Annotated in this window: 102 protein-coding genes and 1 riboswitch (2 of these 103 only partly in view); of the genes, 47 read left to right on the top strand and 55 right to left on the bottom strand. The window is 73.9% G+C overall.

All coding sequences use genetic code 11. The features are described from left to right. Positions 1-19, bottom strand: partial view of an enoyl-ACP reductase FabI gene (gene fabI, locus ACFV4P_RS24550; RefSeq protein ID WP_380474506.1) — the start only. 749 nt of this gene lie to the left of the window's left edge; the window shows 19 of its 768 coding nt (coding positions 1-19); its start codon is at positions 17-19; the stop codon falls past the left edge of the window. Positions 20-21: 2 nt separating this feature from the next. Further along, positions 22-741: a 3-oxoacyl-[acyl-carrier-protein] reductase gene (gene fabG, locus ACFV4P_RS24545; RefSeq protein ID WP_380474504.1), complete on the bottom strand. Its 720-nt coding sequence runs from the start codon at positions 739-741 to the stop codon at positions 22-24. A 249-nt stretch (positions 742-990) separates the two neighbouring features. On the opposite strand from fabG, the gene ACFV4P_RS24540 reads away from it, so the two are divergent. From ACFV4P_RS24540 to ACFV4P_RS24505, 8 genes are all read left to right on the top strand, one after another. Continuing rightward, positions 991-2,121 (top strand): MBL fold metallo-hydrolase, encoded by a 1,131-nt coding sequence (locus tag ACFV4P_RS24540; protein ID WP_380474502.1) that lies wholly within the window; start codon positions 991-993, stop codon positions 2,119-2,121. Positions 2,122-2,257: 136 nt separating this feature from the next. Beyond that, a complete protein-coding gene (locus ACFV4P_RS24535; RefSeq protein WP_380474500.1) occupies positions 2,258-3,784 on the top strand; it encodes a TldD/PmbA family protein in 1,527 nt (508 codons plus the stop codon). After that, complete coding sequence (locus ACFV4P_RS24530) at positions 3,784-5,178, top strand: metallopeptidase TldD-related protein (protein WP_380474499.1); 1,395 nt, start codon at positions 3,784-3,786, stop codon at positions 5,176-5,178. The genes ACFV4P_RS24535 and ACFV4P_RS24530 overlap by 1 nt, the downstream gene beginning before the upstream one ends. 30 nt (positions 5,179-5,208) lie before the next feature. After that, the gene (locus ACFV4P_RS24525; RefSeq protein WP_380474497.1) at positions 5,209-5,757 is read left to right on the top strand and encodes an RNA 2'-phosphotransferase; all 549 of its coding nucleotides are present in this window, start codon (positions 5,209-5,211) and stop codon (positions 5,755-5,757) included. 91 nt (positions 5,758-5,848) lie between these two features. Then, on the top strand, positions 5,849-6,235 hold the full coding sequence (locus tag ACFV4P_RS24520; RefSeq protein WP_380474495.1) for a DUF3099 domain-containing protein: 387 nt from the start codon (positions 5,849-5,851) through the stop codon (positions 6,233-6,235). 225 nt (positions 6,236-6,460) lie between these two features. Further along, complete coding sequence (locus tag ACFV4P_RS24515; RefSeq protein WP_380474493.1) at positions 6,461-6,703, top strand: hypothetical protein; 243 nt, start codon at positions 6,461-6,463, stop codon at positions 6,701-6,703. 84 nt (positions 6,704-6,787) lie between these two features. Continuing rightward, positions 6,788-7,666 carry a hypothetical protein gene (locus ACFV4P_RS24510; protein ID WP_380474491.1) on the top strand — a complete coding sequence of 293 codons (879 nt, stop codon included), beginning with the start codon at positions 6,788-6,790 and terminating at the stop codon, positions 7,664-7,666. Between the two features lie 58 nt (positions 7,667-7,724). Continuing rightward, on the top strand, positions 7,725-8,165 hold the full coding sequence (locus ACFV4P_RS24505; protein WP_380474489.1) for a nuclear transport factor 2 family protein: 441 nt from the start codon (positions 7,725-7,727) through the stop codon (positions 8,163-8,165). Positions 8,166-8,175: 10 nt separating this feature from the next. Here the strand turns inward: ACFV4P_RS24505 and moaA are convergent, their stop codons facing one another. Next, positions 8,176-9,165, bottom strand: a complete 990-nt coding sequence (moaA, locus tag ACFV4P_RS24500; protein WP_380474487.1) for a GTP 3',8-cyclase MoaA — start codon at positions 9,163-9,165, stop codon at positions 8,176-8,178. A 209-nt stretch (positions 9,166-9,374) separates the two neighbouring features. Beyond that, positions 9,375-10,418 carry a zinc-dependent alcohol dehydrogenase family protein gene (locus ACFV4P_RS24495; protein WP_380474485.1) on the bottom strand — a complete coding sequence of 348 codons (1,044 nt, stop codon included), beginning with the start codon at positions 10,416-10,418 and terminating at the stop codon, positions 9,375-9,377. Between the two features lie 122 nt (positions 10,419-10,540). On the opposite strand from ACFV4P_RS24495, the gene ACFV4P_RS24490 reads away from it, so the two are divergent. Together ACFV4P_RS24490 and ACFV4P_RS24485 are read left to right on the top strand one after the other, a co-directional pair. Continuing rightward, positions 10,541-11,527, top strand: coding sequence for a DEDDh family exonuclease (locus ACFV4P_RS24490; protein WP_380474483.1), 987 nt, complete (start codon positions 10,541-10,543; stop codon positions 11,525-11,527). A 22-nt stretch (positions 11,528-11,549) separates the two neighbouring features. Next, positions 11,550-12,353, top strand: coding sequence for an SURF1 family protein (locus ACFV4P_RS24485; protein ID WP_380474481.1), 804 nt, complete (start codon positions 11,550-11,552; stop codon positions 12,351-12,353). Here the strand turns inward: ACFV4P_RS24485 and ACFV4P_RS24480 are convergent. After that, a complete protein-coding gene (locus tag ACFV4P_RS24480) occupies positions 12,343-14,622 on the bottom strand; it encodes a SpoIIE family protein phosphatase (RefSeq protein WP_380474479.1) in 2,280 nt (759 codons plus the stop codon). The genes ACFV4P_RS24485 and ACFV4P_RS24480 overlap by 11 nt on opposite strands. A 193-nt stretch (positions 14,623-14,815) precedes the next feature. Here ACFV4P_RS24480 and ACFV4P_RS24475 point away from each other — a divergent pair, with 193 nt between their 5' ends. Continuing rightward, entirely contained in the window at positions 14,816-15,787 is a 972-nt protein-coding gene (locus tag ACFV4P_RS24475) for a right-handed parallel beta-helix repeat-containing protein (protein WP_380474477.1), read from the top strand. 42 nt (positions 15,788-15,829) lie between these two features. Continuing rightward, entirely contained in the window at positions 15,830-16,585 is a 756-nt protein-coding gene (locus ACFV4P_RS24470) for an SDR family oxidoreductase (RefSeq protein WP_380474475.1), read from the top strand. Between the two features lie 50 nt (positions 16,586-16,635). On the opposite strand, the gene ACFV4P_RS24465 is transcribed toward ACFV4P_RS24470, so the two are convergent. The 9 genes from ACFV4P_RS24465 to ACFV4P_RS24425 all read right to left on the bottom strand — a co-directional run bounded on the left by ACFV4P_RS24465 (position 16,636) and on the right by ACFV4P_RS24425 (position 23,463). Continuing rightward, positions 16,636-17,265 carry an alkaline shock response membrane anchor protein AmaP gene (locus tag ACFV4P_RS24465; protein WP_380474473.1) on the bottom strand — a complete coding sequence of 210 codons (630 nt, stop codon included), beginning with the start codon at positions 17,263-17,265 and terminating at the stop codon, positions 16,636-16,638. Beyond that, positions 17,262-17,783, bottom strand: coding sequence for a DUF6286 domain-containing protein (locus ACFV4P_RS24460; protein ID WP_380474471.1), 522 nt, complete (start codon positions 17,781-17,783; stop codon positions 17,262-17,264). The genes ACFV4P_RS24465 and ACFV4P_RS24460 overlap by 4 nt, the downstream gene beginning before the upstream one ends. A gap of 65 nt (positions 17,784-17,848) precedes the next feature. Beyond that, positions 17,849-18,184 carry a hypothetical protein gene (locus tag ACFV4P_RS24455; protein WP_380474469.1) on the bottom strand — a complete coding sequence of 112 codons (336 nt, stop codon included), beginning with the start codon at positions 18,182-18,184 and terminating at the stop codon, positions 17,849-17,851. Further along, positions 18,181-18,372 carry a hypothetical protein gene (locus ACFV4P_RS24450; RefSeq protein ID WP_073814653.1) on the bottom strand — a complete coding sequence of 64 codons (192 nt, stop codon included), beginning with the start codon at positions 18,370-18,372 and terminating at the stop codon, positions 18,181-18,183. The genes ACFV4P_RS24455 and ACFV4P_RS24450 overlap by 4 nt, the downstream gene beginning before the upstream one ends. A gap of 38 nt (positions 18,373-18,410) precedes the next feature. Further along, a complete protein-coding gene (locus ACFV4P_RS24445) occupies positions 18,411-18,887 on the bottom strand; it encodes an Asp23/Gls24 family envelope stress response protein (protein WP_380474467.1) in 477 nt (158 codons plus the stop codon). A 165-nt stretch (positions 18,888-19,052) separates the two neighbouring features. After that, positions 19,053-19,853 carry an enoyl-CoA hydratase/isomerase family protein gene (locus ACFV4P_RS24440; RefSeq protein WP_380474465.1) on the bottom strand — a complete coding sequence of 267 codons (801 nt, stop codon included), beginning with the start codon at positions 19,851-19,853 and terminating at the stop codon, positions 19,053-19,055. A gap of 264 nt (positions 19,854-20,117) precedes the next feature. Next, complete coding sequence (locus ACFV4P_RS24435) at positions 20,118-20,351, bottom strand: helix-turn-helix domain-containing protein (RefSeq protein ID WP_043912348.1); 234 nt, start codon at positions 20,349-20,351, stop codon at positions 20,118-20,120. Between the two features lie 319 nt (positions 20,352-20,670). After that, complete coding sequence (gene abc-f, locus ACFV4P_RS24430) at positions 20,671-22,269, bottom strand: ribosomal protection-like ABC-F family protein (protein WP_380474463.1); 1,599 nt, start codon at positions 22,267-22,269, stop codon at positions 20,671-20,673. A 282-nt stretch (positions 22,270-22,551) separates the two neighbouring features. Further along, positions 22,552-23,463 carry a hypothetical protein gene (locus ACFV4P_RS24425; protein ID WP_380474461.1) on the bottom strand — a complete coding sequence of 304 codons (912 nt, stop codon included), beginning with the start codon at positions 23,461-23,463 and terminating at the stop codon, positions 22,552-22,554. A 189-nt stretch (positions 23,464-23,652) separates the two neighbouring features. Between ACFV4P_RS24425 and ACFV4P_RS24420 the strand changes: the two genes are divergently transcribed. Together ACFV4P_RS24420 and ACFV4P_RS24415 are read left to right on the top strand one after the other, a co-directional pair. Then, positions 23,653-24,543 (top strand): neutral zinc metallopeptidase, encoded by an 891-nt coding sequence (locus tag ACFV4P_RS24420; protein ID WP_380474459.1) that lies wholly within the window; start codon positions 23,653-23,655, stop codon positions 24,541-24,543. Between the two features lie 122 nt (positions 24,544-24,665). Further along, entirely contained in the window at positions 24,666-25,757 is a 1,092-nt protein-coding gene (locus ACFV4P_RS24415) for a glycoside hydrolase family 26 protein (RefSeq protein ID WP_380474457.1), read from the top strand. On the opposite strand, the gene ACFV4P_RS24410 is transcribed toward ACFV4P_RS24415, so the two are convergent. The 9 genes from ACFV4P_RS24410 to ACFV4P_RS24370 all read right to left on the bottom strand — a co-directional run bounded on the left by ACFV4P_RS24410 (position 25,734) and on the right by ACFV4P_RS24370 (position 36,166). Further along, complete coding sequence (locus ACFV4P_RS24410; RefSeq protein ID WP_380474455.1) at positions 25,734-26,912, bottom strand: GNAT family N-acetyltransferase; 1,179 nt, start codon at positions 26,910-26,912, stop codon at positions 25,734-25,736. The genes ACFV4P_RS24415 and ACFV4P_RS24410 overlap by 24 nt on opposite strands. Then, complete coding sequence (locus ACFV4P_RS24405) at positions 26,909-27,559, bottom strand: Wzz/FepE/Etk N-terminal domain-containing protein (protein WP_380474453.1); 651 nt, start codon at positions 27,557-27,559, stop codon at positions 26,909-26,911. The genes ACFV4P_RS24410 and ACFV4P_RS24405 overlap by 4 nt, the downstream gene beginning before the upstream one ends. A gap of 81 nt (positions 27,560-27,640) precedes the next feature. After that, positions 27,641-28,894 carry a glycosyltransferase gene (locus ACFV4P_RS24400; protein ID WP_380474451.1) on the bottom strand — a complete coding sequence of 418 codons (1,254 nt, stop codon included), beginning with the start codon at positions 28,892-28,894 and terminating at the stop codon, positions 27,641-27,643. Next, positions 28,891-29,679, bottom strand: coding sequence for a polysaccharide deacetylase family protein (locus tag ACFV4P_RS24395; RefSeq protein ID WP_380474449.1), 789 nt, complete (start codon positions 29,677-29,679; stop codon positions 28,891-28,893). The genes ACFV4P_RS24400 and ACFV4P_RS24395 overlap by 4 nt, the downstream gene beginning before the upstream one ends. Then, positions 29,669-31,375 (bottom strand): lipid II flippase MurJ, encoded by a 1,707-nt coding sequence (locus ACFV4P_RS24390; protein WP_380474447.1) that lies wholly within the window; start codon positions 31,373-31,375, stop codon positions 29,669-29,671. The genes ACFV4P_RS24395 and ACFV4P_RS24390 overlap by 11 nt, the downstream gene beginning before the upstream one ends. Beyond that, positions 31,372-32,703: an O-antigen ligase family protein gene (locus tag ACFV4P_RS24385; RefSeq protein ID WP_380474445.1), complete on the bottom strand. Its 1,332-nt coding sequence runs from the start codon at positions 32,701-32,703 to the stop codon at positions 31,372-31,374. Before ACFV4P_RS24385 ends, ACFV4P_RS24390 begins: the two co-directional genes overlap by 4 nt. A 2-nt stretch (positions 32,704-32,705) precedes the next feature. Continuing rightward, on the bottom strand, positions 32,706-34,208 hold the full coding sequence (locus ACFV4P_RS24380; protein WP_380474443.1) for a sugar transferase: 1,503 nt from the start codon (positions 34,206-34,208) through the stop codon (positions 32,706-32,708). A gap of 234 nt (positions 34,209-34,442) precedes the next feature. Continuing rightward, positions 34,443-35,606, bottom strand: a complete 1,164-nt coding sequence (locus ACFV4P_RS24375) for a glycosyltransferase (protein WP_380474441.1) — start codon at positions 35,604-35,606, stop codon at positions 34,443-34,445. Positions 35,607-35,725: 119 nt separating this feature from the next. Continuing rightward, complete coding sequence (locus ACFV4P_RS24370) at positions 35,726-36,166, bottom strand: SRPBCC family protein (protein ID WP_380474439.1); 441 nt, start codon at positions 36,164-36,166, stop codon at positions 35,726-35,728. A 116-nt stretch (positions 36,167-36,282) separates the two neighbouring features. Here ACFV4P_RS24370 and ACFV4P_RS24365 point away from each other — a divergent pair, with 116 nt between their 5' ends. After that, entirely contained in the window at positions 36,283-37,185 is a 903-nt protein-coding gene (locus tag ACFV4P_RS24365; protein WP_380474437.1) for a HipA family kinase, read from the top strand. A 111-nt stretch (positions 37,186-37,296) separates the two neighbouring features. On the opposite strand, the gene ACFV4P_RS24360 is transcribed toward ACFV4P_RS24365, so the two are convergent. The 6 genes from ACFV4P_RS24360 to ACFV4P_RS24335 all read right to left on the bottom strand — a co-directional run bounded on the left by ACFV4P_RS24360 (position 37,297) and on the right by ACFV4P_RS24335 (position 44,519). Further along, positions 37,297-38,778: a S8 family serine peptidase gene (locus ACFV4P_RS24360; RefSeq protein ID WP_380474435.1), complete on the bottom strand. Its 1,482-nt coding sequence runs from the start codon at positions 38,776-38,778 to the stop codon at positions 37,297-37,299. Between the two features lie 240 nt (positions 38,779-39,018). Continuing rightward, on the bottom strand, positions 39,019-41,928 hold the full coding sequence (locus tag ACFV4P_RS24355; RefSeq protein WP_380474433.1) for a glycoside hydrolase family 48 protein: 2,910 nt from the start codon (positions 41,926-41,928) through the stop codon (positions 39,019-39,021). Between the two features lie 200 nt (positions 41,929-42,128). Beyond that, positions 42,129-42,551 (bottom strand): hypothetical protein, encoded by a 423-nt coding sequence (locus ACFV4P_RS24350; protein ID WP_380474431.1) that lies wholly within the window; start codon positions 42,549-42,551, stop codon positions 42,129-42,131. 147 nt (positions 42,552-42,698) lie between these two features. Then, positions 42,699-43,451, bottom strand: a complete 753-nt coding sequence (locus ACFV4P_RS24345) for a hypothetical protein (RefSeq protein ID WP_380474429.1) — start codon at positions 43,449-43,451, stop codon at positions 42,699-42,701. Positions 43,452-43,464: 13 nt separating this feature from the next. Continuing rightward, positions 43,465-44,133, bottom strand: coding sequence for an NUDIX domain-containing protein (locus tag ACFV4P_RS24340; protein WP_380474427.1), 669 nt, complete (start codon positions 44,131-44,133; stop codon positions 43,465-43,467). Then, a complete protein-coding gene (locus ACFV4P_RS24335; protein WP_380474425.1) occupies positions 44,130-44,519 on the bottom strand; it encodes a DUF4406 domain-containing protein in 390 nt (129 codons plus the stop codon). The genes ACFV4P_RS24340 and ACFV4P_RS24335 overlap by 4 nt, the downstream gene beginning before the upstream one ends. A gap of 49 nt (positions 44,520-44,568) precedes the next feature. Here ACFV4P_RS24335 and ACFV4P_RS24330 point away from each other — a divergent pair, with 49 nt between their 5' ends. The 3 genes from ACFV4P_RS24330 (at position 44,569) to ACFV4P_RS24320 (ending at position 47,216) form a co-directional block, all read left to right on the top strand. Next, a complete protein-coding gene (locus tag ACFV4P_RS24330; protein ID WP_380474423.1) occupies positions 44,569-45,327 on the top strand; it encodes a DeoR/GlpR family DNA-binding transcription regulator in 759 nt (252 codons plus the stop codon). Between the two features lie 97 nt (positions 45,328-45,424). Next, complete coding sequence (locus tag ACFV4P_RS24325; protein WP_380474421.1) at positions 45,425-45,961, top strand: SigE family RNA polymerase sigma factor; 537 nt, start codon at positions 45,425-45,427, stop codon at positions 45,959-45,961. Positions 45,962-46,019: 58 nt separating this feature from the next. Continuing rightward, complete coding sequence (locus ACFV4P_RS24320; RefSeq protein WP_380474419.1) at positions 46,020-47,216, top strand: hypothetical protein; 1,197 nt, start codon at positions 46,020-46,022, stop codon at positions 47,214-47,216. 33 nt (positions 47,217-47,249) lie between these two features. Here ACFV4P_RS24320 and ACFV4P_RS24315 read toward each other — a convergent pair whose 3' ends face one another. Beyond that, entirely contained in the window at positions 47,250-48,560 is a 1,311-nt protein-coding gene (locus tag ACFV4P_RS24315) for a glutamine synthetase (protein ID WP_380474417.1), read from the bottom strand. Between the two features lie 206 nt (positions 48,561-48,766). Here ACFV4P_RS24315 and ACFV4P_RS24310 point away from each other — a divergent pair, with 206 nt between their 5' ends. The 11 genes from ACFV4P_RS24310 (at position 48,767) to ACFV4P_RS24260 (ending at position 62,911) form a co-directional block, all read left to right on the top strand. Continuing rightward, a complete protein-coding gene (locus tag ACFV4P_RS24310; protein ID WP_380474415.1) occupies positions 48,767-49,399 on the top strand; it encodes a TetR/AcrR family transcriptional regulator in 633 nt (210 codons plus the stop codon). 117 nt (positions 49,400-49,516) lie between these two features. After that, the gene (locus ACFV4P_RS24305; RefSeq protein WP_380474413.1) at positions 49,517-51,010 is read left to right on the top strand and encodes an MFS transporter; all 1,494 of its coding nucleotides are present in this window, start codon (positions 49,517-49,519) and stop codon (positions 51,008-51,010) included. 442 nt (positions 51,011-51,452) lie between these two features. Next, the gene (locus ACFV4P_RS24300) at positions 51,453-53,237 is read left to right on the top strand and encodes a 3-hydroxyacyl-CoA dehydrogenase family protein (protein ID WP_380474411.1); all 1,785 of its coding nucleotides are present in this window, start codon (positions 51,453-51,455) and stop codon (positions 53,235-53,237) included. A gap of 194 nt (positions 53,238-53,431) precedes the next feature. After that, positions 53,432-54,343: a TetR family transcriptional regulator gene (locus ACFV4P_RS24295; protein WP_380474409.1), complete on the top strand. Its 912-nt coding sequence runs from the start codon at positions 53,432-53,434 to the stop codon at positions 54,341-54,343. A gap of 372 nt (positions 54,344-54,715) precedes the next feature. Further along, positions 54,716-56,086 carry a crotonyl-CoA carboxylase/reductase gene (gene ccrA, locus ACFV4P_RS24290; protein ID WP_380474407.1) on the top strand — a complete coding sequence of 457 codons (1,371 nt, stop codon included), beginning with the start codon at positions 54,716-54,718 and terminating at the stop codon, positions 56,084-56,086. Then, positions 56,086-58,110, top strand: a complete 2,025-nt coding sequence (locus tag ACFV4P_RS24285) for a protein meaA (RefSeq protein WP_380474405.1) — start codon at positions 56,086-56,088, stop codon at positions 58,108-58,110. The genes ccrA and ACFV4P_RS24285 overlap by 1 nt, the downstream gene beginning before the upstream one ends. Before the next feature lie 20 nt (positions 58,111-58,130). After that, positions 58,131-59,090, top strand: coding sequence for an HpcH/HpaI aldolase/citrate lyase family protein (locus ACFV4P_RS24280; RefSeq protein WP_380474403.1), 960 nt, complete (start codon positions 58,131-58,133; stop codon positions 59,088-59,090). A gap of 4 nt (positions 59,091-59,094) precedes the next feature. Next, entirely contained in the window at positions 59,095-59,592 is a 498-nt protein-coding gene (locus tag ACFV4P_RS24275) for a MaoC family dehydratase (protein ID WP_073814717.1), read from the top strand. 136 nt (positions 59,593-59,728) lie between these two features. After that, complete coding sequence (locus tag ACFV4P_RS24270) at positions 59,729-60,931, top strand: acyl-CoA dehydrogenase family protein (RefSeq protein ID WP_380474401.1); 1,203 nt, start codon at positions 59,729-59,731, stop codon at positions 60,929-60,931. A 437-nt stretch (positions 60,932-61,368) separates the two neighbouring features. Further along, entirely contained in the window at positions 61,369-62,046 is a 678-nt protein-coding gene (locus tag ACFV4P_RS24265) for a phosphatidylserine decarboxylase (RefSeq protein WP_073814721.1), read from the top strand. Beyond that, positions 62,033-62,911, top strand: a complete 879-nt coding sequence (locus tag ACFV4P_RS24260; RefSeq protein ID WP_380474399.1) for a CDP-alcohol phosphatidyltransferase family protein — start codon at positions 62,033-62,035, stop codon at positions 62,909-62,911. Before ACFV4P_RS24265 ends, ACFV4P_RS24260 begins: the two co-directional genes overlap by 14 nt. 68 nt (positions 62,912-62,979) lie before the next feature. Here ACFV4P_RS24260 and ACFV4P_RS24255 read toward each other — a convergent pair whose 3' ends face one another. The 5 genes from ACFV4P_RS24255 to ACFV4P_RS24235 all read right to left on the bottom strand — a co-directional run bounded on the left by ACFV4P_RS24255 (position 62,980) and on the right by ACFV4P_RS24235 (position 68,380). Beyond that, entirely contained in the window at positions 62,980-64,320 is a 1,341-nt protein-coding gene (locus ACFV4P_RS24255) for a hypothetical protein (RefSeq protein WP_380474397.1), read from the bottom strand. 376 nt (positions 64,321-64,696) lie between these two features. Beyond that, positions 64,697-65,809 (bottom strand): alpha/beta fold hydrolase, encoded by a 1,113-nt coding sequence (locus tag ACFV4P_RS24250; protein WP_380474395.1) that lies wholly within the window; start codon positions 65,807-65,809, stop codon positions 64,697-64,699. 209 nt (positions 65,810-66,018) lie between these two features. Further along, the gene (locus ACFV4P_RS24245) at positions 66,019-67,074 is read right to left on the bottom strand and encodes a CU044_5270 family protein (RefSeq protein ID WP_380474392.1); all 1,056 of its coding nucleotides are present in this window, start codon (positions 67,072-67,074) and stop codon (positions 66,019-66,021) included. Next, the gene (locus tag ACFV4P_RS24240; protein ID WP_380474389.1) at positions 67,071-67,706 is read right to left on the bottom strand and encodes an RNA polymerase sigma factor; all 636 of its coding nucleotides are present in this window, start codon (positions 67,704-67,706) and stop codon (positions 67,071-67,073) included. The genes ACFV4P_RS24245 and ACFV4P_RS24240 overlap by 4 nt, the downstream gene beginning before the upstream one ends. A 164-nt stretch (positions 67,707-67,870) precedes the next feature. Then, positions 67,871-68,380, bottom strand: coding sequence for a hypothetical protein (locus ACFV4P_RS24235; RefSeq protein ID WP_380474386.1), 510 nt, complete (start codon positions 68,378-68,380; stop codon positions 67,871-67,873). A gap of 141 nt (positions 68,381-68,521) precedes the next feature. Then, a riboswitch (cobalamin riboswitch) is annotated at positions 68,522-68,670 on the top strand. Positions 68,671-68,702: 32 nt separating this feature from the next. Here ACFV4P_RS24235 and ACFV4P_RS24230 point away from each other — a divergent pair. The 5 genes from ACFV4P_RS24230 to ACFV4P_RS24210 all read left to right on the top strand — a co-directional run bounded on the left by ACFV4P_RS24230 (position 68,703) and on the right by ACFV4P_RS24210 (position 75,327). Then, complete coding sequence (locus ACFV4P_RS24230) at positions 68,703-69,647, top strand: cobalamin biosynthesis protein (RefSeq protein ID WP_380474383.1); 945 nt, start codon at positions 68,703-68,705, stop codon at positions 69,645-69,647. A gap of 82 nt (positions 69,648-69,729) precedes the next feature. Continuing rightward, positions 69,730-71,277 (top strand): cobyric acid synthase, encoded by a 1,548-nt coding sequence (locus ACFV4P_RS24225; protein WP_380474381.1) that lies wholly within the window; start codon positions 69,730-69,732, stop codon positions 71,275-71,277. Between the two features lie 44 nt (positions 71,278-71,321). Then, on the top strand, positions 71,322-73,343 hold the full coding sequence (locus ACFV4P_RS24220) for a putative cobaltochelatase (RefSeq protein WP_380474549.1): 2,022 nt from the start codon (positions 71,322-71,324) through the stop codon (positions 73,341-73,343). Between the two features lie 6 nt (positions 73,344-73,349). Further along, on the top strand, positions 73,350-73,946 hold the full coding sequence (gene cobO / locus ACFV4P_RS24215) for a cob(I)yrinic acid a,c-diamide adenosyltransferase (protein WP_380474378.1): 597 nt from the start codon (positions 73,350-73,352) through the stop codon (positions 73,944-73,946). Positions 73,947-73,950: 4 nt separating this feature from the next. Next, positions 73,951-75,327, top strand: coding sequence for a cobyrinate a,c-diamide synthase (locus ACFV4P_RS24210; RefSeq protein ID WP_380474376.1), 1,377 nt, complete (start codon positions 73,951-73,953; stop codon positions 75,325-75,327). Positions 75,328-75,440: 113 nt separating this feature from the next. Here the strand turns inward: ACFV4P_RS24210 and ACFV4P_RS24205 are convergent, their stop codons facing one another. Continuing rightward, on the bottom strand, positions 75,441-76,955 hold the full coding sequence (locus tag ACFV4P_RS24205) for a DUF4190 domain-containing protein (RefSeq protein ID WP_380474374.1): 1,515 nt from the start codon (positions 76,953-76,955) through the stop codon (positions 75,441-75,443). A 149-nt stretch (positions 76,956-77,104) separates the two neighbouring features. Here ACFV4P_RS24205 and ACFV4P_RS24200 point away from each other — a divergent pair, with 149 nt between their 5' ends. From ACFV4P_RS24200 to ACFV4P_RS24190, 3 genes are all read left to right on the top strand, one after another. Further along, positions 77,105-77,746 (top strand): GntR family transcriptional regulator, encoded by a 642-nt coding sequence (locus ACFV4P_RS24200; RefSeq protein WP_380474372.1) that lies wholly within the window; start codon positions 77,105-77,107, stop codon positions 77,744-77,746. Between the two features lie 4 nt (positions 77,747-77,750). Further along, positions 77,751-78,227, top strand: a complete 477-nt coding sequence (locus ACFV4P_RS24195) for an OsmC family protein (protein ID WP_380474370.1) — start codon at positions 77,751-77,753, stop codon at positions 78,225-78,227. A 130-nt stretch (positions 78,228-78,357) separates the two neighbouring features. Beyond that, a complete protein-coding gene (locus ACFV4P_RS24190; protein ID WP_380474368.1) occupies positions 78,358-79,860 on the top strand; it encodes an alpha/beta hydrolase in 1,503 nt (500 codons plus the stop codon). Positions 79,861-79,955: 95 nt separating this feature from the next. Here the strand turns inward: ACFV4P_RS24190 and ACFV4P_RS24185 are convergent, their stop codons facing one another. Both ACFV4P_RS24185 and ACFV4P_RS24180 read right to left on the bottom strand, forming a co-directional pair. After that, positions 79,956-81,560, bottom strand: a complete 1,605-nt coding sequence (locus ACFV4P_RS24185; RefSeq protein WP_380474365.1) for an ABC transporter permease — start codon at positions 81,558-81,560, stop codon at positions 79,956-79,958. Then, on the bottom strand, positions 81,557-82,465 hold the full coding sequence (locus ACFV4P_RS24180; protein ID WP_073814745.1) for an ABC transporter ATP-binding protein: 909 nt from the start codon (positions 82,463-82,465) through the stop codon (positions 81,557-81,559). Before ACFV4P_RS24180 ends, ACFV4P_RS24185 begins: the two co-directional genes overlap by 4 nt. 125 nt (positions 82,466-82,590) lie before the next feature. Between ACFV4P_RS24180 and ACFV4P_RS24175 the strand changes: the two genes are divergently transcribed. Then, positions 82,591-83,094: a GbsR/MarR family transcriptional regulator gene (locus ACFV4P_RS24175; protein ID WP_380474361.1), complete on the top strand. Its 504-nt coding sequence runs from the start codon at positions 82,591-82,593 to the stop codon at positions 83,092-83,094. 75 nt (positions 83,095-83,169) lie between these two features. Here the strand turns inward: ACFV4P_RS24175 and ACFV4P_RS24170 are convergent, their stop codons facing one another. From ACFV4P_RS24170 to ACFV4P_RS24155, 4 genes are all read right to left on the bottom strand, one after another. Further along, positions 83,170-83,784 (bottom strand): DUF3592 domain-containing protein, encoded by a 615-nt coding sequence (locus tag ACFV4P_RS24170; RefSeq protein WP_380474358.1) that lies wholly within the window; start codon positions 83,782-83,784, stop codon positions 83,170-83,172. A 109-nt stretch (positions 83,785-83,893) separates the two neighbouring features. Next, positions 83,894-84,970 carry a TolB family protein gene (locus ACFV4P_RS24165; protein WP_380474355.1) on the bottom strand — a complete coding sequence of 359 codons (1,077 nt, stop codon included), beginning with the start codon at positions 84,968-84,970 and terminating at the stop codon, positions 83,894-83,896. 52 nt (positions 84,971-85,022) lie between these two features. Next, positions 85,023-86,363 carry an MFS transporter gene (locus ACFV4P_RS24160; protein WP_380474353.1) on the bottom strand — a complete coding sequence of 447 codons (1,341 nt, stop codon included), beginning with the start codon at positions 86,361-86,363 and terminating at the stop codon, positions 85,023-85,025. Between the two features lie 6 nt (positions 86,364-86,369). Then, a complete protein-coding gene (locus tag ACFV4P_RS24155; protein WP_380474350.1) occupies positions 86,370-87,260 on the bottom strand; it encodes an alkaline phosphatase family protein in 891 nt (296 codons plus the stop codon). Between the two features lie 266 nt (positions 87,261-87,526). Here ACFV4P_RS24155 and ACFV4P_RS24150 point away from each other — a divergent pair, with 266 nt between their 5' ends. Both ACFV4P_RS24150 and cobC read left to right on the top strand, forming a co-directional pair. Continuing rightward, the gene (locus tag ACFV4P_RS24150) at positions 87,527-87,925 is read left to right on the top strand and encodes a cobalamin biosynthesis protein (RefSeq protein WP_073814755.1); all 399 of its coding nucleotides are present in this window, start codon (positions 87,527-87,529) and stop codon (positions 87,923-87,925) included. Next, entirely contained in the window at positions 87,922-88,962 is a 1,041-nt protein-coding gene (gene cobC, locus ACFV4P_RS24145; RefSeq protein WP_380474347.1) for an Rv2231c family pyridoxal phosphate-dependent protein CobC, read from the top strand. The genes ACFV4P_RS24150 and cobC overlap by 4 nt, the downstream gene beginning before the upstream one ends. A 35-nt stretch (positions 88,963-88,997) precedes the next feature. Here the strand turns inward: cobC and ACFV4P_RS24140 are convergent, their stop codons facing one another. The 4 genes from ACFV4P_RS24140 to ACFV4P_RS24125 form a co-directional block, all read right to left on the bottom strand. Continuing rightward, positions 88,998-89,774, bottom strand: a complete 777-nt coding sequence (locus ACFV4P_RS24140) for an MOSC domain-containing protein (RefSeq protein ID WP_380474344.1) — start codon at positions 89,772-89,774, stop codon at positions 88,998-89,000. Then, the gene (locus ACFV4P_RS24135) at positions 89,771-90,304 is read right to left on the bottom strand and encodes a hypothetical protein (protein WP_380474341.1); all 534 of its coding nucleotides are present in this window, start codon (positions 90,302-90,304) and stop codon (positions 89,771-89,773) included. The genes ACFV4P_RS24140 and ACFV4P_RS24135 overlap by 4 nt, the downstream gene beginning before the upstream one ends. Before the next feature lie 68 nt (positions 90,305-90,372). After that, entirely contained in the window at positions 90,373-91,545 is a 1,173-nt protein-coding gene (locus ACFV4P_RS24130; protein WP_380474338.1) for a M48 family metallopeptidase, read from the bottom strand. 46 nt (positions 91,546-91,591) lie between these two features. Then, complete coding sequence (locus ACFV4P_RS24125; protein WP_380474336.1) at positions 91,592-92,542, bottom strand: MerR family transcriptional regulator; 951 nt, start codon at positions 92,540-92,542, stop codon at positions 91,592-91,594. An 86-nt stretch (positions 92,543-92,628) separates the two neighbouring features. Between ACFV4P_RS24125 and ACFV4P_RS24120 the strand changes: the two genes are divergently transcribed. Continuing rightward, positions 92,629-93,393: a GNAT family N-acetyltransferase gene (locus ACFV4P_RS24120; RefSeq protein WP_380474334.1), complete on the top strand. Its 765-nt coding sequence runs from the start codon at positions 92,629-92,631 to the stop codon at positions 93,391-93,393. Between the two features lie 93 nt (positions 93,394-93,486). Here the strand turns inward: ACFV4P_RS24120 and glnII are convergent, their stop codons facing one another. From glnII to ACFV4P_RS24090, 6 genes are all read right to left on the bottom strand, one after another. Continuing rightward, positions 93,487-94,509, bottom strand: coding sequence for a glutamine synthetase GlnII (gene glnII / locus ACFV4P_RS24115; protein WP_380474331.1), 1,023 nt, complete (start codon positions 94,507-94,509; stop codon positions 93,487-93,489). A 177-nt stretch (positions 94,510-94,686) separates the two neighbouring features. Continuing rightward, positions 94,687-95,622 carry an SCO1860 family LAETG-anchored protein gene (locus ACFV4P_RS24110; RefSeq protein WP_380474328.1) on the bottom strand — a complete coding sequence of 312 codons (936 nt, stop codon included), beginning with the start codon at positions 95,620-95,622 and terminating at the stop codon, positions 94,687-94,689. Positions 95,623-95,830: 208 nt separating this feature from the next. After that, entirely contained in the window at positions 95,831-96,583 is a 753-nt protein-coding gene (locus ACFV4P_RS24105) for an ABC transporter permease (protein WP_380474325.1), read from the bottom strand. Beyond that, positions 96,576-97,475: an ABC transporter ATP-binding protein gene (locus ACFV4P_RS24100; RefSeq protein ID WP_380474322.1), complete on the bottom strand. Its 900-nt coding sequence runs from the start codon at positions 97,473-97,475 to the stop codon at positions 96,576-96,578. Before ACFV4P_RS24100 ends, ACFV4P_RS24105 begins: the two co-directional genes overlap by 8 nt. A gap of 109 nt (positions 97,476-97,584) precedes the next feature. Next, a complete protein-coding gene (locus ACFV4P_RS24095; RefSeq protein ID WP_380474319.1) occupies positions 97,585-98,736 on the bottom strand; it encodes a sensor histidine kinase in 1,152 nt (383 codons plus the stop codon). A gap of 105 nt (positions 98,737-98,841) precedes the next feature. Beyond that, a complete protein-coding gene (locus ACFV4P_RS24090; protein ID WP_380474316.1) occupies positions 98,842-99,519 on the bottom strand; it encodes a response regulator in 678 nt (225 codons plus the stop codon). 115 nt (positions 99,520-99,634) lie between these two features. On the opposite strand from ACFV4P_RS24090, the gene ACFV4P_RS24085 reads away from it, so the two are divergent. Continuing rightward, a complete protein-coding gene (locus ACFV4P_RS24085; protein WP_380474313.1) occupies positions 99,635-100,318 on the top strand; it encodes a hypothetical protein in 684 nt (227 codons plus the stop codon). Between the two features lie 60 nt (positions 100,319-100,378). Then, complete coding sequence (locus tag ACFV4P_RS24080; RefSeq protein ID WP_380474310.1) at positions 100,379-101,050, top strand: hypothetical protein; 672 nt, start codon at positions 100,379-100,381, stop codon at positions 101,048-101,050. Positions 101,051-101,065: 15 nt separating this feature from the next. Here ACFV4P_RS24080 and ACFV4P_RS24075 read toward each other — a convergent pair whose 3' ends face one another. Next, a complete protein-coding gene (locus tag ACFV4P_RS24075) occupies positions 101,066-101,893 on the bottom strand; it encodes a helix-turn-helix domain-containing protein (RefSeq protein ID WP_380474308.1) in 828 nt (275 codons plus the stop codon). A gap of 102 nt (positions 101,894-101,995) precedes the next feature. Here ACFV4P_RS24075 and ACFV4P_RS24070 point away from each other — a divergent pair, with 102 nt between their 5' ends. The 4 genes from ACFV4P_RS24070 (at position 101,996) to ACFV4P_RS24055 (ending at position 107,794) form a co-directional block, all read left to right on the top strand. Next, complete coding sequence (locus ACFV4P_RS24070; protein ID WP_380474305.1) at positions 101,996-103,228, top strand: CynX/NimT family MFS transporter; 1,233 nt, start codon at positions 101,996-101,998, stop codon at positions 103,226-103,228. Beyond that, on the top strand, positions 103,225-103,782 hold the full coding sequence (locus ACFV4P_RS24065; RefSeq protein ID WP_380474302.1) for a DUF2087 domain-containing protein: 558 nt from the start codon (positions 103,225-103,227) through the stop codon (positions 103,780-103,782). The genes ACFV4P_RS24070 and ACFV4P_RS24065 overlap by 4 nt, the downstream gene beginning before the upstream one ends. A 274-nt stretch (positions 103,783-104,056) precedes the next feature. Continuing rightward, the gene (locus ACFV4P_RS24060; RefSeq protein WP_380474299.1) at positions 104,057-104,380 is read left to right on the top strand and encodes a trypco2 family protein; all 324 of its coding nucleotides are present in this window, start codon (positions 104,057-104,059) and stop codon (positions 104,378-104,380) included. Positions 104,381-104,455: 75 nt separating this feature from the next. After that, positions 104,456-107,794 (top strand): tetratricopeptide repeat protein, encoded by a 3,339-nt coding sequence (locus tag ACFV4P_RS24055; protein ID WP_380474296.1) that lies wholly within the window; start codon positions 104,456-104,458, stop codon positions 107,792-107,794. Positions 107,795-107,815: 21 nt separating this feature from the next. Here the strand turns inward: ACFV4P_RS24055 and ACFV4P_RS24050 are convergent, their stop codons facing one another. Next, entirely contained in the window at positions 107,816-109,024 is a 1,209-nt protein-coding gene (locus tag ACFV4P_RS24050) for a lanthionine synthetase LanC family protein (RefSeq protein WP_380474293.1), read from the bottom strand. Positions 109,025-109,231: 207 nt separating this feature from the next. Further along, positions 109,232-112,451 carry the 3' portion of a thiopeptide-type bacteriocin biosynthesis protein gene (locus ACFV4P_RS24045; RefSeq protein WP_380474290.1) on the bottom strand. 434 nt of this gene lie beyond the right edge of the window, so the window shows 3,220 of its 3,654 coding nt (coding positions 435-3,654); its start codon lies beyond the right edge, outside the window — the gene reads right to left on this strand; its stop codon occupies positions 109,232-109,234.

Raw genomic sequence — 112,451 nt, 5'->3', positions numbered from 1 at the left:
CTTCGAGAATTCCACTCATGGTCAGTGACCCATGCCCAATCCGCCGTCGACGGGAATGACGGCTCCGGTGATGTACGCGGCCTCGTCGGAGGCCAGGAACCGCGCGGCCGAGGCGATCTCGGCGGGGGCGGCGTAGCGGCCCAGGGGGACGCCGGAGACGATCTCCTTGCGGCGCTCCTCGCTGAGCACGGCGGTCATGTCGGTGTCGACGAAGCCGGGCGCGATCACGTTGACGGTGATGTTGCGGGAGCCGAGTTCGCGGGCCAGCGAGCGGGCGAAGCCGACCAGGCCGGACTTGGAGGCGGCGTAGTTGGCCTGCCCGGCGGAGCCGCTGAGGCCCACCACGGAGGAGATCAGGACGACGCGGCCCTTGCGGGCGCGCAGCATCTTGGCGGCGGCGCGCTTCACGACCCGGAAGGTGCCGGTGAGGTTGGTGTCCAGGACGGAGGTGAAGTCGTCCTCGGACATGCGCAGCAGCAGGGTGTCCTTGGTGATGCCGGCGTTGGCGACCAGGACCTCGACCGGGCCGTGCGCGGCCTCGATCTCGGTGAAGGCGGCGTCGACCTGCTCGGTGTCGGTGATGTCGGCGCGCACCGCGAGGACGTCGTACTTGGCGAGTTCCGCCGGGACCTCGCCGTTGCGGCTGGTGATGGCGACCTTGTCGCCGGCCTCGGCGAAGCTCTGGGCGATGGCGAGGCCGATGCCCCGGTTACCTCCGGTGACCAGTACCGAGCGGCTCAACGGTCCACCTCTTCCCTACTCGATGTGCGCGTGCGGAGCGCACGCGTAGCCACCTGTGACGCTATCGGTAGGGTGCGAGCCGGGCGGAGCGGCCTTCGACAGGCCTTGCGGGGTGAGTTCTGTCGCATCCCGACAATCCGGGTGCGGGTCCGGCGTGGGGGAACGCCGGGCCGGTGGCGGGCGTTGCCCCCGGAGGTGCTTCGGAGAGTCCGGGGCGCCGATTCGAGCGAGCCGATCGGAGCGGACGCGATGAGTGGTGCACTCCCTGGCCGGGCAGGCCGCCGGGCGCTGGCTGCGGTGGCGGCCCTGACGGTGGCGGGTGCGGCGGCCTGGGCGTTGCGGGAGTTGCCGGCCCAGTTCGGGCGCCGTCCGGACCCACTGGATCCGCGGGTGCGGGTGTCCCCGCAGTACCGGGACGGGGTGTTCCACAACGCGCCGTCGCAGGTGTCGCCCGGTGCGCCGGGCCGCCCGGACGGGGCGACGCTGCGCCGGATGCTGTTCGAGAAGGACGGGCGGGTGCCGGCCGGTCCGGTGCCGTTGGCGGCGCCGGAGCAGCCGGCCGCGGCGTCCGAGGGCGTGGCGGTGACCTGGTACGGGCACGCGTCGGCGCTGCTGGAGCTGGACGGCTGCCGGGTGCTGGTCGACCCGATGTGGTCGGAGCGCTGTTCGCCGTCGCACCTGGCGGGCCCGAAGCGGCTGCACCCGGTGCCGGTGGAGCTGGCGTCGCTGCCGCCGGTGGACGCGGTGCTGATCTCGCACGACCACTACGACCACCTGGACATGGCGACGGTGCGCCGCCTGGTGGAGTTGCAGTCGGCGCCGTTCGCGGTGCCGTTGGGCATCGGCGGGCACCTGCGGCGCTGGGGTGTGCCGGAGCATCGGATCATCGAGCTGGACTGGGACGAGACGTGCACGCTCGGCGAGTTGACGCTGACGTTGACGGCGGCGCACCACTTCTCCGGCCGGGGGTTCACCCGCAACACCACGCTGTGGGGTTCGTGGGTGGTGGCCGGGCCGGAGCGGAAGGTGTTCTTCACCGGTGACTCCGGCTACTTCGAGGGTTTCGCGCGGATCGGCGAGCAGCACGGCCCGTTCGACGCGGCGCTGATGGCGATCGGCGCGTACGACGACGCCTGGGCGGACATCCACCTGACCCCGGAGGACGCCGTCCGGGCGCACCTGGAGCTGCGCGGCGGGCTGCTGGTGCCGGTGCACTGGTGCACGTTCAACCTGGCGCCGCACCGCTGGGCGGAGCCGGTGGAGCGGCTGCTGGCGGAGGCGAAGGCGCAGGGGGTGGCGCTGGCGGTGCCGCGTCCGGGGCAGCGGGTGGAGGCGGGCAACCCGCCGGAGCCGGACGGCTGGTGGGAGGTGCTCTCGTAGGCCCGGCCTGACGGGTCGTCAGGGCGGCGCGGCGAATATTTGCTGGCCGTGCGCCCTGTGGCCGGGGATGATGCGAGCGGGTGCGCCCTCGGCCGGGGGCGGCCCGTTGTGCCCGACCCTCGACCCAGGGAGCCCGATGCCCCCCTCCGCGCTGGATCCTCAGTTCCTCTCGTACCCGTTGCGTCCGTTGGCGGACGCGGCCCTGTCGCGGGCCCGGCAGTTGGGCGTCTCGCATGCCGACTTCCGCCTGGAGCGGGTCCGTTCGGCGGCCTGGCGGCTGCGGGACGCCCGCCCGTCGGGGTCGTCGGACACCGTGCAGTTGGGCTTCGCCGTCCGGGTGCTGTTGGACGGCGCCTGGGGTTTCGCGGCGGGGGTGGACCTGACGCCCGCGTCGGCGGCGGCGGTTGCCGAGCAGGCGGTGGCGGTGGCCCGGCTGGCGGGCGGGATCAGCCGCGCCGCCGGGTCCGGTGAGCGGGTGGAGCTGGCCCCGGAGCCGGTGTACCCGGACGCGGAGTGGGTCTCCGCGTACGAGGTGAACCCGTTCGACGTGCCGGACGCGGAGAAGACCGGCCTGCTGGCCGAGTGGTCCTCCCGGCTGCTGGCGGCGGACGGCGTCTCGCACGTGTCGGCGGCGGTGCTGACGGTGCAGGAGAACAAGTTCTACGCGGACACCGCGGGCACCGTGACGACCCAGCAGCGGGTGCGCCTGCACCCGTGGCTGGAGGCCACCAGCGTGGACGAGCGGACGGGCGCGTTCGACTCGATGCGCACCATCGCCCCGCCGGCGGGGCGCGGTTGGGAATACCTGCGCGGCAAGGGCTGGGACTGGGACGCCGAACTGGCCGAGCTGCCCGAGCTGCTGGCGCAGAAGATGCGCGCGCCGAGCGTCGCCGCGGGCCGCTACGACCTGGTGATCGATCCGTCCAACCTGTGGCTGACCATTCACGAGTCGATCGGCCACGCCACCGAGTTGGACCGCGCGCTGGGCTACGAGGCCGCCTACGCGGGCACCTCGTTCGCCACCTTCGACCGGCTCGGCAGCCTGAAGTACGGCTCCGAGTTGATGCACGTCACGGGAGACCGGACGGCCGAGCACGGCCTGGCCTCCATCGGGTACGACGACGAGGGCGTCGCCACCCAGTCCTGGGACCTGATCCGCGACGGCGTCCTGGTCGGGTACCAACTCGACCGCCCGATGGCCGGGTTGAAGGGCTTCGAGCGCTCCAACGGCTGCGCCTACGCGGACTCCCCGGCGCACGTGCCGGTGCAGCGGATGGCCAACGTCTCGCTCCGGCCCGCCGCCGACGGCCCCGACACCGCCGGCCTGATCTCCCAGGTGGAGAACGGGCTGTACATCGTCGGCGACCGCTCCTGGTCGATCGACATGCAGCGCTACAACTTCCAGTTCACCGGGCAGCGCGCCTACGCCATCCGGAACGGCGAACTCGCCGGCCAGGTCAAGGACTTCGCGTACCAGGCCACCACCACCGACTTCTGGGGCTCGATGAGCGCCGTCGGCGGCCCGCAGACGTACGTGCTCGGCGGGGCCTTCAACTGCGGCAAGGCCCAGCCGGGCCAGGTCGCCGCGGTCAGCCACGGCTGCCCGTCCGCGCTGTTCCGTCAGGTCAACGTGCTCAACACCCAGCAGGAGGCGGGTCACTGATGTCCCTCACGCACCCCCACGAGCTGGTGGAACGCGCCCTCGAACTGTCCCGCGCGGACGGCTGCGTGGTGATCGCCGACGAGGAGTCCACCGCCAACCTGCGCTGGGCGGGCAACGCCCTGACCACCAACGGCGTCACCCGCGGCCGCCGGCTCACCGTGATCTCCACCGTGAACGGCGCGCAGGGCACCGCCGCCGGCGTGGTCGCCCAGGAGGCCGTCACGCTCGACGAGGTCGAGCAGCTGGTGCGCGCCTCCGAGGCCGCCGCCCGGGCCGCCGAACCCGCCGAGGACGCCCAGCCGCTGGTCACCGGACGGCCCGCCGACCCGCGTTTCACCGCGGCCCCGCAGGTCACCGACATCGGCGTGTTCGACGCGTTCGCGCCCGCCCTCGGCGAGGCCTTCGCCCGCGCCCGGGCGAACGGCGAGCTGCTGTACGGCTTCGCCCGGCACGAGCTGACGTCCTCCTACCTGGGCAGCTCCACCGGCCTGCGGCTGCGGCACGACCAGCCCACCGGCACCGTCGAGCTGAACGCCAAGACCGCCGACCTGTCCGGCTCCGCCTGGGTCGGCGCCTCCACCCGGGACTTCACGGACGTGGACGTCACCGCGATGCACACCGACCTGACCCGCCGTCTCGGCTGGGGCCGCAAGCGGATCGACCTGCCGGCCGGCCGCTACGAGACGATCCTGTCGCCGTCCGCCGTCGCCGACCTGCTGGTGTACATGTCCTGGTCGTCCGGCGCGCGGGACGCCGTCGAGGGCCGCTCGGTGTTCTCCAAGGCCGGCGGGGGCACCCGGATCGGCGAACAGCTCAGCCCGCTGCCGCTCACCCTGCGCTCCGACCCGGCCGAGCCCGGCATCCAGGCCTCGCCGTTCGTGCTCGCGCACTCCTCCGGCGAGAACGACTCGGTGTTCGACAACGGCGCGCCGCTGACCGGCACCGACTGGCTGCGCGACGGCCGCCTCACCCACCTGCTGACCACCCGGCACTCCGCGGGCCTGACGGGGCTGCCGCTCACCCCGCCGGTCGACAACCTGGTGCTGGAGACCTCCGCGCCCGACGCGCCGACCCTGGAGGAGATGGTCGCCCGCACCGAGCGCGGCCTGCTGCTCACCTGCCTCTGGTACATCCGCGAGGTCGACCCGGCCACCCTGCTGCTCACCGGCCTCACCCGGGACGGCGTCTACCTGGTCGAGAACGGCGAAGTGGTCGGCGCGGTCAACAACTTCCGCTTCAACGAGTCCCCGGTCGACCTGCTCGGCCGGATCACCGAGGCGGGCCGCACCGAACGCTGCCTGCCCCGCGAGTGGGGCGACTGGTTCACCCGGGCCGCGATGCCGCCGGTGCGCGTGCCCGACTTCAACATGAGCTCGGTCAGTCAGGCCTCCTGACCGGCCGACCGAACCCCCGGGGGGATCCCGATGGACGAAAAGCAGACCGTCAGAACGTCGAAGATGCTCAGCCGCATTCTGCGACACGACCCGGGCGCCATCGGGGTCACCCTGGACGCGGCGGGCTGGGTGCCGGTCGACACCCTGCTCGCCGCGCTGGCCCGGCACAACCGGCGGCTCACCCGCGCCCAGCTGGACCACGTGGTCGCCACCAACAACAAGCGCCGCTTCGCCTACTCCGAGGACGGCTCGGCGATCCGGGCCAACCAGGGCCACACCGTCGAGGTCGACCTCGGCCTGCCCGCCACCACCCCGCCCGACGTGCTGTTCCACGGCACCGCCGAGCGCAACCTCCGGTACATCCTGGCCGAGGGCCTGCGCCCGATGGCCCGGCAGGACGTCCACCTCTCCGCGGACACCGGGACGGCCGTCAAGGTCGGCTCCCGGCACGGCCGCCCCGTCGTCCTGGAGGTCGACGCGGCGGCGATGGCCGCCGACGGCCACGAATTCCGGGTGTCCGCGAACGGTGTCTGGCTCACCGACGCCGTGCCCGTCCAGTACCTCCGCCGCACCGCCTGACCGCCGGAGCGACCCCGCGTGGGTCGCTCCGGCGTCAGCGGGGTTACCGTGGTCGGTCGTAGGGCCGGAACCGACCGAGGATGGATGGACAATGCGCAAGAGCGCGGACGACGACCAGGTCTTCCGGATCACCGGTGCCCGCAGCAGCCTCAGCGAGGACGTCCGGGGCCGGCAGCGCCGGTACGTGATCTCCATGCTGGTCCGCACGGTGTGCGTGCTGCTCGCCGTCATCCTGTGGGACGTCCAGCGCTGGCTGGCGTTCGTCGCGCTGGCCGGCGGCGTCCTGCTCCCCTACTTCGCGGTACTGATCGCCAACGCGGGCCGCGAACGCGCCCCCGGACTGCCCTCGACCTTCGCGTTCTCCCCCGACACCCCGCTGATGCTCGGCCCCGGCGGCACGGGCGGCGGCGGGGCGGCGGCGGCCGCAGCCTCGGGCTCGGCGTCGGCCTCGGCCGCCGAGAACCGGCCACAGGATTGAGAATCCCTCAATTCCGCTGCCCGATATGACCGTTCATCTGGCGGTATGACCGGCTGAAAGCTCAGACGATCCTCAAATTAATCATCGGACGGACGAGCTTCCGGGCCCTCCGCCGTGCCATACTTCCTTAGCGCTCCGCATCCCCCGTCGGAGCGACAGACCGACGCCGGGCAGCTCCCCCCGTGGCTGCCCGGCGTCGTCATGCCCGGGCATAGGATCGGACCCATGGACACCGCGCACCCCCTCTTCGGCACCCCCACCGGCCCCGACGGCCCGGCCGGCCCCCCGAAGTGCTCGGCCAAGGGCTGCCGCGAGTCCGCCACCTGGACGCTGTACTGGAACAACCCCAAGCTCCACACCCCCGACCGCCGCAAGACCTGGCTCGCCTGCGACGAACACCGCGACTCCCTCGGCCAGTTCCTCGCCGTCCGCGGCTTCCTCAAGGACACCGAGCCCTTCTCCGCCTGACCGGCCGCCGCGCACCCCCGCGGCGTGGCCCGCGACCGCACAATTCGCTGGTCGCCGCAGGCCGGCACCGGCCATGCTCTTCCCATGGCCGACCGAGCGAACTTCGTCATCGTCCGCGAGAGCGGCGAGTTCGAGCTGTACCTGTCCCGCTTCGGCGCCGTCGGCATCGACCTCGACCTCCTCGCGGGCCCGGCCGAGACCCTCGCGATGGTCGAGGGGCTGCGGCGGGACGACTGGTGGCTGGACGACGGGATCTGCCAGGGTGCGGCGCTGATCGATCTCGGCCGCAGGGTCCTGCTGCTGTTCGTCTGGGAGGGTCCGACCGTCGGGCTCCGGCGGCGGGCGGTGGCCATGGAGCTCCTGCGGGAGGCGTGGGCGGGCTGGGAAGTCCGCTGGCTGTACGACGGCAACGCCGAGGTGCGCGCCCATCTGGGGCTGGACCCGGAGTTCGTGCGGGACCGCGAAAGCCCGGTCTGCCCGGGGCCGTTGCTGGCTCCGGACGACGAGGACCTGACGGACCCGGAGCCGATGGCCGCAGTGGTGACGCTCGGCCCGGAGCAGGCTTTCGTGGTGGCCAATATCGCCGACCACCCGATCCGCGAGGGCGCGGCCCTGCTCGACCGGCTGGCGGACGCCCCGGAGCACGGCGTGTGCCGGGTGGCGGCCGAGGCCGGCGTGCACCTCGACCCGGTGCGACGCCACGTCGGCTGGTGGACGTCGGGAGCGGTGCCGGAGGCGTACGCGATGCCGGAGCGATGGCCGGGGTGGACGGTCGAGTTCTGGCAGGACCGCTGGGAGGAGCACGTCCGACACGCCCCCGGCCGGTTCCAACCGCAGCGCCAGGAAGCCGAGTTGACGCGCCGAGAGATCCTGGCGGAGGTCGAGGAGCGACGCCTGCGGCAGCCGTCACCGCCGGCGCCGCACTGGCCGCAGGCAACAGCCGACCCCGGCCACTCGGGCTGAAGCCCCCAGACCCCCGCCCGCTGACGGCACGTCACGCCGCACGCCTACAGTGAGGTCCGTGAACGATCTCCCCGCGCCCGGTCGGCACGCCGTAGAGAGCCTGATCGCCCGCTACGCCGAGCTGGTGGACGACGGGGACTTCGCCGGCCTCGGCGCGCTGCTCGCGGACGCCACCTTCACCGGCAGCGGCGAGCCCGTGAGCGGGCGGGAGCCGATCGAGCGGATGTTCCGGGACATGCTGATCGTCTACGCCGACGGCACCCCGCGCACCCAGCACATGACCACCAACCTCGCCGTCGAGGTCGACGAGCAGGCGGGCACGGCGACCGCCCGCTGCTACGTCACCGTGTTCCAGGCGCTCCCCGAACTGCCCCTCCGGCCCATCGTCTGCGGCCGCTACCAGGACCGCTTCGAACGCCGCGAGGGGCAGTGGCGTTTCACGGAGCGGCGCTTCCGCGCAACGCTGGTCGGCGACGTGAGCCGCCACCTCCGGAGCTAGTGCCGCGGCACTAGCCGCCGATCGCCGACATCGGCCGCTCGGGCTGAAGGAACTCCGGGGCATCGATGCCCGCGCCGGCCTTCTTGCCCCACATCGCCGCCCGCCACAGCTCGGCCAGCTCCGCGTCACTCGCGCCGGCCCGCAGCGCGCCGCGCAGGTCGGTCTCGCCGGTCGCGAACAGGCAGTTGCGGACCTGGCCGTCGGCGGTGAGGCGGGTGCGGTCGCAGGCGCGGCAGAACGGGCGGGTGACGGAGGCGATGACGCCGACCGTCGCGGGGCCGCCGTCCACCAGCCAGCGTTCGGCGGGGGCGGCGGCGCGCACCGCGGACGGCTCGGGCTCCAGGGTGAAGCGGGTGCGGAGCAGCGCGAGGATCTCCTCCGCCGTCACCATCTGCGAACGGTCCCAGCCGTGTTGGGCGTCCAGCGGCATCTGTTCGATGAAGCGGAGCTGGTAGCGGTGTTCGATCGCCCAGGCCAGCAGGTCGGCCGCCTCGTGGTCGTTGACGCCGCGCATCAGGACGGCGTTGAGCTTGACCGGTCGCAGCCCGGCGGCCTCGGCCGCTGCCAGCCCGTCCAGCACGTCCTGGTGCCTGCGCCGGCGGGTGAGCCGCACGAACGTATCCGGGTCCAGCGTGTCGATGGAGACGTTGACCCGGTCGACTCCGGCGTCCCGCAAGGCGGTTGCCACCCGGGCGAGGCCGATGCCGTTGGTGGTGAGCGAGATCTCGGGGCGCGGGTCGAGCGCCGCGCACGCCGCGATGATGGGGACGAGCCCGGGCCGCAGCAGCGGTTCGCCGCCGGTGAACCGGACTTCCCGCACGCCGAGGTCGCGAACCGCCAGCCCGACCAGCCGGACGATCTCCTCGTCGGTGAGCAGGTCGTCCCGGCCGAGCCAGCTCAGGCCTTCCTCCGGCATGCAGTAGGTGCAGCGCAGGTTGCACCGGTCGGTGAGGGAGACCCGCAGGTCGACGGCCTGCCGTCCGTAGGTGTCGAGGAGCATCCCGGTCCCGCCCTTCCTCGGAAGCCACACCGGCCCGGCCGCCGGGGTGGCGGCCGGGCCAGCTTAACCGGGCGGCGATCGACGGCGATCGGCGTCGGTCCGCCCCGAGGCCGGTGAACGAACGGACTTCCGGTTCGGCGTCCTTCGCGGCGTCGACCTTCTCGCGGGCCGGCCAGGGCCAATCCGTCAATCCGTCAATCCGTGAATCGTCAGAAGGCGATGCGCACCTTCAGCGCCGTCCGCTCGTCCATCGCCCGGTAGCCCTCGGGCACCCCGTCCAGGTCGACGGTCAGGTCGAACACCGGGCTCGGGTCGATCGCGCCGGACAGCACGTCGGGCAGCAGCTCGGGGATGTACGCGCGGGCCGGGGCGACGCCGCCGCCCACCCGCACGTTGCGGTCGAACATCTGGCGGATGTCGACGCCCGCGCTGCCGCCGTGCGGCACGCCGACGTAGCCGACCCCGCCGCCGTCGCGGGCGATGGAGATCGCGGTGCGCATCGACTCCTCGGTGCCGACGGCCTCCAGCACGGCGTGCGCACCCCGGCCGCCGGTCAGTTCGCGGACCGCCTCGATCGCCGCGTCGCCGCGCTCGGGCACCACGTCGGCGGCGCCGAAGGTGCGGGCGATCGCGGTGCGGCCCTCGTGCCGGCCGAGGGCGATGATCCGGCCGGCGCCGAGCCGCCGCGCGGCCAGCACACCGCACAGGCCGACCGCGCCGTCGCCGACCACCGCGACGGTCGCGCCGGGGCGCACGCCCGCCGACACCGCCGCGTGGTGCCCGGTCGCCATCACGTCGGACAGCGCCAGCAGCGCCGGCAGCAGCTTCTCGTCGCCGGCGGCCTCCTTGGGCAGCTTCACCAGCGTGCCGTCCGCGAACGGCACCCGGACCGCCTCGCCCTGTCCGCCGTCCGAGCCGGGGATGCCCCAGAACCCGCCGTGCGGGCAGGAGGTCTGCAGGCCCTCGCGGCAGTACTCGCACACGCCGTCCGACCAGACGAACGGGGCCACCACCAGGTCGCCGACTGTGAGATCGCGCACCTCGGGGCCGACCTCCTCGACGAAGCCGAGGAACTCGTGGCCGATCCGCTGGCCGGCCTGACGCTTGGCCACGCCCCGGTACGCCCACAGGTCGCTGCCGCAGATGCAGGCGTTCAGCACCCGCACCACGGCGTCGGTGGGCCGCTGGATCCGCGGGTCCGGCACCTCCTCGATCCGGATGTCCTGGGGGCCGTGGATCACGGTGGCGCGCATGAGGGTTGTCCTTCGCTGCAGAGGTCGGATGCCTGGTTCGCACCCACTTGCCACTTTAGAACGGTCGCCCGAGTGACCGATCCGTCCGGAGCCGTCCCTCGTTCCCCGTAAAGTGGTGCGCTATGTACGCGCCATTCCCCACCTCGCCGCTCCCGGCACAGCGCACCGGCCCCGGCGGGGGCACCGGGCGTGGCTTCGCGGTGGTCGACGTGGAGACCACCGGACTCGGGCGCTCGGACCGGGTGATCTCGGCGGGCGTCTACCAGCTCGACCCGGACGGTGAGGTCACCGACCACTGGTACACCCTGGTCAACCCTGAGCGGGACCCGGGCCCGGTCTGGATCCACGGCCTGACCAGCGACGTCCTGGCGGGCGCGCCGACCTTCCCGGAGGTCGCCGCCGAGTTGGCCGAGCGGCTGCGCGACCGGGTGATGGTCGCCCACAACGCGCTGTTCGACTGGAACATGATCTCCCGCGAGTTCTCCCGGGCCGGCCTGCGCGCCCCGGTCGAGCAGCGGCTGTGCACCATGGTGCTGGCCCGCGACCTGCGGCTGCCCCTGCCGAACGGCAAGCTCTCCTCGCTGGCCGCCCACTTCGGGGTGAGCCAGCGCCAGGCGCACCACGCGCTGGACGACGCCCGGGTGCTCGCCGAGGTGTTCCGCCCGTCGCTGGCGCTGGCCCGCGACGGCGGGGTGCCGCTGCCGCTGACCACCTGCGTGGCCGTCACCGACCTCGGCGAGGGCGACGCCGCCCCGGCCGGGCCGTCCCGCGGCTCCTGGGGCAGCTCGTACCGTCCCGCCCGCAAGCGCCCGGCCTGCCCGTACCCGAACCCGGGGCGCTGGAAGGACGGCTCGCCGCTGGTGCAGGGCATGCGGGTGGCGATCACCGGCGACACCGCCACCGACCGCGAACTGCTGGAGGACCGGATGATCGAGGCGGGCCTGCACATCGCCTCCTCGGTGAGCCGGCTCACCAGCCTGCTGGTCACCAACGAGCCCACCTCGTGGAGCGGCAAGGCCCGCAAGGCCCGCGACTACGGCACCCCGGTGGTCGGCGAGGACGCCTTCCTGCAGCTGCTGCGGGAGGTCGCGCCGCACCCCGGTGCGTGACGCGACGGTAAGGAGGATTAGCGTGCCGGGTGTGTACCGATTCCTGCTGTCCGTGCGCTGGGCGGTCATCGTTCTGCTGGCGCTGGTGCTGATCCCGACCATGATCCGGCTGGGTTTCTGGCAGTACCACCGCCACGAGGCCCGGGTGGCCCGCAACGACCTGGTGGCCCAGAACCTGGGCAGCCCGCCGGTCGCCTTCGACTCGCTGTCCTCCCCGGGCTGGTCCGTTCCGGGCGGCGAGGTGTGGCGCACCGTCACCGCCCAGGGCCGCTACGACGCCGCGCACGAAGTGGTGATCCGCGGCCGCACCGAGCCGGGCGGCAGCTCCATCGGCTACTTCGTGATCACCCCGCTGGTGCTCTCCGACGGCAAGGGCTCGGTGCTGGTCAACCGCGGCTGGGTGGAGTCCGCCGCGGACGCCGCCAGCCTGCCCGCCGTGCCCGCCCCGCCGGACGGCGAGGTGACGGTGACCGGACGGCTGCGCGCCGACGAGACGTACGCCGCGCTGGGCGCGAAGAACCGCGGCGGCATGCCCGACCGCATGTTCAAGGTGATCAACAGCGCGGAGCAGGCCAAGTACTCGGGCGCCACCGTGCTCGGCGGCTACCTGGAACTGGCCTCCTCGCAGCCCGCCGGCGGCGCCGCCCCCGAGCTGCTCGCCGAGCCCGGCCACTCCGACATCGGCCCGCACATGGCGTACGCCATCCAGTGGTGGCTGTTCACCACGCTGATCCCGGTCGGCGTGGTGGTGCTGGCCCGCCGCGAGGCCAAGCAGCAGACCGCGAAGCCCGCCGAGGCGGAGGAGCTGGTCGGCGCTACCAGCTGAGCGACGGCGGCGCGAGCCGCTGCTCGGCCCAGATGGTCTTGCCGGTGCGGGTGTACCGGCTGCCCCAGCGCTCGGTGAGCTGCGCGACCAGGTACAGGCCGCGGCCGCCCTCGTCGGTGAGCCGGGCCCGGCGCATCCGCGGCTGGGTGGCGCTCGGGTCGGACACCTCGCAGGTCAGCACCGAGGAGCGGATCAGCCGCACCATCACCGGCCCGCCCGCGTACCGGATCGCATTGGTGACCAGCTCGCTCAGCACCAGCTCGGTGGTGAACACCAGCTCGCCCAGCCCCCACTGCTCCAGGGCCCGGCTGGCCGCCTCCCGCACCACGGCGACCTCCGACGGGTCCGCCTCGATGGTCCACGCGACGGTGTCCTCCGGCAGGACGGAGCGCAGCCGGGCCAGCAGCAGCGTCACGTCGTCGCTCTGCTCGGCGGTCGCCAGCTCCGCGACGATCCCCCGTCCCGCGGCCGCCAGGTCACCGTCCAGGTCGGCCGCGGCGAGCTGCGCGGCCAGCTGCTCCATGCCCTCGTCGACGTCGCCGCCGTTGCCGCCCTCGATCAGCCCGTCGGTGTACAGCGCCAGCACGCTGCCCGCCCGCAGCGCGCACTCGGCGGCCTCGAACGGCAGCCCGCCGACGCCCAGCGGCGGCCCCGGGTTGACCGGCAGGTACTCGACCCGCCCGTCCGGGTGGACGATCGCGGGCGGCGGGTGCCCGGCGCTGGCGGCCTGGCAGATCCCGGCCACCGGGTCGTAGACGGCGTACACGCAGGTCGCCCCGGACGGGTCGGCGACGCCGCGTTCGCGTTCCTCCTCGCTGCCCTCGACGACCAGCTGCGACACCAGGTCGTCCAGGTGCACCAGCAGCTCGTCCGGTTCCAGGTCCAGGTCGGCGAGGGTCCGCACGGCGGTCCGCAGCCGGCCCATGGTGGCGCTGGCCTGCAGCCCGTGGCCGACCACGTCGCCGGCCACCAGGGCGACCCTGGCCGAGGAGAGCGGGATGACGTCGAACCAGTCGCCGCCGACGCCGGTCGCCGTGTCGGTGGGCCGGTAGACGCTGGCGGTGGTGGCGGCGGGCACGGTCGTCTCGGCGGGCGGCAGCAGGCTGCGCTGGAGGCCGACGGCGGCCCGGTGCTCGCGGGTGTAGCGACGGGCGTTGTCCAGCGCGAGCGAGGCCCGGGCGGCGATCTCCCGGAGCAGGTCGAGGTCCTCGTGCTGGTAGGGGCCCTCGACGGGGTCGCGGTGCACGGTGACCCGGCCGAGCGGCCCGCTGCGGGCCTGCAACGGCGCGCTCATCGACGGCGGGTCCGCGACCGACCCGGCGGGCGCACCGAGCACCTCCCGGCCCAGCGGCCCCAGCGGCCGGTCGTCGGTGCGCGGCACCCCGGCGGTGGCGGTCCGCCGGACGGTCAGCCGGCCGTCCGCGTCGGGCAGCGGCTCGTCGCCGCTGAACACGGCCTCCGCGATGTCCACCTCGACGCGGTCGCCGAGCCCGGGCACCAGCACCCCGGCCAGGTCCTCGGCGTTGCCCGCCACCGACAGCGAACCGCCGACGGCCGCGGTGGCCCGGTGCAGCACGTCCGCCCGCCGCCGGTACCGGTGCAGCTCGGTGACGTCGCCGAACAGCGCCGTCACGCCGATCACCGCGCCGTCCAGGGCCTGGAGGCGGAACGCCTGGATCTCCATCACGGCCCCGCCGTGGGGGTTGCCCCGCGGGCGGATCCGCAGCGCGGTGCGCACCACCGGCTCCCCGGTGGTGATCACGTGCCGCAGGATCGCCTCGGCGGCGTCGGCGTCGTCGGGCTGCAGGTAGTCGTGCAGTTTGTGCCCGGCCAGGCCGTCCGGCAGGTCGGTGAAGGGCAGCAGGTGGGTGTTGGTGCGCAGCAGCCGCAGGTCGGGGCCGAACACGGCGAGCCCGAGCTGGTCCTGCAGGAACAGCTCCCGGGTGAACGCCTCGTCCTGCCGCCGCTGCGCCACCATGTCCGCGGGGGTGGCCAGCACCAGCGCCCGGACCTGCCCGCCCTCGCCGGCCAGCGGCAGCACCTGGTAGGCGACCTCCAGCGGCACCCCGCTGCCGGTGCGCAGCCGCACCTCGCCGGCCCCGCGCTCCAGCGCCCGCTCCTCCACGCCGTCCGCCAGCAGCTCCCGGGCGGGACGGCCGGTGACCTGCGCCGCGTCCAGGGCGAGCAGCTGCTCGGCGGCGGCGGTCCACCCCACGACGAGTCCGTCGCCGTCGACCAGAGCGGCCGCGACGCCGTCGATGCTCGGCAACCGCCGACTTTCCATGGGCTGCACCTCGGGTGGGTGGTCCGGTCCCCCCATCTTCGAACGGTTCCCGGTCACGCGCCATTGACACCCGGCCGCGGCGACGGTCGGCGCGGGGCCATTGACGACCCGTATTGGTCCAGTCCACATTGGCGGTGCAGCTGTCCTGATCCGCTCTTTCCCCCCACTGGGAGCGCGCATGACGCATCGCATCCGCCTCGCCCTCGCCCTGTCCCTGGGCGCCGCCGGCCTGGTCCTTCTGCCGACCCCGGCCGGCGCCGCCGGCACCGTCACGGTCTCCACCGGCAAGGAACTCCAGGCCGCCCTGAACGCCGCCGTCCCCGGCCGGACCATCCAACTCGCCGACGGCACGTACACCGGCAACTTCAAGATCACCGTGCCGGGCACCGCCGCCGCCCGGATCACCCTCACCGGCTCCCCCCGCGCGATCCTCACCACCTCCACCGGCGGCGGCTACGGCCTGTCACTGAACGGCGCGTCCTACTGGACCGTCCAGGGCCTCACCGTCACCCACGCCCAGAAGGGCATCGTCCTCGACGCCTCCGACTGGGTGGTGCTCGCCGGGGTGACCGTCCACCACACCACCATGGAAGGCGTGCACTTCCGCACCTCCTCCAGCCACGGCGTGCTCCGCGACTCCACCGTCCACGACACCGGCACCGCCCACGACGGCAAGGGCGAGGGCGTGTACGTCGGCACCGCCAACACGCTCACCGACCGTAGCGACTACGTGCAGATCCTCGGCAACGTGATCGGCCCGAACATCGGCGGCGAGAACGTCGACCTCAAGGAAGGCACCACCGGCGGCCTGGTCTCCGGCAACCGCTTCGACGGCAACGGCCTCACCGACGTCAACTACGACGACTCCTGGGTCGACGTGAAGGGCAACGGCTACGTCATCGAGAACAACACCGGCGTCCGCACCGTGAACGACGGCTACCAGACCCACAGCCAGGCCCCCGGCTGGGGCTGCGGCACCGTCTTCCGCAACAACCGCTCCGACCTCACCGGCGCGAGCGGCGCCAACGCCGCCAAGTACGCCATCGACGTCACGAACTACGACCGCACCGCCTGCCCGGTCACCGTCACCGCCGACAACACCGTCACCGGCCCCGCCGCCCTGACCAACCCCGGCATCCCGGTGGGCTGACCCCCCGTCACGCCGTCCGGCCGACCGTACAGAATGGTCGGCATGGATCTCGGACTCAAGGACAAGGTGTTCGTCGTCACCGGCTCGACCCGGGGACTCGGCCACGCCACCGCCGAACAACTGGTCGCCGAGGGCGCCCGCGTCGTCGTCACCGGCCGCACCGAAACCTCGGTCGCCGCCGCGGCCGACGCCCTCGGCGACCACGCGTACGGCGTGGCCGCCGACAACGCCGACCCCACCACCCCACAGCGCCTCATCGACGCCGCGACCGGCCGCTTCGGCGGCTTCGACGGCATGCTCATCAGCGTCGGCGGCCCCGCCGCCGGGCCGGTCGCCACCGCCAGCGACGAAGCCTGGGGCGCGGCCTTCGACTCCGTCTTCCTCGGCGCGATCCGGCTGGCCCGCGCCGCCGCCGAACGCCTGCCCTCCGGCGGCGTCATCGCCTTCGTCCTCTCCACCTCCGTCCGCCAGCCCATCCCCAACCTCGGCATCTCCAACGGCCTCCGCCCCGGCCTCGCCATGGCCGCGAAGACCCTCGCCGACGAACTCGGCCCCCGCGGCATCCGCGTCCTCGGCCTCCTCCCCGGCCGCATCGACACCGACCGCGTCCGCGAACTCGACGCCCTCGCCCCCAACCCCGCCGCCGCCCGCGAAGCCGCCACCGAAACCATCCCCCTCCGCCGCTACGGCACCCCCGCCGAGTTCGGCCGCACAGCCGCCTTCCTGATGTCCCCGGCCGCGTCCTACCTCACCGGCGTCATGCTCCCGATCGACGGCGGAGCCACCCGAGGGCTGTAGAGCACAACCAGGGGCACATGGGGGGGTACCTCCCGCCCCCGCCTGCGGTCTCAGCGCACCCGCGGGGTCTTGTGGCGGTTCTTGCGGGGGCGGGCCACCCGGAGGCGGAGTTCGGCGGGGAGGGAGGTCAGGCCCAGGGAGTGGCGGGCGTGTTCGACCGGGCCGGTGCGGTAGGCGTGGACGAGGGCGGCGGTGTCGGCGTCGGGGGTGAGCCGCAGTGCGGTGTGCACCTCGGGGCGGCGGGCGGCGCCGGTGACCCGGACGGTGACCCGGTCGACGTCCGGGAGGGCGATGGCCTCCGTCTCGATCGCGTCCTCGACGGCGCGGCTGCGCACGTGCAGCGCATAGTGCGGCTGCCCGGGGGCGGCGGGCGACGGCAGGTCGACGCCGGCCGGGCCGCCGCGCCGCAGTTGCGAGAACAGCCACCACAGCCCGCCGACCAGCACCAGCGCGGGCACCGCGATCGCCACCGGCCACCACCAGCCCTGCTCGGTCCAGCGGGTGCGGCTCGTGGTGCTGAGCACCGGCTGGTCGGGCGAGGTGAGCGGCCACCGGCTCGGCGGGGTGATCCCCAGGCGCCGGTACACGTCCAGCCCGCCGAGCAGCACCAGCGCCCCGCCCACCAGCAGGAGGAGTCCGACGACGGCCAGGACGGTGCGGTTGACGGCGCGTCGGCTCATCGGGGCGGCTCCAGCTCGGCGAGTTCACTACGGCGGCGGCGGTCCCGGACGGGCCGGGTGCGGACGTCCAGCCGGTGCGGGCCGGCCAGTGGGATTCGGGCCAGTTCGGCCCGCAGGTCGCGTTCCACCCCGGCCGGGTCGGTGGTGCCGCCGACCGTCACCCGGGTGCGCCGCCGCCCCACCTTCACCTTCCAGGAGTGCAGGTCGGAACGTTGCTGGGCCCGCCGCGACAGCATCGCCGCGACAGCACTGCGGTGCATCGCCGTCCCGCGCGGCTCCAGCGCCAGCCAGCCGCGCAGCCCACGCCGGAACGCCAGCGCCAGCAGCACCAGCCCGAGCAGCGCCGCGCCGGCGGCGAAGCCCAGCACCCACGGGTCGTCCAGGTGCCGGGTCTCCAGCTGGTGCGCCAGGTCCTGCCGCCACGGCCGTGCCTGCCCACCGGCCCGCACCGCGATCACGTCGTACAGCAGCATCCCGGCGGCCACCACCACGACGGCCACCACCAGAGCCGTCACCACCGCGCGCTCCGATCGCAGCCACCGCACGGCGCCTCGGCCGCGCGCATCCACCCGCGTCGACCCGCTCACCGCAGCCCCGCCGGGTGCAGGCCGTCCACGATCACCTCGGCCGAGACCACGGGCGTGCCGGTCAGCTCGACGACCCGCTCGCACGCGGCGTCCCGCACCGTCCGGGCCAGCGCCGCCACGTCGCACGGGAACGGCAGCTCCACGTGCAGGGTGAGCCGGACCCGGCCGTGCGCGTAGAGCGCCGACACCTTCGGCTGCGGCACCGGATCCGGGCGGCCGCGCCACGCCGGGGCGAGCGCGTCGGCGGCGGCGCGGGCCGCGATCCGGCGGTACACCCGGTCGGCGATCTGCTCACTGCCGCGCTGCGCGGGCGGGCGGGCGACCGCCGTCAACGCCGCCGGTCCCGGCCGCGCAACAGCTCGCCCAGGTCACCGATCTCAAGGTCACCCTCGATCAGCCGACCCACCACGAACCCCACCGCGCCCAACGCCGCGACCAGCAGGAACGCGGCGAAACCGCCGAAGTAGCCGGCGAAGCCGAGAGCCATGCCGGCGAGCAGACCCACCAACGCCAGGTTCATCCGCCGCTCCTTCGCGGTCCGTCTCCGTCAGGAAAAGCTCACTGCACCCGCGGGCGCCGCCCGGAGGACGAGAGTTCCTCTTCCTCCTCCTCGTCCGGCTCGTCCGGCAGGTGGACGTCGTTCACGGCGATGTTCACCTCGACGACCTCCAGGCCGGTCATCCGCTCCACCGCCTCGATGATGTTCGCCCGGACCTCCGCGGCCAGCCGCGGAATCACCACGCCGTACTCCACCACCAGCGCGATGTCGATGGCGGTCTGCTTCTCGCCGACCTCCGCCTTGATCCCGCGCCCCACACTCGACTTCCCCCCGGGCACCCGGTCCCGCATCGCCCCGAACGTCCGCGAGAACCCCGACCCCAACGCATGGATCCCGGCCACCTCCCGGGCCGCCATCCCCGCGATCTTCTCCACCACCCCCACCGCGAGCGCCGTCCGCCCACGCTCACCACTCGACTGCGTCTCCGTCACGTTCTTCTGCAGATCTGCGGGCGTGGGTGTGTGGGGCTGCGCCATGTCGGGCCTCCTGATGTCCGGGTCCAGCTATATCGCAAATCACCCCAACCCTGACATTTCGCCACGCAACACGCTCGCCGGAGGGGGTACGAAAAGGGGCGCGGGGACACCTCCCGGCCCGCCAGGACCGAGAGGTGCCCCCACGCACCCCTGGTTGTGCGCCCGCTACATCCCCGCGATGTCCCGAAGCCGGCGCGCTTGTGCCTCGCGTTCCGCAGCCCGCTGCTGGTCGTACGTCCGGTCGCCCGCGCCCTGGAGGAGGGCCTTGGTCTCGATCACGGCGTTGCGGGGCGCGGCCAGCAGCGCGGCGGCGAGGTCGGCGGCCGTCGCGGCCAGCTCGGACGCGGGGACGGCGACGTTGGCGAGGCCGGTGGCGACGGCCTCCTCGGCGCCCACGCGGCGGCCGGTGGCGCAGATTTCGAGGGCGCGGGCGTAGCCGACGAGGTCGCTGAGGGGCTTGGTGCCGGTGAGGTCGGGGACCAGCCCGAGGGAGGTCTCCTTCATGGCGAACTGGACGTCCTCGGCGACCACGCGGAGGTCGCAGGCGAGGGCGAGCTGGAAGCCGGCGCCGACGGCGTGGCCCTGGACGGCGGCGACGGTGATCAGGTCGGCGCGGCGCCACCAGGTGAAGGCCTCCTGGTAGAAGGCGATGGCGTCGTCGAGTTCGGCGTCGGAGGAGGCCGCGAGCTGGAGGAAGGAGGTCTCGCCGGGGATGCCCTCGGGGGTGAACATGGCGCGGTCGAGGCCGGCGGAGAAGGAGGAGCCCTCGGCCCGGAGGAGGGCGACCCGGACGGTGCCGGGCAGGGCGCGGCCGATCGCGGCGAGGGCGCGCCACATGGCGGGGGTCTGGGCGTTGCGGCGCTCGGGGTCGCAGAGCGTGACGGTGGCGAGTTCGCCGTCGAGGTCGAGGCGGACGCCGGCCTGTTCCCACGCGGTGCGGTCGGCGTCGGGAATGTGGGTGGTCATGGCGGGGCTACCTCCAGCGACAGGGCAGGGACGCCCGCCGACCCCGACGGGCTACTGGAGAGTAACAAAGCACTGGATCGGCGTACAGGAATGCCGGTGGAATGCTCGCGAATTAACGGACGCAAGGGCCCGGAAACGGCGGTCGGCGGCTCGGGAGAACCCGGCCGCCGATCCGTGTGGAACGTCGTGCATTGCGAGCAGCGTGCTGGTTGCAGCAGGGGCGGTCGGGCTGCTCGAGCGCCGCCCGCCGGAGCTGATGGACCGTCAGGAACCGGCGGCCGCAGCGGTTTTGCCCTTGCCGCGAGTGGCGCCGCCACGACCTCGAAGGTTGACCCCGGACTCGCTGAGCATCCGGTGGACGAAGCCGTAGGAACGGCCCGTCTCCTCCGCGAGGGCGCGAATGCTCGCGCCGGAGTCGTACTTCTTCTTGAGATCGGCCGCGAGCTTCTCACGCGCGGCGCCTGTCACCCGGCTGCCCTTTTTCAGAGTCTCGGCCACCCGTGCCTCCTCGTAGAGGTGATCAGTCAGATTCCCATGATCACCCATTGCAAGGCTCCTGGCCACCCATTCGACAAGGTCCGTCGTGGGAAAGCGGGCGCGTTCGGTGGTGTTCGCTCCGCACCAGGGCGCTCACGGAGGGTGTGCGCGCCCCTCCGTGATTCGTTCCGGTGAGCGAATCCGCTGCTCAGCCCGGGCGGGCCGGGCAGCGGCGGCCCGGGCGTACAGAGCCAACGGGTGCGCCCGTTCGGGCGTTCCCGAAGTGGACGGTGGACCAGTTCTTCTCGTACCGGCGACGGATCCGGCGTCTACACGCGGTTCAGGCGAGCGACACCAGGTCGTGGTAGGCGGGGCTCCACAGGTCCTCGACGCCGTCGGGGAGCAGGATGATCCGCTCCGGCTGGAGCGCGTCGACCGCGCCCTCGTCGTGGGTGACCAGGACGACCGCGCCGGTGAAGGTGCGCAGCGCGCCGAGGATCTCCTCGCGGCTGGCCGGGTCGAGGTTGTTGGTGGGCTCGTCGAGCAGCAGCACGTTGGCGCTGGAGACCACCAGCGACGCCAGCGCGAGCCGGGTCTTCTCACCGCCGGAGAGCACCCCGGCCGGCTTGTCGACGTCGTCGCCGGAGAACAGGAAGGAGCCGAGGATCTTCCGGATCTGCACCAGGTCGGTGTCGGGGGCGGCGGAGCGCATGTTCTCCAGCACCGTGCGCTCGGGGTCGAGCGTCTCGTGCTCCTGGGCGTAGTAGCCGACCTTCAGGCCGTGGCCCGGGATCACCTCGCCGGTGTCCGGCTGCTCCACACCGGCCAGCATCCGCAGCAGGGTGGTCTTGCCGGCGCCGTTGAGGCCGAGGATGACGACCCGGGAGCCGCGGTCGATCGCCAGGCCCACGTCGGTGAAGATCTCCAGCGAGCCGTACGACTTCGACAGGCCCTCGGCCGTGAGCGGGGTCTTGCCGCACGGGGCCGGGTCGGGGAAGCGCAGCTTGGCGACCTTGTCGGACTGGCGGACCTGCTCCAGGCCGGACAGCAGCTTCTCGGCGCGGCGGGCCATGTTCTGCGCGGCGACGGTCTTGGTGGCCTTGGCGCGCATCTTGTCGGCCTGCGAGTTGAGGGTCGCGGCCTTCTTCTCCGCGTTGGCGCGCTCGCGCTTGCGGCGCTTCTCGTCGTCCTCGCGCTGCTGCTGGTACTGCTTCCAGCCCATGTTGTAGACGTCGATGGCGGAGCGGTTGGCGTCCAGGTAGAAGACCTTGTTGACGACCGTCTCGACCAGGTCGACGTCGTGCGAGATGACGATGAAGCCGCCCTTGTAGGTCTTCAGGAAGTCCCGCAGCCAGGCGATGGAGTCCGCGTCGAGGTGGTTGGTGGGCTCGTCGAGGAGCAGGATGTCGGCGTCCGAGAAGAGGATCCGGGCCAGCTCGACGCGGCGGCGCTGACCACCGGAGAGGGTGTGCAGGGGCTGGCCGAGGATGCGGTCGGGCAGGCCGAGCGCGGCGGCGATGGTGGCGGCCTCGGCCTCGGCGGCGTAGCCGCCCTTGGTGAGGAACTCGGTCTCCAGCCGGGAGTACTTCTTCATCGCGTTGTCGCGGGTGGAGCCCTTGCCGTTGGCCATCCGCTCCTCGTTCTCGCGCATCTTCTTCAGCACGGTGTCGAGGCCGCGGGCGGAGAGGATGCGGTCCCGGGCGAGCACGTCGAGGTCACCGGTGCGCGGGTCCTGCGGGAGGTAGCCGACCTCGCCGGAGCTGGTGACGGTACCGCCGGCCGGGAGGCCCTCGCCGGCGAGCACCTTGGTGAGCGTGGTCTTGCCCGCGCCGTTGCGGCCGACCAGACCGATACGGTCGCCGGGGGCGATCCGGAAGCTGGCGGACTCGATCAGGATGCGGGCGCCGGCACGGAGTTCCAGGGCGTTCGCGGAAATCATGGCTGGGGTCACTCCTAGACGTGGGTATGGCACTCAGCCATTCGCTCCAGTCTACGGGAGGGCCGAACCACCCCGACGGGCGAGCACGACGGGTGCGAAAACCGAGGCGCGTGGGGGCACCTCCCGGCCCGCAAGGGCTGGGGAGAACTGCGCGAGGCGGAAGTCACCCCACCGCAAGATCGCGACGCAGGACAATGACCTGCACGTGCTCGCGACCTCACGGACGGGCCTCGCGCTTGTCGCGCAGTTCCCCGCCCCCATCCGCTCGCGTCTCGCGGAACGCTACTTCTCGCAGGCCGGGCCGACCGCCGCGAACGGCACCGCCGGGCCGCAGCCGCTCTCCCTCGCGCCGCGGGTGGTGTCGTACACCCAGGTGCCGATCACCGGGCCGTCGTCGACGGCGATCCGGTGGCCGTCCAGGGCGCGCATCACCACGTCGGGGCCGGTGTTGAGGAAGTTGCCGGGCGCGGTGAGCGAGAACACCATGACGCCGCCGGGCAGCTGGCGGGCGCCGGCGCTGCTGGTGGGCGGGCAGACCCGGGGGATCAGCGCCGCGTCGTCGCTCTGCGCGGTGCGCGCCGGGTCGAAGGTGCAGCCCGCCGGGGGGCGGGAGTTGAAGCGGAGGTCGCCGTCGCGGTCGCGGAAGCCCATCAGCAGGCCGGGGGTGACCACGGTGATGAACGCGTCGGCGTTCGGGTCGGCGGACGGGTGCAGGACGGTCGCGGCGCGCTGCACGGCGAGTTGCTGGCGCTGCTCGTCGGTGCGGTCGGCCGCGCCGGGCTCGCCGTCGGCGCGCAGCCAGTCGGCGAGGCCGGGGACGCCGCGGTGCCAGCGCACCGAGTGGTCGGCCGGGTTGACCGAGGTGACCATGCCGTCGTCCCAGACCACTGCGGCGTCCTCGCCGACCATGGTCAGGTGGAGCGCGGTGCTGCCGTCCCGGCGGTAGGACCACAGGTGCTCGCCGGTGGTGCGCGAGTAGGCCTCCACGCCGGGGCCGGTTCTCAGCTGCAGGTCGCCGGCGCCGGTCGACTGCGCGCCGACGGGGCTGGCGTCCGCCACTCCGGGCAGCACCTTGTCCCCGAACGGCTGCGGGCGGTTGGCGTGCGCCGCTGCGCCGGCCGCGAGGACCAGCAGTGCGGCGGCGGCGGGCAGGACCGATCGGGGCGACAGACTGCGCAGCGGATTGAAGGACACGGCCGGAGCGTACCGTCCGACCCTGACGGAATTCAGCTGGATTCGAACGCGCCACGCCGCCTGCGTGGGCGTGGTGCGGTTCCGACACCACCGTGTCCCACCTGCGTCGGCGGGACCCCTTCCGGTCGGGTCGGCCCGCTAGGGTACGGCTTCGACCGGCCGATGGACTGTTACAGAGGTGAGACAGGGATGCAATTCGACGACGACGCCCAGCTCGACGACTCGCAGGTGCAGGACCGCCGGGGCATTCCGGGCGGCGGGCTGGCGATCGGCGGTGGCGCAGTCGGCATCCTCGGCCTGGTGGTGGCGCTGGTGTTCGGCCTGGACCCGGGCCTGTTCAGCTCGTCGAACTCGCACAGCGCGCCGCCGCCCGGGAACGCCGCCGGCGGCTCGAACCAGCTGGGCGCCGACTGCAAGACCGGCGCGGACGCCAACAAGCGGCAGGACTGCCGGATCCTGGGCGTGGTGAACAGCGTGCAGAACTACTGGCAGGCCGAGTTCAAGGACCACGGCAAGCAGTACTCGCTCGCGCCGACCGTGCTGTTCACCGACCGGGTGCAGACCGCCTGCGGCCCGGCGACCTCCGCGGTCGGGCCGTTCTACTGCCCGGGCGACCACAAGGCCTACTTCGACCTCGGCTTCTTCAACGACATGGGCCGCCAACTCGGCGCCCAGGGCGGGCCGTTCGCCGAGGCGTACGTGGTGGCGCACGAGTACGGGCACCACGTGCAGACGCTGCTCGGCACGATGAACAAGGTCGGCAACGACCGGCAGGGCGCGGACAGCGCCTCGGTGAAGTTGGAGCTCCAGGCCGACTGCTACGCGGGCGTGTGGACGCACCACGCCACCACCACCCCGCAGGCCTCCACCGGCCGTCCGCTGATCACCAAGCTCACTGACGACGACATCGCGCGGGCGCTGGACGCCGCCGAGTCGGTCGGCGACGACCGGATCCAGAAGCGCGCCACCGGCAGCACCAACCCGGAGACCTGGACGCACGGCTCCTCCGCGCAGCGCACCCAGTGGTTCACCACCGGCTACCGGAGCGGCGACCCGAACAAGTGCAACACCTTCGGCTGACCGGCCCGGTACGGCGGACCGGCGCGGATGACTCGATGGGGTGACCTGCGGCCTTTCTGACGGTTTGTCAGGCTAGGCTCCGGGGGCCGGAGTTGTCACCGATCCTCGTTCGGAGTGAGCCCATGCGCCTCGGCCGTCTGACCCTGGCTGCCGCCGCTCTGCTGCTGATGACGACCGCGAGCGTGCCCTCGGGCACGCCGCTCAGCCAGACCGAGCGGCACGCGGTCCTCTCCTCGGACGCCATCCAGCCGCGCGGCGCCGCGCCCCGTCCGGTGGTGCAACGGGCTCTGCACGAGGTGCCGTTCGGGGCGTTCGTCGGCTCCTGGAACGAGTACATCCCGAACATCGCGCGGATGGCGTCCTGGCTGAACAACGCCAACATGCAGGTCGGCCACACCTACCTGGCCGGGAACGGCTGGCAGGACGTCGAGGGCGAGCCGGCGGTGCTCGGCCTGTGGTCGCAGTGGCGGCAGGCCGACCCGGGCCGGCGGCTGGTGCTGGGCGTGCCGATGCTGGTGCCCAACGAGGCCAACCTGCCGGACGACGAGGTGGCCGGCCTGCTCGCCCGCGGCAACAAGGGCGAGTTCGACCAGCACTTCCTGCGGCTGGCCCGCAAGTTGGTCGCGCTGGGCGGCGCGGACACCGTGCTCACCCTGGGCTGGGAGATGAACGGCGTCACCTACACCTCGCGCTGCAAGCCCGACCCGTCCGCCTGGAAGGCCTACTGGCGGCGGATCGTCGGCGTGATGCGGTCGGTGCCCGGTCAGCACTTCACCTTCGACTTCACCCCCACCCGCGGGCTGGACGCGATCCCCTGGACGCGCTGCTACCCGGGCGACGACGTGGTCGACATCCTCGGGATGGACAGCTACGACATGCCCGCGGGCGCCACCTTCGACGAGTTCGTCACCGAGCCGTACGGGCTGCAGGACCAGGTGGAGTTCGCGGCCAAGCGCGGCAAGCCGGTCTCCTACCCGGAGTGGGGGCTGTTCCGCAACGGCGACAACCCGGAGTACGTGCGGCGGATGGTGGAGTGGATGCGCACCCACGACACCGCCTACCAGACCGTCACCGACTACTGCCCGCACGGCTTCTGGCAGTGCCAGGACAACCCGAGGTCGGCGGCGGTCTACCGGCAGTTGATGTCCGGCTCGGCGGGGGTGGCGGGGGCGGCCGGGCCGGTCAAGCCGTCACCGAAGCCTGGCGCGCACTAGCGTCTCCTTCAGCTTCGGCAGCCTGGTCCGCAGCAGGTGCACGGCGGCGTTCCTGGTCCGCACCCGCAGCGCCCGGACGGCCGCGAAGGGGGCGAGCCGGCCGGGGCCGAACACCAGCCGCTGGTTGGGGAGCCGGTCGGGCCGCCAGCGCTGCTTGTACGGCTCCTGGCCGCGCAGCAGGCTCAGCTGCGGGATCCCGGCGGCCCGGACCTCGTCCAGCGCGGCGCCGAACAGCAGGCCGGCGATGTCCAGGCGTTCGCGCAGCTTGGGGTGCGCGCCGTACATGTAGAGGCCGCCGAACGGGGTGCACAGCAGGACGAGGTTGACCGCCAGCAGTTCCCCGTCGAGCTCGAAGCGGTGTATGGCCGCCCTGCGGGTGGCGACCAGTCCGGCGGTGGACTCGGTGAGGTGCTGGGCGAAGCGTTCGGTGCGGTGCTCGGGGGTGACCCCGCGGTCCTGCCACTGGAGCCGGTGCAGGCGCAGCAACTCGCGGACGGTGTCCGGGACTTCGTCGGCGGTGGCGGAGTGCACCGCGACCCCGGCCTGGGCGATCCTGCGCAGCTTGACCCGGCTGCGCTGCGCGGTCTTGCCGGGCAGCCGCTTCAGCAGCTCGTCCATCGGGACGGCGGGCAGGTACTGGCACAGCGAGTCGGCGAACCGGTGGCGGCGGCCCCGCCAGTGCGCGAACACCCGCTGCACGGCGGCCTCGGGGTGGACCTCGCGCAGTTCCAGGCTGTGCCAGGGGCGGCGCAGCGGCAGCGCGGCGGCGAGTTCGGCGGCGGCCCGGTCGGCGCACTCGTCGTCGAGCAGCACGTCGGTGAAGTCGACCAGTCCCGCGCCGAGGTTGGTGAGGCCGCCGAACGGGCCGCGGCGGCGCAGCGCGGCGGCGGCGACCAGCCGGCCGTCGCGGCGGACCAGCACCAGCACCAGCGCGCCGGGACGGCCGTAGCTCTGCCACCAGGAGCGCAGCCAGGGCGCGGCCTGGAAGGCGGTGGCGGTGGCGCAGCGGCGGTGCAGGTCGTCCCACTCCTCGGCGTGCCGCTCCAGGGCGTCGTCGGTGCGCAGGACTTCGGAGCTCCACCGGTCGCGTTCGGCGGCGGGGCGGTCGGCCTGGGCGGGCACCCGGCCGCCGGCGGTCTGCTGACGGAGTTTCACCGGTACACCCCTTCGGTCGGCGAGGTCTCGGCCTGGGCGGGCAGCACGGCCCCGGCGGCGGCGGGGGCTGGAGCTGGGGCGGGCGCGGGGGCGCCCTTGCGGCGGGTGAGCATCGCCAGGGTGCCGAGCAGCACGCCGGCGGCGCCGCCGACCGCGGTGTCCAGGGCGGCGGACGGCGAGGCGGGAGCGTCGGGTTCGGCGGCGGCGGCGAGTTGGACGAGTTTGACGCCGGTCTCCTTGCTGCCGGCGTTGCCGAACGCGATCAGCGACCTGGCGACCGCGGCCGCGTTCTGCACGGCCTCCTCGGGGCGGGGGCCGGTGCCGGTGATCTCGATCACCGGCGCGTCCGGGGAGGTGGTGCCGCGCACCAGCGCCGACAGCGTCGCCACCGAGTGGTGGGTCTCGGCGGCGGCGCCGATCAGCACCTGCGGCTGGCCGGTGAGCCGGCCGTACGCCTGCGCGAAGTTGACGGCGTTGGCGTTCTCGCCCTGGCCCTGCGGGACCACCACCACGTAGGCGGAGGAGGCGTAGGAGGGGTGCGAGACGACGGCGTAGCCGGCGCCGGCGACCGCGCCGAGCGGGACGGCGAGGGCCATCGGCCACCAGCGGCGGGCCAGCGCGCGGGCGCGTCCGCGGAGATCGGGCATCGGGAGGGCTCCAGGAGATGAGGGAACGGGGGTCGCCGGGTCGGTCCGGCCGGGGCTGTCGGATCGGCGCGAGGTGCCGGATCAGCGTGCGGTGTCGGACGCCCGGCCGGGCGTCTCGCCGGAGCGGCCGCGCGCCGGGTGCGTTCGGCCGTTCCGGCGTGGCGTCCGGGCGGGGCGGTCCGGCGGTGTGCGCCCGGCGGCGTCGGCCGGACAGGCCCGTGGCCCGGGCAGCGCGCCGGCCGACTCCCGGTAGAGGGCGGCGAGTTCGGCCGCGATCCGGGTGATGTCGTAGTGCGCGACGGCGGGCGGCACCGGGACGGGGCCGGGCGGGGCGGCTGCCGCCGCCGTCAGCTCCCGGGCGTAGCGGTCGGGTTCGGACGGCAGCAGGCGGGCGTGCGGGGCGGCGGAGGCGGGCAGTTCGGCGAGTGCCGGGCAGGCGGAGTGCAGCACCGGCAGGCCGGCGGCCAGCGCCTCCAGGGCGGCGAGCCCGAAGGTCTCCTCGCGGGACGGCGAGACCAGCACGTCCATCGCGGTGAGCAGTTCGGGCACGTCGTCGCGTTCGCCGGTGAGCACCAGCCGCTCGCGGACGCCCAGCCGCTCGGCGCGGGCGGTGAGCGCGGCGCGCTCGGGGCCCTCGCCGACCAGTAGCAGCCTGGCCGACTCCGGGAGTGCGGCGAGCGCCTCCAGCGGGACGTGGAAGCGCTTGCCGGGCACCAGCCGGCCGACTCCGCCGATGACGAACGCGTCGCCGGGCAGGCCGAGTTCGGCGCGCAGTCCGGCGCGGTGGGCGTCCCGTTCGGCGGCCCGGAAGCGGTACCGGGCGGCGTCCACGCCGTTCGGCAGCAGCCGGACCCGGTGGGCGGGCACGCCCCAGGCGTCGAGTGCGGCGGCGACCTGCCCGGAGACCGCCAGGGTGGTGCCGCCGAGCCGCTCGGCGGCCAGGTACAGCGCCTTGACGCCGGGCGAGGTGGGCCGGCCCTCGATCACTCCGGCCTGAAGCGAGTGCTCGGTGGCGAGCACCCGCTTCACCCCGGCCAGCCGGGCGGCGAGCCGGCCGTACAGCATGGCCCGGTACAGGTGGGTGTGGACCAGGTCGTAGCGGCCGGTGCGGATCAGCCGGGTGAGCCGGGGCAGCACGCCGAGGTCGCGGTTGCCGCGCATGCCGAGGTGGTGGACGGCGAAGCCGGCGGCGCGCAGTTCGCGGGCCACCGTGCCGGGGTTGCCGAGGGTGGCCACCTCGTGCCGCTGGTCGGTCGGCAAGTGCCGGAGCAGCAGCGCGAGTTGGCGTTCCGCGCCGCCCGCGTGCAGGCCGGTGACGATGTGCAGGACTCTCACCGCCGCTCCCCCGCGGCGGCCTTCGGCGGGGCCCAGCGCAGCCCGGTGACGGCCTCGCGCCAGCGGTGCCGGCCGTGCTTGGCGCGCAGCCGCCAGGCGCCGTCGCGGTCGCCGACGTAGCAGCGCGGCAGGGCGTGCCGGCCGGTCAGCGAGGAGTGCTCGATGGCGCAGGCATAGTCGTAGCCGGCGTCCCGGACGGCCCGGGTGGCGGGCAGGTCGACGGCGCCGTACGGGTAGCAGAAGCCGGTGACGGGCCCGCCGACGAGGTCCTCCAGCGTGTGCCGGCTCTCCTTTGTCTGGCGTTCCAGCGCGGCGGGCGGCAGCCCGGACAGCGCCTGGTGGCCGAGGCCGTGCGAGCCGATCTCCCAGCCGGACGAGGCGAGTTCGGTGACCTGGTCGACGGTCAGCAGCTTCTTCCGGGGGCCTTCGGCGTCCCAGTGGTTGGCGGCGCCCAGCAGGTCGGGCATGACGTAGGCGGTGGCGGTGAAGCCGTACTCGCGCAGCACCGGGACGGCGTGCCGGGCGAAGTCGGCGTAGCCGTCGTCGAAGGTCAGGCCGACCAGCCGGGACTCCCGGCCGCGGGCCTGGGCGGCCAGCAGTTCGCGGACGCTGACGCCGCGCCGCCCGGAGCGGTGCAGCCAGTCCATCTGTTCGGCGAAGCGTTCCGGGCTGACGGTGAGCTGGTAGGGGTCCTCGTCCTCCTCGGCGACCGAGTGGTACATCAGGATCCAGGGTGCGAGCCGGGGCGCGAGCGCCTGCGACGGAAGACAGGTTTCAACGGCCATGCGGCTTCCCTTCGGCGGGTGCGGGGGCGTGCGGTCGCCGGGCCCTGGCGAGGAGTGCCAGGACCGGGCCGCGGACCTCGGGGACGCCGAACAGCGTGCCGAGGGCCGCGAAGACCAGCAGGACGGTGGCGCCGCCGAGCAGGGCGGCGGGCAGCGGCGCGGCGGCCGCCCGGATGGTGAGCGAGCCGATCGCGGCCGCGGCGATCGCGGCGGCCAGCAGCCGGGCCTGCCCGCCGAGCACCAGGCCGAGGCGCAGCGCGATGCCGCGCAGCATCAGGCCGCGCATCAGCAGCGCCGCGGTGAAGGTGATCCCGACGGCGTTGCCGGCGGCCAGGCCGGGCGCCCCGAACTGCGGGGTGAGGGTGACGCCGAGGGTGAAGGTGACGACCAGCCCGAGCGTCATCGCGCCGACCGGGTACCAGTCCAGCCAGGTGGTCCGGTCGCCCTCGGCGCGCGGGGCGTCGGCGCGCCGCACCACCGGGCGGACGCAGAAGTACGGCCGGACCATCACGCCGATCATCGCCTGGGCGGGCAGGCCGAAGCTGTACACCCGGATGACGGCGGCGGTGGCGTCGGTGTCGGCGGGGCCGAACGCGCCGCGCTGGAACAGCAGGGCGACCACGGCGGGGGCGCAGGCCAGCAGGAAGGCGGTGCCGAGCAGGACCAGCGCGGCGGCCTGGCCGAGGTCCTTCTCGACCCGGTCGCGGGCGGCGGTGAGGTCGCCGGCGGCCATCGCCCGGGCCACCACGGGGAAGGTCACCGTGACGATGAGGATCGCCGAGGTCATCGCCAACTGGCTGACCTTGGCGGCGTAGTTGAGGTGCGAGATGGTGCCGGGCGGCAGCGCGGAGCCGAGGTAGCGCTCGATGAACACCTGGGACTGCCGGGTCAGCGAGAACGCGGCCACCGGCAGCAGCGCCAGCGGGATCAGCACCAGTCCGCGCCCGGCGCCGCGCGGCCGGGAGCGCCGGCGGCGGGCGTGCAGCCGGCGGACGAACGGCACCACCAGCACGCCCGCCATCAGCAGGCTGCCGAGGGCGACGCCGAGCGCGGCGGAGCGCACCCCGAGCAGCCGGTGGCCGCTGAGCAGCAGCGCCAGGATGCCCAGGTTGTACATGACGTAGATGACGGCGGGCGCGGTGAACGCGTGCAGCGCGCGCAGCGCGGAGGCCAGGTAGCCGGCCACGCCGAACGGGACGACGGTGACGGCGGTGATCCGGGTGCAGGTGACGGCGAGCCGGGGGTCGGCCAGGCCGGGGGCGAGCAGGTCGACCAGCTGCGGGGCGAACAGTGCGACGGTGCCGGACAGCCCGCACAGCGCGAGCAGCAGCCAGGGCAGCGTGGTGCGCGTCAACTGCCGTACCGGGTCCGGACCTTGGGGGCGTTCCTCGCGCAGTACCAGGGCCAGGCTGAAGGCCGGGACCATCAGGAAGGCCATCGCGTCCTCGATCAGCAGTGGCGCGGCGGTCTCCGGCACCGTCCAGGCGACCAGGAACGCGTCGGTGCCCTGGTTGGCGCCGAAGTAGCGGGCCAGCAGCAGGTCGCGGAGCAGGCCGAGGCCGGAACCGGCGGCGCTGAGCAGGGCGGTCACGCCGAAGGCCTTGGCCAGGAAGCCGCCCCTGGGGGCGGTGTCGCCGTCGGCGCGCGGGGCCGGGACGGTCGTGGTGACGGCGGCCACCGGCTGTTCGGTCGTCATGCGCCGTACGCTCCAGAGGAGTCGGAGTGGGCGGGCCCCGGCAGTGCGGTGCGGGCGGCGAGGCCGAGCACCACGGAGGTCAGCACGGTGGTGGTGCCGCCGATGTCGGCGTACAGGAAGTCCCAGAGCACCCAGCAGAGCAGGGCGAGGGCGGCCAACCCGGGGCCGCCGGCGCGGCGCAGGCAGCCCAGCAGCAGGGTCAGGAACAGCGCGAGGTAGGCGAGCACGCCGAGCAGGCCCTGTTCGCTGAGCACCAGGAAGTACATGTTGTGCGGGGAGAGCAGCGGTTCGCGCTGGAAGCCGATGGTGGAGTCGGCGGCGTCGCTGCCGGAGGAGAGCCGCAGCGGGGCGTGGCTGTCGCGCAGTTGCTGGAACGCCTTGGGTCCGGCGCCGGCCACCGGGTGGTCCTGCCAGATCCGGCCGGCGGTGGCCCACAGGTCGTAGCGGTCGGAGACGGACTGGTCGGGGGCGGCGGAGACCGAGCCGATCGAGCCGAGCCGTTCGGTGACGCCGGACGCGCCGAGGCCGAGCCCGCCGATCAGCACCACGGCGGCGGCCCCGCCGACCAGCGCGCCCTTGACGGCCAGTCGGGCGTCGGCGCGCAGCAGCAGCACGGTGGCGGCGACCGCGGTGGCGATCCAGCTGCCCCGGCTGAACGACACCGCCAGCGGGAAGGCCAGGAAGGCGGCGCTCGCCCACATCGCGCGGCGCAGCGGCCGGCTGCCGCCGGGGCCGCGTTCGGCCAGCGCCAGGGCGAGGGCGGCCAGCAGCCCGAAGGAGACCACGCCGGACATCGCCATGATGTCGAGCGCGCCGAAGGTGCCGACGGCGCGGATCGGCTGCCCGGTGTAGGACGCGCCGGTGCGGGTCAGGTACTGGAGGGCGCCGACCGCGCCCTCGATCAGCGCGGCCAGCACGAACGAGCCGAGCACCAGCCGCTGGTCGTGCCGGTCGCGGACGGCGAGCAGCACGGCGGCGGGCACCAGCACGAAGATCTGCGTCAGCCGGACGAAGCCGGTGAGGCTGGCGGCCTGGTCGACGGAGTGCACGGTGGCGACGGCGGCGGCCAGCACCACGGCGCCGAACAGCAGGGCGGCGGCCGGGTCGAGCCGGGGCAGCCGGCCGCGCAGCAGCCCGACGGCGGTCAGCGCGACCAGGGCCAGCGAGGCCAGGTCGGCCGGGGTGACGTGGACGGCGGCGGTGACGTCCTTCTCCCCGGTGGGGACGCAGACCAGCAGCACGGTGGCGGCGGCGAGCCAGCTCGGCCGTGGCGCGGCTATGCCGGTCGGCCGCGCGGCGGCGAGCGGGAGTCGGAGGGCGACGGCCACGGTCAGCTCCCGTCCGGGCGGACCACGAGGGCGGCGGTGCGGAGCAGGATCTTGGCGTCCTGCCAGAGGTTCCAGCCCTCGATGTAGCGGTTGTCGAAGCGGGCCCGGTCCTCGATGGAGGTGTCTCCGCGCAGGCCGTTGACCTGGGCGAGTCCGGTGAGCCCGACGGGGACGCGGTGCCGGTCGGCGTACTCGGGGTAGGCCTGGCCGAACCGCATGACGAAGTAGGGGCGTTCGGGGCGCGGGCCGACCAGGCTCATGTCGCCGCGCAGCACGTTCCACAGCTGCGGGAGCTCGTCCAGCGAGGTCTTGCGCAGGAACCTGCCGACCGGGCCCATCCGGTGGTCCTGCGCGATGTTCCAGCGGGTGGCCGACTCGTGCTCGTTGCTGGGGCGCAGGGTGCGGAACTTGAGGAGGGTGAAGACCCGGCCGTCGAGGCCGGTGCGCTGCTGGCGGAAGAGCATGCCCGGGCCGGTCTCCCAGCGCACCGCGAGGGCGCAGGCGGCGAGGAGCGGGGAGATCAGCAGCAGGCCGAGGCCGGCGGCGGCGATGTCGAAGGCGCGCTTGACGACCCAGCCGTGCCGGCGCATCGCGGGGGCGCCGAGCCGCAGGCAGGGGAAGCCCCACAGGTGGTCGCCGGCGGTGCCCTGCACGGAGTCGAACTCGCGCAGGCCGGGCAGCAGCCAGACCTGGCAGCCGAGCCGGGCGGCGTGCCGCAGGGTGGCGAGCGTGGCGGCGTCGTCGGCGGCGCCGCCGGTGGCCAGCACGTGGTGGATGCGGTGGCGGCGCAGCACCCGGCCGAGCACCTCGCGGCCGCCGAGCACCGGCAGCGGCCCGCCGGGGGGCAGCAGCACCGGGTCGGGGTCGAGGTAGCCGACCGGCCGCAGGCCGTACTCGGGGCGGGCGATGAGCACGTCGGCGATCCGCTGGCCGAGTTCGCCGGCGCCGAGGATCAGCACCGGGCTGGGACGGCGGCGGCGGGCCCGGCGGGTGAGGTGGTGGACGTAGGCGCGGCCGAGGGCGGCGAGCGGGAGCATCAGCAGCAGCAGGGCGAGCAGCCGCATCGGGCCCATCGCGCCGAGGTCGGTCCAGTGGCCGGTCAGGCAGGCGTCGGCGGTGACGGCGAAGGCGGTGGCGACGGCGGCGCGGGCGGCCAGGGCGGGGAACTCGTCGAGGGCGGAGAGGCTGAGCCGGCTGCGGTAGAGGCCGCCGGCCAGGTTGAGCGGGAGCAGGGCGGGCAGCAGCAGGAGGGCGGTGGCGGTCGGCCGGGCGGCGTCCGGCGCGGTGGCGGTGGCGGCCAGCGCGACCGCCAGGGTGTCGGCGCCGGCGAGCGCGAGCGGCAGGGCGACCCGGGAGTGCAGCCCGCCGCGGTGTCGGCCGACGCCGGCCGAGGTCCGGGGCGGCAGCGCCCGGGACCGCGGTCGGTCGAGGAGTCCGGCACCGTGGCGGCCGGGACCGGCCAGCACGTCGGCCGACCGCGGCACACTCTCGTGGTCAATGCTCATCAGCGCACGAACTCCCCTGCTGTGAACCCGTCCAGGTATGCACCTGCTGCCACAATTGACGGTCGATCATTTCCCCGGTGGAAAAAGGGACGAAGCAGGCAGAATCAGACATTACCGAACGCCCTTACCAGCACAGGCAGCTGACATGCCATTTCATTCCACCCGCCCAATAATCAGACATTCAGGAAGGAAGGCCACACCAGTGCGGGTGGGCTCCCACGGCCTGACAAACGATCAGAATCGCTGCGGGACACGCGATGCACGGCCCACCGGGACCACCCGACTCCGAACAATAGTCCGGTAAATAGCCGCCACCTGCGAGATTACTTGCCGGATATCGTGATGATCTGCCACATGCTCGCGCGCCAGCAGGCCGAGCCGTTCGCATTCGATCCGATCGGAAAGCAGTTCGACCAACCGTTCGGCCATCGCTCGGGAATTCTCCGGCGGCACCACCGAACGGCCGAGCTCGCCCGGCGGAACGCACTCCCGTGCCCCCGCGACATCGGTCAGCAGCACCGCCCGTCCGCACGCCATCGCCTCCAGCGGCGCCAGCGCCATCCCCTCCCAGCGCGAGGGCAGCACCATCAGGTCGGCGGCGGCCAGCCACAGCCGGGGGTCCGCCACGTCGCCCACCAGCCGCACCCGGGACGGGTCGGGCAGCGTCCGCACCCGCGCGGCCAGCGCGTCCGCGTCCGGGCCGCCGCCGACCAGCACCAGCCGGGCCTCCGGCAGCCGGATCTGCACCCGCTGCCAGGCGTCCAGCAGGACGTCCTGGCCCTTCTGGCGGCACAGCCGGCCCACGCAGACCGCCAGCGGGACGGACTGCTCCAGGCCCAGGGTCATCCTGGCCGCCCGCCGGGACGCCGGGTCGGCGGGCGTGAAGTGCGTCAGGTCCACGCCGTTGGGCACCACCCGCCAGTCCGCGACCAGCCCGGCCGCCACGCCGTCCGCCTTCTCCCGCTCGCTGACGCACAGCAGGGAACGGGACCACCGGGTGGCGAACCGCTCCCAGCGCAGGCCGGCCAGGGCGAGCCGGCCCTCGACGGCGGCGAACGACCAGGCGTGCGGCTGGAACACCGTGGGCGCGCAGCCGCGGGCGGCCAGCCGGCCTGCCAGCCCGGCCTTCGCGCTGTGCAGGTGCAGCACGTCCGGTGCGGTGCGGCGCAGGATCCGGCGCAGCCGCCAGGCCTCGCCGACGGTGCCGGGTCCGGGTGAGCGTTCGGCGGGCCAGTCCAGGACCCGGGCGCCGGCGGCGGCGGCCTCCTGGGCGAGCCGGCCGCCGGGCGGACAGGCCACCAGGACCCGGCAGCCGGCCGCGCGCTGTCCGCGCACCAGGTCGACCACCACCCGAGCCACGCCGCCTTCGACCGGTTGGGAGACATGAAGGATCGTCATCTGCACGGCCCGGAGCCTAAGTTGGCGGACATGGCCGACCGGGCGCACTTCACTCGTACGGGGAAGCAGAACACCCGCACGGCTGACATGCCGTACGGGTGTCCGAATCGCTGTGCGGCTCAGCCGAGTTCGGCCGCCAGGTTGGCCAGGACCTGGTCGTGGATCCGGTTCAGGCCCTTGGGGGCGAAGGTGCGCTCGAAGAAGCCGCCGATGCCGGTCGCACCGGTCCAGGTCGCCTCGACGGTGACCTTGCTGCCGCTCTCGCCGGTGGCCGCGACCGTCCAGGTGATCACCATCGAGGAGTTGGCGTCGGTCTCCACCAGGGTGTCCGGGCTCGGCGCCGTCACCGTGAACAGGCAGTCCCGGACGCGCTTCTCGGTGGCCTGGAGCTTCCAGTGCACCTGGGTGCCCGCGCCCGCGCCGCCCGCCCGCACCTCGTACTCGCTGTACTGCACGGGCAGCAGCTTCGGCCGGGTCACCGCGTAGTCGGCCAGCGCTTCGTACACCCGGGCCGGGTCGGCCCCGTACGTCCGCCCGGTGGTGGCGTGCACCTTGCCCATCTGCTCACTTCTCCTCGGTCCGGCCGTCTGCGCATCCGCACTCGGCGTCACCGCCAAGCCAACCATCGCGACCTGTCCCCGCCAAACCCGGAACGGGCTCGCGTTAGGGTGGGCGAATGCTGGATGAGGTGACGGCGCTGCGGTACGTCGACCCGCTGCGCGCGGGCGGATCGGTTCCCGGTGTGGTGGAGGCCGACGACCTGGGCACGTACGTGGTCAAGTTCACCGGCGCGGCGCAGGGCGTCAAGGCGCTGGTGGCCGAGGTCGTGGTCGGCGAGCTGGCCCGCCGGCTCGGACTGCGGGTTCCGCCACTGGTACTGGTCGACTTCGACCCGGCGGTCGCGGCGGACGAACCCGACCAGGAGATCCAGGACCTGCTGCGGGCCAGCGCCGGCCGCAACCTCGGCATGGACCTGCTCCCGGGCGCCCGCGACTTCAAACCCGGCATGATCGACGTCTCCCCCGCCGAGGCCGGACGGATCGTCTGGCTGGACGCGCTGACCGGCAACGTCGACCGCAGCGTGCACAACCCCAACCTGATGGTCTGGCACGGGAAGCTCTGGCTGATCGACAACGGCGCCGGGCTGATCTTCCACCACCGCTGGTCCTCGGCCGCGGCCTCGGTGCACAAGCGCTACGACCTCAGCGGCCACGCGCTCGGCGGCTACGGCCCGGACGTGGCCGCCGCGGACGCCGCGCTCGCGCCCCTGGTGACGCCCGAACTCCTCGCCGAGGTCACCGCGTTGGTGCCGGACGCCTGGCTGGCCGACGAGCCGGGCTTCGACTCGCCGTCCGCCGTCCGGACCGCGTACGTGGAACACCTCGCCGCCCGGGTCGCCGACTCGGCCGCCTGGCTGCCCGAAGGCTTCGCCACCCCGGCCCAGATCCGCGCCGCCGAGGAACGCGCCGCCGCCGCCCGCACCGCCGCCCGCCCCGCCTGGCTCAAGCAGGTCCCCAACCGCTCCGGCCTCGCCTCCGTGGAGCCGGACTGGTCCCGCCACATCGCCCCCGAAAACTGACCTGCGGTCGGCAGAACCGACCACCGGCCGACGGCACCCACGACCGGAGCGACCGACACCCGCCCGACCCGAAGGCCGGACGGGGCCGGTGGCCCGACTGCGGGCGGGGTGTTACTGGCCGGCGGCCTTGGCCGCGTTGACGATGCCGGCGCCGTAGAAGCCGTTGTTGGCCTCGGTGCCCTCGCAGGTGGCCTTGTAGAGGCCGGTGCCGCCGGGGTTGAAGACGCCGGTGGGGCAGGCGTGCGGGTCGGCCTGCTTCACCAGGAGGGTGCGCAGCTGGTCGGCGTTGGCGCCCGGGTGGGTGGAGGCGAGCAGGGCGAGGACGCCGGCCACGTGCGGGGAGGCCATCGAGGTGCCCGACATGTAGGCGTACTTGTTGCCGGGGACGGTGGAGAGCACGCCGCCCTTGCGGTCGGGGGTGTTGGGGGCCTGGAAGGCGGTGGCGTCGCCGCCGGGGGCGGAGACGGCGACCTTGTTCAGGCCGTAGCTGGAGTAGTAGGACTTGTCGCCCTTCGAGCCGATCGCCGACACCCCGATCACGCCCGGCAGTTCGGCGGGCAGGTTGAGGCAGCTGGCGTCGATCGGCCGCTCGGCCGGGTCGGTGTCGTCGGGGCTGCTGACGTCGACGGTCTTGTGCGCGAGGTCGATGTTCTCGTTGCCCGCGGCGGCGACGTTCAGCACTCCGCCCCGGCGGGAGTAGTCGACGGCCCGGCGGACGGACTCGGCGACGGCGGCCTGGTCGGGGTCGCCGGCGCAGTTGAACATCCACGGGTCGACGTAGTAGCTGTTGTTGGTGATCGTGAAGTGGTGCTCGGCGGCCCAGACGAAGCCGCAGATCGCGTACTCGGGGTAGATGAACCCGCCGTTGTCGACCACCTTGACGGCGGCCAGCCGGACGCCGGGGGCGATGCCCTCGATGCCCTTGCCGTTCTTCGCGGCGGCGATGGTGCCGGCCACGTGGGTGCCGTGGCTGCTGCTGGTGGGCTGCCAGGACTGCCAGTCGGTGTCGGGGCGGCCGCTCAGGCAGGACGCGGAGAGCGCCGGGTCGACGGCGGCGGCGAGGTCCTCGTGGGTGGCGTCGATGCCGGAGTCGAGCACGCCGACCACCACGTCGCGGCTGCCGAGCGTCGCGGTGTGGGCCCGGTCGACGCCGATCTGCCGCATGTCCCACTGGTTGGCCCAGAGCGGCTCGTTGCCGTCGGCGGTGGCGCCGGTCGGCGCGGTCTCCTCGACGCCGACCTGGACGTCGGTGGAGGCCTGGATGCCGGCGGTGCGGCTGGCGCCGATCGAGTCGATGGTCTTCGACTGGCGGAGCTTGGCGGCGAAGCCGGGGTCGGACGAGCGGGCGATCACCACGCCTATCTGCTCGTAGGAGGCGACGATGCTGCCGCCGGCCGCCCGGATCTCACGCTCCGCCTTCTGGGTCTGTCCGTGGTTGGCCTTGGTGTTGACCACGTAGTTCATCGGCTGCCCGGTGGCGGCCGAGGCGGTGGCCGCGGCGGCGCTGCCGACGGGTCCGGCGAGGGCGCCGGCCGTGACCAGGGCGAGACCTGCGGCGAGGAGTGCGGAGCGGCGGATCCGGGGAACGCTCATAGGGGTTGACCCTTCCGAGAGTCGGCGGACGCGATCGAGGTGATCGAAAGCGCGCGAATGGCCGGGAGACTATTCAGCCCATATGACAAAAATCAAGAGGTAGTAAAACAATCGGCCCAGGACGGGCGAGTGCCCGGTCCGCTGTCGGTCGGACCGGGCACTCGGACTGTGGTGCGGCTGCGGGCTGCGGACGCGCGGTTGCGGACGGACCGTTGGGGACGGACCGTTGGGGACGGGCGGTCAGCCGCCGAACAGCTCGCCGTAGGCGGCCATCGCCGTGGCGATGTCGGCCTGCGCCCAGAACCGGTGGTACGTGAAGGTCGGCGCCGCGCCGCCGTTCAGGTAGCTCTGCACCTTCGCGAACGACGGGTCCTGCTGGTACCAGGAGCGGATCGACAGGAACGTCGAACTGCTGTTGATCGCATCGCCGTTGGGCATCGTGCCGGTCCAACCGCCGGGCACCGACACCGAGTCCTTGAACCGGTTGTAGTCGGTCCGCGTCTCCGGCACCGAAATGCCCATGGTGTCCTGGTTGTTGGCCCACATGCCGTCCAGCAGCTTCTGCGCGGCGGTCTTCGCCGTCGTGTTGCCGGACTTCGCCGCGTAGTAGGACAGCAGCTTGGCGTACGAGCCCGCCACGCCGACGTCGTTGGTGTAGTCGACCACGCTCACGTGCAGGCCGGTGTTGGCGCCCGGGGAGGCGGCGTTCCAGGTGTCCGGCTTGCCGCTCCAGGACAGCGTGGACGGGATCTTGTAGCTGCCGTCGGCGTTGAAGGTGGTCCGGGACAGCGCCCAGGTCACCCACTTGTCCAGGATGGCCTTGGCCTTGGCGTCGCCGCTGGAGTAGTAGTACTCGGCCATCCGCTCCAGGCCCCAGGCCTGGAAGCCGAACCACTGGTTGGACGGCGGGTCGTGGTAGACCGGCGCCTCGTCGTAGAACATCCCGTAGAACGTCGGGGTGCCGGCCGGCGGGGTGTCGTAGCTGCCGTTCCAGCTGTTGGTGGCGCCGCCCGCGATGGCGCCCTCGCTGGACTGCAGCCACTGGGTGAACTCGACCTGGCGGCCCATCGAGGTGGTCCAGTCGGTCTTGCCGGTGCTCGACTTCGGGGCCATCGCCGGGTCGTTGACCAGCGCGTACGCGGCCATCAGGTTCTGGTAGCCGCCGTGCGCCGCGCTGTCGCCGATCCGCCAGGCCCAGCCGGCCGAGGTGTCGGTGGCGCCGCCCCAGGCGTAGTACCAGGACAGCAGGTAGTGCTCGGAGTCCTTGCCGTTGCCGGCCGCGCAGGTGGTCGGGCCGGTGCAGTTGCCGACCTTCTTGAAGTACTTGTCGAAGAACGAGTACCGCAGGTAGTCGCCCATCTTGCCCGCCTTGGCGACCGTGGTCGCCACCTGCGGGCCGTTGCCCTGCGCCTTGGCCCAGGTGTCGGCCCAGTACGCGGCCTGGATGGCGCGGGCGTCGGCGTCCGGCGCGTCGGTGTACTTCCACTGCTTGGCGTAGGAGCTGTCCTTGATGAACAGGTCCAGGTAGCCGTTCTTGCCGCCGTAGGTGAACTTGTCGCAGGTCGGCTGCGGGATGGTCTCCCACACCGACTCCTGCGCGCCGCGCTGGTAGGTGTTGATGAACGACGGCCCGGTGTCGGTCGGCCCGGCCTCGCACTTGCCGGGCGCGTTGCCGTAGCCGTACACGTTGTCGACGTCCTGCAGCCAGTGCATGCCGTAGATGTCGTCGGTGCCGTACGCGCTCTTCAGCTCCGCGGCGATCGGGTCGTTGCCCGGGGTGACGGCCGAGTCCATGGCCGACGGGTAGTCGCTCGGCAGCGGGTGCTCGGGCGCGTAGGTGGCCGGCTTGGACGCGTTGTACGCCGAGTTGGTGGGCTGGTCGGCGTGACCCGGGATCATGTACGTCTCCATGAGCGTCCACGCCGAGTTGAACTTCGACCAGTCCTTCGTCACCCGCCCGTACTGGGCCTCCAGCCAGAGCAGGTACGAGTACGCCTCCGAGGTGGTCTCGTGCCCCTGGTCCGGGGCCTCCACCAGCAGGGTCTCCACCGAGTGGTACGGGATGCCCTCGGGCGAGAAGTAGCCGTTCGCCGGGTCCTTGATCTTGTTGTAGAGCTGCAGGAACCGGTCGTTGTACACGCCCGAGGCGGCGGCCAGTTCGGTCACCGTGACCGCCGAGGAGGTGTAGCCGGTGGCGGCGGAGGTGAAGGTCGCCGAGCCGGTGGACGAGGCGTCCGCGGTGAGCGTCACGGTCTGCGCGGTGGACCAGTTGCTCGGCGTGAAGGTCAGCGTCCCGCCGGAGCTGACGGACAGCCCGGTGTTGCCCGAGGTGCGGGTGGTGGTGACGGTGACGTTCGCGCTCGGCTGGCCGGACAGCTTCACGGTGAAGCTGCCGGTCTTGCCCTGGTTGACCGACAGCGTCAGCGGGGTGGCCGTGACGGCCGGCCCCGACGCCACCGTGATGCCCGCCGGGGTGGACTCGCTGCTCGCCCCGAGGCTGTCGTACGCCTTCGCGTAGATCGAGTGGCTGCCGCTCGCCGCGCCCGTCCAGTTGAAGGTGTAAGGGGCGGCGGTGGCGGTGCCGAGCAGCGTGGTGTTGTCGTAGAACTCGACCTTGCCGATGCTCGCGCCGTCCGCCGCGCTCGCCGTCGCGGAGAGCGGGATCGCCGCCCCCGCCTGGTAGTTGGCGCCCGGGGCCGGGCTGGTCAGGGTGGTGGTAGGGGCCGCGTGCGCGCCCGTGCAGCTGGTTCCGTTGACCGCGAACGAGGTCGGGGCCGCGTTGGTGCCGCTGTACGAGAAGTTGGCGCCCGCGCTGACCGAGCCGCCGGCCGGGATCGCGCCGTTCCAGTCGGCGTTGACCACCGTGACGTTCTTGCCGGACTGGCTCCAGGTGCCGCTCCAACCCGCGCCGGAGAGCGTCTGGTTGCCGGCGTACGCGTAGGTGAGCGTCCAGCCGTTGAGCGCGGCGGCGCCCTTGTTGTTGATCGCCACGTTGGCGGTGAAGCCGGTGCCCCAGTCACTGACCGTGTAGTCGACGGAGCACTGGACGGCGGCGGCCGACGCGGGCACCACCACGGCGGTGGACAGGCCGGCCGTGAGCAGCAGGAGGGCGGCGCTCAGCGCCGTGGCCCGGTTGCGGGGTGGAGACATGACGGCTCCTCGGTGGGGGTGGGTGGGGGAGTCCTGGGGTGGAGTCCTGGGGTGGGAGCGCTCCCAAATATCGGGAGCGGGGTGGCGGGTGTCAAGAGAGTGCGCAGCCTGGATCACCGTCAACTCCCTTGCACCGAGCCGCGATTCACGCTGTGACTGTGGGAGCGCACCCACTCGCGCCCCGCCGGGCGGTGTGAAACTTACCGACGCCCGGCCAGCACCCGGGCCACCCGCCCGCGCACCCGCGCCGACGCACCGGCCGACTCCCCGAGCGCCCGGACCCGCCCGGCCGACACCTCGGCCCGACCCGCCAACGCGATCACCGCCGCGTACGGCCGCCGCCCCGCCGCGAGCTGCTCCGCCACCGCCGCGAGCACGACGTCCAGCACCGGGGCGTCCGCGCTCGGATGCTCGGCCAGCAGCCGCAGCAGCCGGTTGTCGTTCCAGGCGGTGGACCTGCCGCGCGGCGCCGCCGCCAGTGCCGCCAACGCGTCCTGCGGGGTGCGCGGATTCTCGGCGAGCGCCTGGTCGACGAACGGCAGCCCGACGGCCACCAGCGCACGCAGCACGTCCGGGTCGCACGAACTGCGGGCCGCCTCCAGGCGATCGACGGGCGTGGGCATCGTCTCGGACCCCTCTGAGCTGCGGTCGGGCCCGCCATCCTGCCAAGCGGGAGGCGGCGGCCGCCACCGCATTGCGCGCGGGGGGCGGGCGGCCCGGGCCGGGCCGCCCGCCGGCGGCCTGCCCGGCGGCCTGCCCGGCGGTCGGGGTCAGCGGGCCGGGCGTTCGCCTGCGCCGCGGCAGAAGGGGCAGGCCCGGCTGCCGTTGCAGTCGCCGCAGCGGGCGCGGCCTTCGGTGCGGCCGCCCCAGGTGACGCCGCCCATGGTCCAGCCGCGACCCCAGCAGCGTTCGCACCAGCCGAGGCCCTCGCACTCGGGGCAGAGTTCGTGGCCGGGGCGGACGTCCTCGGGGGCGAGGAGCGGCTCGGGCCGGACGAACACCTCCGGGCGGTGCAGGGCCATCGGCTCCAGGTCGGCCCGGCAGAGGGTCAGGCCGCGCGTGGGGTGGAAGTGCAGGCGCAGCGTCATGCCGTCGCGCCAGGCGTGCAGCACGGCGGATCCGGTCCCGGTGCGTTCCACCGTGGTCTGCCAGTCGGCGAGTGCCGCCTCGGCCCGGGCCGGCAGGTCGGGGTCGGGGTCGGTCGGCGGGCGGTCGAAGGCCACCTGGCGGTGGTAGCCGAAGGACAGCGGGTTGCCGAAGGCGGTGATGTCCGGGTGCTCGGGCAGCCGGACCGCCGGCGCGAGCCCGGGGGCCAGCGTCTCCAGCAGGGCGGCGAACTCGGCGAACAGCCGCTCCCCGCGCCGCCGCAGCTCGTCCCGTGCTCCGGGTATCTCCTCGCCCGCCATCCGCCGCCCCTCGCCTCGAAGTGCCGTCAACTGGCCGGAGGCGTCCGGATGGTGCTCGGTGCGCGCCGGGCGGGCCGATTCTAGTGCCGCCGAACGGGCCGACCCGGCAAGCTGCACGTTTTTGCACGGTTCAGCGGATCGGTGCGAACGGGCCGTGCAGCGCCGCCCACTGGAGCAGCAGGACGGTCTTGCCGTCGGCGATCCGCCCGTCCAGGGCCATCGCGAGCGCCTCGGCGAAGGGCAGTTCGAGCACCTCGATGTCCTCGCCGTCCTCGGCCAGCCCGCCACCGGGGCCGGTGCGGTCGGCGGGGCGGTAGGGCGCGGCGTAGCAGTGCAGCCGCTCGGTCACCGACCCGGGGCTCATGTACGCGTCCAACACGTGGGTGAGCGGGCCGAGTTCGACCCCGAGTTCCTCGGCGCTCTCGCGGCGGATCGCAGTGGCCGGGTCGTCGTCGTCCAGTAGGCCGGCGGCGGCCTCGATCAGCAAGCCGTCGGGGTGGCCGTTGACGTACGCCGGGTAGCGGAACTGGCGGGTGAGCAGGACGCAGCCGCGGTCGGCGTCGTACGGCAGCACCGCCGCGCCGTTGCCGCGGTCGTAGGTCTCGCGCTGCTGGGTGGTCCAGCTGCCGTCGCGGCGGCGGTGGTCGAAGGTGGTGCGGCGCAGGACGTGCCAGCCCTGCGAGGTGAGTTCGACCTCGCGCACCACCACGTCGGGGTTGCCGCGCAGCTCGCGTCCGGCCCGGTCCAGTCCGGTGCGGCCCCGGTGGTCGGGGACGTCGATGCCGGGGCGGCCGGTCATCGCGTCACCTGCGGTGCGCGGCGCGGGAGTTCGGAGACGTCGTGGTAGACGGGGAGGCCGCGGCGGCGGGCGGTGGCGACGTCCTGGTCGGCGCCCGTCGATTCGCCGGGCAGGCGGAGCACGGCGTCGCAGTGGGCGAGCAGCCGGTCGGCGGCCGGGTACAGCACCTGGTCGGCGAGCGGGTCGGTCGGTCCGGCGCCGGCCGAGCGCAGGACGGGCAGCGCGATCCACTCGCCGATCACCGGCAGGTGGCCGGCCGCGAAGACCGGCCAGGCGGCGGCCTCCAGTCGGGCCAGGTTGGCGGCCATCGCCTGCGGGTCGCCGTCGGTGCCGGAGCGGTACGGTCCGGCGATCAGGACGAGCATGGGTGCGTCGGTGTCGGTCATGGGCCGCTACCATACACGCATAAACGTGCAAGAACAGGAGAGAACGAGAATGCTGGCTGCTGAACGGCGCGACCACCTGCTGGCCCTGCTCGCCCGCGAGGGCAAGGTGGTGGCCAAGGACGTCGCCGCCGACCTCGGCATCTCCGAGGACAGCGTCCGCCGCGACCTGCGCGACCTGGCCGCCGAGGGCCTGTGCCAGCGGGTCTACGGCGGGGCGCTGCCCGCCTCGCCCGCCGTCGTCGGGTACGCGGAGCGGCAGTCGGTGACCCCCGACGGCAAGCGCCGGGTCGCGGCGGCGGCCGTCGGACTCGTCCGCCCCGGCAGCACGTTGATCCTCGACGGCGGCACCACCGCGCTCGCCGTGGCCGGCCTGCTCCCGCCCGACCTCGACTGCACCGTGATCACCCACAGCCCGACCGTGGTGGCGGCCCTGCTGGAGCACCCGCGCGCCGAGCTCTTCCTCCTCGGCGGGCGGATCTTCAAGCACTCCGCCGTCGCGTGCGGCGCCGCCGCCGTCGAGGCCGCCCAGAACGTCTCCGCCGACCTCTGCCTGCTCGGCGTCACCGGCGTCCACCCGGAGGCCGGCCTGACCACCGGCGACGCCGACGAGGCCGCCATGAAGCGCGCCCTGGCCGCCCGCGCCGCCGAGACCTGGATCCTCGCCTCGGCCGAGAAGATCGGCGCCGCCTCCCCGTTCCGCGTCCTGCCGTGGCCCCGCATCGCCGGCCTGGTCACCGACGCGGATCCGGCCCACCCGGTGCTGGAGCGCCTCGCGGCCGACGGAGTGGAGGTCCTGACGGCCCGCTGAGAGTCGGGAAAAAATTTCGCGCCCACCCCGTGACACCGCTGCCACCCTGTTCCGTCTGAAGGGTGACGAGGTACGGACCCGGGGGAGAACAGCGAACGTGGCAGGAGCAACAGGGCGCAGCGCCGAACTGGAGTACGCGGAGTTCGCCGCGAACCGCTCCGGCCCGCTCTACCGATCGGCCTGTCTGCTGACGGGTGGCGACACCCATCTCGCCGAGGATCTGGTGCAGGAGACGCTGAGTCGGATGTACGTGGTGTGGCGGCGGCCGGGGCGGTTGTTCGGCGGTCGGGCGATCGAGAACCCGGCGGGCTACGCACAGGGGGTGCTGTACCGGCAGTTCATCGACCACCATCGGCGGCGCAGTTCGGGCGAGCGTCCGATCGCCGAGGTCCCGGACCTGGCGGGCCCGGACGGCGACAGCACCTTGCGGATGACGCTGCTCCAGGCGCTGGGCGAACTCCCGCCCCGGGACCGCGCGGTGCTGGTGCTGCGCTACTGGGAGGACGTCAGCGTCGAGGAGACGGCGGAGATCCTGCGCTGCCGCCCGGGCGCGGTCCGGTCGCAGGCCTCGCGGGCGCTGGCCCGGCTGCGGGCCCTGCTGGGCGACGGCCTGACCGACCTCGCCGCGCACTGACGCCGGTCGGCGCCCCGCCTTGTCCATGTCCTTCAGCTCCCGGAGACGGTGATCACGCATGCCCGCACTGCCCGAGCACGACTTCGAGGACCGGCTGTGCCAGGTCTTCCGCGAGACCGGCGAGAGCTTCGTCCCCGACACCCCGACGCTGACCGCGGGCGGCGCGACCCGGGGCCGCCGCCGTCAGCGCCGCCGGCTGGCGCTGGGGGCGGCCGCCGCGGTGCTGCTGGTGAGCGGGGCGACGGCGGCGGTCCTGCCGGGCGACCTGTACACGGACGGCGTCGGCCCGGCGACGTCCGCCACACCCTCCCCCTTTGTCAGTGATCCTTCCGGTGCCGCCCGTATCCCGCAGGAGGCGCACCTGGTCTCGGCGGTGGCGGAGCGGCTGCCGGCGGAGCTGAAGATCCTCCGCTCCGACGGGTCGGCGATCGGGTCGGCCGCGTTCCCGACCACCCGGGCGTGGGCGTCGCTGAGCCTGGACGACGGCGACGGTCCGACCCAGCTGACGGTGGACATCTACCGGGCGGGCGGCCCGCCGCCGGAGAATTCCTGCCCGGCGTACTCGCTCGAGGACGTGATCTGCCAGGAGGCGGCCCAGGACGACGGCAGCAAGGTGACCGTCGTCGAATGGACCGAGGCATCGGCCCGGCGGGGGCGCACCGCAGTCCAGTGGGACACCACGGACGGGCTCAGGGTCGTCGTCAGCTCGACCGGCTACGCCACGGCGAACGGGCGTCCCCGGGCGAAGCCGCTGCTGTCCGTCACCCGGCTCTGGACGCTGGCCACCGACCCGGGTTGGCGCGCCTTCGCGGGGCCGCTGAGCCGGACCCTGCCGAAGCTCCCGGTCGACGCCCCGGTGCAGCGCCCCGACCTGCTGCCGCCCGGCCTGAAGGTGCTGTCCAGCACCTCCGGCCCGGAGCAGACGGCGACGCTGACCGATCAGGACCGGAGGGTCGTCCTGCACTTCGCGCAGGAGGAGGCCGACGAGACCGCCCGGACCTGGTTCGCGGACGCCCCGGTGCTGCCCGACGACACCCGCATCCGCAGCGTCGAGAACCGCCCGGTGCCGAACGCCCAGGGCGCCACCGAGACGGTCGTCGACATCCTGCGCCCGGACGGCAACCGGGTCCGGGTGACGGCCGTGAACCCGGCGGGCGCGGACGACGCCGACGCCGGCCGGGCGCCCCTGGTGTCGCTCGACCAGTTGACCGCGATCGCCATGTGCCCGGGCTGGACGGTGCCGCCGGCGAACTGATCGGGCTCGGCGGCGGGACGGCCCGACGGAACGTCAGTAGCGGTAGCGGACGGCCTCGATGATCCGAGCCGGCTCGTGGTCGGCGAAGCGGGCGATCTCGGCCTCGCGGACGTCGATCACGGACTGCCAGAGCGACTCGCCCATCGCGGTGCGCAGCACCTCGGACTTGCGCAGGGCGTCGACGGCCTCGTCGAGGCGGGCGGGGAGGCGTTCGGCGACGCCGTCGGGGTCGCCGGTGGTCTCGGCGGGGAGGCTGAGCGCGGCGCCGAGGCCGGCCAGCCCGGCGGCGAGGACGCCGCCGACCGCGAGGTAGGGGTTGGCGGCGGCGTCGAAGCACTTGACCTCGGCGTTGGCCTGCTCGGGCGCGGAGCCGGTGATGAGCCGGAGCGCGGCCTCCCGGTTCTCCAGGCCCCAGCAGCGGTGCGGGCCGGACCAGTGGCCGGGCACCAGGCGAAGGTAGCTGGCGACGGACGGGGCGCCGAGGGCGAGCAGGGCGGGCAGTTCGGCGAGCACCCCGGCGAAGAACGCCTCGGCCTCCCGGGTGAGGCCGTGCGGGCCGCTGCCGCCGTGGCCGAGGTTCTGGCCGTCGCGCCACAGGCTGAGGTGCAGGTGGCCGCCGTTGCCGACGCCGCCGGGGGCGGTGACGGGGGCGAAGCTGGCCCGCAGGCCGTGCCGCAGCGAGACGGCCTGGACGGTGTGCCGGACCAGCAGCGCGGTGTCGGCGGCCTCGACGGGCCCGCCGGGGGCGACGGACAGCTCGAACTGGCCGTCGCTGTACTCGGGGTGGAGCTGGAGCACGGTCAGCTTCTGTTCGCGCAGGGTGCGCAGCAGGTCGCGCAGGTAGTCGCTGTTGGCGACCACGCGGCGCATGCCGTACGCGGGGCCGTCGCCGCCGCCCTCGACGATCCACTCGACCTCGATGCCGGCCTTGACGGTCAGCCCGCGTTCGGCGAGGGCCTCGGCGGTGCGGCGGGCGAACTGGCGCTGGCAGCCGGGGTGCGGTTCGCCCTGCTGGGTCCAGCGGTCGCCGGGGGCCCAGGCCCAGCCGGGCTGGGCGGCGAGCCGGTGCAGCGCGGCGACGTCGGGGACGAGGCGCAAGTCGCCGACGGGGCCCCCGGACGGGGCGAGCGAGTCGTCGACCAGGAACGCGTCGAAGCAGGGCGCGGCGCCGACGCCCCAGCGGGCGGCGCTCTCCAGGCCGCGGACGGGGACGGTCTTGACCCGGGTGACGCCGGCGTTGTCGACCCAGCCGACGATCACGCCGTCGACGCCCTCGGCCTCGATCCTGGTGGCGGCCAGTCGGGCCTCGGCGGCGCGCTCGGCGCGGGGCTTCTCGGTGCTCATGCGCCCATGCTGGCCTGCGACGATGCGGTGCCCGGGCGACTCGGCCGGGACGTCACCCGTCCGTGGAAACCTGAAAGTGACGCAGGTCACATCGGATGATGAAATTCCGGGGAGCCTCTCCCCGTTTGAACCTCCGTCGCAGCGAAACGGGGAGTTACTCCCCGCTCGCCCCACCCCGTTCTCCGTCCGCTCGAAGGGAGCACACCATGACCACCGTCACCGCTCCCCGCCGGCGTTCGGACGCCACCCGCAACCGCGAACGCATCGTCGCCGCCGCCCGCGAGGCCTTCGTCGAGTACGGGGCACTGGCCCCGCTCGACGAGATCGCCCGCCGGGCCGGCGTCGGCAACGCCACGCTGTACCGCAACTTCGCCGACCGCCGGACGCTGATCCAGCAGGTGTCGCTCGCCGTCATCGACCGGGTCGTGGCACACGCGCACGCGGCCGCCGCCGAGGAGCCCGACTCCTTCGCCGCGGTGAGCCGCTTCGTGCACGCCGCCGCCGACGAGCGGATCGGCGCGCTGTGCTCCCTGCTGTCCGGCACCATCGACCCCGACGACCCCGAACTCGCCGACGCCCGCGCCGAGATGAGACAGGCCACCGAGGACCTGGTCGCCCGCGCGCAGGCCGACGGACTGCTCCGCACCGACGTCGGAGCCGGCGACATCGTGGTCGCCATGTCCCAGCTCACCCGACCGCTCCCCGGCGCCGCCTGTCTCGACCTGGGCCCGCTGGTCCACCGTCACCTCCAACTGCTGCTGGACGGGCTGCGCACCACCACCCCGTCCCCGCTGCCCGGCCATGCCGTGACCCTGGAGGAACTCTCCCGGCGCGCCTGACGCACCCGGCTCAACTCCCGTTCCACCCATACGACTTACGACAGACCGCCCGACCGGGGCGGCTGCATGCCTCCGCACGTTCCGCACGTCCTCTTGCACTCACAGGTGGGTACCTCCATGTCCGAAACCCTCCAGCCGGACCCGCGCCGGTGGAAGGCGCTCGTCTTCATCGCCCTGGCACAGCTGATGGTCGTCCTCGACGCGACCGTCGTGAACATCGCGCTCCCCCGCGCCAAGGAAGACCTCGGCTTCGCCGACAGCACCACCCAGTGGGTGATCACCGCCTACGCGCTGGCCTTCGGCGGCCTGCTGCTGTTCGGCGGCCGCGTCGCGGACCTGTGGGGCCGCCGCCGGACCTTCATGGTCGGCCTGATCGGCTTCGCCGCCGCCTCCGCGATCGGCGGCGCCGCGGTCAACACCGCCATGCTGCTCGGCGCCCGCGCCCTGCAGGGCGTCTTCGGCGCGCTGCTCGCGCCCGCCGCGCTCTCGCTGCTCGCCGTCATGTTCAGCGACGGCAAGGAGCGCGCCAAGGCGTTCGGCATCTTCGGCGCCGTCGCCGGCGGTGGCGGTGCGATCGGCCTGATCCTGGGCGGCGCGCTCACCGAGTACCTGAACTGGCGCTGGACCTTCTACGTCAACATCCCGTTCGCCGCGGTCGCCCTGGCCGGCGCGATCCTGGTCATCCGCGAGCCCGCCGTCGGCCTCAACCGCAACCGCCTCGACATCCCGGGCGTGCTGCTGGTCACCACCGGCCTGGTCTCCCTGGTGTACGGCTTCACCCGCGCCGAGAGCCAGGGCTGGGGCGACTCCAGCACCATCGGCCTGTTCGTCGCCGCCGCCGTGCTGCTCGCCGCGTTCGTGGTCGTCGAGAGCCGGGTCTCCGCCCCGCTGCTGCCGCTGCGCGTGATCACCGACCGCAACCGCGGCGGCGTCTACCTCTCGCTCGGCATGGCCGTGATCGGCATGTTCGGCCTGTTCCTCTTCCTCACCCTCTACATGCAGGGCGTGCTGGGCTACAAGCCGCTGGTCAACGGTTTCGCCTTCCTCCCGATGGTGGCCGGCATGATCACCGGCTCCACCCAGATCGGCGCCCGCCTGATGACCCGGGTCCCGGCCCGCTACCTGATGGCGCCCGGCTTCCTGGTCGCCTCGCTCGGCCTGCTGATCCTCACCCAGATCGACGTGAACACCTCGTACTGGCAGATCCTGCCCGGCCTGGTCCTGATGGGCCTCGGCATGGGCACCGCGTTCATGCCCGCCATGAGCCTGGCCACCTTCGGCGTGCAGCCCCGTGACGCCGGCGTCGCCTCCGCGATGGTCAACACCTCCCAGCAGGTCGGCGGCGCGATCGGCACCGCCCTCCTCTCCACCGTCGCCCACAGCGCCGGCACCGCCTACCTCGACGCCCACAAGGCCGCCGCGGCCACCACCGACCCCAAGCTCTTCGCCCTGCAGATCCAGGTCCACTCCTACTCCACCGCCATCTGGTGGGCCTTCGGCATCCTGGTCCTGGCCGGCATCACCGCCTTCACCCTGATCACCGCCGGCAAGCCCGAACACCACGACTCCCCCGCCACCGCCGAGGACGCCGTCCCCGTCATGGCCCACTGACCCCCCACGACACCCGAACGGCCCCACCCGGAAACCCTCCGGGCGGGGCCGTTCCGCGTATCAGCGACCGAATTCCTTCGGGGCACCGCAGGATCAACCGCGGCCGCGCGAACCGCGATTGCCCCTTCCTACCCGCGAGTAGCTGGGCTACAGTGTCCGCACGCACCAGCGCCGGGCTTCGGGAGCCGCACCGGCGGGTTGCGCTTCTCCTCCCGTGTGCACGTCGGCGTCGCTTCATGACCTTTCGGAGCGCCTGAGCACCACGGCACTGCCCCTCGAACGGAACCGGAGCGGACCGGTCCGTAGCGCGGGGTCGCCGCTGTTCTTCTTCCGTTCCCCATTTCTCCCGTGCCGTCGGCACACCCTCCCCCGTCACGCGTGCCCGGCTGTCCGGGTCGTGGCGGGGGCCGTCGGCGCGGGCCCATGACAAGGAGTCTGGACAATGGAGCGTCCCTTTCCCACTGTTGCCGTCGTCGGCCTGGGCACCATGGGTGCCGGGGTGGCCGTGGCGGTGGCCCGGAGCGGCCGGCGCGTGATCGGCGTGGAGGCCGGCCCGGCGCAGGCGGCTCGGGCGTTGGCCCGGATCGAGGCGTCGACGGCCCGGGCGGTGGCGCGTGAGCGGCTGACCGCCGAGGAGCGCACCGCGCTGCTCGCGCTGATCGAGGTCGGCGACGAGCTGACCGCGGCCGCGCAGGCCGACCTGGTGATCGAGGAGGTCCCGGAGGACCTGGAGCTCAAGCGCGCCCTGTTCGCCGAGCTGGACCGGATCTGCCCGCCCGGGACGGTGCTGGCGACCGGCACCACCGCGCTGAGCGTGACCCGGATCGCGGCGGCCACGGCCCGCCCGGAGCGGGTGCTGGGCGTGCACTTCTTCAACCCGGTGCACAGCATGAAGCTGGTCGAGGTGGTCCGCACCGTCCTGACCTCGCCCCAGGCCGCCGAGCAGGTGGCCGAGTTGGCGCGCGACCTCGGCAAGGAGCCGGTCGCGGCCGGCGACCGGGCGGGGTTCATCGCCAACGGCCTGCTGTTCGCGTACCTGAACCAGGCGGCGGCGATGTTCGAGTCCCGGTACGCCACCCGGGAGGACATCGACGCGGCGATGCGGCTGGGCTGCGGCCTGCCGATGGGCCCGCTCGCGCTGCTGGACCTGATCGGCGTGGACACCGCCCGCACCGTGCTGGAGGCGATGTACGAGCAGTCGAAGGACCGTCTGCACGCCCCGGCGCCGATCCTCGGCCAACTGGTCGCGGCGGGCCTGCTGGGCCGCAAGTCGGGCCGCGGCTTCTACACCTACGAGGCCCCGGGCTCGTCCCGGCAGGTCGCCGAGAAGTCCGCGGAGGCCGCGGAGGCCGCTGCGCGTCCGGCCGCCCGCGAGGTGCGCAGCGTCGGCGTGTGCGGCAGCGGGACGATGGCGACCGGCATCGTGGAGGTGTTCGCGAAGGCGGGCTTCCCGGTGCTGCTGGCGGCCCGCAGCCAGGAGAAGGCGGAGCGGGCGAAGGCGCAGCTGGCGAAGTCGCTGGAGCGTTCGGTGTCCCGCGGCCGGCTGTCCGAGGAGGCCCGGGACGCGGCGCTGGCGCTGGTCACCCCGGTGTCCGGCTACCAGGACCTGGCGGACGTGGACCTGGTGGTGGAGGCGGTGGCGGAGGACCTCGCGGTCAAGCGCGAGCTGTTCGGCGCCCTGGACAAGATCGTCAAGCCGGGCGCGGTGCTGGCGACCACCACCTCCTCGCTGCCGGTGATCTCCTGCGCGACGGCGACGTCCCGCCCGCAGGACGTGATCGGCATGCACTTCTTCAACCCGGCGCCGGCCATGCGGCTGGTCGAGGTGGTCTCCACGGTGCTGACCGCGGAGGACGTCACGGCGACCGTGCTGGAGCTGTGCGGGAAGGTGAAGAAGCACCCGGTGGAGTGCGGCGACCGGGCCGGTTTCATCGTGAACGCGCTGCTGTTCCCGTACCTGAACGACGCGGTGCGGATGCTGGAGGAGCACTACGCGACGGTGGACGACATCGACACCGCGATGAAGCTGGGCTGCGGCTACCCGATGGGCCCGTTCGAGCTGCTGGACGTGGTGGGCCTGGACGTGTCGCTGACCATCGAGAAGGTGCTGCACCAGGAGTTCCGGGAGCCGGGTCTGGCGGCCGCGCCGCTGCTGGAGCACCTGGTGGCGGCGGGCTGCCTGGGCCGCAAGACCGGCCGCGGTTTCCGCGACCACGCACGGCGATGACGGGCCGTCCGGCGTCCTCGCCGAGCCCCCGTCCGTCGCCCTCCGGAGGCGTCAACCCGGCTGCGCCGAGGCCCCCTTGGGGTGCCGGGGCGGTCTCCTCGCGGTGGCCCCGACCCGCCGTGGCGCCGCCTTCGGCACCGGTACGCAGGGCCAGGCCGGCGGGGGCGGCACCGGGTGCGTGTAGCGTTCCGGGCATGGATCGCCAGACCTCGCCTTCCCAGCAGCAGCAGTCGGCCGCCGGGCCCGACCAGTCGCGGCCGGGGGTGGAGTCCGGGGCGGGCAGTCGCCGGGCCGCCGCCCAGCGGTTGCAGATGCGCCAGGACCTCACGGCGGCGGCCATGCAGCTGTTCGCCACCCAGGGGTACGAGGAGACGACGGTCGATCAGATCGCGGCCGCCGCCGGGGTGGCCCGGCGGACCTTCTTCCGGTACTTCCGGTCGAAGGAGGAGGCGATCTTCCCCGACCACGACGACACCCTGGTGCGGGTGGCCGACCTGCTGGCCAGCGCCGAGCCGGAGGAGCACCCGTTGGACGTGGTGTGCCGGGGCATCAAGGAGGTGCTGCGGATGTACGCCTCCACCCCGGACATGTCGGTGGCCCGCTACCAGCTGATCCGCCAGGTGTCGGCGCTGCGCGAGCGGGAGATCGCGGTGGTCTCCCGGTACGAGCGGCTGTTCACCCGGTACCTGCTGGGCCGGTTCGACGCGGCCGAGCAGACCCCGCCGAGCTGGCAGCGCGGCGGGGACGACGACTCGATGCTGGCCGAGGTGTCGGCGGCGGCGGTGGTCGCGGCGCACAACCACGTGCTGCGGCGCTGGCTGCGGGCCGGCGGGCACGGCGACGTGGAGGCGCAGCTCGACCACTCCTTCGAGGTGATCCGGGGGACGTTCTGGCCGACCCCGCCGAGCGGCGCCCGCCGCCGCGGCACCACCGTGGCACCCGGTGCCAGTGGTGACGGAGTGACGCCGGAGGACTCCCCGGCCCTGAGCGCACTCAGTGCCAGCCCGAGTGGTGAGGTACTGATCACAGTGGCCCGCACGGACGCCCCGCTGGAGACCGTGGTGGATTCGATTCGGGCCGCCCTGGCGGGCCGAAGCCCCGTGTAATCAAGGCAGTTTCCGCAGGTCGAAGGCAGAATCGAAGGCCCGTTCCCGCTTTTCGGGAACGGGCATTCGGGCGTTCCGGGAAACCCCCGGCCGGCGTGTTCTGGCTCACGCCAGAAGTTGGCACCCCGTGTCTTTACGAGTGGCACAGGGTGCCACTACCTTGTTGCCACCGGTCGCGGCGCCGCGGCTCCCCACCTCGGCGCGCCGTCGTCCGGCGTCCCTCCGACCCGGGGGACGTGTACCTGCGACTCCACCCGATCCGTCGCACCACCGCAGTACCCCACCCCTCAGACCCTCAGCGAAGCCGGTGTCCGCTCCCGGCTCCCCCAGACGCCCTGTGTCCCTCGCACAGGTACGCCTTCGGAGGCAGCCATGCAGGAAATTCTCGACGCGATCCTCAGCGGCAACGCCACGTCCGCCGACTACGCGGCCCTCGCGCTGCCCGAGTCCTACCGGGCCGTGACGCTCCACAAGGACGAGGAGCAGATGTTCGCCGGCCTCGCCAGCCGCGACAAGGACCCGCGCAAGTCGCTCCACCTGGACGACGTCGCGCTGCCCGAGGTCGGCCCGGGCGAGGCCCTGGTCGCCGTGATGGCCAGCGCCGTCAACTACAACACCGTGTGGAGCTCGATCTTCGAGCCGGTCTCCACCTTCTCCTTCCTGGAGCGCTACGGCCGGCTCTCCCCGCTGACGAAGCGCCACGACCTGCCGTACCACGTGGTCGGCTCCGACCTGGCGGGCGTGGTGCTGCGCACCGGCGCCGGCGTCAACGCCTGGCAGCCCGGCGACGAGGTCGTCGCGCACTGCCTGTCGGTCGAGCTGGAGTCCCCGGACGGCCACAACGACACGATGATGGACCCGGAGCAGCGCATCTGGGGCTTCGAGACCAACTTCGGCGGCCTGGCCCAGCTCGCGCTGGTGAAGACCAACCAGCTGCTGCCCAAGCCCAAGCACCTCACCTGGGAGGAGGCCGCCTCCCCGGGCCTGGTCAACTCCACCGCGTACCGTCAGCTGGTCAGCCGCAACGGCGCCGGCATGAAGCAGGGCGACAACGTGCTGATCTGGGGCGCCAGCGGCGGCCTCGGCTCGTACGCCACCCAGTACGCGCTGGCCGGCGGCGCCACCCCGATCTGCGTGGTCTCCAACGACGCCAAGGCCGACATCTGCCGGGCCATGGGCGCCGAGGCGATCATCGACCGGTCCGCCGAGGGCTACAAGTTCTGGAAGGACGAGAACAACCAGGACCCGCGCGAGTGGAAGCGCCTGGGCGCGAAGATCCGCGAGTTCACCGGCGGCGAGGACGTCGACATCGTCTTCGAGCACCCCGGCCGGGAGACCTTCGGCGCGTCGGTCTACGTCACCCGCAAGGGCGGCACCATCGTCACCTGCGCCTCCACCTCCGGCTTCATGCACCAGTACGACAACCGCTACCTGTGGATGTCGCTGAAGCGCATCGTCGGCTCGCACTTCGCCAACTACCGCGAGGCGTTCGAGGCCAACCGCCTGATCGCGAAGGGCAAGATCCACCCGACCGTCTCCAAGGTCTACTCGCTGGAGGAGACCGGCCAGGCCGCCCTGGACGTGCACCACAACAAGCACCAGGGCAAGGTCGGCGTCCTCTGCCTGGCCCCGCAGGAGGGCCTGGGCGTGCGCGACCACGAGCTGCGCGCGAAGCACCTGCCGGCCATCAATCTCTTCCGCGAGCTCGACGAGCGGAACAACAAGCCCAGCCGGAACGTGTGATGGCTGCTCAGGAACGCGACCGCCCCTGGCTGATGCGCACCTACGCCGGCCACTCCACCGCGAGCGACTCCAACGCGCTGTACCGGCGCAACCTCGCCAAGGGGCAGACCGGCCTGTCGGTGGCCTTCGACCTGCCGACCCAGACCGGCTACGACTCCGACCACGTCCTCGCCCGCGGCGAGGTCGGCCGGGTCGGCGTGCCGGTCGGGCACCTGGGCGACATGCGGACCCTGTTCGACGGGATCCCGCTGGAGCGCACCAACACCTCGATGACCATCAACGCCACCGCCATGTGGCTGCTGGCGCTGTACCAGGTGGTCGCCGAGGAGCAGGGCGCGGACATCGCCAAGCTCACCGGCACCACCCAGAACGACATCGTCAAGGAGTACCTGTCGCGCGGGACGCACGTCTTCCCGCCCGGCCCGTCCGTGCGGCTGATCACCGACATGATCGCCTACACGGTGGCGCACCTCCCGAAGTGGAACCCGATCAACATCTGCAGCTACCACCTGCAGGAGGCCGGGGCCACCCCGGTCCAGGAGATCGCGTACTCGATGTGCACCGCGATCGCCGTCCTGGACGCCGTCCGCGACTCCGGGCAGGTCCCGGTCGAGCGGATGGGCGAAGTGGTCGGCCGGATCTCCTTCTTCGTCAACGCGGGCGTCCGCTTCGTCGAGGAGATGTGCAAGATGCGGGCCTTCACCCGGCTCTGGGAGAAGGTCACCCGGGAGCGCTACGGCATCGAGGACGCCAAGCAGCGGCGGTTCCGCTACGGCGTGCAGGTCAACTCGCTGGGCCTGACCGAGGCGCAGCCGGAGAACAACGTCCAGCGCATCGTGCTGGAGATGCTGGCCGTCACGCTGTCCAAGGACGCCCGCGCGCGGGCCGTCCAACTCCCGGCCTGGAACGAGGCGTTGGGCCTGCCGCGGCCGTGGGACCAGCAGTGGTCGCTGCGGATCCAGCAGGTGCTGGCGTACGAGTCGGACCTGCTGGAGTACGGCGACCTGTTCAACGGCTCGCACGTGGTCGAGGCGAAGACCGAGGAGCTGCTGGCCGGCGCCGAGGCGGAGATCGCCAAGGTGCTGGGGATGGGCGGGGTGATCCCGGCCGTCGAGTCCGGCTACCTGAAGTCCAACCTGGTGTCCTCGCACGCCGCCCGGCGGGCCCGGATCGAGGCCGGCGAGGACCGGATCATCGGCGTCAACTGCTTCGACACCACCGAGGACAGCCCGCTCACGGCCGACCTGGACACCGCCATCATGGTGGTCGACCCGGCCTCCGAGCGTTCCGTGCTGGCCAACCTGGAGGCCTGGCGCGGCCGTCGGGACGAGGCCGCGGTGCAGGTCGCGCTGGCCCGCCTGAAGGAGGTGGCCGCCACCGAGGAGAACCTGATGGCCGCCACCCTGGCCTGCGCCCGGGCCGGCGCCACCACCGGCGAGTGGTCGTTCGCACTGCGCGAGGTGTTCGGCGAGTACCGGGCCCCCACCGGGGTCGGCGGCGCGCCGGTCGCGGTCGCCGCCGAGCCGGGCGGCGAACTCGCCGCCGTCCGCGAGGCCGTGGCCGCCACCGCCGCCGAACTCGGCGCTGGCAAGCTCCGCCTGCTGGTCGGCAAGCCCGGCCTGGACGGGCACTCCAACGGCGCCGAGCAGATCGCCGTACGGGCGCGCGACGCCGGCTTCGAGGTGGTCTACCAGGGCATCCGTCTGACGCCCGAGCAGATCGTCTCGGCCGCCGTCGCCGAGGACGTGCACTGCGTGGGCCTGTCCATCCTGTCCGGCGCGCACCCGGAGCTTGTGCCCGACGTCATACAGCGGTTGGACCGGGCCGGGGTGGAGGATGTGCCGGTGATCGTGGGTGGAATCATCCCGGCAGCGGACGCCGAGGCTCTCAAGGCCGTCGGAGTCGCTGCCGTGTTCACACCCAAGGACTTCGGCATCACCACCATCATCGGCCGGATCGTGGACGAGATCCGGCTGGCCAACAGGCTTCAGCCGTGGGCCGCGACCACCGCCGCGACCGGCTGACCCGGAAGGAACTCCCCTCAATGACTGTGAACCGTCTCCGTCCGCGCCGTTCCTGCCTGGCCGTACCGGGCAGCAACCCGCGCTTCCTGGAGAAGGCCCAGGGCCTGCCCGCCGACCAGGTCTTCCTGGACCTGGAGGACGCCTGCGCCCCGCTGGTCAAGGAGAGCGCCCGCCACACCATCGTGGACGCCCTCAACAACGGCGACTGGGGCGGCAAGACCCGCGTCGTCCGGGTCAACGACTGGACCACGCACTGGACCTACCGCGACGTCATCACCGTCGTCGAGGGCGCCGGCCAGAACCTGGACTGCATCATGCTGCCCAAGGTGCAGGACGCCCAGCAGGTGATCGCGCTGGACCTGCTGCTCACCCAGATCGAGAAGACCGTCGGCCTGGAGGTCGGCAAGATCGGCATCGAGGCGCAGATCGAGAACGCCAAGGGCCTGATCAACGTCGACGCGATCGCCGCCGCCTCGCCGCGCCTGGAGACCATCATCTTCGGCCCGGCCGACTTCATGGCCTCCATCAACATGAAGTCCCTGGTGGTCGGCGAGCAGCCGCCCGGCTACGGCGCCGACGCCTACCACTACATCCTGATGCGCATCCTGATGGCCGCCCGCGCCAACGACCTGCAGGCCATCGACGGCCCCTACCTGCAGATCCGCAACCAGGAGGGCTACCGCGAGGTCGCCCGCCGCTCCGCCGCCCTCGGCTTCGACGGCAAGTGGGTGCTGCACCCGGACCAGGTCGCCGCCGCCAACGAGATCTACTCGCCCGGCCAGGAGGACTACGACCACGCCGAGCTGATCCTCGACGCCTACGACTGGTGCACCTCCGAGGCCGGCGGCGCCAAGGGCTCGGCGATGCTCGGCGACGAGATGATCGACGAGGCCAGCCGCAAGATGGCCCTGGTCATCGCCGGCAAGGGCCGCGCCGCGGGCATGCAGCGCACCACCAAGTTCGAGATCCCGGGAGCGTGACGCAATGCAGTTCGGACGCACCTACGAGGAGTTCGAGGTCGGCGCGGTCTACAAGCACTGGCCCGGGAAGACCGTCACCGAGTACGACGACCACCTCTTCTGCCTGCTGACCATGAACCACCACCCGCTGCACCTGGACGCCAACTACGCGACCACCACCGTGCAGGGCAAGAACGTGGTGGTCGGCAACTACATCTACTCGCTGCTGCTGGGCATGAGCGTCGAGGACGTCTCCGGGAAGGCGCTCGCCAACCTGGAGGTCGAGTCGCTGCGCCACATCGCGCCGACCTTCCACGGCGACACCATCTACGGCGAGACCACCGTGCTCGACAAGAACCCCACCTCGAAGCCGGACCGCGGCATCGTCCACGTCGAGACCAAGGGCTACAAGCAGGACGGCACGGTCGTCTGCGTCTTCCGCCGCAAGGTGATGGTGCCGACCGAGCAGTACCTGAAGGAGCGCGGCGGCGACCAGCCCGGCCGCCCCGAGCCGCTCGCCTGACGCCCACCCCAGACCCCGGAAGGGCGGGCCGCCGTCATCGGCCCAGCCCCTACCCGGTCCCGGGGGCCCTGCGGCAGCCACGCGCCGCGGGGCCCCCTCACCACCCCAACCCTCTGAGCATTCACGGAGCCGCACGATGGGACGCCTCGCACAGACCGACGGCCTGACCGAGATCCAGCGGGACATCCTCGCCACCGTGCGGGAGTTCGTCGACAAGGAGATCATCCCGGTCGCGACCGAACTGGAGCACAAGGACGAGTACCCGACCGCCATCGTCGAGGGCATGAAGCAGCTCGGCCTGTTCGGGCTGACCATCCCCGAGGAGTTCGGCGGCCTCGGCGAGTCGCTGCTCACCTACGCCCTGGTGGTGGAGGAGATCGCCCGCGGCTGGATGTCCGTCTCCGGCATCGTCAACACCCACTTCATCGTGGCGCACATGATCAACGCGCACGGCACCCAGGAGCAGAAGGACTACTTCCTGCCGAAGATGGCCGCCGGCGAACTGCGCGGCGCCTTCTCGATGTCCGAACCGGGCCTCGGCTCCGACGTCTCGGCGATCTCCACCAAGGGCGTGAAGGACGGGGAGTTCTACGTCCTGAACGGCCAGAAGATGTGGCTGACCAACGGCGGCACCTCGTCCGTCGTCGCGGTGCTCTGCAAGACCGACGAGGGCGGCAACACGCCCTACAAGAACATGACCACCTTCCTGATCGAGAAGACCCCGGGCTTCGGGCCGAACGAGACCGTCCCCGGCCTCACCGTCCCCGGCAAGATCGAGAAGATGGGCTACAAGGGCGTCGACACCACCGAGCTGGTGCTGCAGGACGTCCGCATCCCGGCGGACCGGATCCTCGGCGGCGTCCCCGGCAAGGGCTTCTACCAGATGATGGACGGCGTCGAGGTCGGCCGCGTCAACGTGGCCGCCCGCGGCTGCGGCGTGGCCCGCCGGGCGTTCGAGCTGGGCATCGCCTACGCGCAGCAGCGCACCACCTTCGGCAAGAAGATCGCCGAGCACCAGGCGATCCAGTTCAAGCTCGCCGAGATGGCCACCAAGGTCGAGGCCGCGCACCAGATGATGGTGATGGCCGCCCGTAAGAAGGACAGCGGGCAGCGCAACGACCTGGAGGCCGGCATGGCCAAGTACCTGGCCTCCGAGTACTGCAAGGAGGTCGTCGAGGACTCCTTCCGGATCCACGGCGGCTACGGATTCTCCAAGGAGTACGAGATCGAGCGGCTGTACCGGGAGGCCCCGATGCTGCTGATCGGTGAAGGTACGGCGGAGATCCAGAAGATGATCGTGGGACGTCGCCTGCTGGAGGAGTACCGGCTCGCCGACTGAGGCGGTCCCCCGCGACGGGCCGCGAGGCAGGCGTGCGGGCCTGCCGCCGGCCCCGCCGTGCCCGTCCCCCCGGCCTGGTCGTCCGGGCCGGGGCGGGCACGGCACTCGACGCGGTCGTCCGGCGCGTTTCCCCAGGTACGCGCCGGACGGCCGCTTCCGCGCACTGCCCGTGACCGGCGTGTCGCTGAGACGTGAATCACCCGTGACCCGGGACCTCTTGGGGAACCGGACTCGGTCCGGTTACGGTCGTACACATAGCAGGTGCACGACTCGGCAGGCAGGCGTAGTTCCACTAGCAGGCGGCTTGCCCAGATACCGGCAGGTCCCGATAGCATCCACCGGGACAGCAGCCGTCCCAGACAACTCGATCCCCGCGGTGGCCCCCGTCCAGGGGCCATTCTGTGTCCCCGCGCGGGGCCCGCGACTAAAGGTCCTCGATGCCCATCAGCCCGTCCCCTCACTCCTCCGCCCAGGGTTTCGCCCCCGAGGGTCGGCGTCCCCGCGTCACCATCGCGCGCGGTGCCACCCCCTGGTTCGTTCCCACGCTGGCCACCGCCGCCGTGACGACCGCCCTCACCCGGCGTTCCGGCAAGTGGGCCCTGGCGGCCGTGCCGGCCTGCGCGCTCAGCGCGGGCATGCTGTGGTTCTTCCGCGACCCCGAGCGTGAGATCGGCGCCGGCAGAGTGATCTCCCCGGCCGACGGCGTGGTCCAGTCCATCGACGAGTGGCCGGACGGCCGCACCCGGGTCGCGATCTTCATGAGCCCGCTCAACGTCCACGTCAACCGCGCGCCGCTGCCCGGCACCGTGACGTCCGTCGAGCACATCGCCGGTGGATTCGTCCCGGCGTTCAACAAGGACAGCGACCGCAACGAGCGCGTCGTGTGGCACTTCGACACCGAGCTCGGCGACATCGAGATGGTGCAGATCGCGGGTGCCGTGGCCCGCCGCATCGTCCCCTACATGGACGCCGGCACCAAGGTCGAGCAGGGCGAGCGGGTCGGTCTGATCCGCTTCGGCTCCCGCGTCGACACCTACCTGCCGGCGGGCGTCGAGGTCGGCGTCACGGTCGGCCAGAAGACCACCGCCGGGGTGACTCGCCTTGACCGTGACTGATCCGGAAACCCTAGTGGGCCTCGGTGACGAGGAATCCACCGACCTGCGCCGCCGCCGCTGGGCGCGGGACCGCGAACTCCGCGCGCCCCGCTCCCCGCAGCACCTGTCCACCGCCGACTTCCTGACGCTGGGCAACGCCGTCTGCGGCTTCCTGGCCATCTACTCGACCACCACCGGCATCCTGATGCCGCACCTCACCGGTGAGTCGAACGCGCCCGTCAAGCACAGTGCGGCCACCGTCGTCACGCTGCTGCTGATCGGCGCGATGTGCGACCTCTTCGACGGCCTGGTCGCGCGCAAGCTGCGCTCCTCGGCGCTCGGCGCCGAGCTCGACAACCTGGCCGACCTGATCAGCTTCGGCATCGCGCCGGCGTACTTCGTCGCGGTGTGGGGCCTGGTCTCCTCCGGCTCCAACCAGCAGCTGTCGGCGTTCATCGCGCTGACCGTCCTGCTGGCGGTGGTGCTGCGGCTCGCCCGGTTCTCGGCCGTGAAGATGCGGCCGGGGATCTTCCAGGGCATGCCCTGCCCGATGGGCGCGATGACCGTCATCGCGATCGTGCTGCTCGACCCGCCGTTCCTGCCCGGCCTGCTGCTGATCTTCGGCGTGGCCTACCTGATGGTCAGCCGGATCGAGTACCCGAAGCCGCAGGGCGTGCTGGCCACCGCGACGGTGGCCTGGATCGTGGTCTCCATCGGCTGCCTGGCCGCCTGGGCCGCGGGCCTGCCCGGCGGCGACACCCTGATGCACATCGGCGCGCTCGCCCAGATCGCGCTGGCCGCGATGGCGCCGCTGCTGGTCATCCGCCGCAAGGTCGGCGAGAAGGTGGGCGTGGTCCGCGCCCGCCGCGCGGAGAACCGGGGCTGACCCACCGCACGACGAAGCCCCCCGTCCGATTCGGACGGGGGGCTTTCGCGTTGCCGGGCGCGCAGCGCCTACGCGCCTCCGGTGTGGACCGAGAAGGCGCTGCGGCGGGCGGCGCGGGCCACGGCCGGGTCGGGGTGGACTGAGGCGACGGCCGTCAGGACGCTCGCGGCGCGCGGGTGGCCGGACTGGCGGGCGCGGTGGAACAGCCGGACGGGCTCGCCCGCCGACGCGCCCTCGACGTGGCCGACCAGCAGGTCGGTCTCGCCGTGGTCGAGCACGGCGGCCGCGGTGTCCACCCAGAGCCAGGCGGCGTCCTCCGCGCCCAGCACGTCGGCCGGGGAGGCGCCCCCCTCGTCCAGCTGTTCGGCCAGCCAGAGCAGCGCGTAGGGCCGCAGCACGGCCTCCTCGACGGCGGCCCGGACGCCCTGCTCGGCGGTGGAGCCGGCCACCACCCGCAGCGCCTCGAAGGCGAGGCCGCGGACCAGCGCGTCCTCGCCGCGGGCGGCCTCCAGGAGTTCGGCGACGGCCCGGTCGGCGGGACGGGCGGCGACCCAGGCGCGGAACTCGGCGCGGGCCGGGCCCGGGCTGTAGTCGGCGCAGGCGCTGAGCAGTTCGAGGGCGCTCTGTTCGATGTGCCCGGCGGCGGTCTGCGCGACGGTGCAGATCTCCTCCAGCTTGGCGCGCACCGCCCAGTGGCCGAGCGGGGAGAGCTCGGCGGCCTCGTCCTCGCGGCCGAGCGCGCCGACGGCGGCCAGGCCGTCGAGCATCCAGTCCAGGACCGCGGCCACGTCGGCGGGCGCGTGCGGGGTGTCGATCTGCGGCTCCCGGCAGGTGCCGCGGACCGCCGAGACCGCGGAGGCGGCGTGCGGGACCGGGGAGAGCGGGAAGGTGCTGCTGTCGCCGGTGCCGAGGCGGCGCTCGTCCAGGCCGCGGCGCAGCAGTTCGAGCAGTTCGCTGTCGGCGACCGGCCCGTCCACCAGGTGCAGGAAGGACAGCAGCTGCGGGGCCTGGTCGACGGCCTGGCCGGCCAGCTGGGCGAACACGCCGCGCAGCACGGCGGGCGGCACCGGGGCGAGCAGCGTCCAGGCGTCGAACAGCGCGGACCAGCCGCGGATCACCGCCTCGTCGTCGCGTTCCCAGGCGTGCAGCCGCCAGCCCGGACCGGCGCCGCCGTCGCGGAGCTCGACCAGGCCGACCAGCAGTGCCTGGCCCCAGGCGTTGGCGGCGGCGCCGACCGTCATGGCGAGGGCGCGGCCGGCGGCGCGGGCGTCCTCGGGGAGGAGTTCGCCGCGCTTGTCGACCTCGGTGAGCTCGCCGGCCCAGCGGGCGACGCGGACCGCGTCGGCGAGCATCCGACGGGCCAGCGGGGCGAGTTCGGCGGGTGCGGGGAAGCCGTCCGGGACGGGCACTCGGCCCCGTCCGGGCTTGGCGGGTACCCGGCGGCGGTTGGCTGCGGGTACGTTGCCCTCCGCACGCCCGACGGCCGTTCCGGGCAGACGGGTCACCGTCGCACCGATGCGGCGGGGCGGGTGCGGGGCATCACGGTCGCGCGGGTTCCGAGACGTCACGCCGTGCAGTCTTCCCCTTGCACGGGCCTTCTGTCACATCGACTGCCGGGCTGTCTCGACGCATTGTCCGAACCGTTCGAACGGTGGACGGACAAGTGGTGTCAAAGCGGGGCGAACCACTCCGCTTTTCCGCATGGACATGGCGGGAACCGTGATCACTCCGAAATGAGGACGCGGCGGGACCGGTTCCGGTTCCCGCCGGCCGGCCTCCTGCGGTTCACAGCAGCGGGACGAGGAAGCGGCGCAGCGCCTCGGTGTACCGCGCCGGGTCGGCGTTCCACAGCGCGGCGTGCTGCGCGTGTGGCACCGCGTGCAGGCTGACCAGGTCCGGGCGCTCGTCGGCGAGCCGCTGCGCGGCCGCCCAGGGGCTGATCGGGTCGTCCGGGCTCTGCAGCAGCAGCGCGGGCGCGGGCAGGTCGGCGCCGGACCCGATCCGGGCGAATCCGGCCAGGTCCACGCCGGTGCGGCCCTGCGCGGAGAGGGCGCCGAGCTCGGCGAGCATCGGGGAGGCGCCGGCGTGGGCGGCGGCCCGGCGCACCGACTCCGACCAGTCCAGCACCGGGGAGTCCAGCACCAGGCCCGCGATCCGCTCCCGCCACGCGGAGCGGGCCGCGGTGGACAGCGCGATCGTCGCGCCCATCGACCAGCCGCACAGCACGACCCGCCCCGCGCCGTGGTCCAGCGCGGCACGGATCGCCGCGTCGACGTCCTGCCACTCGGTCTCGCCGAAGTGCCCCAGGCCGTCCGGCGAGGCCGGGGCGCCGGCGTCGCCCCGGTAGGTGATCGTCAGGGACGGCATCCGCAGGGTGTGCAGCAGCGGCAGCACGGGCAGCGCCTGCGAACGGTCCGCGGCCGCGCCGTGGATCAGCACCGCCCAGGTGCCGCGGATGCCGGGGGTGCGCCACGCCGGGAACGCGCCGAGCTCGCCGGCCACGGCGGTCTCGGCGAAGTCCAGGCCGAGCGAGGTCCGCGGGTCGCCGACCAGCACCCGCGGTGTCAGCCGGACCTCCGTCCCCACCGCCAGCGTCCCGCTCTCCGCCCGTTCCAGCCGCCGCGTCACCCGCCCGTGCCCCGAGCCCAGCACCTCGCCGACCACCGCGTGGCCGCGCTCGCCCCACTCCAGCGCGTAGTGGCCGCGCCGCAGCGTGTCCGCCGTGGCCGTCAGTGCGACCCGGCCGGGGCCGAGCTCCACCACTTTCACCGCGGGCGGCGGCTCCGCCGTTCCCGGCTGCACCACCCGGTCCGACACCTTCCGGCCGACCAGCAGGAACGCCGCGACCCCGGTCCCTGCGGCAGCGGCTGCGACAACGGCGGCGGTTCCCCAACGCATGGCGGTCTCCCGGGTGCTGACGGTCCTGTGCCACCCCAGTCCACCCGCCCGCGCGCGGTCCGGCGAGCCGGGGACCCGCTGGGGGTGACGCCCGGCCCCCGTCGGGGCGGAACGCGGGCGCCCCGCCGCGGACGTCCGGGGCGGGGCGGCGGGCGGGGGGCGGCGGGCGGCGGCCGGCGCGGGGCCGGCCGCCGCCTGCGAGGTCGCCGTCAGGCCTTGGGCTGCCCGTCGCCGGGGCGCTGCTTGTCGGCGTCGACGACCGCGCGGGTGACGATGGCCGTGCGCTCCACGACGGTGCCGGGCTTGATGCCGTTGACCTCCCGGACCTGCACGCCGCGGCTGCCGAGGTACTGGTGGGTCTGCCGGTCGAAGATCCACTCCGACCGCTCGCCGGTCTGCGGGTCCAGCCGCGCCAGCGCGATCCCGTCGCGGTCGGAGGCGTCCTTCGCGTGCTCGACCACCACGACGCCCGGGATCTTGCCGGCCGCCTCGTAGAGGGCGGCGGCGAGGTCGGAGGGCACGAGCTGCTCGCGGATGATGGAGCCGATCTCGCTGAACGCCTGCTGGTCGCGGTCCCGGGTGCCGCTCACCGTCGAGTAGGCGAACTTCAGCAGCGCGTCGGGGTCGGCGGGCTGGGCGGCGAGCCACGTGTAGGTCTGCTGCTTGCGGGGGTCGTCGCTGCCCAGCGGGATGCCGCCCTTGTTCTGGTAGCCCGGCTCGTCCAGCCGGCCCTTGGTGCCGTCGGGGGACTTCCACACCTCGCGGTCGTGCAGCGGCTGGACCCAGGTGGCGGACTCATCGGTGTCGCCGTTGTAGCTGGAGGCCTGGAAGGAGACCCGGCTCTTGATGTAGATGTACTGGCCCGGTCCGGGCTTGGGCGTGGGGTTCGCCGTCGCGGCGGCGGCGATCTCCTGGACGGTCGAGGCGAGTTGGACGGTGCTGCCCTCCTCGATCTGCACGACGGGCGCCTGGACCGGCCGCGGAGCCGCGGCCGCGGAGCCGCCGGGCGCGCCGGACAGGGCGACCACCAGGGCGAGGGCCGCGGCTGCGGCGACCGGCGTCGCGATCAGGACGGTGCGGCGCAGCGAGCGCCGTGCCGGGGCGGGCGCGGAGGCCGGGTCGGACCGGTGGATCTCGTTCATCAGGTGCTCCTCCAGCAGGTGCCGGCGGTCGTCCGCCAGCCGGGGGTCGGCCGGTGCGGGCAGGAGGCGGGCCAGTTCCGCGTGGTCGAGCGGTTCGTTGCGCCGCCGCGGGTTGCGGATCATCGGTGCGTCTCCTTGTACGGCCGGGCCGCGGTGTCGCGGCTGCCCTGTACTTGTCCGGGGATCGGGAGGGGTTCCAGCTTTTTCTTCGCGGCGCGAAGTTCCTCGTCCGCGAGTCTGCGCAGTCGGGTGCGGGCGCGGGACAGGCGTGAGCGCACGGTGCCGACGGGCACGCCGAGGGTGGCTGCCGCTTCGGCGTAGCCGAGCCCGGACCAGACGCACAGCGCGAAGACCTCGCGTTCGGAGCGCCGCAGTCGGGCCAGGGCCTTGCGGGCGGCCGCGAGTTCCTCGGAGTCGGCCATCCGGCCGACGAGTTCGTCCGCGAAGTCGGGGACGACGTCGGCGGCGGGCACCCGGGACATGGCCGCGCTGTGGCGGCGGGCGGCGCGCGTCGTGTTGCGCAGCACGTTCACGGCGATGCCCATCAGCCAGGGGCGCGGGCTGTCGCCCTCGTCGCGGAGTTTTCCGCGCAGGCGCCAGGCCTCCAGGAAGGTCAGCGAGACCACGTCCTCGGCCAGGGCCCAGTTCCCGGTCACGCGTACGGCGTGGCGGTACACCAGCGAGGAGTGGTCCCGGAACAGGTCGCGGAACGCTTCGGGATTCCCGGCCCGGAGCCGGGAGTGTGGATGGTTCACGTCATGCCTTGTCCGGCCCGGGGCGCCGGTTCCCGTGACGCAGGTCACCGTCCGGGGCCGGCGGCGTGCCGCGCCGAGGAGCAGTCGGAGAGCGAACTCGGCGACCGCTTCCGGGAGTTCACGGCGCAACGCGGGCGGCCGGACGGCCGGGCGGGGGTGCGGGGTCAGCGCTTCGCGCAGGCCGTGGCGCGGAACTCCTCGACGGGGACGGTGCGGGTGGTGCCGCTGCCGTCGGAGGCGGTGCCGTCGTAGCGGACGTTTCCCGGGGCGAGCTGCTTCAGGTCCTCCGGGGTGAAGGCGGTGGCGGTCGACGACCGGGAGTTGTCCTTGGTCCAGCCCTGGAGGTGGTAGGTGGTCCCGGCGTCGAGCGGGGTGGCCGACCTGCCCGTCTCCCAGCCCTCGGCGGGCGCGTCCAGGGTCCAGGTGCTCAGCCCGGGACCGAGGGCGGTGTGGGCGGTCCAGCTTCCGATCGTCTCCTCGTGGCTGCCCTCGCTGGTGGAGAGGGTGGCTCCGTCGATCCGGTGGCCGCAGACCAGCAGGACGCCCAGCGGGCGGCCGTCCTCGGTCACGGAGATCCCGGCGACGGCGTCGCTCTGCACCGCGCACCCCGAGACCGCCGCCAGAGCGGCCAGCGCCGCGGCGCCCTGCGCGGCGCGCCGGACTGCCTGTCGCACGTTTCCTCCCCTTGTCCGCCCGTCCGGGCGGCGAATGTGGCTGCATCCTAGGGCCTGCCTTGGGCCCGTCGGATGCTGCCCGGCCTCGGCCCCGGCGGCGGGCGGGGTGTGACCAAACCCTCCGGGGCCTCGGTTGACTGGTCCGAAGCGGGCGTGGTGGGATCTTCGGGCCAAACGGAGGCAAGCAGAGGAAGCCGGTGCGAGTCCGGCGCGGTCCCGCCACTGTGACCGTTCACCCCGCGCGGGGGTGACCGGAAGTCAGGAGACTCTCGCCTTCGTTCCGTCGATCCAGGGCGCGGACCCTGAGTGAGGACACAACGCCATGCGGGCTGCCCCGTACCTGGTGGGCGCGGTCGCGGGGTATCTCGCGGACGCCCGGCTCGGAGACCCCCGGCGCGGACACCCCGTCGCCCTGTTCGGCACCGCCGCGGCCCGGCTGGAGGGCCGGCTGTGGCGCGACCACCGCGGGGCGGGCGCGCTGCACACCGCGCTCGCCGTCGGCGCCGTCGCGGGCGGAGCGGCGCTCGCCGCCCGGGCCGCCCGTCGCGCTCCGCTCGCCGAGGCCGCGTTGACGGCCGCCGCGACGTTCACCGTCCTCGGCGGGACGTCGCTCACCCGGGAGGCCCGGACGATCGAACGGTCGCTGGCCGCCGGTGATCTGACGGCCGCGCGGGAACGGCTGCCGCACCTGTGCGGGCGCGACCCGTCCGGGCTGGACGAGCAGCAGATCGCGCGGGCGGTGGTGGAGTCCGTCGCGGAGAACACCGCCGACGCGGTCGTCAACGCGCTGGTGTGGGGCGGGATCGCGGGCGTTCCGGGGCTGCTGGCGTTCCGGGCCGTGAACACCCTGGACGCGATGGTCGGTCACAAGTCCCCGCGGCACCGCCGTTTCGGCTGGGCCGCCGCCCGCCTCGACGACGTCGCCGGGTGGCCGGGGGCCCGGCTCACGGCGCTGCTCACCGTCGCCGCGTCCGACTCCCCCGCACGGACCTGGCGGGTCTGGCGGCGGGACGGCTCCGCCCACCCCAGCCCGAACGCCGGCCAGGCCGAGGCCGCGTTCGCCGGCGCCCTCGACGTCCGGTTGGGCGGCACCCTCCGCTACGGCGAACGCGTCGAGCACCGACCGGTCCTCGGCGCGGGCCGCCCCCCGGTGGCCGTCCCCGACATCGCACGCGCCTGCCGTCTCTCCCGCCGCGTGGGCGTGCTCGCCCTCGCCGTCACCGCCGGCGCGCGCTGCCTGGTCCTCGCCCGGGCCGGACGCACGTGACCGCGCCGTCGCGTCCTCGCACCGTACCGGTCGCCCGGCGTGTTCTCCCTTCCTTTCCTCTCTCCTCCGAAGGAGGCCGTCCGTGAGCGGTGCGTTGTTGGTGGCCGGGACGACCTCGGATGCCGGGAAGAGCGTGGTGACGGCCGGGATCTGTCGGTGGCTGTGGCGGCAGGGCGTGCGGGTGGCTCCGTTCAAGGCGCAGAACATGTCGCTGAACTCGTTCGTGACGGCCGACGGGGCGGAGATCGGGCGGGCGCAGGCGATGCAGGCGCAGGCGGCGGGGGTGGAGCCGGAGGCGGCGATGAACCCGGTGCTGCTGAAGCCGGGTGCGAACGGCCGGAGCCAGGTGGTGCTGATGGGGCGGGCCGTGGCGGAGGTCGGGGCGCTGGACTACCGGGACCGGAAGCCGGTGCTGCTGGAGCGCTCGTTGGAGTGTCTGGCGGACCTGCGGTCGCGGTTCGACGTGGTGGTGTGCGAGGGCGCGGGCTCTCCGGCGGAGATCAACCTGCGGGACCGGGACATCGCGAACATGGGCCTGGCGTCGGCGGCCCGGCTGCCGGTCGTGGTGGTCGGGGACATCGACCGCGGCGGGGTGTTCGCGTCGATGTTCGGCACGCTCGCGCTGCTCTCGGCGGACGACCAGTCCCTCGTCGCGGGCTGGTTCGTGAACAAGTTCCGCGGTGACGCCCGGCTGCTCGCGCCCGGGTTGGAGATGCTGCGGGAGTTGACGGGGCGTCCGGTGCTGGGGACGTTCCCGATGCTGGAGGGGCTGTGGCTGGACGCGGAGGACTCGCTGGATCTGGCCTCGGTGGCGGCGCGTCCGGCGGCGGGCGGCCCGGTGGGCGCGGAGGTGCTGCGGGTCGCGGTGGTGCGGTTCCCGCGGTTGTCGAACTTCACGGACGTGGACGCACTGGCGCAGGAGCCGGGCGTGCTGGTGCGCTGGGCGACCCGTCCGGAGGAGCTGGCGGACGCGGACCTGGTGGTGCTGCCGGGGACGCGCGCGACCGTCGCGGACCTCGACTGGCTGCGCGGCCGGGGCCTGGTGGAGCCGCTGCGCCGGCGCGTCGCCGCGGGGCTGCCGGTGCTCGGGGTGTGCGGCGGCTACCAGATGCTGGGCCGGGAGATCGTCGACGAGGTGGAGTCCGGGTCCGGCGCCGTGGACGGTCTGGGGCTGCTCCCGACCCGGGTGGTGTTCGGTGCGGAGAAGGTGCTGGCCCGTCCGACGGGCGTGGCGCTCGGTGAGCGGGTGGCGGGGTACGAGATCCACCACGGCGTGGTGACGGTGGAGGGCGGCGGGGCGTTCGTCACGGACGAGGCGGGCGACGCGCTGGACGGCTGCCGGGTCGGTCCGGTGTGGGGGACGACCTGGCACGGGGTGCTGGAGAACGACGCGTTCCGGCGGACGTTCCTGGCCGCGGTCGCCGACGCCGCGGGGCGGGCGTTCGTGCCGGCCCCGGACACCTCGTTCGCGGCGGCGCGCGAGCAACGGCTGGACGCGCTGGGCGACTTGGTGGCGGAGCACGCCGACACGGACGCGCTGTGGAAGCTGATCGAGAACGGGGCGCCGGCGGGTCTGCCGTTCGTGCCTCCCGGGGCTCCGGCCCCGGTGGAGATGGAGGGTTCGAAGTGAGTGAACTGACCGATGTCCGTTACCCGTTCACGGCGATCGTCGGCATGGACGACCTGCGGCTGGGGCTGCTGCTGAACGCGGTGTCCCCGGCGGTGGGCGGCGTGCTGGTGCGCGGCGAGAAGGGCACCGCGAAGTCGACGATGGTGCGCGCCCTGGCGGGACTGCTGCCGTCGATCGCGACGGTGGCGGGCTGCCGTTTCGCCTGCGACCCGGCGTCGCCGGACCCGCAGTGCCCGGACGGGCCGCACTCCGACCGGGGCACGGCGGAGCGTCCGGCGTTCCTGGTGGAGCTGCCGGTGGGCGTCTCCGAGGACCGGGTGGTCGGGTCGCTGGACCTGGAGCGGGCGCTCGCCGAGGGCGTGAAGGCGTACGAGCCCGGGCTGTTGGCGAAGGCGCACCGCGGCGTGCTGTACATCGACGAGGTGAACCTGCTCCAGGACCACCTGGTGGACCTGCTGCTGGACGCGGCCGCGATGGGGCGTTCGTACGTGGAGCGCGAGGGTGTCTCGGTGCGGCACGCCGCGCGGTTCCTGCTGGTGGGGACGATGAACCCGGAGGAGGGCGAACTGCGGCCGCAGCTGCTGGACCGGTTCGGCCTGACGGTGGAGATCGCCGCCACCCGGGACGCGGACGAGCGCGCCGAGGTGGTGCGCCGCCGGCTCGCCTACGACGCCGATCCGGCCGCCTTCGCGACGAGTTGGGCCGGCGAGGAGCTCGCCCTCGCCGAACGGATCGGGGCCGCACGGGAGTTGCTGCCGACGGTCGAGCTGTCGGACCTCGCGCTGCGGCAGATCACGGCGGTGTGCGCGGCGTTCGAGGTGGACGGCCTGCGGGCGGACATCGTGATGGCGCGCACGGCGGTGGCGCTGGCCGCGTGGGCGGGGCGCACCGAGGTGCTGGAGGAGGACGTCCGGACGGCCGCCCGGTTGGCGCTGCCGCACCGGCGGCGGCGCAACCCGTTCGACGCGCCGGGCCTGGACCAGGAGCAGCTGGAGCGGACCCTCGCGGAGCACCACGAACCCCAGGAGCCGCAGGAGCCGGAGGACAGCGGCGACGGCCAGGGCCCGGACGACGACGGCCCCGGCGGCGGCCCCGGCGGCGGTGGATCGCCCGCGCCGTCCGAGCCCGACGGGCCTGCCGCGTCGGACAGTTCGGCGGACAGTTCGGCGGAGGGTTCGGCGGAGACGCCCGCGCCGCCGCAGCAACGGCCCGGCCCGGGCCGGGAGTCGTCGCCGGTGGCGTCCGAACACCCCTACCGGACGCGGCTGTTCAAGGTGGACGGCACCGGCCGCGGTGCGCAGGGTCGGCGTTCGGCGGCCGAGACGGACGCCGGGCACACCGTGCGGGCGCGCCGGCCGCAGGGGCGGCTGGCGCGGCTGCACCTGAGCGCGACGCTGCGCGCGGCGGCGCCGCACCAGGTGGCGCGCGGGCGCGCGGGCCGGGCGCTGGTGCTGCGGCGCGACGATCTGCGCGAACAGGTGCGCCGGGGGCGGGAGTCGAACCTGGTGCTGTTCGTGGTGGACGCGTCGGGGTCGATGGCGGCCCGGCAGCGGATGACCGCCGTCAAGGGCGCGGTGCTGTCGCTGCTGATGGACGCGTACCAGCGGCGCGACAAGATCGGCATGGTGACGTTCCGGGGCTCCGGAGCGGAGCTGGCGCTGCCGCCGACCTCCTCGGTGGAGGTGGGCGCGGCCCGGCTGGAGCAGCTGCCGACGGGCGGCCGGACGCCGCTGGAGGCGGGCCTGCTGCGGGCGCACGAGGTGCTGCGGGTGGAGCGGCTGCGCGACCCGGACCGGCGGGCGCTGCTGGTGGTGGTGACCGACGGCCGGGCGACGGGCGCGCGCGACGCGGTGGCGCGTTCGCACCGGGCGGCGGGGCTGCTGGCCGGCCAGGGCGTGGCCGCGGTGGTGCTGGACTGCGAGTCGGGCCCCGTCCGACTGGGCCTGGCACGGGAGTTGGCGGCGCACCTGAACGGCGACGCGGTGAGCCTCGACGAGTTGCGGGCCGAAGGGGTGGCCTCGCTGGTGCGCGAGACCCGGACGACGATGATGCGAAAGGCGGCGTGAGCGAACATGCCCAAGGGAGTTGCGGAGAACGTTCCGGACGACGGTCTGACGACCCGTCAGCGGCGGACGCTGCCGATCACGGCGGTGCACACCGGCCCCGGCAAGGGGAAGTCGACGGCGGCGTTCGGGATGGCGTTGCGGGCGTGGAACCAGGGCTGGCCGATCGGGGTGTTCCAGTTCGTCAAGTCGGCGAAGTGGAAGGTCGGCGAGGAGAACGCGCTGCGGGTGCTCGGCGAGTCCGGGCAGGGCGGCACGGTGGCGTGGCACAAGATGGGTTCGGGCTGGTCCTGGGTGCAGCGCGACATCGAGTCCTCGGAGGAGGCGGCCCGGGAGGGCTGGGAGCAGGTCAAGCGCGACCTGGCGGCCGAGACGTACCGGTTCTACGTGCTGGACGAGTTCACCTACCCGCTGCACTGGGGGTGGATCGACGTGGCGGAGGTGGTCGAGGTGCTGCGGGAGCGGCCGGGCAGTCAGCACGTGGTGGTGACGGGCCGCAACGCGCCCGCCGAGCTGGTCGAACTGGCCGATCTGGTCACCGAGATGACCAAGCTGAAGCATCCGATGGACGCGGGCCGCAAGGGCCAGCGCGGTATTGAGTGGTAGATCGTTGAACGACAGCATTCCTCGGCTGGTGGTGGCCGCCCCGTCCTCCGGCTCGGGCAAGACCACGGTGGCGACCGGCCTGATCGCGGCACTGACGGCACGCGGGCTGAAGGTGTCCCCGCACAAGGTCGGCCCGGACTACATCGACCCCGGCTACCACGCGCTGGCCGCCGGGCGCCCGGGCCGCAACCTGGACGCCTGGATGAGCGGCCCGGACCGGATCGCGCCGCTGTTCGCGCACGGCGCGGCCGGGGCGGACGTCGCGGTGGTCGAGGGCGTGATGGGCCTGTACGACGGGGCGGCCGGGCAGGGCGAGTTGGCGTCGACGGCGCAGGTGGCGAAGCTGCTGCGGGCGCCGGTGGTGCTGGTGGTGGACGCCTCCTCGCAGTCGCGGTCGGTGGCGGCGCTGGTGCACGGCTTCGCGTCCTGGGACCCGCAGGTGCGCCTCGCCGGGGTGATCCTCAACAAGGTCGCCTCGGACCGCCACGAGACGCTGCTGCGGGAGGCCCTGGAGGAGGGCTCCGGGGTGCCGGTGCTCGGCGCGGTGCGGCGGGCCCGGGCGGTGGACACGCCGTCCCGGCACCTGGGCCTGGTGCCGGCCGTGGAGCGTTCGGCGGAGGCCCTGCGGGCGGTCCACGAGATGGGCGAACTCGTCGCCGCCTCCGTCGACCTGGACGCCGTCCTGGCGCTGGCCCGCTCCGCGCCGCCGCTGAACGCGCAGCCGTGGGACGCGGCGGCCGAGGTCGAACGGCTCGCCGGGCCCCGGCCGAGGATCGCGCTGGCGGGCGGGGCGGCGTTCTCCTTCTCGTACGCGGAGAACGCCGAACTGCTGGCCGCCGCCGGGGCCGAGGTGGTGCCGTTCGACCCGCTGCACGACGAGCAACTGCCGGAGCGGACGGCGGGGTTGGTGATAGGCGGCGGCTTCCCGGAGGTGTACGTCGCCGAGTTGAGCGCGAACGCGTCGCTGCGCACGGCGGTGGCCGAACTGGCCGCGAGCGGTGCGCCGGTGGTCGGCGAGTGCGCCGGACTGCTGTACCTGGGAAGGGAGTTGGACGGCCTGCCGATGTGCGGGGTGCTGGACGCGACGGCCCGGATGACGTCCCGGCTCACCCTCGGCTACCGGGAGGCGGTGGCGCTCGCGGACTCCCCGCTGGCGGCGGCCGGGTCCCGGGTGCGCGGGCACGAGTTCCACCGCACCGTCACCGACCCGGTGGCCGGGCCGTCCCCCGCCTGGGGCTGGCGCACGCCCGCCGGACCGCACACCGAGGGCCACCTGCACGGCTCGGTGCACGCGTCCTACCTGCACCTGCACTGGACGGGCGCCCCGGCGCTGCCGGCCCGGCTGGTCCGGCACGCCGCCGACTGGGCGGCCGGACGCTGACGGCGTCGGGGCGCTGACCGGGCGGCCGGGCACCGACGGCATTGGGCTTCTGAAGCCGGCGTTCTGAAGCCGTCGGCCGCGCGGGCGGGGTGCTCGCGCGGCCGGGCGGTCGGTCAGACGGCCTTGCTGTTCGGGTGCTTGGCGGGCTCCTCCTGCTGGGTGGCCAGGCCCAGTGAGCGGCGCAGTGAGATGATCTCGTCGTCGCCCAAGTTGTCGTAGGCGGCGTCCAGTTCACGGCGGAGCGTGGCGTTGTCGGTGGACTTGGAGGCCGCCAGGTAGTGGTTCGCCGCGGTCTTGGACTTGCCGATCAGGCGGTCGACGGTCGCCTTGTCGACGCCGGTCAGGTGGGCGGAGGTGAGCATGCTCGCCTGCTTGGTCGCGGCGGCGTTCATCTCCTTCGCCCAGCTGCGGAACGCCTGCGGGTCGTCCTCGATCTCGACGTCCTCGTCCGGGCCCTTGGCCCAGACCTTGTCGAACTGGTTGGTGGCGTCGAGCAGGTCGCGCTGGCTGTTGGACAGGCTGCTGGGCATCTTCTGCAGCGAGCCGCTGCGCTCGGACTTGTCCTGGTTGCCCAGGAAGCAGACGACGCGGCGGGCGGAGGAGATCTTCCAGGCCGCCTTGTCCGGGTAGAAGAAGAAGGTGCTGACCTGCTCCGGGATCGACCAGGTGTCGGCCACGTAGCTGTCCACGGCGTCCAGGCAGGTGTCCTCGGCCTCCGCCCGCAGCGTGTCCTCGCCCGGGTAGTCACCGCTCTGAAGCGCGGTGGGCTTGATCGCGTAGGTCTCGCCGAAGTGCGTGGACGTGCAGTCGGTGGCCCGGACCATGCCCGGCGTGGTCTTGTTGAAGCACTGGCCGACATTCAGCCGGAACGGCGAGTTCGCCGAGAGACTGCCCGTGTTCGAGGTCTCCGAGGTGTGCGAGGGGGTCCGGTCCGAGTCGTCCGAGAAGTCGTCGGCGCTGAAGAGGCCGCCGAGGACCGCGAGGACGAACAGCACCATGCCGAGGCTGCCGGCCACGATGCCGGTGACGGCCAGGCCCTTGCCGCGCTCGCCGGTCCGCTTGATCTGGCGCAGCGCGCCGACGCCCAGGCCGATGGCGATGAAGCCGAAGTAGCAGCAGATGATGCCGGTGATCAGCGAGGCGATGGCCAGGTTGTTGGTGTAGAGCGAGCGCTGCGGCACCGGGTACATCATCGGGCCGGTGGGCACGCCCGGCGGGTACTGGGCGGTCCCCCACGGCTGCTGAACGCCCGTCGGCGCCCACGGGTTGCCCCCGTCGGGCACGGGCGGCAGCGGCGCGCCGGGGGGCGCGGGCGGCAGCGGCGCGCCGGGGGGCGGCACGGGGGCCCCGGGCGGCGGCGTGGACGGCATCGCCCACGGGTTCGCGGGCGGTGCGGGCGGCGCGGGTGGTGCGGCGGGCACCTCGGGCGCGACGGGCGCGGGCTCGGCGGGCGTCTCGACGGGCGTCTCGGCGGGCACGGCGTCCTCCGCCGACCGCTTGGTGAAGGAGACCGGGGCCGCAGGCGCGGTGGGCGCGGTGGGCGCGGTGGGCGCGGTGGGCGCGGTCGGGGAGTCGTCCCGGGCGGCGTCGGGGCCGGCCTCCCCGGTGCGTTCCTGGTCGAACGACATGCGTTTCCCCCTCGGGGCGTGGAACTGTTCGACGGCTGCGCGAATATAGCGGACCGGTCCGTCGGTCTCCCAACGCGTTCTCCGTCCGGTCCCGGGCCGCACCCCGAAACCCGTTGCATGCAATGCATACAGCGCTCTACGCTGCCGGTGTGCAGACCGAGAGCATCCATCACAGCCTGCGGGCCCTGATCCTCGACGGCCGCTACCCGCCGGGTGCGCGACTGGGAGAGGTGGAGGTCGCGGAGACCCTCGGGGTGAGCCGCACTCCGGTCCGGGAGGCGTTCCGGGCGTTGACGGCGGACGGGTTGCTGGCCGCCGCCGGGCGCGGTGTCCGGGTGGTGGAGCTGTCCGCGGAGGAGCTGTCGCACGTCTACCGGGTGCGGGCCGCGCTGGAGGCGCTGACCGCCGAGCTCGCGGCCGAGCGGCAGCGGGCCGGCCGGCTGGCCCCGGCCGAGCTGACGGATCTCGCGGCACTCGCCGACCGCACCCACCTGGCCACCGTGGAGCGCGAGTTGACGGAGGCGGTGCGGCTGAACCGGCAGTTCCACCGCCGGGTGGCGGAGCTCGCCGCCAACCCGGTCGCCCTGCACTCGCTGGAACGGCTGTGGGACCAGATCCAGGTCTCCACCCGCCGTTCCCTGCACGCGCCCGACCGCACCGCCCTGGTGGACGACCAGCACCGTGAGCTGCTGGCCGCCGTGACCGCCGGGGATCCGGCCGCTGCCGGGGCGGCCGCCCGGCGGCACGTCCTGGACACCTGCGCCGCTGCCCGGCCGCCCGAGAAGGAGTGACCTGATGGCCCTGTCCCACCACTACGCGGTCCGCGTCGACTGGACCGGCAACCTCGGTACCGGCACCGACACCTACCGCTCGTACTCCCGCGACCACGACATCTCCTCGGACGGGGTGCCGACGCTGCTGGGCAGCGCCGACAAGACCTTCCGCGGCGACCGTTCGCGGTGGAACCCGGAGCAGTTCCTGCTGGCCGCGCTCGCCCAGTGCCACATGCTGTCGTACCTGTCGCACTGTGCGCGCAGCGGCGTGGTGGTGCTGTCCTACACGGACGCGGCGGAGGCCACCATGGAGACCTCGGGCGGCGGCGGCCGGTTCGTCTCGGCGATGCTCCGGCCCCGGGTGGAGATCGCCGACGAGTCGATGCGCGCACAGGCCGAGGCCCTGCACGGCCCGGCCGGCCAGGACTGCTTCATCGCCTCCTCGGTGAACTTCCCGGTCCACCACGAGCCGGTGGTGACGGTTTCGCCCACTGCCTGACGCTTCGTCAACTCTCTTGGTGTAGCTGGCTACAGGGGGAACCCTGGGGTTGGCTCCAGGAAAAAGACGGTGGCTGGGGGGATCGATCCGGGCGGCGCGACGGCGAAGACTCGTGGTCATGCGAATGGTCATGCGAATCACTCCACGGGGCGCCGCGCTCGCCGCCGCCACCACCGTCCTGCTCGGCCTGACGGCGCCGCTCGCCACCGGCGCGCCCGCCCCTGCCCGCCCCGCCTGGGGCGCGTGCGCGGGCGGCGCGCCGGACGGCCGGCAGCTGTGCGCGGAGGTGACCGTCCCGGTCGACTACCGACAACCCGACGGGCCGTCACTGACGCTCGCGATCTCCCGGATTCCCGCCGCCCGGCCCGACCAGCGGCGCGGGGTGCTGGTGCTGATCCCGGGCGGCCCGGGCGGCTCCGGCCTGAACGGGCCGAGCGGCGCCGTGAACCGGCTGCCCCCGGAGGTCCGGGACGGCTTCGACCTGATCGGCTTCGACCCACGCGGTGTCGGCCGCTCCAGTCCGGTCTCCTGCGGGCTGGACTTCGCCGACCTGGCACCCGGCCGGCTGCTGCCCTGGCCCGCGCCCGACGGCCACGGCGGCGACGCCAACCTGGCCACCGGCCGGCGCGTCGCCGATCGCTGCGCGGAGAACGGCGGGCCGGTGCTGCGCAGCATCACCACCCGGAACGAGGCACGGGACATCGACCGCATCCGGCAGGCCCTCGGCGAGCGCCGGATCTCCGCCTGGGGCGTCTCCTACGGCACGTACGCGGGCGCGGCGTACGCCACGATGTTCCCCGACCGCACCGACCGGATCGTGCTGGACAGCAACGACAACCCCGATCCCGTGATCGCCGAACGCAGCTGGGTGGCCGCGGCCGCCACCGGCGCGGAGGACCGCTTCCCGGATTTCGCGGCCTGGGCGTCCTCCCCCGCCGCCGGCGAGCTCCGGGTCGCCGACACCCCCGAGCAGGTCCGCACCGCCTACTTGACGGCGGCCCAGCAGCTGGACGCCGCCCCGCTGCCCTGGCCCGGCAACAACCCGGAGGTGCTGAACGGCAACGGCCTGCGCGGCATGCTGCTGAACGGCCTGTCCGCGGACAGCAGGTTCCCCGCCGTGGCCGCCCTGATCCAGGCCGCCCAGGGCCTCCGCCCGCTCCCCGCGCCCGCCCCCGCACCGGACGCGGCGGCGCTGGCCCGGATGCAGAGCTCCACCGCGGTCTCCGCGGCGACGCTGTGCAACGACGTCTCCTGGCCGCGCGATCTCGCCGGGTACGCGGCGGCGGTGGCCGTCGACCGGGTCGCGCACCCGCTCACCGCGGGCATGCCGGTGAACGCGACGGCCTGCGCGTTCTGGCACTGGCAGCCCGCCGAGCCGCCGGTGCGGGTCACCTCCGACGGGCCGTCGAACGTGCTGCTGGTGCAGAACCGGCGCGATCCGGCGACGCCGTACGCGGGGGCGCTGAAGCTTCGCGCGGCGTTCGGCGACCGGGCCCGGATGGTCACCGTCGACTCCGGCGGCCACGACGCCTACCTGGCCAACGGGAACGCCTGCGGCGACGCCCTGGTGTCGGAGTTCCTGGCCACCGGGCACCGCCCGGCCCGGGACGCGTTCTGCCCGAAGGCCGGGTGAGGCCGTTGCGCGATCCGATCCACCGGCCGCACCGCCCCGACCGGGGGCGGTGCGGCGGGCCGCCGATCACCGGGCCGCCCGTCGCCGGGCCGGCGTCAGCCCAGGTCGCGGCGGTGCAGCCCGACCAGGCCCGTCAGGGCGACGAGCGCGGCCAGCGCGGTGGACCACAGCAGCGGCGCGGCGGTGACGGCGTTGCCGGGCAGGTGCGGCAGGTGGGTGAACGGGGACAGGTCGAGCACCCCCTGCGGCAGTTGCAGGATCGGGCCGAGCCAGGCGACCAGCACGAACAGGCCGTAGCCGGCCCAGCCGGCCGCCGTCCAGCGCGGCAGCAGGCCGTACACGGCCAGGGCCACGGCGGCGGTCAGCCACACCGCGGGCAGTTGGACGAGCGTCGCGCCGAGCATCCGGCCGACCGCGTCGCCCGTCCCGCCGCCGAGCGCCGCGCTCTGCGCCAGGCCGGCGGTGGCGCCGACGACGGCCAGCAGCACGGCGCTGCCGAGCAGCGGGAACAGCAGGTGTCCGCCGGCCCAGCGCAGCCGGGAGACGGCCCCGGCCAGCATGGGTTCGGCCCGGCCGGCGCTCTCCTCGGCGCGCAGCCGCAGCACGGACTGCACGGCGTACACGGCGGCGATCATCCCGAACACCCCGGCGATGGTGGACAGGTAGGCGTTCAGCACGCCCTGCTGTCCGCCGAGCCGGGCCATCAAGTCGGCCATCTGCCGGTTGTCGCCGACCAGGTCGACCACGCCCTTGGCGACGCTGCCGAACACCGCGCCGCCCGCGGCGAAGGCCAGCGCCCAGCCGAGCAGGGCGCCGCGTTGCAGGCGGCGGGCCAGCGCGGCGGCGTTCGCCAGGCCGGGTGCGGCGGCGGCCGGGCCGGGGCGCTGCGGGAGCATGCCGGCGCCCAGGTCGCGGTGCCCGACCAGGGCGCGGGCGAGCAGGGTGAGCAGTGCGGCCCCGCCCAGCGGCAGCGCCAGCACCCACCAGCGGTCGTCGGCGAACGCCCGGACCTGCTCGCTCCAGCCGATCGGGGAGAGCCAGACCGCCCAGCCGGTGCCGCTGCCGGAGTCGCCGACGGCGCGCAGCACGAAGGCGATGCCGATCGCCGCCCCGGCCAGGCCGTTGGCGGCCCGGCCGGTCTCGGCGACCTGCGCGGTGACGGCGGCCAGCGCGGCGAAGAACAGCCCGGTGGCACCGAGCGCGAGCCCGAACGCCAGCGCCCCGGCGGCCGACTGACCGGCCGCCAGCAGCACGATCGTCACCAGGGCGGCCAGCGCGGCGTCGGCGGTGAGGGCGGTGGCCAGCGCGGCGGTCATCGGGGCGCGGCGGCCGACCGCGCCGGCGCCGATCAGTTCGAGCCGGCCGTCCTCCTCCTCCGCCCGGGTGTGCCGCACCACCAGCAGGGTGGACATCAGCGCGGCCAGCACCGCCCCGAACACGCCCATCCGCCACGCGGTCAGCCCGCCGATGGTGGAGCCGTCGAAGATCGGGCCGTACAGGGCGCGCAGCGAGCCGTTGCCGTCGATGCCGGCGGCGAAGGTCCGCCGGGAGGCCTCGTCGCCGTACAGCGTGCGGAAGGAGAAGGCGGTGGAGGCGACCATGCCGGTGCCGATGTAGACCCACACCGGCAGGGCGATGCGGTCGCGGCGCAGGGCGAGGCGGTACAGGGTGCCGGTGCCGGCCAGCGCGTAGCCGCTCATCGGGCGGCCGCCGTCGAGGGGGTGTCGGCCGGGTCGTTCTCGTAGTGGCGCAGGAAGAGCTCTTCCAGCGTCGGCGGCCGACTGGTGAGGCTGCGCACGCCGACGGCGGTGAGTTCGGCGAGCAGGGTTCCGAGCTGTTCGGTGTCGACGTGGCAGCGCAGCCGGTTGCCGTCGACGGTCAGGTCGTGGGCGTAGGCGGGGTGCGGCGGCGGGCCGGTGAGGACGGCGTCCACCGAGGTGCGGGTGAGGTGGCGCAGCTCGTCGAGGGTGCCGGTCTCGACGGTGCGGCCGGCCCGGATGATCGACACCCGATCGCAGAGCGCCTCCACCTCGGACAGGATGTGGCTGGACAGCAGCACCGTGGCGCCCCGTTCGCGGGCCTCGCCGACGCACTCGCGGAACACCTCCTCCATCAGCGGGTCCAGGCCGGAGGTGGGTTCGTCCAGGATCAGCAGGTCGCTGTCGCCGGCGAACGCCGCGACCAGGGCGACCTTCTGCCGGTTGCCCTTGGAGTAGGAGCGGCCCTTCTTGGTGGGGTCGAGTTCGAAGCGCTCCAGCAGCGCGGCCCGGCGGGCCGGGTCGAGTCCGCCGCGCAGCCGTCCGAGCAGGTCGATCGCCTCCCCGCCGGAGAGGTTGCGCCACAGCGTCACGTCGCCCGGCACGTAGGCGATGCGGCGGTGCAGCGGGACGGCGTCGCGCCACGGGTCGCCGCCGAGCAGGGTGGCGGTGCCGGAGTCGGCGCGCAGCAGGCCGAGGAGAACGCGGATGGTGGTGGACTTGCCCGACCCGTTGGGGCCGAGGAACCCGTGAACCTCGCCCTGCTCGACCGTGAGGTCCAGTCCGTCCAGGGCGCGGGTGCGGCCGAAGGTCTTCACCAGGCCGGACACCGAGATGGCGGTCGTCATGAATTCGACGCTACTCTTGTTTCACAACTTCGTGAAGTCACCGAAAGTCCCGAATCTTCGCGTCGCCGGGGAGGCCGTGTGAAGGTGGGCGGACACCCGGTCGGGCGGATGTCGGGGAGGTTCCGGTGGTGCAGGTGAGTGAGGTGGGCGACGTGGGCGACGTGGACGCGCGGCGGAATCCGGCGGCGGTGTCGGAGTTCGTGGAGCGGTTCGCCGCGGTGCTGACGGACGCCGGGTTCCCACGGATGCCGGCCCGGGTGTTCACCGCGCTGCTGACGTCCGACTCCGGGCGGCTGACCTCCGTCGAACTGGGCGAGCTGCTGCAGATCTCCCCCGCCGCGGTCTCCGGCGCCGTCCGCTACCTGATCCAGGTCGGCCTGGTCACCCGGGAACGCGAGCCCGGCTCGCGCCGCGACCGCTACCGCGTCCACGACCACGTCTGGTACGAGGTCACCGCCAGCCGCGACCGCACCCTCTCCCGCTGGGAGTCCGGCCTCGCCGAGGGCATCGAGGCCCTCGGCCCGGACACCCCGGCCGGTCAACGCCTCGCCGAGTCCCTGGAGTTCTTCGCCTTCCTGCGGGTCGAGCTCCAGCAGATGATGCAACGCTGGCGCGAACGCCACGACTGACGGCACGCCGTGGCCGTTGCAGCGACGAGGCCGACCGGGGGTGTCCCGGCCGGCCTCGTCGTGCAGCAGGCGGTACTACTCCGCTCCGTCCGCGGCGGTCTCCCGGCTCCGCTCCAGACGCGGGCCGAACCGCCCCCACAGCGGCATCGACAGGACCAGCAGGGCCAGTACCGCGGCCAGAACCTCGGTGATGAATGCCCAGCCGTCCGGGTCGGGGGTGCCCTCGATCGAAGCCACCCGCCCGGCCGGGTCGAAGGTGACGTCGACGCGGTCGCCGACCCGGCAGCCGGTCGAGCGGAACTCGCGGATGTCCCCGCCGTCGGCGGCCCGCACCTCACAGTGCGGGGCGCTCGCCCGGCCGCCCGGAGTGACGGCAACGACCTCGGCGACCGTCCGCTCGCCGTCCCGGGCCAGCACGCCGTGGTGCACCGCATCGACCCCGGTGAACCCGAGAATGACCACCAGCGCGAAGGCCGCCACCGCCCCGACGAGGCCGACCACGGTGCGGTAGGCGAACCCCATCACCAGCATCAGGGCCATCGCCGACACCGCCCGCGACACATTCAGGGCCGGCGCACCCCAGCCGAGCTGGTGGTCCGCCACCCAGATCAGAGCGAAACTGCCGACCAGCGTCGCCGGCACGAACCGCACCCAGAAACGGTGCGGGTGTTCCTTGGACATGACGTTCATGTCGATCCCCCCATTGATCATTCGGATCAAGAGGGACGCTACTCCTGCCCGCACACCGCTGTCCGCCGGGGTGCCCGGGTGCGGCCGCCGATCGGTACGGCCGCCGCCGTCAGCCCAGGTAGGCGGGGGCGACCGCGGAGCGGACCAGGACGGTCGGGGTGCCGGTGCCGTCGGCGGGGGTGGTCCAGAGGTCGGAGCCGTAGTCGCCGGGCAGGGAGTACAGCAGGGTGTGGTCGTCGGACCAGAGTGCCTGGTCGTCGATGTTGCGCTGCTCGGCGGTGGCGGTCTCGGCCATGGTGGCGAGGTCGAGCACGTACAGCCGCCAGGGCGCGGCCGGGTCGGCGCCGGCCACCCGCTTCTTGTACGCGACGCGGGTGCCGTCCGGCGAGAGCGACGGGCACTCGACGTTCTGGTGCAGGGTGGTCAGGGTGCGGGCGGCGAGGTCGCCCTGCACCAGGTAGGTCTGGCCGCCGGTGGCGACCGTCGCGTAGAAGCGGTTGTCGTCGGCGGCGAAGGTGACGCCCCAGACGTTGACGTCGGACGCCTGCACGGGGTGGCCGTCCTTCAGCACCTGGAAGGTCTCCAGGTTGTCGTAGAACTGCCAGCTGCGGGTGTCGACGATCGCGGTGCGGGTGGAGAAGTCGGTGCCCGCGTAGGAGTCGCCGCTGACGAACACCGTCCAGCCGACCAGGTGCCCGGACGGGGAGACCCGGGAGCGGGTGGGGATGCCGGGCGCGGGGAAGCGCCTGACCTCGTGCAGCGAGGCGTCCAGCACGGACGCGTGGTAGGTGTCGTCCAGCGCGCCGTGCTCGGCCTGGAGGCAGATGCCGGTACCGGCGGCGGCGTGGAAGCGCAGGCACTTCACCCCGGACGCGGTCCGCGGCCCGTCCGGCCGGTCGGCGGGCACGGCGGCGACCTCGTCCCGGTGCGGCCCCCAGGCGAGGTTGCGCAGCAGCAGCTGACGCCCCGCCGGTTGCAGCGTCACCGCACCCTCCCGCACCGGCGGCCCGCCGGCCTGCTCCTGGTTGCGCCGATCGGCCCGCCCGACGGCGTACCGGACCGCGAAGGTTCCGACCCCGGCCAGCAGCAGCACGGCCACCGCCAGCACCAGCACCTTGCGCCGCACGTTCCCACCGGGAGGTTCGGGCGTCTCGGAGTCCGGCTCTGCGACGACGGGAGCAGTCATGTGAGGTGCCCTCCGGGCGGGGGTTCGTGAGCGGTCGCGGGATGGCGGCGCATCAGCCGGTCGTGGCGGTCGGGCGGAGCAGGCGGGTGGCGGCGAGGGCGGTGACGGCCAGGGCGACCGTCGTCGCGGCGAGGGCGGTGCGGGGGCCGCAGAGGGTCCAGGCGGCGCCGAAGGCGAGGGAGCAGGTGAAGCGGGCGAGGGCCTGGCCGGTGCCGACGAGGGCCTGGCCGGCGCCCTGTTGCTCGTCGGGGACGGTCGCGGCGGTGGCGGCGGCGAGCACCCCGTCCGTCGCGGCGTAGAAGGTGCCGTGCAGCAGCAGGACCAGCACGGCGGCGCCCGCGCCGTGCAGCGGGGAGAGGACGGTGCCGTACGCGCCGAGCAGCACGGCGTGGCCGGCCAGGAAGAGGGTGCGGCGGCCGATCCGGTCGGCGAGCAGGCCGAGCGGGACGGCGAGGGTGAGGAAGACGGCGGCGGTGCCGAGCGGCAGCAGCGGGAACAGGTGGGCGGGCAGGGCGAGTTCGCGTTGCAGCAGCAGGTAGAGGAAGGAGTCGCTGACGGTGGTGAGGCCGAGCAGCACGGCGGCCAGGGTGAGTCGGCGCAGCGCGGGCCGTCGCAGCAGCGCGATCGCGTCCCGCAGCGTGGGTCGGGGGCCGGGCGGCGCGGCGGCGGGAGCGACACGGCCGGGCGGCGCGGCGGCGGGAGCGACACGGCCGGGCGGCGCGGCGGCGGGAGCGACACGGCCGGGCACGAACAGCACCAGCAGCAGCACGCCGAGCACGGCCACGCACCCGGAGACGGTGAACACCGCGCCGTAGCCGGCCCGTTCGGCCCGGTCGTCGGTGATCCGCAGGACGGCGAAGGCGAGCAGCGGGCCGAGCAGCGCGCCGGTGGTGTCCATGGCGCGGTGGACGCCGAACGCGCGGCCGCGGTGTTCGGGTGCGGTGGCGAGCGAGATCATCGCGTCGCGCGGCGCGGTGCGCAGGCCCTTGCCGGTGCGGTCGATCGCGAGGACGCCGCCGATCAGCGGCACGGTGTGGACGAGCAGCAGCAGCGGCTTGCACAGCGCGGACAGGCCGTAGCCGATCCCGGCGACGAGTTTGTGTCCGCGTCCGCCGCGGTCGGCGAGGTGGCCGCCGAGCAGCCGGACCAGCGCGCCGACGCCGTTGTTGATGCCGTCGAGCAGGCCGAAGCCGAGCGGGGACAGGCCGAGCGCGGCGACCACGTACAGCGGCAGGACCGCGCTGACCATCTCGGAGGAGACGTCGGTGACCAGGCTGACGGCGCCGAGCGCGAGCACGGTGCCGGGGACGGCGGCGCGCCGCCCCGGGCGGGTGCCCGGGGTGGCGGCCGCGGCGCGGTCACTCTTGGTGGAGCGGGCGTCCGCGAGGTACATCCGGCGTCAGTTCCAGATGCCGGTGATGTCGGAGGCGGAGGCGGCGTTGCCCGCGTGGGTGCTCAGGCCGGCCAGGTCCTCCAGGGTGCGCAGCACGTTGTAGTGGTTGTAGGTGGTGGAGCTGCTGGAGCCGGGGATGACGTGCTGGCCGTAGACCAGGGTGGGGATGCGGTTGCCGGAGAGGCTGTTGTCCTCGTCGAAGGTGACCACCAGCAGGCTGTTGTGGGTCTGGGCCCAGGTGGCGTACGCGCCGAGGTTGTTCTTGATCCAGGTGTCGCCGGTGGAGACCGAACAGTCGTGCATGTCGCTGCACAGGTTCGGCACCACGAAGGAGACCTTCGGCAGGGTGGTGTAGTCGGTGGGGAACTGGGCGAAGGTGTACGCGGTGTTGGTCGGCACGTTGGCGAAGCCGAACCACGGGTTGTGCTTCTGCGCGTACTTGCCGCTGGAGCAGACCGTGGAGCCCTGGCTGGGCAGGGTCTCGTTGTACGAACCCCAGGTCTGGCCGGCGGCGATCAGCTCGGACGCCAGGTTGGGGGCGGTCATCGAGCCGACCTTGACGCAACTGTCGTCGGTGCGGCCCTGGTTGGAGCCGGAGAACAGCATGTAGTAGTTGGGCTCGGACGGGTGGGTCAGGCCGTAGGACTGGGCGAGGTCGGCGCCGCCGGCCTTCAGGGTGCCGTTCAGGTAGGGGGCGCTGGAGCTGCCGATCACCTGGCTGTAGGCGTGGTTCTCCATCACCACCACGACGACGTGGTCGGGCGAGGGGAGCGCGGCGGCCTGCGCGGTGGAGCCGGTGGCGGCCCACAGCCCGAGCGAGGCGGCGGCGAGGGCGACGGTGCTGCCGATCGCGGTGAGGCGGCGCTTGGTGCGGCGGGTGAGCGGTGCAGCGGTCATGGCGTGGTCCCTTCGGGGCAAGGAACGTACGGGGCTGAGCTGGTGGAGCGCCGGAAACCCTAGGCGCGGGCGATGACCGACGAGGCTTTTGACAGGTTAAGAACAAGCGAACGGTTGGCTGTGCAACTCACCCCTCCCACCCGGGCCTTGTCGAAGCGGCGCGTCTCACACTTACCCGGATTGACCCTGCTCGGACCGACATGGTGGGATCTTCGCGGCCCGGCGCGCACGACCGGCGCGGTGGACGAGGAACGGGAGGGCCGGGCATGACAGCCACCCCCCGCGTGGTACTCGGGCTCGGGCTGCGCCGCGGCACCCCCGCCGCCGAGCTGCTCCGCACCGCCGACGCCGCGCTCGCCGCCTGCGGCCTCGACCGTTCCGCCGTCGCCCTGGTCGCCACCCTGGACAGCAAGCTCGCCGAGCCCGGACTCCGGCTCGCCGCACGGGAGTTGGACGTCCCGCTGGTCGGCCGTCCGGCCGCCGAACTGGCCGCCGTCCCGGTCGCCGGCTCGGCCCGGGTGGCCGCCGCGGTCGGCACCCCGAGCGTCGCGGAGGCCGCCGCGCTGGCCGCGGCCGGGCCCGGCGCCCGCCTGCTCGCGCCGCGCACCGCCTCGGCGACGGCCACCGCAGCTCTCGCCGCACCCCCACCGGAGGCCCCCAGGTGAACGCCGAACCCGATCTGCGCCATCACGGCGACGCCGAAGTCCGCTCCGCCGGTCTGGTCGACCTCGCGGTGAACGTCCGCACCGGCACCCCACCGCCATGGCTGCGCGACCGCCTCGCCGCCACCCTGGACACCCTCGCCGCGTACCCGGACGGCACCGCGGCCCGCGCCGCAGTCGCCGCCCGGCACGGGCGGCCGGTCGCCGAGGTGCTGCTGACCGCCGGCGCGGCCGAGGCGTTCGTGCTGCTCGCCCGGGTGCTGCGCCCGCGCCACGCGGTGGTGGTGCACCCGCAGTTCACCGAGCCGGAGGCGGCGCTGCGGGACGCCGGGCACGTCGTCCACCGGGTCCTCCTCACGCCGGAGCAGGGTTTCCGCCTGCCGCCGGGGGCCGTTCCCGAGAACGCCGACCTGGTGGTGGTCGGCAACCCCACCAACCCCACCTCCATCCTGCACCCGGCCGCCGCACTGGCCGAACTCGCCCGCCCCGGGCGGACCCTGGTGGTCGACGAGGCGTTCATGGACACCGACCCGGGCGAGACCGAGTCCCTCGCCGGGGCCCGCGACCTGCCCGGCCGGGTGGTGGTGCTGCGCAGCCTCACCAAGACCTGGGGCCTGGCCGGCCTGCGGATCGGCTACCTGCTGGCCCCCGCCGGGCTGGTCGCGGAACTCGCCGCCGCCCAACCGCTGTGGCCGGTCTCCACGCCCGCGCTGGTCGCCGCCGAACTCTGCTCCGCGCCCGCCGCCCTGGCCGAGGCGGACGCCGCCGCCCGCGCCACCGCGCTCGACCGCGAACACCTGCTCAAGGGCCTTGCCACGCTCCCCGCCGTCCGGGTGTACGGCGACCCCGCCGCGTCCTTCGTGCTGATCCGGCTCCCTGGCGCCGCCGCCGTCCGCGACCGCCTGCGCGCCGCCGGGTTCGCCGTCCGCCGCGGCGACACCTTCCCCGGTCTCGGCCCCGACTGGCTGCGGCTGGCCGTCCGCGACCGCGACACCACCGACCGCTTCCTCGACGCGCTGGCCGCGGCCGTCCCGGGCTGAGCCGGCCTCAGTCCAGCTCGACGCGGTGGCCGGCCTCAGTCCAGCTCGACTCGGTGGCCGGCCTCCACCACGCCCGGCGTGACCACCTGCGCGTAGACGCCGAGGCAGGGCATCGGGCCCAGGCCGGGCAGCGGCTCTGTCCGGTTCAGCCGGGCCGGGCGGCGCAGCGCCTCCGGGTCGGCGGGCAGCGACCCGTGGGCGAGCGTGGGGACGGCGCAGCGCGGGCTGGCGGCGATCACGCGCAGCCGCAGGTCGGGGCCGACGGTGAGCTCGCGGCCGACCCAGTCGTTCTCGACGAACGGCTCGGCGTCGACGTCGATCACCAGGTTGGGCCGGTAGCGGACCACCGGGGTGCCGGCCAGGGAGGCGGTGGTGACCAGGTGCAGCGGCGCGAAGTCGAAGAAGCTGCCGGGTGCGGCGGCCTTGCCGAACTCCTGGACGGTGTAGTCGACTTCGGCCTCGATGCCGTCCGCCAGCACCTTCTCGGGCACCGAGCGCAGCAGCGTCGAACCGGGCGGCCGTTCACTGATCAGCCGGACGGGGCGGCCCAGCAGCGCGCCGAGGTCGCCGTCCTTCAGTTCGGTGCCGTCGGGGTCGGTGATCCGCACTCCGCCGTCCACGCTCTCGGCCTGGAGCGTGAGCAACTTCCGCCACAGGCGCGGTTGTTTGGCGCTGGCGATCCGCCCGGTCGTCACGTCCAGCAGGGCGTGGCGCCGGTCGCCCTCGACGCCGTGCTCGTCGATCCGGGCCCGGGCGATCTCCTCGCCGAGCATCGACTTCACGGGGTGGCGGTACAGCGCGGCGACCTTCATCGTCCGATCTCCTCTGCCCAGTCGGCGAGTTGTGCGAAGTCCTCGGCCCGCAGCCCGTACCGGGGGTCGACCTTCAGGGTGAGCGCCGGGCCCGGGTGGTGGGCGGCGATCCACTCGGTGTCCTGCGGTCCGATCTCGTCGTCCACCCAGGCGAAGGGCTGTCGGTCGGCCCAGCACACCAGCTGCCGGGTCTTCCAGTGCAGGCCGTCCGGGTCCTTGTGGAACATCGACTCCCAGTTGACGTACGGGAGTCGGGGGAGGCCGAGGAGCGGCGCCAGGTGCTCGTCCGCCTCCGCGCACCAGGCGGTCGCCCACACCAGGTCGTACGGCAGGGCCAGCAGGGACGGCCCGTGGGTGCGGTTCAGCCGGACCCGCAACGGCTTCGGGTCCGTCACGCCCTTGTCGAGCTGGCGCTGCCGCCAGGTCTGCGACGGCACCCGGTGCGTCCGGTAGCCCCGGGGGCGGAAGAAGGTGCCGTACGGGGCGATCGGGCCGTCGACGTCCAGCATCAGCAGCGGACGGTCTGCCATGGGCTCCCCCTCGGTCGGTCGGTGCCGGATTCTCTCCCACACCCGGCCCGCCCGGCCACCGTTTCGGCTCAGGACGCCTGTTCGGCCTGCCAGGCGCGGGCGGCGGCGATGCGGCGGGTGGCGCTGGGGTGGGTGGCGAGGAGGAGTTCGAGGGCGCGGGGCGGCGCGGGGTCGGAGATGTTGGCGACCGCGAGGCGGCGCTGCATGGCGATGAACTGCTCGGTGTCGCCGGTCAGTTCGAGGGCGTGGCGGTCGGCGCGGGCCTCGATGCGGCGGCTGACGGCGCACTGGACGGGGGTGCTGGCCGCGCCGAGCAGGGCGGCCAGGGCGGCGAGCAGCGGGAGCGAACGCGGGTCCTGCGGGTGGGCGGCGCCGGCGGCGTCCAGCAGTGGCTGCCAGGCGAGCAGGGCGGCGAGGACCGGGACCACGACGGCCGCGCCGAGCGCGCCCAGCACGGTGCCGGTGGCGACGTCGCGGTGCTTGACGTGGCCGAGTTCGTGGGCGGCGACGAGTTCGACCTCGCGCGGGTCGGCGGTCTCCAGCAGGGTGTCGTGGACCACGATCCGGCGGGTCGGGCCGAAGCCGGAGACGTACGCGTTCAGCGCGGTGGTGCGGCGGGACGCGTCGGCGACCAGCACGTCGCGCACCGCGATGCCGTCGCGGCGGGCCAACTCCAGCAGGGCAGTGCGCAGTTCGCCGTCCGGCAGCGGGGAGAAGCGGTTGAACAGCGGCTCGATCACCAGCGGGTGCAGGAACGACAGCGCCACCGTCAGCAGCGCCGCCGCGAGCGCGCCCGCCACCCACCAGTGCTCCGGCGAGCGGCCGATCAGCGCGTACAGGCCGAGCGCGAGCGGCAGGAACAGCGCGAGGGTGACGGCCGTGCCGCGCAGGACGTCCACCGCCCAGCCGGCCCAGCCCTGGGTGACCAGCCCGAACCGGGCGCGGGCGACCCGGACCCGGGCCGAGAACGGCAGCGTCACCGCCCGTCCGAGCAGCACCAGCGCCGCGCTCCCGCCCAGCACCTCGGCCGCCCAACTGCCGCCGAACCAGCCGCCGACCGCCGTCACCAGCCCCGCCCCGGCCGCCGTGAACCCGAGCACCGCCGCCAACCCCAGCGACGCGGCCTGCCCCCCGAGCGCCCACGGCACCTGCGCCCGCCGCAACGCCCGGCCGCGCGCCACCTCCTGCGACGTGAAGTCACCGGACGCGACGGGGGACGGCGGGGGCGGGGTGTCGGTCATGCCCCCAGCGTAGTGACCGTCCCCGCCACCTCACCCCGTTCGCGCCTCACGACCCCGCCGGCCGTCGCGCGACCTCGCGCAGGGCCGCCCCGAACCAGTCGAACACCGGCGTCAGCGTGGGCGGCTCCGGCCAGTCGTTGACGCGGGACAGCAGGCGCCAGTAGCGCTCGACCCGGGGGTCGGCCGCGACGTCGAGACGGGCGAGCAGCCAGGTCCGCAGGGCGGCGTCGTCCGGGCGGTCGAAGACCTGGGCGTAGCGTGCGGTCAGGTCGGCCACGACGGTCGCGGCCTGCGGCGCGTCGGGGGCGAGGCCGGCGGCGAGGGCTCCGGTGACGGCCTCGCGGACGTGTTCGGTGAGTTCGTGGTGCAGCCCGGTGGTGTCGCCGGCGGCGCGTTCCGCGGCCTGGTAGGCGGCCATCCGTCGCAGCGCGGCCCGGAAGGCGGCGTCCTGGGTGAGTTCGGCGAGTTCGACCCAGGCCGCGACCTGCGCCGGGGTGGGTTCCTCCGGCAGTTCCGGCACCGCCGCGCGGAGCATCTCCACCAGCTCGGGGTTGGCGTCCGCCGTGCCGAAGGTGTCCTCGACGAACTCCTCGATCATCCGGCGCCGTTCCTGCGAGGACAGCCTCGCCAGTCGGTGCATCAACGCGATCTCCTCCGTTTCGCTTCCCTGTTCGGCGACCGCGCGGAGCACCGCCCGGCGCAGCCGCAGCGTGCGGATCTGCGCGTCGAGGGCGTCCGCGTGCGCGCGGACCACCTCGGCGACCGCGCTCTCCCGTTCCAGCACCTGCCGGATCGTCGCCAGCCCTATCCCCAACTCCCGCAGGGTGCGGACCAGTTCGAGCCGTGCCACGGCCTGTGTCCCGTACCGCCGGTACCCGGCGGGGGTGCGGTCGGTGGACGGCACCAGGCCGGTGTCCGACCAGTAGCGGACGGTCTTCACCGTCAGTCCGGTCCGTCGCGCCAACTCGCCTATCGTCACCAGCTCTTCGCCGTCCATGGCCCCACTGTGCGGTCTCCCCCGGCGGGAGACTCAAGCCGGGTTGTTCGGTCGGTGGATCTGCACGTCCGGCCTACGATGGCCGGATGATGGGCGAGGAGAGTCTGCGGACAGCGCTGGAGTTCCGTCGCGGGTTCGCCCGTCGGCAGGCCGACGAGGTCGTCGAACTCCCGGGCGGTTTCGCGGTGTTGAGCGAGCCGTACCGGTATTCGCACGAGCACAACCAGCTGATCCTGGACGCCCCGCCGAGCGGCGTGGACGTGGCGGGGCTGGCCGAGGAGGTGCTCGGGCACCTCGGGCACCGGCGGATCGCGGTGTTCGACGACGCGTCCGCGCTGGCGCTGGCCCCGGGTCTGGTCGCGGCCGGGTACCAGCACGAGACGGAACTGGTGATGGTCCACCGGGGGCCGGTGCCGAGCGCGGGCGGCGCGGAGCAGGTCGAACTGGCCGAGCTGGCACCGGCGTTGGACCGCCAGTGGCGCAACTGGCTGCCGTGGGCTTCGGACGACTCGATCGGGCAGCTGGTGTCGCGGCGCACCGCCCGCGAGGCCGGCGCGGACCGGGTGCTGATCCTGGCCGCGCGGGACGCCGACGGCGAGTTCGGCTCCTGGGCGGACCTCTACCAGGACGCGGCGGGCACCGCGCAGGTCGAGGACCTGGCGACGGCGGAGGGCCGGCAGCATCGCGGCCTCGCCGGCCGGGTGCTGTCCACCGCCCTGCACCTGGCCGCCGAGCAGGCCCCCGACGGCCTGCGCTTCCTGGTCGCGGACGCCGAGGACTGGCCGCAGCAGTGGTACGCCCGCCGGGGCTTCGTGCCGGTCGGCCGCACCCACGGCTTCACCCGCATGTAACGACGGGAAGTTACTGCGGGACGAGACGACGGCGCCCGCCGACCCCCGGAAGGGGTTCGGCGGGCGCCGTTCGCAGTGCGCGGGGGGCGCGGATCAGACCTGGCCGGCCTTCTCCAGGGCCTCGCAGCAGGTGTTGATCAGCAGGCGGGTGACCACGTACGGGTCGATGTTCGCGTTCGGGCGGCGGTCCTCGATGTAGCCCTTCTGGTCCACCTCGACCTGCCACGGGATGCGGACCGAAGCGCCGCGGTTGGAGACGCCGTAGGAGTAGACGTTCCACGGGGCGGTCTCGTGCTTGCCGGTCAGGCGGGACTGGATGTCGTCGCCGTACTGGTTGACGTGCTCCAGGACCTTCTCCTGGGAGGCGCCGAGCGACTCGCACGCGGTGATGATGGCGTCGTAGCCCTCGCGCATCGCCTTGGTGGAGAAGTTGGTGTGCGCACCCGCGCCGTTCCAGTCGCCACGGACCGGCTTGGCGTCCAGGGTGGCGTCGATGCCGAACTCCTCGGCGGTGCGGTAGAGCAGGTAGCGGGCGATCCACAGGTCGTCGGAGGCGGTCAGCGCGTCGACCGGGCCGATCTGGAACTCCCACTGGCCGGGCATGACCTCGGCGTTGATGCCGCAGATCGCCAGGCCGGCGTCCATGCAGCGGTCGAGGTGCAGCTCGACGATCTCGCGGCCGAAGACCTCCTCGGCACCCACGCCGCAGTAGTAGCCGCCCTGCGGGGCCGGGTAGCCGCCCTCGGGGAAGCCGAGCGGGCGGGAGCCCTTGAAGAAGGTGTACTCCTGCTCGATGCCGAAGATCGACTCCTGGTCGGCGTACCGCTCGGCGACCTCGCGCAGCAGGGCGCGGTGGTTGGACTCGTGGGCGGTGCCGTTGGTCTCCAGCACCTCGCACAGCACCAGGATGTGGTCGCCGCCGCGGATCGGGTCCGGGACGACGCGCACCGGGTCGAGCACACGGTCCGAGGCGTGGCCCTCGGCCTGGTTGGTCGAGGAACCGTCGAAGCCCCAGGTGGGGATCTTGTCCGCGTTCGGCAGGACACGAGTCTTGGAACGCAGCTTCGCGGTCGGCTTGGTGCCGTCGATCCAGATGTACTCGGCCTTGATTGCCATCGCGGTGAACCTCACTGCTCGGGTGGTGGGTGCCTGCGTAGCCTCGCAAGCCGCCGTTTCCCGGTTGTTCCTCCTATGTAACGCCCATGTGAACCAACGGTCCGCGGCGGCGTGCTCACCGTCCGCGAGTGCACCGACGGTGCGGGGGCACGCCACCGGGACCGTTGGGGCCGGAGATCAGCGCTGGCGGGCGTGCGCGGCGCGGCGGCGACGGGTCATCCACACCGCGGCCCCGCCGGCCACCAGCAGGGTGAAGCCGCCGGCGGCCATCGCGGCGGTGCCGGTGGAGCCGGTGTACGCGAGTTCCTCGCCGGACTCCTTGGGCGCCGTCCGGTTCTGCCCGGTCGTCCCGGGCGCGGTGCCGGACGGGCTCGGCGTGGCGGAGGTGTCGGTGGCGGGCGCGGCGGCCGGCACCGGCTTCTCGCAGGACACCGCGGCGACCGTCACCTTGCCGTCCACCTTGGCGACGTTCAGGTTCAGCGGGTTGATCGACACCTGCACCTCCAGCGCGGAGGCGGCGGCGGTGCTGCTGGTGACGGTCTTCTTCGAGAACTCGACGTCGACCGTGCCGATCGCCGGAACGTCCACGTGGGTGGGCGAGTTGAGGCCGACGGTCACCGACTTGCCGAGCACCGTGAGCTTCACGGGGGAGGTCACCTTGGCGGTCGGCTGCCCGTTCACCGGGCAGGTCACCTCGGTGCTCATCGCGTCGAGGCCGAGCAGCGTGGTCAGCGGCAGGCCGGGCACGTGCACGTCCGCGCCGACCAGCTGCACCGAGGCGGTCGCCTGCTTGTCGTCGACCTTGGTGACGGACTTGCCGACCTGCGCCTTCACCAGGTTCACCGGCTTCCCGTTGTCGACGCCGTCGACGGTCGCGGTGAGCATCGCCCCGTCCCGCTGGGCGGGCGACTCGACCTTGTTCAGGGCCACGTTCACGGGCACCTTGACCGCGTTCAACAGCGTGACGTCCAGGGCGAGTTCGGCGGTCACGGCGCTCGCCTTCCCGGGTTTGGCGGACGCGCCGGCGTCGGCGGCATGGGCCGACGTCGGCAGCGCGACCGCGAGGGCGGACGCGGCCAGGGCGGACGCGGCGACCGTACGCAGAACAGACATGACAGGAAACCCCCACACATGGTGAAACGGCAGAGCGCACCCGCGACTCACCCGGCACCACGCACGGGGAGGGGTTCGCGCTCTCGACTGCCGCCAGTCTTCTCGAACCGTGCGTCACCTCAGCAACACGGAGCGTCAGTTCACTCCTTCGAGTGGTGTTGACGCCATTGAGTGACCGCGAGTCCCTCACGTCCCCTCCACACCTCCGTCATCCGTCCCAGCGACGCAGCCGCAGCAGCCCGAGCCCGAGTGCGGCGGCCGTCCAGGCGAGCAGCACCAGCAGTCCGCGCAGCCCGTCGTGGGGGCCCACGGTGAGCAGTTCGGCCCCGGCCCGGTCCGGCAGGTAGCGGGAGAGTTCCCTGGTCGCGCCGAGCAGCGACAGCAGGTGCGAGCCGGCCAGCACCATCGGCAGCAGGACGATCAGCGGGACGACGGCGTTGCGGGCCGCCGCGGCCAGCCCGGCCGCGAACAGGCTCATCAGCACCAGGTAGCCGACCGCGCCGACCAGCGCGCCGGGCACACCGTCCGCGCCGATGCCCGCGCCGTGCGGGCCGAGCGCGTACTGCGTGACCAGATAACCGGCCACGGTCACGGGCGCGCCGAACGCCAGTGCCGCCAGGGCCGTTGCCGCGGTCTTCGCCAGGTAGAGCCGGCCCCGGTCGGGCACCGCCAGCAGGGAGGTCCGGATCATTCCGGAGCTGTGCTCGCCGGCCACCGCCAGCACCGCGAAGACGATCAGGGCGAGCTGCCCGTACTGGATGCCGTCCAGGCCGGCCTGCTCCGGGGTGAACCCGGCCCGCAGCAGCGGGCTGTGCGCATCCAGGGCCGAGCGCGCGGAGGCGCCGCCCAGCGCGCCGACCGCCAGGCTGACGGGGGCGAACAGGAGCAGCGCGACGAAGGTGCCGCGCACCCGGCGCAGCTTGACGAGTTCGGCCCGCAGGGCGGCCAGGGTCTCAGGCACGGGTGTCGTTCCTCTCCGCCAGGAGTCCGAGGAAGGTGTCCTCCAACGAGTCGGTGCGGGTGCTGAGTTCGTCGAGCACCAGGCCGCCGGCGGCGGCGATCCGGCCGATCTCCGCCGCGGGCAGGCCGACCACCCGCAGGCTCCCGTCCCCCGTGCGCTGCAGCACGGCGCCCGCCCGCTGCAACTCGACTGCCAGCGCCCCGGGTTCGGGGGTGCGCAGCAGGACGTGGGAGCGGGCGTGCCGGGCCAGGAACTCGTCGAGCGGGGCGTCGGCGACCAGTCGGCCGCGGTCCACCACCACCAACCGGTCGGCCACCAGCGACATCTCGGTCATCAGGTGGCTGGAGACGAACACGGTGCGGCCCTCGGCGGCCATCGTCCGCAGCAGTTCCCGCAGCCCGCGGATGCCTTCCGCGTCGAGGCCGTTGAGCGGTTCGTCCAGCACCAGCACCGGCGGGTCCCCGAGCAGTGCCGCGGCCAGCCCGAGCCGTTGGGACATGCCGAGGGACAGCGCCCCGACCCGCCGGCCGGCCGCCGCGCCGAGGCCGACCAGGTCGAGCATCCGGTCGACCCGTTCGAGGGCGATGCCGTTGCTCCGGGCCAGCCAGCGCAGGTGGTCGCGGGCGGTGAGGCCGCGGTGGGCGCCGCTGCCCTCCAGCAGGGCGCCCACCTGCCGTGCGGGGAAGCGGAGTCGGCGGTACGGCAGGCCGCGGATCAGGGCGCGTCCGCCGTCGGGGCGGGTCAGGCCGAGGATCATCCGCATGGCAGTGGTCTTCCCGGCGCCGTTGGGCCCCAGGAAGCCGGTCACGGCGCCGGGCCGCGCGGAGAAGGTCAGCCCCTCCACGGCGGTCGCCGGGCCGTACCTCTTGGTCAGGTCGTCGACATCGATCACACCGTCCAGTCTCGGCGGGCCGGGGCTGCCGGGCATCGGACCTCGGGCCGGTCCCGCCCGGGCCGGGGCCGGCCCGGAACACCTACCTGAGGATGAGAGGACACCCCGGTCAGTACGGCAGCACCGCGCGCACCCGGTAGCCGCCCTCGTGCGGCCCGGCGACGAGGGTGCCGCCGTGGGCGTGCGCCCGCTCGCGCATGCCGACCAGGCCGAGACCGCCGCCGGGGACCGACGCGCTCCGGCCCGCACCGGGCGGCCCGTCGTCGGCCACCTCGACGGTGAGTTCGCCGTCGCGCGCGGCGACCCGGATCCGGCACCGGGTGGGGGCCGCGTGCTTGGCGGTGTTGGTCAGCGCCTCCTGGACGATGCGGTACGCGGCCAGCGCGACGCCGCCCGGCGGCTCGGCGGGGCAGTGCACCGTCAACTCGGTACGCACCCCGGCCAGTTCGGCGGGCCGGAGCAGTTCGTGCAGGTCCGCCAGGCCGCGCGCGGGGCGCAGGTCGCCGCCCTCGGCGGGGTCGCCGTCGGCACGCAGCACGACGAGGGTGGCCCGCAGGTCGGTCAGCGCCTTGCGGCTGATCTCCTCGATGGCGGCGAGGGCGGGCCGGGCCTCGTCCGGGCGGGTGGCGGCGACGTGGTTGGCGACGGCGGCCTTGACCGCGATCAGGCCCACGCTGTGGGTGACCACGTCGTGGATGTCGCGCGCGATCCGCAGCCGTTCCTCGCCCCTGGCCCGCTCGCCGGCCTGCTCGATCGCCCGCCGCACGCGTTCCCGGCGCTCCCGCACGGCGATCCCGGCCGCCCAGGTCGCGCCGACCACCAGCAGCCCGAAGAGCGCCTGCACCGACTGCGTCCCGCCCTGGTAGTGCCGGCCGCCGCCGGCGGTCAGCACCAGTGCCCCCGCCGCGCTGGTCGCGCCCACCACCGCCGCGACCCGCCCGCGCGGCGCAGGACCGCTCAGCGCGACCGGGTACACGGCGAACGCGGCGGCCGCGAAGGCCGTCGGGGCCAGGCCGACCGGCAGCGACGCCAGGGCCGCCGCGAGCACCACCGCGAACACCGGCCAGGGCCGGACCCGGCGCACCGCCAGTGGCAGCGAGGCCGCCAGGACCGGCAGCCACACCGCCCACCCGGGCGTGCCCGCCGCGCCGTGCCACCCGAGCGGGGACAGCACCGGCAGCAGCGCGAACACCGGCACGGCGGCGGCGTCGAGGAGCATCAACCGCCGTACGCCCAGGGCCTTTCGGAACACTGCTGCCATGGCGGTGACGCTAGGCGGTGGCCGCCCGGCCGTCCAACCCGCGCGGGCCGCCGTCGCGCCACCGGCCCGGGCCCCCTATTCAGACCCCCGACTCAGACCCTCGGCTCAGACCTTCGGCATGCCGGGCTCGGCGAGGCCCGACTCGTAGGCGATGATCACCAGTTGGGCGCGGTCCCGGGCGCTCAACTTGGCCAGCAGGCTGCCGACATGGGACTTCACCGTGGGCAGGCTGATCACCAGCCGGGCGGCGATCTCGGCGTTGGACAGCCCGTTGGCGATCTGCACCAGCACCTCCTGCTCGCGCCGGGTCAGCCCGAGCAGCCGCGGCGCGGGCCGGGCGGGGTCGGCGTCCCGGGAGACGTCGGCGATCAGCCGCCGGGTCACGGTGGGCGACAGGATCCCCTCGCCCGCGGCGATGACCCGGATGCCGGCGACCAGTTCGGCCGGCGAGGCGTCCTTCAGCAGGAAGCCGCTCGCGCCGGCCTGTAGGGCCGGGTAGACGTACTCGTCGAGGTCGAACATGGTCAGCGCCAGCACGCGGACGCCGGTCAGCTCCGGGTCCGAGCAGATCGCCCGGGTGGCGGCGATGCCGTCGAGCACCGGCATCCGGAGGTCCATCAGCACGATGTCGGGCCGCAGTTCGCGCGCGAGGTCCACGGCGGCCGCGCCGTCGGCGGCCTCCGCGACCGTCGCCATCCCGGGGGTGGAGTCCACCAGCAGTCGGAAACTGCCGCGCAGCAGCGCCTGGTCGTCGGCGATCAGCACCCGAATCGTGTCAGCCATGGCCCCACTGTAGGCACCCCGGACCCGTCCACCTGCCGCTGTCCGCCCGGGAGTTCACCGAGCGGTAGGTACCCGGACCTTCCCCTCCGGGCGAGTGCCGGGCAGAGTGATCACCATGGCTTCCTGGATGATCCTGGTGATGGTGCCGTTGGCCCTCTGGCTGCTCGCGGCACCGCCGGGGCGGGTCCGGACACGGATCGCGGCCGTCCTCGCGACGGCGGCGCTGTTCACCTGGGCGGCGATGGAAGGCTGGCTGCCCGTCGGGATCACCGCCACGGCCGCGCTGGCCGGCTGGTGCGTGCTGGCCGCGGCACCCGCCGTCGGCCTGAAGCTGGCGTGGCCGGTGCACAAGGGCAAGGGCGGTGGACGCCGGGCCTTCGTGGCCGCCTGGATGACGGCCTTCTCTCTGCTGGCGGGAGCCGCGACCTGCCTGTTCGGCGTCCTGCTGCTGGGGAACGGCCCCTCGGCCCGGGTGCCGGACGCCTCCGAGCTGCCCGCGATGCCCGCCGGGCTGCACATCTCCGCCGACCATGACAACGGGTGTGGCGGCAACTCCTCCTTCTACTGCTCCCGAACACTGACCGTGGTCGGCGCCTCCGACCAGGACGCCACCCAGCTGGTCGAGCGGCTGCGCGCCCAACTGGCGTCCTCCGACTGGAAGGTGGTCCGGCGCGATGGGGGCAGCTGGCTGGCCTGCCGCTCCATCGGCGTGCTGCTGGACACCGACGAGCTGTGCGCCGAGCTGTCCGTCACCGACGGCGCCGTCACTGTCGACCTCAGCACCTCCGACAGCTGGTGACGGCACCCGGGCTTCCCGCCGGGCGGGTGCCGGGGCAGAGTGATCATCGTGGTGTTCGAAATGATCCTTGTGTTGATGCCGTTGGCCTGCTGGCTGTTCGCGGCCCCTCCGGGACGCGTCCGTACGACCGTCGCGGCGGTCCTCATGGCGCTGGTGCTGTTCACCGGGGCGACGGCGCTGGGGCTGCTGCCCTTCGAGCTGCGCCTCACCTCCCTGGTGCTGGGCCTGTTCCTGCTGGCCGCGGTGCCGCTGGTCGGCCTGGTCCTGGCGTGGCCGGTGCACACCGGCAAGGGTGGTCGACGCCGGGCCTTCGCGGCCACCTGGACGATGGCCTACACGCTGCTGGCGGGGGGCGGCAGCGCCGCCTACGGCCTCGTGCTGCTGGTGAGCGGCCCGCCCGCCCGGGTGCCGCCCGCCTCGGCCCTGCCCGCGATGCCCGCCGGGCTGCGCGTCGCCACCGACCGCGACGGCGGATGCGACCGCGGCTCCGTCGTCCACTGCCACCGCGAACTCACCGTGGCCGGTGCCCCCGACCAGGACACCACCCGGGTGCTCGACCGGCTGCGCGGCCAACTGACCTCCTCCGGCTGGCCGTTGACCCACCACGAAGAGGGCCCCTGGGTGGGCTGCCGGACCCACGGCCTGCTGCTGGACGCCCACCAGGTGTGCGCCACCCTGACTGTCACCGGCAGCACCGCCACCATCAGTCTGAGCGCCACCGACACCCGCTGACCCGTCCCACCGCTCTCAGGACACGGACCGCAGCCGGATCCCGGACCCCGACAGCACCGCGGCGGTGGCCGCGTCCCCGGCCAGCAGGACCACCAACTGCTGTGCGTCACCGGGTAGTTCGAGGGTTTCGCGGAGCAGTCGCAGCCGGTGCCCCTCGGGGTGGTCGAGCCGCAGGACGCCGCGGCGCGGCACCGTCGCCAGGTGCAGGCGGCGGGTGAACTCCTCGCCCGCGACGGGAGCCAGTTCGGCGGTCAGCCACTCCAGGTTCTCCAGCGACGGCGCCTGCCACAGGTCGAAGGTCTGCTCGTCCGCGACGTCGTCCCAGTCGGTGAAGAAGGCCCGGGCCCGCGGGTCGGTGAACAGGTAGTGGTTGAGGTTGGGCCGGTCCGCGTCGAGCAGGCCCGCCGCGCCGACCACCGCCCGGAAGCCGGCGGTGTGGGCGAGCACGTCGCCCAGCCGGTTGGTCACGAACGCCGCGCCCGGCTCCAGGAGTTCGAGCATCCGCAGCACGGACCCGCGCACCTCCCGGGAGGGCGGTACGGGCCGGACGTCGACGGCGCACGCGTCGCCGGTGATCTTGGCGAGGTAGCGCAGGTGGTTGCGTTCGGACGCGTCCAGCCGGAGCGCGTCGGCGAGCGCGTCGACCACCGCCGGCGAGGGGTTGCGGTCGCGGCCCTGCTCGATCCGGGCGAGGTATTCGACGCTGACGTCGGCCCGGTCGGCGAGGTCCTGTCGGCGCAGCCCCGGCGACCGGCGGCGTCGGCGCTCCGGCAGCCCGAGGGCCGCCGGTTGGACGGCGTCCCGTTTGGCGCGGATGAAGTTGCCCAGGGGTGTGGTGGCCACGCGCCCAGCCTAGGAGTTCGGGCAGCGCGCAGGATGGCCCTGCGGGGGCCACCCTGGGCAGGGCCTCGCTGCCGGTCGGCGGGCCGCCCGATGCTGACCGGCATGACGAACACATCGACCCGCCGCTCGGGCCGACTGCTCCTGGTGTGGGGGCTGTTGGTGGTGGCGGCCAACCTGCGGGCGAGCCTGACCGGGGTCGGTCCGCTGCTGGACCGGGTGCAGTCCGAGCTGGGCCTGACCCCGGCCGTCGCGGGCCTGCTGAACACCCTGCCGCTGCTGGCCTTCGCCGCCCTGTCGCCGCTCGTCCCCGCACTGACCGCCCGCTGGGGCGCGGAGCGGCTGCTCGGCGGCGCGCTGGCGGTGCTGACCCTCGGCATCGCCGTCCGCTGGATCCCCACAGCGGCGGGCCTGTTCGGCGGCACCGTGCTGATCGGCGCGGGCGTCGCGGTCGGCAACGTGCTGCTGCCGGGCCTGATCCGCCGCGATTTCCCCACCCGGGTGGGCCTGTTGACCAGCGCCTACGCCACCGTGATGGGCGGGGTGGCGGCCGTGGCGTCCGGGGTGGCCGTCCCGATCGCCGAGGCCGCTCCCGGCGGCTGGCACACCGCGCTGGGCTGCTGGGTGCTCTTCGCCCTGGTCGCGCTGCTGGTGTGGCTCCCCCAGCTGCGCGCTCCCCGCCCGACCGGGCCCGCCCGCAACGGGCAACGGCTGCCCTGGAGTTCGGGGTTGGCCTGGGCGGTCACCGGGTTCATGGGGTTGCAGTCGCTGGGCTTCTACGTCGCCGTGACCTGGCTGCCGCAGGTGTTCCAGGACAACGGCTCCGACCCGGCGACGGCCGGCTGGCTGCTCTTCCTGTTCCAGGTCGTCGCGGTGCTGACCAGCCTCGCCGCGCCCGGGGCGATGCGCCGCGCCCGCGACCAGCGCGGCCTGGCGGCGGCCTGTTCCGCCGTCCTGCTGGCCGGCTGGCTCGGCCTGTTCGCCCAACCCCACTGGGCCCTGCTGTGGACGGTGCTCCTCGGTCTCGGCGGCGGGGCCTGCCTGGTCCTCGCCCTCGCCTTCATCGGCCTCCGCGCCCAGGACGCCGCCTCGGCCGGCGCCCTCTCCGCCATGACCCAGTCCGTCGGCTACCTGCTGGCCGCCGTCGGCCCGGTGGTCTTCGGCCTGCTCCACTCCCCCGGCCCCGACGGCTGGCGCACGCCGCTGCTGCTGATGTCCCTCGCCACGGCCGCCCAACTGGCGGTGTCCCTGGCCGCCGGACGGGGCACGGTGGCCGCCGCCATACTTGACGCGACATCAGCTCGTCGGCCCGACCGAACGGAAACCTCCCCCTCATGACCCCCGACCAACTCGCCGTCGACCTGGCCGATCCCGCCCTGCGCCGGGTGTTCGCGGCAGTCGCCCTCGGCGCGTCGACCGCCTCCGAGATCCTCGCCGCGTCCGGCCTCGGCGCACCCCAGGCCGCCCCCGCCATCGGACGGCTCGTCCGCAGCGGCCTGCTCGTCCAGGGACGCGGCACCCTCGCCCTGAACGACGCCGCCCTCGCCGCCGCGGCAGAGACCGCCGCCCGGCGGACGGCCGACGAACTGGCCGCCGACCAGCCCGACCCCCGCCTGCGCGGCCACATCCGCGCCGGCGTCCTGGTCGACGTCCCGGACGACGCGGACGCCCGCGGCGCGGTACTCGGCCACGTCGCCCGGAGCACCTTCGCCGCCGACGACGAGTACGACGAGTACGACGAACGGACGGTCACCGACCGCCTGCGACCGTGGTGCGAGGGCGGCGCGCTCGACGCCGTCTCGCTGCGGCGCATCCTCGTCGACGACGGCCTGCTGACCCGCGACTCCGGCCGCTACCGCCTCGCCGCGGCCCCGGCCGATCGCGCGGTCTGACGACAGGAGCGCACAGGCCGAAGCCCCGCACCTCAAGGATCGACCCTCGGCGGGGTCGGGCCCGGCCGGCCCACGCGCACACCAGCACCGCCAAGTGAGCTGCGGTGGAGCAGAGTTGACGTCCGTCCCGCGCGCGCCGGAGCCTGTGCGGATCGTCCGCCACCGGACCTTCACAGTTCGAGCAAAACGGCCTTCCCGGCCGTCCTGTTGTGGCAGTGTGCCGGACACCCGACGGGTTCGGCCGGGCGGGTCGAAGGAGCGAGTGGGGGCTGCGATGACGGAACGGGACGAGCCGCTGGAGGGCCTGGCGCTGGCGGACGCGGTCGAGCTGCTGCGCGACGAACTGGTCGAGGCCAGGCGGCGGCTGGCCGCGGGCGGAGACCGGGGGGTGCCGCTGGCGCTGGGGCGCATCACGGTGCAACTGGGCCTGGAGCTGGCCCACACCCGCGGCGGCGGTGCGAAGCTCGGGTTCAGCGTGGTCGGGGTCGACGGGAAGACCGAGCGGACGAGGAAGACGACCCACACCGTGACGCTGGAGATCGGCCCGCACGAAGCCGGGCCCGAGGAAGTCCCGATCGGCGACGACGACGACGAGTAGCCGCTCCAGGGCCGGCCGGCAGGCGGACATCGATCGGGAAGTCGGGGGTTCGGGGTGGAGCTGGACCGGGTTGTGATGCTGCGGCCGACGAGGGCCGACGGGACGCGGGGGCTGGGGACGGGGTACCTCGTGGCGCCGCGCCTGGTGCTCACCGCCGCGCACGTCCTGGAGCACGACGGGCGGCCCACGCCCGACGACCGGGTCGCCGTCCTCACGGAGGACGGCGGCCCGCGGTTCGCCGGCCGGGTGGCGTGGCGGCCCGGGCCCGAGGAGCGGGCGCGGCTGGACGTGGCGCTGGTGGAGGTCGTCGACGACGCGTGGCAGGCCCCGCACTCGCTGAGGGGCGCTCCGGTGCGGCCGTTCCAGCGGTGGGGGCGGCTGATCGGTGCGCGGCGGCGCGAGGTGGACGTCCTCGGGTTCCCCCGGATGGCGAAGGACGTCAAGAACGGCGGGCGGCGGCGCGAGCAACTGCGGGCGGAGATCGCGCCGGGCAGCGGGCGGGCCGACCGGTACGAGCTGGTGGGATCCGATGCGCGACTGCCGTTCACCCGCCCGGACGGCAGTATGCTCACCGCCTGGTCGGGGATGTCCGGTGCGCCGGTGCTGGCGGGCGAGTTCCTGTGCGGCGTCGTGGCGACGGACCGTCAGGGGCAGGGCGGGGCACGGCTGACGTCCGTCCCGGTGCAACTGGCGCTGGCCGAGCGCGGGTTCCGGTCGGTGGTGGAGGAGCACAGCGGGACCGCCGCCTTCCCGTGGGAGGCGGCGTGCGAGCCCGTGGAGCCCGCGCGACTGCTGCTGCCGGCGGCGCCGGAGCGCGATCTGCCGTCGCCCGCGACACTGCTGCAGGCCGACGCCGAGACGGTGGCGTTCACCGGCCGCTCGGCCGAACTGGCGGGCCTGGCGGCCTGGTGCGACAGCCCGGACCCGTTCGGGACGCTGGTGCTGACCGGCCCCGCCGGGCAGGGCAAGACGCGCCTCGCCCGCGAACTGACCCGCCACCGCGCCCGGTCGGGATGGGTGACGGGCCATCTGCGTCCCCAGGTCCGGGAAGCCGACGACGCGGCGCTGGACCTGCTGGAGACCGACCGGCCACTGCTGCTGGTGGTGGACTACGCGGAGACCCGCCCGCACCTGGTGCGCCAACTCGTGGGCCGACTGCGCCGCACCCGGCACCGGGCCCGACTGCTGCTGCTCGCCCGCGACGACGGCACCTGGCGCACCGGCGCCGGCACCCAGGAGACGGTGGTGGCGACGGCGCTGGCGTCCGCCGCGGTCGTGCCGCTCGGCCCACTGCTGCCGCCGGACGAGATCCCGGTGCCGCCGGACGGCCGGGCCGGCGACGCCGATCGGCGGGCGACCACGCGGGAGGAGGCGTTCGGCCGGGCGGTGGCCGACCTGGCGCGGACCGCCGGAATCGTCCGTGAACTGGCCGGCACCGACTGGGAGTCGGTGGGGGCGCGCGTCGACGTGCCGCACAACCTGGCGGACGAGGCGTTCGGCTCCGTCCTGACTCTGCACATGACGGCGCTCGTGGCGCTGCTGCAGCACGGTCCCGGCCGGGTCGAGCCGATACCGGGCGAGGCGGTGGAGGCGACACTGCTGCGCCACGAGGAGAAGTACTGGTTCGGCACCTGCGGCCAGGCCGGCTACACCGTCCACCAGCACCAGGAACGGGACGAGCCTGCGGTCCGCGAGGCGGTCGCGGTGGCGGCCGCGTGCGGCGCCGCCACGGCGGCCGACGCCGGGAACGTCCTCGCCGTCGTCCTGCCCGCCGAGCGGCACCGGTCGGTGGGCCAGTGGCTGAGACGCATGTACCCGGCGGGCGAAGGGAGTTACTGGGGATCGGTGCAGCCGGACCGGCTGGCGGAGTTCCACGTCTCACGGACCCTCGGCGGCACCGACGGCGTCCTTCCGCGGCTGCTGGCCGCCGGGAATCCGGTGCAGCAGGCCCAGCTGATCACGGTGATGGCCCGCGCCGCGGTCGGGCACTACAACGCCCGCCGCAGCACCTGGCACCAGCAGGCCCTGGACGACCTGAACCACGCACTCGACCGCACCGGCCGGCGCCTGACCCACTACGCGGTGACCGCGGCCGCCGACGTCCTGCCGCACTCCTCGGAGGCCACCGCGGCGCTCGCGCTGAGACTCTCCGGCGCCGTGGTCATGCTCGCCCAGGAGGACCCCGCCGCGCCCGAGGACTTCCTGGCCGGCTCACTGTCCAACCTCAGCGTCCGCCTCGCCGATGTCGGCCGACACACTGAAGCGCTCGCGGCAGCGAATCAGGCTGTGGAGATCCACCGGCGCCTCGCCGTCACGGACCCCGGCACGCACGAAGCCGGCTACGCCGTCGCGCTCCTCAATCTCGGCACCCGTCTCTCCTTGGCCGGCCGGGCGTCCGAAGCGCTTGACGTGGTACGACAGGCCGTACTGATCCTGATTCGCCTTGTCGACGCGGAGCCCGGCGTGCACGAGGCATACCTTGCCCTCGCCCTGAGCAGCCTCGGACTCTACTTCTCCGAGCTCGGCCTTCATTCCAACGCGCTTGCCGTAGCCGAAATGAGCGTCGAGATCCACCGGAGCCTCGCGGCCGACAACCCCGCCGCGCACGAGGCCAACTACGCCATCGCGCTCACCAACTTCGGCCACCGTCTCGCCACGGCCGGCCGTTACCCCGAGGCGCTCGAAGCCGAGGAGCAGGCCACCGCGATCCGGCGCCGCCTCGCTGCGGCGAACCCCTCCGAGCACGAGAGCAGCTTTGCCACCTCCCTGTCCGACCTCGGCAGACGCCTCGGCGAGGCCCGCCGCTACCCCGAAGCGCTCGAAGCCGAGGAACAGGCCACCGCGATCCGGCGCCGCCTCGCCGCAGCGAACCCCACCGCCCACGAATCCGACTACGCGATCTCCCTGACCAACCTCGGATTCATCCTCACGCATCTCGGACGCCGCCCCGAGGCACTTGAGGCCGCGCAACAGGCCCTTGCGATCCGGCGCCGCCTCGCTGCGGCGGACCCCGCCGCCCACGAACACGACTACGGGGTCTGTCTCTCCAACCTCGGCAGCGATCTCACCGCCCTCGGCCGCTACTCCGAAGCACTCGAAGCAGCACAGGAGGCCGCCGAGATCTGCCGACGCCACGCCCGGGCCAACCCTGCGGCCCACCCCCTCATTCTGGGAAAGACGCTCGGCGTGCTCGCACAGGCACTGATCGGGGTAGGGGCCCTGTCGGACGCGGTGGGCGTCGTGTGGGAGGCGGTCGAGCTGATGCCGAAACTGCCGGAGCACGAGCAGCCCGAAATGGCCAACGCCCTGGTGAAGCTCATGGGTTCGGCGTACCGGAAGGGTCCGGCCGTGGTGGCCGCCGAGTTCCGGAGACTGACCGGCGAGGAACTGCCGGAGGACTGGTTGTCGACCTGAGACCGTCGGGCCCCGGCCCTCTCAGCCGAGCAGCAGAAACGTGTCCCAGGCGGGTGTGTCGGGGCGCGGGTCGGTGTGGGCGTGCAGGGCGAGGGCGGCGCCCGCGGTGCCGTCCAGCAGGCCGGGGTCGGGGGCGGCGCCGAGTGCCGCGTCGAGTTCGCGGGTGACGGTGGCGGCGAGGACGGGGAGGTGGGCGGCGAGTTCGGCGGAGCCGGAGTCCTCGGCCATCCGCTGGGTGATCCGCAGCAGGCCGCCGGTGCCGTGGCAGAGCCCGGAGCCTTCGAGGTTCCAGCCGGCCGGCTCGCGCAGCGTCCCCGCCAGCGCGTCGACGGCGTCGCGCTGCCAGTCGGGGCGCCCGAGGGCCGTGCCCGCCAGGAAGAGCGCGCGGGCCACGCCGGGCGTGCCGTAGCACCAGGCCGCGCGGGTGGGCGGGTCGGCGGGCAGCCGTCCGACCTCCTCGTCCTCGACCCGCAACGCCATCGGCCAGTGGCACCCGACCCGCCGCGCGGCCAGCCAGCCCCCCAGCGCCGCGACCGCCTCGTCGAGCCCGGCCACCCCGACGCCGTGCAGCCGGGCCGTCGCCAGCAGCGCGAGCGGGCCCGGAATCCCGTGCGCCAGGCCCAGGTTGAGGTGCCCTCGGGGGTACTCGGGGCCGACACCCACCGTTCCGGGGCCACCGGCGGTCCACCAGCGCGGCAACCGGGCACCCGCGTCCGGCGCGGTCAGTTCCACCAGCGCGGCGAGCAGCTCGGCGAGGGCCGTCCCGTCCGGCTCCAGGGCGAGCAGCAGCCGCCCCAGACCCGCCGCACCCGCGACAGCATCGAACGTGGGAGCACTCAGCCCGGCCCCGGCGGCCACTTCGGCCCGGAGCGCGACAGTGCGCGCGGCGGCGGCCTCCCGCACCCGGGGCGTCAACGCGTCCAGCAGCCTCCGGTACTCGCCCGGCCGCGCCATGGTGTGAGCAGCAAGGGCGAGCGCGGCAGCCCCGAAGTACAACCCGCCCGGCCGCATCGCCCCGGGCGACTTCGCGGCAGCCGCGAGGTGCCCGTGCGCAGCGCGACGCCACCCGGCGTCCCGCCCCGCGTCCGGTCCCCCGTCGGCCAGCACGGCGAGGGCCAGCGCAGCCCCGATCCGACCGGTGCCGAGCGCATGCGCCGGCTGCTCGCCCTCGAACGCCCTTGGGGAGCTGAGCAGTTCGGCGACCCCACGCACCACGCCCGACGCACTCACCGCGTCAACCTCCACAGTCGGCACCCCGCCGCCCAATCCACTCGCCCGCCCTCGAACTCCCCGGGAAAGCCCGGCAGTTCAGCGACCCCACGCACCACGCCCGACGCACTCACCGCCTCGACCTCCACAACCGACACCCCGCCACCCAATCCACTCACTCACCCTCGAACTCCCGGGGAACGCCCGACAGTTCGGCGACTCGACGATTCACTGCCGCGCCCGCCGCGCCCGGTGGGCCTCGACCGCGCCCCTGGCCAGGGCGTACGAGCGGCGCTCCGCCTCGCGGTCCATCCCCGCCAGTCGGTTGTGCCCCATGTGCAGCAGCGAGGCCAGCACGGAGTCGACCTCGGCGGACGGCACCCGGGTCGCGTAGGCGGCGAGGGCTGTCGCGCGTCGCTGCCAGGCCTCGGCGAGTGCGGGGTCGGCGGGCAGCAGGCCGCCTGCCGGGGCGGTCGGGCCGTCGGGGCCGATGACCTGCAGAGCAGCCCGGCGGTGGATGCGGAAGGCCTGGTGGTGGTGTTCCGACTTCGGAAAGACGGTGGTCAGCCAGTCGACGAGCGGCGGCCCGTCGGGGCGGGCGGCGAGGAAGTCCTGTGCGGTGGCGGCGGCGTTCGCGGCGGCCAGCAGTTCCCGGGACGGGCCGCGCCCGGCCCGGATCAGGCGCAAGGCGACGAGGGCGACCGAGCTGTCGGCCTGGAACACCCGCTCGGCGTCCGCGAGCAGCTCGGGGCCGCCGTACCGGTCGGCCTCCGGCTGGTAGCTCTCCAGGCGCAGGTCGGCGGCGAGACCGGCGCGGCGCAGGTCGGCCACCCAGTCGTGCAGGGTGGGGAGCAGAGCGGCGGTCAGGGCCGGGGGTGCGCCGTGGAAGCGCAGCCGCAGGTGCGGCTCCGGGTCCCGGTAGCGGATGAAGAACCAGCGGTCCACCTCGCCCGGCAGCGCGGCGATCAGCGGGGGCAACCGGTCGGCCAGGATCTCGTCGTGCCGGGCCTCGACGGCTGCCAGCCTGGCGAACAGCCATGGCCCACCGGGCAGTTCGGGCCCGCGCGAGCGGGGCGCGGGCAGCGCGCGTCGGCGACGCGGGGCGGCCGGCGGCAACGGCCGGCGGCGCATCGGGACGACCAGTTCGACGGTGCGCGCGCCGTCCGGCCCGCACAGCCAGCCGGCGTCACCGGCGGGCGCCAACTCCTCCTGGAGCAGCACCGGTTCGGACGAACGCGCCTGACTGTGCAACAGTCGCTGATGCCACGGGAGTTCGAGGTCCAGGCTGATCCGGTGGTCACCGCTGACCAGCCGGACGGCGGCCGGCACGCCCCAGCGCCGACGCCATCGGGCCAGCCCCTCGGCCCACTCCTCGAACGGCGCGGCGGCGTCCGGCACGGGCGCGGACAGTCGCCAACTGGCCGGCGCCAGAACGACTCTGCCGTACCGGACCCGGGGCAGGGCGGGGGCGGCACTCACCGCTCCCCAGTCCCAGGACTGCCAGGGACGCTGCCCGCCGAGCATCACTTCCTGCAGGAAGCGGGCCGCATTGGGCGCGCCCGCACGCTGGTTGAGCGCATGGTGCGCGCCGGCCCGGACCTCACGTCCGAGACTCCGCGAGAAGACGGCGAGCCGCTCCTGATCGGCGAGCACCACCAGGTCGTCCAGCGGCAGCACGGCCGGACCGCCCGGCTCGGGGAAGGCGCTCACCACGACCCGGTGGCCGAGCCAGTGCGGGGCCAGCGCGATGTTGGCATGCCGCGGCCGATAGGGAGCGAACTGCAGATGCACCTCGACCGCCTCGCCGTCACCGACCCCGGCAGCCTCGGCCATCAACAACCCAGCACCCGACGTCGTGCCACCGCCGCCAGCAGGCATCGCGACACCCGACACCGCACCGCCGCCAACCCCGGCGAACGCCGAAGCACCCGGCGTCGCCGCACCACCGCCCCCGGCAGGCAACGCATCACCCGACACTGCAACGCCGCCAACCGCGGCGGGCATCGCAGCACCCGCCACCACATCGTCAACCCCGGCGAACGCCGCAGCACTCAACACCGCATCGCCGCCCCGGGCGGGCATCGCAGCACCCGCCGCCGCACCGCCACCGCCTCCGGCAGACAGCGCAGCACCCAACACCGCATCGCCAACCCCGGCGAATGCCGCAGCACCCGGCACCGCGCCGCCACCGCCGACGGGCATCGCGACAGCCGACACCTCATCGCCGCCAATTCCGGTGAACGCCGAAGCACCCGGCTCTGCATCGCCACCAACCCCGGCAGACAACGCAGCACTCAACACCGCGCCGCCGTCAGCCCCGCCCGGCAGCGCAGCCCCCGACGTCGCGGCACCGCCACCCCGGGCAGGCAACGCCGCGCCCAGCACCGCACCGCCACCACCGCCGCCGCCGCCGCCGAACTCCGCAGCAACCGAAGCCACGGCACCGCCACCACCCCCGGCCAGCAGCGCAGCAAAGCGACCGAACGTCGCGCCGGCGCGGTCGCTGCCCGCCATCGGGGAGATCACCAGCCGGTAGTCGCCGGCGTCCAGCGCCTCGACGGAGTCCGCGGCCAGTTCGGCGTACAGCTCCAACGACGCGGACGGGGTGTCGGCGGTCCGGCCCGCCGCCTCGTCCGCCGGCAGCACCAACCGGCTCAACAGCGCGTCGTCCAGCACCACTTCGGGCAGTCGTCCGTCCGGTCCCCGGTCGGCGAGGGCTCCGGTCGCGAGCTCGGCCAGCAGCCGGTCGCGGGCCGCTTCGGCGTCGGTGCGTTCTCCGGACGGCTGCGGGTTGGCCGCGCCCCGCCCGCCGACCGGGCGCCGGTAGCCGGCGGGCGGGCCCAACCCGGTGTCGGGGTCGAGCAGTTCGGTCAGCGGGACGGGGCTGTCCGTGCCGTACCGTTCGACGAATTCCCGGTGGTAGGAGCGCAGATGCTCGGGCCCGGTGGTCGGCGGCGACAGCCGCCAGAGCGCCGTGACGGCCTGTTCCAGTTCGGTGCGGACGTGGTCGGGCAGCACGATCTCGGCGTCCAGCGCGAGGTCCGCGTGGATCGGACGGTCGGCCGGCCCGAGCCGGGCCATTCGGGCCCGCACCTCCCGGATCAACTCCCCGCCGCACCCGCTCCCGGCCTCGGCGGCCGCGTCCAACTGTGCTCCGATTCCTACCAGTTCGGCGTGCAGCGGCAACTCGACCGGGAGCCGGTCGAGGACGTGGCCCAGCAGGTCCGGGCAGGACGCGGGCGGGGTCAGGTCGGTCAGCAGGAAGCCGTGCTCGACCAGGGCACGGACCAGGTTCGCGACCGCTTCGGCGGGTGCGGCCGGGAACTCGACGGCCAGCGCGGCCAGCAGCTCGGGGTGGCGGACCGGCGCGCCGGCCGCCGTCATCGCGGCCCGGACCACGGCGGTGGCGCGGACGGTGCGTTCGGCGACCGGCTGCGTCTCGGCGGTA

It is taken from the genome of Kitasatospora sp. NPDC059795, assembly GCF_042732175.1.
Lineage (GTDB): Bacteria > Actinomycetota > Actinomycetes > Streptomycetales > Streptomycetaceae > Kitasatospora.
The sequence above is the reverse complement of the archived record's forward strand: the minus strand, read 5'-3'. Positions and strand labels throughout refer to the sequence as shown.

Coding starts and splice junctions, on each gene's coding strand:
- ACFV4P_RS24150 (WP_073814755.1), top strand. CDS start 87,527: ATGACAGCCACCCCCCGCGTGGTACTCGGGCTCGGGCTGCGCCGCGGC.
- ACFV4P_RS24160 (WP_380474353.1), bottom strand. CDS start 86,363: ATGTACCTCGCGGACGCCCGCTCCACCAAGAGTGACCGCGCCGCGGCC.
- ACFV4P_RS24540 (WP_380474502.1), top strand. CDS start 991: ATGAGTGGTGCACTCCCTGGCCGGGCAGGCCGCCGGGCGCTGGCTGCG.
- ACFV4P_RS24375 (WP_380474441.1), bottom strand. CDS start 35,606: ATGACGATCCTTCATGTCTCCCAACCGGTCGAAGGCGGCGTGGCTCGG.
- ACFV4P_RS24350 (WP_380474431.1), bottom strand. CDS start 42,551: ATGCCCACGCCCGTCGATCGCCTGGAGGCGGCCCGCAGTTCGTGCGAC.
- ACFV4P_RS24180 (WP_073814745.1), bottom strand. CDS start 82,465: ATGACGACCGCCATCTCGGTGTCCGGCCTGGTGAAGACCTTCGGCCGC.
- ACFV4P_RS24295 (WP_380474409.1), top strand. CDS start 53,432: ATGGATCGCCAGACCTCGCCTTCCCAGCAGCAGCAGTCGGCCGCCGGG.
- ACFV4P_RS24515 (WP_380474493.1), top strand. CDS start 6,461: ATGGACACCGCGCACCCCCTCTTCGGCACCCCCACCGGCCCCGACGGC.
- ACFV4P_RS24320 (WP_380474419.1), top strand. CDS start 46,020: ATGCCCGCACTGCCCGAGCACGACTTCGAGGACCGGCTGTGCCAGGTC.
- ACFV4P_RS24365 (WP_380474437.1), top strand. CDS start 36,283: ATGCTGGATGAGGTGACGGCGCTGCGGTACGTCGACCCGCTGCGCGCG.
- ACFV4P_RS24450 (WP_073814653.1), bottom strand. CDS start 18,372: ATGAACCTGGCGTTGGTGGGTCTGCTCGCCGGCATGGCTCTCGGCTTC.
- abc-f (WP_380474463.1), bottom strand. CDS start 22,269: ATGATTTCCGCGAACGCCCTGGAACTCCGTGCCGGCGCCCGCATCCTG.
- ccrA (WP_380474407.1), top strand. CDS start 54,716: ATGCAGGAAATTCTCGACGCGATCCTCAGCGGCAACGCCACGTCCGCC.
- ACFV4P_RS24300 (WP_380474411.1), top strand. CDS start 51,453: ATGGAGCGTCCCTTTCCCACTGTTGCCGTCGTCGGCCTGGGCACCATG.
- ACFV4P_RS24195 (WP_380474370.1), top strand. CDS start 77,751: ATGGCCCTGTCCCACCACTACGCGGTCCGCGTCGACTGGACCGGCAAC.
- ACFV4P_RS24395 (WP_380474449.1), bottom strand. CDS start 29,679: ATGGCCGTTGAAACCTGTCTTCCGTCGCAGGCGCTCGCGCCCCGGCTC.
- ACFV4P_RS24090 (WP_380474316.1), bottom strand. CDS start 99,519: ATGGCTGACACGATTCGGGTGCTGATCGCCGACGACCAGGCGCTGCTG.
- ACFV4P_RS24315 (WP_380474417.1), bottom strand. CDS start 48,560: ATGAGCACCGAGAAGCCCCGCGCCGAGCGCGCCGCCGAGGCCCGACTG.
- ACFV4P_RS24230 (WP_380474383.1), top strand. CDS start 68,703: ATGCGGGCTGCCCCGTACCTGGTGGGCGCGGTCGCGGGGTATCTCGCG.
- ACFV4P_RS24250 (WP_380474395.1), bottom strand. CDS start 65,809: ATGCGTTGGGGAACCGCCGCCGTTGTCGCAGCCGCTGCCGCAGGGACC.
- ACFV4P_RS24420 (WP_380474459.1), top strand. CDS start 23,653: ATGCAATTCGACGACGACGCCCAGCTCGACGACTCGCAGGTGCAGGAC.
- ACFV4P_RS24270 (WP_380474401.1), top strand. CDS start 59,729: ATGGGACGCCTCGCACAGACCGACGGCCTGACCGAGATCCAGCGGGAC.
- ACFV4P_RS24130 (WP_380474338.1), bottom strand. CDS start 91,545: ATGACCGACACCCCGCCCCCGCCGTCCCCCGTCGCGTCCGGTGACTTC.
- cobO (WP_380474378.1), top strand. CDS start 73,350: ATGCCCAAGGGAGTTGCGGAGAACGTTCCGGACGACGGTCTGACGACC.
- ACFV4P_RS24535 (WP_380474500.1), top strand. CDS start 2,258: ATGCCCCCCTCCGCGCTGGATCCTCAGTTCCTCTCGTACCCGTTGCGT.
- ACFV4P_RS24370 (WP_380474439.1), bottom strand. CDS start 36,166: ATGGGCAAGGTGCACGCCACCACCGGGCGGACGTACGGGGCCGACCCG.
- ACFV4P_RS24405 (WP_380474453.1), bottom strand. CDS start 27,559: ATGCCCGATCTCCGCGGACGCGCCCGCGCGCTGGCCCGCCGCTGGTGG.
- glnII (WP_380474331.1), bottom strand. CDS start 94,509: ATGGCAATCAAGGCCGAGTACATCTGGATCGACGGCACCAAGCCGACC.
- ACFV4P_RS24490 (WP_380474483.1), top strand. CDS start 10,541: ATGTACGCGCCATTCCCCACCTCGCCGCTCCCGGCACAGCGCACCGGC.
- ACFV4P_RS24475 (WP_380474477.1), top strand. CDS start 14,816: ATGACGCATCGCATCCGCCTCGCCCTCGCCCTGTCCCTGGGCGCCGCC.
- ACFV4P_RS24415 (WP_380474457.1), top strand. CDS start 24,666: ATGCGCCTCGGCCGTCTGACCCTGGCTGCCGCCGCTCTGCTGCTGATG.
- ACFV4P_RS24190 (WP_380474368.1), top strand. CDS start 78,358: ATGCGAATCACTCCACGGGGCGCCGCGCTCGCCGCCGCCACCACCGTC.
- ACFV4P_RS24055 (WP_380474296.1), top strand. CDS start 104,456: ATGCTGCGGCCGACGAGGGCCGACGGGACGCGGGGGCTGGGGACGGGG.
- ACFV4P_RS24185 (WP_380474365.1), bottom strand. CDS start 81,560: ATGAGCGGCTACGCGCTGGCCGGCACCGGCACCCTGTACCGCCTCGCC.
- ACFV4P_RS24340 (WP_380474427.1), bottom strand. CDS start 44,133: ATGACCGGCCGCCCCGGCATCGACGTCCCCGACCACCGGGGCCGCACC.
- ACFV4P_RS24080 (WP_380474310.1), top strand. CDS start 100,379: ATGATCCTTGTGTTGATGCCGTTGGCCTGCTGGCTGTTCGCGGCCCCT.
- ACFV4P_RS24245 (WP_380474392.1), bottom strand. CDS start 67,074: ATGATCCGCAACCCGCGGCGGCGCAACGAACCGCTCGACCACGCGGAA.
- ACFV4P_RS24285 (WP_380474405.1), top strand. CDS start 56,086: ATGGCTGCTCAGGAACGCGACCGCCCCTGGCTGATGCGCACCTACGCC.
- ACFV4P_RS24265 (WP_073814721.1), top strand. CDS start 61,369: ATGCCCATCAGCCCGTCCCCTCACTCCTCCGCCCAGGGTTTCGCCCCC.
- ACFV4P_RS24140 (WP_380474344.1), bottom strand. CDS start 89,774: ATGAAGGTCGCCGCGCTGTACCGCCACCCCGTGAAGTCGATGCTCGGC.
- ACFV4P_RS24165 (WP_380474355.1), bottom strand. CDS start 84,970: ATGACTGCTCCCGTCGTCGCAGAGCCGGACTCCGAGACGCCCGAACCT.
- ACFV4P_RS24390 (WP_380474447.1), bottom strand. CDS start 31,375: ATGACGACCGAACAGCCGGTGGCCGCCGTCACCACGACCGTCCCGGCC.
- ACFV4P_RS24155 (WP_380474350.1), bottom strand. CDS start 87,260: ATGACCGCTGCACCGCTCACCCGCCGCACCAAGCGCCGCCTCACCGCG.
- ACFV4P_RS24095 (WP_380474319.1), bottom strand. CDS start 98,736: ATGGCAGCAGTGTTCCGAAAGGCCCTGGGCGTACGGCGGTTGATGCTC.
- ACFV4P_RS24205 (WP_380474374.1), bottom strand. CDS start 76,955: ATGTCGTTCGACCAGGAACGCACCGGGGAGGCCGGCCCCGACGCCGCC.
- ACFV4P_RS24110 (WP_380474328.1), bottom strand. CDS start 95,622: ATGTCTGTTCTGCGTACGGTCGCCGCGTCCGCCCTGGCCGCGTCCGCC.
- ACFV4P_RS24065 (WP_380474302.1), top strand. CDS start 103,225: ATGACCCCCGACCAACTCGCCGTCGACCTGGCCGATCCCGCCCTGCGC.
- ACFV4P_RS24470 (WP_380474475.1), top strand. CDS start 15,830: ATGGATCTCGGACTCAAGGACAAGGTGTTCGTCGTCACCGGCTCGACC.
- ACFV4P_RS24330 (WP_380474423.1), top strand. CDS start 44,569: ATGCTGGCTGCTGAACGGCGCGACCACCTGCTGGCCCTGCTCGCCCGC.
- ACFV4P_RS24070 (WP_380474305.1), top strand. CDS start 101,996: ATGACGAACACATCGACCCGCCGCTCGGGCCGACTGCTCCTGGTGTGG.
- ACFV4P_RS24060 (WP_380474299.1), top strand. CDS start 104,057: ATGACGGAACGGGACGAGCCGCTGGAGGGCCTGGCGCTGGCGGACGCG.
- ACFV4P_RS24170 (WP_380474358.1), bottom strand. CDS start 83,784: ATGAACGTCATGTCCAAGGAACACCCGCACCGTTTCTGGGTGCGGTTC.
- ACFV4P_RS24120 (WP_380474334.1), top strand. CDS start 92,629: ATGATGGGCGAGGAGAGTCTGCGGACAGCGCTGGAGTTCCGTCGCGGG.
- ACFV4P_RS24355 (WP_380474433.1), bottom strand. CDS start 41,928: ATGTCTCCACCCCGCAACCGGGCCACGGCGCTGAGCGCCGCCCTCCTG.
- ACFV4P_RS24465 (WP_380474473.1), bottom strand. CDS start 17,265: ATGAGCCGACGCGCCGTCAACCGCACCGTCCTGGCCGTCGTCGGACTC.
- ACFV4P_RS24135 (WP_380474341.1), bottom strand. CDS start 90,304: ATGGCAGACCGTCCGCTGCTGATGCTGGACGTCGACGGCCCGATCGCC.
- ACFV4P_RS24520 (WP_380474495.1), top strand. CDS start 5,849: ATGCGCAAGAGCGCGGACGACGACCAGGTCTTCCGGATCACCGGTGCC.
- ACFV4P_RS24310 (WP_380474415.1), top strand. CDS start 48,767: ATGACCACCGTCACCGCTCCCCGCCGGCGTTCGGACGCCACCCGCAAC.
- ACFV4P_RS24380 (WP_380474443.1), bottom strand. CDS start 34,208: ATGAGCATTGACCACGAGAGTGTGCCGCGGTCGGCCGACGTGCTGGCC.
- ACFV4P_RS24085 (WP_380474313.1), top strand. CDS start 99,635: ATGGCTTCCTGGATGATCCTGGTGATGGTGCCGTTGGCCCTCTGGCTG.
- ACFV4P_RS24220 (WP_380474549.1), top strand. CDS start 71,322: ATGGACGACCTGCGGCTGGGGCTGCTGCTGAACGCGGTGTCCCCGGCG.
- ACFV4P_RS24495 (WP_380474485.1), bottom strand. CDS start 10,418: ATGCGCGCCACCGTGATCCACGGCCCCCAGGACATCCGGATCGAGGAG.
- ACFV4P_RS24335 (WP_380474425.1), bottom strand. CDS start 44,519: ATGACCGACACCGACGCACCCATGCTCGTCCTGATCGCCGGACCGTAC.
- ACFV4P_RS24360 (WP_380474435.1), bottom strand. CDS start 38,778: ATGAGCGTTCCCCGGATCCGCCGCTCCGCACTCCTCGCCGCAGGTCTC.
- ACFV4P_RS24275 (WP_073814717.1), top strand. CDS start 59,095: ATGCAGTTCGGACGCACCTACGAGGAGTTCGAGGTCGGCGCGGTCTAC.
- ACFV4P_RS24125 (WP_380474336.1), bottom strand. CDS start 92,542: ATGGACGGCGAAGAGCTGGTGACGATAGGCGAGTTGGCGCGACGGACC.
- ACFV4P_RS24445 (WP_380474467.1), bottom strand. CDS start 18,887: ATGGCGCAGCCCCACACACCCACGCCCGCAGATCTGCAGAAGAACGTG.
- ACFV4P_RS24510 (WP_380474491.1), top strand. CDS start 6,788: ATGGCCGACCGAGCGAACTTCGTCATCGTCCGCGAGAGCGGCGAGTTC.
- ACFV4P_RS24525 (WP_380474497.1), top strand. CDS start 5,209: ATGGACGAAAAGCAGACCGTCAGAACGTCGAAGATGCTCAGCCGCATT.
- ACFV4P_RS24280 (WP_380474403.1), top strand. CDS start 58,131: ATGACTGTGAACCGTCTCCGTCCGCGCCGTTCCTGCCTGGCCGTACCG.
- ACFV4P_RS24440 (WP_380474465.1), bottom strand. CDS start 19,853: ATGACCACCCACATTCCCGACGCCGACCGCACCGCGTGGGAACAGGCC.
- ACFV4P_RS24530 (WP_380474499.1), top strand. CDS start 3,784: ATGTCCCTCACGCACCCCCACGAGCTGGTGGAACGCGCCCTCGAACTG.
- ACFV4P_RS24305 (WP_380474413.1), top strand. CDS start 49,517: ATGTCCGAAACCCTCCAGCCGGACCCGCGCCGGTGGAAGGCGCTCGTC.
- moaA (WP_380474487.1), bottom strand. CDS start 9,165: ATGCTCCTCGACACCTACGGACGGCAGGCCGTCGACCTGCGGGTCTCC.